This window comes from Streptomyces sp. NPDC054047, assembly GCF_055585065.1.
On sequence record NZ_JBVJKV010000017.1, the window covers coordinates 54,395 to 149,450 of the forward strand.

The following is a 95,056-nucleotide window of genomic DNA, read 5'->3' on the forward strand; positions in this document are numbered from 1 at the left end:
GAGTTCGCCGCTGACGCGGCTGGGATCGGAGCGGGCCGCGTCGAGAAGTGCCTTCGAGATCGCCAGCGGGGTGCGCAGCTCGTGCGAGGCGTTGGCCGCGAACCTCTGCTGTTCGGCGACGTGCGATTCGAGCCGGGCGAGCATCGCGTCGAAGGCGTCCGCGAGTTCGCGGAACTCGTCGTTCCTGTCGGTCAGCCGGATGCGGTGGGAGAGTGATCCGCCGGTGGCCATGCGGGTGGCATGTGTGATGCGGGTCAGCGGGGCGAGCATGCGGCCGGCGAGGAGCCACCCTCCCACGAGGCCGAAGACCAGCAGGATCGCCATGACCGCGGCCGCCCTCGGAGCGAAGACGCGCAGGAGCTGGGACCTGATGGGAAAGATTCCCTCGGGGCCGTCGTCGGGGTTGTAGAGCATGGCCCGGTCGGGGACGTACCGCAGGAGGAACACCCACACCGCCGCCATCAGCAGCGCGCCGGCCAGCATGAGAAACCCGGCATAGCTGAGGGTGAGTTTGACGCGGACGCTGACGCCGGGCTGCTGCCTATCCACGCTCCTCTGCCTCACATCCGGAGTCGATGCGGGAGCCGACGCCCGGCACGGTGGCGATGATCTGGGGCATGCCGTCCAGGCTATGCATCCGCGCATATCGTCGGCGTATCAAGCGGTCGGCTTCGGCCCGTGTCCGGACGTGAGGACAGCCAAGCGGCGGAGCCTTTGGCAGTAGCGGACCTCGTCCGGCTCGACCAGGAGCGGCAGAACCCGTTCAAGGTCCCGGAGGCAGTCACGCAGTATCCGTTGCCGCGTCGCATCCAGGGAGCCACCCGCGTTCCGCCAGGTCGACGCGCATCCGGCGATGCCCGCATCGAGCAGTACAAGGTCGATGCCCGCGAGCTCCGCACCGCGCAGTGCGGCGGGGAACTCCGCGGCCAGATGCTCCCGCCAGAGCTGGGTCACGGCCGCCTGCACGTCACTCGATCTGCCCATGGCGGCATCCTCCTGCATGGGGATGCCGCCATGGGGCTTGCCCCTGCCCTGGCTGCCTCACCGAGGGGGAGCCTGGGAGCGGCGGGCCTTCGCGTCGAAGACCGGCTCGCCCTCGATGAACGTCATCTTGACCTCGGTGGCGTGGACCCGGGTGATCGGCACGTCGAAGGGGTTCTGGTCGACGACGATGAGATCGGCGAGCATGCCCGGTTCGATGCGCCCGACGCGGTGCGCCATGCCCTCCTGGCGCGCGGAGTTGACCGTGAACAGGTCGAAGGCTTCTTCCAGCGTGATCGCTTGGGACTCGCCGAAGCTGTCGGCGCTGCCTCCTGGCTCCTGCCGCGTGACGAGCGTTTCGATGGCGGACCACGGGTTCACCGACGGCACGACGCACCAGTCCGACCCCGCCACCACCAGGGCACGCGCTGCGAGCATCTCGCGCACCGGCCACACGCGTTCGACCGCTTCCGGGCCGACGGCCGCCGCGATGTCGGAGCAGATGGGGGAGGGCTGCCACAGATAGGGGGAGACCTCGAACGTCGCGCCGATCCGCGAAGCGCGCTCGATGTCGGTCTTGGCCACGAACGTGCAGTGTCCGACGTTGTGCATGTGAGGGCTGTGTCCATTGGCCGTGCGGGCGGCCTCGATGGCGCCCAGCGCCGCCCTGACCGCCGCATCGCCGGCTGCGTGGAACTTGACCGTGATGCCCATCCGGTCGAATCGGGTCATCGCCCGCTGGAGGACGGCCGGCGCGATCGCCAGCATGCCGTGCCGACCGGCCTGGTCGTCCCGACCCTCCACCGTGTCCTTGTACGGTTCGATCATTGCCGCCGTGTGGCTGTCGGTCGGCACCCCGTCGAGGAAGATCTTCACGCAGTCCGGCGTGACGCGATCGCTCGCGTAGAGGGTGCGTGCGGCGATCACGTCCTCACACGTGGGGTCTTGGGGGGACCACACCAGACACAGGCGCACTCGCTGCCGGACGGCTCCGCGCCCGGCGAGGCGGGTGTAGGCCCGCAGCTCGGCCCGCGGTCCGGCGGTGAACCCGACCGCGGCCTCGGTGAACGACGTGATGCCGTACGAGAGCATTTCGTCGAGGGCCCACTCCAGAGCCGCCTCGACGTCGTCGTCGGCCGGTTTGGGAGCCGAGGCGGCGAGCAGATCGGCGGCGGTCTCGCGTTGTATGCCGCTCGGACGGCCCGCGGCGTCCCGCTCGAAGATGCCGCCCGCCGGGTCCGCTGTGCCGGGGCCGATTCCGGCGACCCGGAGTGCGGCGCTGTTGGCCCAGGAGCTGTGCCCGCTGGTGTCCTCCAGGAGCACTGGATTCTCGGGGGCGACCGCATCGAGCATGGTCCGGTCCGGGACGGTGCCGAGCGCGGACGTGTCCCACTGCCCGCCGAGCACCCAGGTGCCGGGGGCGGCGCGAGCGACGTGCTCGGCCACGATGCGCAGGGTGGCGGCCAGGCTCGAGCCCTGGGGGACCTTGCAGCGGCGATCGCGGATCCCGGCGTAGATCGGGTGCACGTGCAGGTCGTGCAGGCCCGGCAGAACGGTGTCGCCGGCCAGGTCCACCACTCGCGTTCCGGGCCCGCGCCGGTGCAGCACGTCCTCGCGGCCGCCGACCCTCTCGATGACACCGGCGCGAAGGGCGAGGCCCTGAGCCCAGCCCGAGGACGTCTTGACGTGCCCGCCCACCAAAATCGTATCCGCGTACTGATCGGTCATGGTGCTCCACCTCTCGCTCGGCGGCTCATCGGCTCAGCGGCTCAGCGGCGGTTGATGAACCCGGCGTCGACGGGGAGCGCGACACCGGTGACATAGCGGGCTTCGTCCGAGGCCAGCCACACGATGGCATTGGACACGTCGACCGGTTCGACCGTGTCCACCGGAAGGGCATTGGGCGCCGTCTCGGAAAGCATCGGGTCCTGGGCGACGAACTCGACGATGGCGGGGTCGACCACCATGCGGGTGGCCACACCGGTGGGGTGCACCGAGTTCACCCTGATGCTGTGTGGGGCGAGGTTGTTGGCGTACGTACGCATCAGCCCCACCGCACCGTGCTTGGAGGCGGCGTAGCCAAGGCCGCCGTTGCTGACCCCGCCGATCCCGACCAGTCCGGCGGTGGAGCTGACGATCACGATCGAGCCGCCCTGCTCGGCGGCGGTCATCGAGGGGATGGCCACCTCGATGGTGTGGAAGGTGCCGGTGAGATTGACCGCGATGGCGTCGTGCCACGCCTGCACCCTGTCCTCCACCAGCAGCGGTGCGATTCCCGCGTTGGCCACCACGATGTGGATCTCCCCGAACTCGGCGAGCCCGGCGTCGTACGCCTCTTGGAGGGCGTCTCGATCGCGCACGTCTGTCTGCCGCGCCACGACGCGGCGGCCCAGGGCCCGCACCTCCTCGACCGCGTCGCCCAGTTCCTCTGGCGTCGACTGCGGGTAGGGCACGGTGTCGACCGGCCGGCACATGTCCACCAGGACCAGGTCGGCGCCCTCCTCCGCCATCCGTCGCACGTGGCTGCGGCCGAGGCCTCCGGCCGCGCCGGTGACGAAGGCCACCTTGCCGTCAAGGCGCCCCTTGCCCCTCGGATTTTCCTCATCTGGCATTACGTGACTCCCTGCTGTGCCCCAGGTTCTGTCGCGGAGTGCATGGCTGAGTGTTGGTCCGTTGGCGGGACGCTGTGCAGGTGAGGCGGCAGGCCATGAGGTCGATGCGGGCGAGGCGGATCACGGCTTCGGCGGAGCATGCTTCCGATGTACCGCACGGTGGGCGGCGTGGGGAAGGGAGCCCTCGTCCCGCGCCGGAAGCGTAGTGCTGCAACAGCTGACCTCGACCATCCATGACCGCCGGCAGAGTCCGGCTTCAGGGGAGCTTCGTCGTGCCGTCGATGCGGGCGGCGTCGATCTCGCTCGGGGCGAGGCCAGCGTGAGTCAGGTCTGTGCCGCGCAGGTCCGTGTCCGTCACATCCGCGCCGCGCAACTTGCCGCAATACGTTTTCGTGAATGAGTTGTTGGGCTGGGATTCCATACACCGCAGATCCGCGCCGCGCAGATCTGCCCCGCCCAGGTCCGCGCCGCGGAGGTCTGCTCCGCGCAGGTCCGCTCCGCGCAGATCCGCGTCAAAGAGGACTGCGTCTCGTAAATCCGCGCAAGGCGTGCCGGTACTGCTGACCTGTACGTCCACGCAGCGCAGATCTGCTTTACGCAGGTCGGTGTCTCCTGCCTCGGCACCGCTTAGACTTACCGCCCGCATGTTCGCGCCGCGCAGGTCCGCGTCGACCAGATTCACCTCGCGCAAATCAGCCTTGATCAGTACGGCTTTACGCAGGTCGGCACCGCCAAGATCAGCAACGCGGAGATCTGCATGGCTGAGATGTGTGCGCCGCAGGTCCGCGTCGTACAGGGACACGCGTCTCAGGTCCGCCCATGGCAAAGAGGCTCCGCTCAAGTGCGCCTTCGTCAGGATCGCGCCCCGCAGTCTGATGCCCATCGTGTCCGACGGGTAGATGTCTGCCTCGGGGAGCCAGAACGCCTGGGGGCGAGGTGGGGACAGGTCGACTTCGGGAAGCCAGATGGATGTGAGGTCCCATACGAAGGCCTCGTCCTGAGTGGTGTCACGATCGGACAGGACCCTCAGGGCTGCCACGACGTCGGCAGGGACGTCCTCTCCGGCCGGCGGTGCTTGGGCGGCGTGGCCACGTGCGTATGCAGCCAGGACGTTGCCGATGGTGGGCAGGTCACGGGACGAGTCCTGCATGATCCGCTGCAGTGCGTAGATACCGCCCAAGCGCACATCCATCGACTCCGCGCCGAGGTTGCCCACGGCGGCGGTATAGCGCTCGGTGATCTGCCCTTCCCTGGTCAGCGCTCTCTCTTCGCGTGCCTGAGCGTTGGCCTGTCTCATCTGTTCGTTCGTCTGCTGTGTCTGGACGTTGGAATACCAAAGCCCGCCGGCCGCGACAGCCGAAGCCACTAGGACGGAGATCAGTTCGGTTCGCCGGGCCCAATCCAGACCTTCCCGGTTCTGTTTGCCCCGGGTGGTCCGTCGTCTTCTGCCCGCTCGCACGGTGAAGCGGGCTGTGCGGCGGAACCGTGAGGAGCGGGAAGGGGCGGACAGCATAGGCATATCCGACCGTATGTATCTTTCCGTCCGCAGTTAAATCGGAAAAGACATCTGCGGTGGGGGGTGCGGCTGCAGTGCCCCAAGCTGCCGTCGCACCGTCCGTCGTTGGCCGGCTGTCACCTCTCCCCGTCCCTCAAGACTCCCCGTCCCTCAAGAGCCGCACCCATCTGCTTTGACGCGATTGCCCAAGGTGGCGTGGCGTCACTTCTCGGTGAGGGTGATGTCCTGCTGGTGTGTGGCGTGGAAGCGCGGCAGCGGGAGGCTGCTCTGGGAGGTCAGTTCCATCACGGTGGCCTCGACGTGGGCGGCGCCGGGTTGGAGGACGGAAGGCGTGGGGCGACCTGTGTTGGTCCAGGCGTGCTCCATGCCGTCGCAGACCGCGCGGGTGCCACCGATGCCGTGCCGGACCGTGCGATTGTGCTGGACCAGTGAGGAGGACACGAACACGGGGCCGGTGCTGCCGGTGCACCGGTACGTGCCGGAGAGGGTGACGGTGCCGTCCGGGGCGATCCGCCCGGTGGGGTCGACGGTGACCGATTCGTGCGGATCGGCGATCGCATCGGCAGCCGGTGTGGTGAACAGGAACAGCGAGGCGGCGATGGCCGTGACGGCGGGGCGCGATGACATGGGGCCTTCCTGAAGCAGGAGGAACGGGGGGTTCCATCTATAGCGGGCCTCGTGGGCCGGGCGGGAGTGACACGGCGGAGGGGTCGATCGAACGGCGCCGAGCAACCTTCGTACTGAGCAGGCTTGTTGCAGGGGGTGCTCGCCACTGTTGTCGCTGGCCGGTGGGGCAGGCTTCGGCCCGCTGGTGTGCTCCGCCCGGGCGCGGGCCACAGGCAGGTGCCCCCTGGTCGCCGCTGGTCGCCGCTGGTCGCCGCTGTCGGAGGGGGCCGAGGGCTGTGGGGGGGGGAGTTTACCCTGTGGTCACCGTTCCGCCAGTGCGGTTCGCGCAGAGCTGTCTGCCAGATCGATATCCTCAATGCCGAATGATCCCGGGCGGACAGGTCTGGGTGAAACGAGAGCGAGTTGAGGAGCCGGCAGCAGCCGCATCGATCCCTGGTCGGCCTCAGCTCCGATCGAGGCTGTGCACTGGCATCAGCCCAAGGAAGGAAGATCTTGCCCACCAAGTCGCTGCAGATACCCACCACGGACGGCCAGGCCGACGCTTTCGCCGCCTTCCCCGACCAGGGCGATCGGCACCCGGGGGTGCTGCTGTACCCGGACGCCTTCGGTGTGCGGCCCGAGCTGGAGGAGAAGGCCCGTGAACTGGCCGGGCACGGGTACTACGTACTCGTCCCCAACTTCTACTACCGGCACGCCCCGGCGCCGGTGATCGAACTTCCCGAGCACATCGGCGAAGAGGCCCGGCCCGCGATCTTCGCCCAACTCATGCCGCTGGTCGAGGCGCACACCACCGAACGCGTCCTGCGGGACGCCGACGCCTACCTCCAATTCCTCACCGCCCAGCCCGAGGTCAGCGCGGGGCCGGTCGGCGTGATCGGCTACTGCCTGGGCGCCGCACTGGCGATGCGCACCGCAGCGGCCCACTCCGACCAAGTGGCCGCCGTCGCCGGGTTCCACCCCGGCTTCCTGGTCACCGAGGCACCCGACAGCCCGCACCGCCTGGTCTCCGAGCTCACCGCCCAGGTCCACCTCGGGCTCGCCGAAGGCGATCTGACGCCCGAGGCCATCAGCGAGCTCACCAAAGCCTTCGATGCCGCGGGTGTCGTCCACAGCATCGAGACTTACCCCGGCACCGTCCACGGCTTCACCATGTCCGACACCGACGCCTTCGACGCCTCCGCACTGCAGCACCACTGGGACCGCCTGCTCGCCCTCCTCGGCCGCACCCTGGCCACCAGCTGAGGACCGGCTCGGAAGCCGAACCTCGCGCGCACGCCGAGCGAGGCACGCGGATGTCGGCGAACTGGCTCGCTACCGCAGGCCGGACCATGTAGCGGGAGGGGCCAGCACCCGGGCCCAGGAGAGGGCGGAGTCCGCGAGGGTGTCCCGGGATCCGCGGGCGGCGGCCAGGACGACGCGGTCGGGGCGCAGGAGGGCACTGCCGCCGTGCAGCCAGGCGCGGAGGGTGCCCGTGGTGTCGGTCACCGGGTCTCCCGTCCCGGAGCCGTCGCCGCCGGGGGCCAGGACGCTGATGAGGCGAGCGGGCAGCGCCTGGGCCAGGCGCTGTTCGGCGGCGGTGGCGGGTTGGCTGGTGAGCAGGGCGAACCCGCTGCCGAGGAGATCGTCGAGGCGCGCGGGCCGCCCGTCCGGGCCAAGGACGGGCGGCTGCGGGCACTGGTGGCCGGGGCGCGCACCCCGGCCGGGCAGGCGAGTGCGGCGGGCGAGCGGACCGCCGTGCAGAGGCGGGCTCACCGTGCTCAGGGCGGCCCGGGACAGCAGGCCGGTGTGCCGGCCGACGGCGATGGCCGCGCGGCGGGTGGCGTTGGCCGCGGGGTGGGCGCTGGTCATGGCGTGGCCGATGCGCACGGCGGTGCGTACGAGGTGGGTGGCGTGGGGGCGGCGCTCGCTCTCGTAGGTGTCGAGCAGTTCCTCGGAGCTCTGTCCGTGAAGGACGCGGGCGAGCTTCCACGCCAGATTGTGGGCATCACGCAGTCCCGCACCGAGGCCCTGTCCGATGAAGGGGGGAGTGAGGTGGGCGGCGTCGCCGAGGAGGAAGACACGGTCCTGCCGCCAGTGGTCGGCGACCTGGGCGCGGAAGGTGTAGCGGGCCATCCGGACGACGTCGAGCTGCTGGTCGGGAACGTCGCCGGTCCAGGGTGCGAGCAGGCGCAGGACGCGGGAGCGGCCGTTCACGGCTGCCGCGGCCTCGTCGTCGTCGAGGCGGAACTCCCAGCGGTAGCGGTCGTCGGCGATGCGCATGTAGGTGGCGGGTCGTGCGGGGTCGCACACCTGGTGGACGCCGTCCCAGGCGGGGAGAGGAACGGGGCAGCGCACATCGACCACCAGCCAGTCCTGGGGCCGGCCGAGGACCTGGTGGCGTGAGCCGATCGCCTGGCGGGTGAGACTCGCGGCACCGTCACACCCCAAGACCGCCGATGCGCTGAGCGTGCGTTCGGTGCCGCTGTGGAGGTCTTTGACCCGTAGGCGGGCGGGTGTGTGGGTGCCGGGGTGCGGGAGGGTGAGGCCGAGGACTTCGGTGGAGCCGTGGAGGTGTGCCCGGGGCTCCTGGGCGAGCCGGTTGCGCAGGATGGCCTCCAGTTCGGGCTGGTCGAACATGTTGGCCTGGGGGAAGCCGTGGGTGCCCAGCGCTTCCTCGCGCGGGAACCGGGCCAGGAGTCGGTGGCGGGAGTCGACGAGCTGCATGCCCAGGGTGGGTCGGGAGCGGGCGGCGAATTCGTCCGCCACGTGCACGGCTTGCAGGATCCGCATGACTTCGTCGTCCATGTGGACGGCGCGGGGCAGCGGGTAGGGGGCGGGGTGGCGTTCGAAAACCTCGCAGGGCACGTCGTTCTGCGCCAGGAGCAGGGCGGCGGTCAGCCCTACGGGGCCGGCTCCGATGACGGCCACCGGCCGGCGATCTGGAGCGACGTCCTGGTGCGCGGCGGAGGGGGCGGCCGATTTCCGCTCGGCAGCTGGGCTCATGAGGACATGGCCTTCATGAGGCCGGCCAGGCGGGCCGAGTCGATTTCGTTGTCCTCGCGCAGCGCGGACAGGGTGGCACGCAAGAGCGCGGGGGAGGGGGTGCCGAGGAAGTCGCGGGTGGCGGGTGGCCCCCACTGGGCGAGCCCGGAGGCGGACATCGCGGCCCAGCCGGGGCTGAGAGTGTGGTCGAAGAGGTCGCCGTCGGTGAAGTGCTCGACCAGGAAGCGGTCGGGGTCGCGCCAGTAGTCGAAGATCTGGCTGCCCTGGATGTGGCGGCCGATGCCCCAGGAGCGGCGGTAGCCGCGCTGGGCCAAGTAGGTGCCGCCTGCGGCGAGTGCGTCGAGGTCGGCGACCTGGTAGGCGGAGTGGACATAGCCGGGGTCGGGGCCCAGGTGCATGGCCAAGGTGTGGTGATCGGCCGGTTCGCTGCCGCGGTCGCAGCGGATGAAGGCCATGGTGGGGCCGCGGTCGCGCTGGCCGTCGAGGTAGAGGAAGTCGCTGACGAGCAGGCCCAGGTGGTGGAGGTACCAGTTCAGCGTGCGGGTGAAGAAGCGGGTGGCCAGCACGAGGTGGCCGAGGCGCTCCACCTGTGCCGGTGTGACCGGCGGGCGCTGGGGGGTGTTGATGCGTGCGGCGCGCCCTCCGGTGTTCAGGGCGAGAGGGGCCTGTGGGGGCAGGGTGCGGTGTTCGGTGACGCCATGGACGATGCGGACGGGAACGCCGGAGGGGTCCAGGAGGTCCAGGGTGTGGCCGCCGCCGAATTCGTCGAGCGTGTTCACGTGGTGGCCGGTGGCGGCCGCGAGCCGGTCGAGATCGCCGCGTTCGGCGGCGAGGAAGGCCGGGCCCAGGAAGCGTGAGGACGGTCCTTTGCGGATGACCAGACAGTGCGGGCCCGGCATCGTTCCGCGCAGGAAGAGGGCCTCGGGGGTACGGGCGGCGACGGTGAACCCGAAGTCGCGGGCGAAGGTTTCCGCCCGTTCCAGGTCGGGCTTGACGAACTCCAGCCAGGCCAGGTCCCGTACCTTGATCACGGGCTGGGCGGCGCGTCCGGGGTGCTCGTCGGGCTGGGCACCGTACTCACTGTGCAGGCCTTGGTGGGGGTCCGGTGTGGCGGGGGCTGGGGTGTCGGGCGACGTCATGGGTGGCTCCAAGAGGGGCGTTCAGACCGTTCAGACCTGGGTGAAAGCCCAGTCGAAGGTGTAGCGGCCGAGGGCCGCGGTGAGGCGTGCAGTGTCCTGGGCCTCTGCGGGGCGGGGGACGGTGACCCGCAGGCCGGCTCCGTCGATGTGACAGGCGACCGCGTCGGCGTGCGAGGGCAGACCGACGGCGGCGAGTTCGTCGAGCACCGCCTGCTTGAGGGCGTTCATCCGCAGGGGGACCTTGGTCGGTTTGCCCACTGCCGTGACCGGCAGGCTGTCGACGACGATCACGTCCTTGGGCACGGCCGCCTTCTCGTGGAGGAGGGAGCGGGCGTGTGCGATCAGGGCCGGGGAGCGGGTCTGGGGCTCGGGGGCGCCGGGGGCCAGGGAGACGTAGACGATGGGGACCTCTCCGGCGTGGGGGTCGGGACGGCCCACCGCGCTCGCACCGGTGCCGGCGGCGACGATGACGCGGGCTTGGGCGAGTTGCAGCAGCCGAATGATCTGTGCGGCGGGCAGGTGGGGGTTGACCGGCGCCGCGATTCCGGCGCTCTGCGCGGCCAGCAGCGCGGAGGGCAGCAGTGCGGTGTTGGGCGAGAACAGGCCGACAGCCGTGCTGCGTCCCACGCCGTGGAAGCGGAAGAGGCGGCCGCAACGGCGTACTTCGGACAGCAGGTCCGCGTAGGTGCGGCTCTGCCCCTGTGCGTAGTCCTCGGCCCGGGGCAGGAAGGTCATGGCAGGCCGGTCGGGCCACAACTCAGCGGCTCGCTCCAGCACGGCGAGGGTGGCGGCGGGCAGATTCCGGGCGGCCAGCGGCACCCTCACGATCTCCGTGAGGGCTGCGGGCGAGGAGTAGTCGGGCCACGGGAGGACCGGGCGCACGGTCATGTCCGCTCCTGGACGGGGGCGGCGCGGACCGGGGTGCGCTGGGTGCCGAGATCGAGAGATCCGTCGGGCGTACTGATGGAAGCCGTGACCACGTCGCCGGGTTTGAGGTAGGCGGGGTTCTTCGCCTGCCGGGCGAAGAAGGCCTGCCACTTCTTGGCCGGCGGCAGCAGGGAACCGATCAGCTCCAGCGCCTTGCCGGGCGAGCGCAGCGCGGTCCCGCCCGGTGTGCCGGTGAGCAGCACGTCGCCGGCCGCCATGGTCTGGAAGCGGGCGAGAGCGGTGAGCGCACGGTCCGGCTTGGTGATCATTTCCGCGGTGGTGCTGTTCTGGCGGGTCTCCCCGTTGACCGTGCAGACCAGGCGCAGCCGCTCCAGGGACGCGAGGTCCTGCTCATCCACGAGCAGGAGGCGCGGGCCGAGCGGGGTGAAGGTCGGGTAGGACTTGCTCTCGTAGAACTGCGTCTTGGGCAGTTGCACATCGCGGGCGCTGACGTCGTTGGCCACGACCAGGCCTGCGACGTACTGGCCGAGTGATCCCGGGGTGACGTCGGCGCCCAGCGGCAGGGTGTCGCCGAAGACGAGGCCGAGTTCCACCTCGTAGTCGAGCAGCCCGACGTGCCGGGGGCGGACGATCTCGGCAGCCGGGCCCACCACCGACCCGGATGCCTTGCGGAAGAACGCCGTGGGTACCTGGTCGGGGTCGAAGCCCGAATCCATGGCGTGGGAACGGTAGTTGACCATTTGGGCCACCACCCGGCACGGCGTCGTCACCGGCGACAGCAGCTCACGCGCGCCGAGTTCCTCCCAGCCGTCGGCGGCCTGGTGGGCCTCCTCGACCGCTGTGCGGTCGGCGAGCAACTCGGCGGTGGTGACGGCCTCCGTGACGATCGGCCGGATGCGGTCGTCGGCGCGCTGGACCCACCAGCCCGCGCTGGTGCGGACAACGGCTGTGCTCATGGGGATCTCCTGCTCAGAGGTGACCGGATGCGTACTGCCTGGCGTGCACGGGAGAGGCGCGTGCGCGTGGAAACGGGGCGGAGCCTTCGGTGGCAACGGTCGGTGGCAACGGAAGGCCACGCCACAAACTGATGAAATCATCATCCTTGATGGTCTGATCTGTCAATCGTGTGTTTCTCGCAGGTGGCGGGCGAGCCGCGCCGGTCCCGGGCCCGCTCCGGGGTGGGTGATGCCGTCGCCGCTCCGTCAAGGGGGCGGGTGCGGGGTGAAGGTCAGACGAGTGCCGGCGGTCAAAAGCCGGGAAGCGGAGAGCGGGTGGAGGCGGCCTCCACCCGCTCTCCGGCGGTCACGCTGCGGCTACTGGGTTCGCGGGGCTCAGCCCAGTGAGGGAAGCGGCTTCGTCGCCAGTTCGTGGGCCTCCTCGGCGGGCAGGCCCAGCATGCGCAGCACCATCTCGGCCGCCTGCTCCCCGGCCGCAGCGGTGACGTCACTGGTGGCCCCCAACTGGACCAGCCCAAGTACCGCCCCGCCGATCGCGCTGAGGGCGACATGGGCGTCGGCGATGGCGAACCGACCGGACGCCTTGCCCACCTCCAGGTCGCGCAGGGCCCGCGGGCCCAGGCCCGTCCCGCTGTGTACGTGCTGCAACCCACGGAAACGCAGGATCCCGGTGATCTCCGGATGGCTGGACGCCAGGAGCATGGTGAGGCGGACGCTGGTCGCGAAGGTCTCCGCCGGGTCGTCGATGGCGGCGGTCGCGACGTCCAGCAGCTGCCCGTACTCCTCCAAGGCGTCGGCGACGGCCGCGTCGAACAGGGCGTCCTTGGTGTCGAAGTGGTTGTAGAACGTACCGAAACCGACGTCGGCCCGCTCGGCGATCACCTGGATGCTGACGTCCGTCGAGCCCTGCTCGGACAGGATGCGGCGCGCCGCACCGACGAGTGCCTGCCGGGTCTTGGCCCGGCGGCGCTCGAAACGGTTGGCTGGCTGGGCGGTCGAGGGCTGCATGGGGCGATTCTAGTCGATGACAGAACTGATGAAACCATCAAGAATCATCACCTCAGGGGCCGGGAGGGTCTCCCTCTCTGCGGGAAAGGCGAGGTCGGAGCGGGCGGGAGACGGGGCCCGGCCTGCGGTCGAGCCGGTCGCCTGGCTGGAGCCGTCGCTCGACTCTGACGCGTGGGTTGCGCGTACCGACCCCTCAGCTACCTCAGCGACCGCCACCCAGTCGGGCCGCGAGCCCGTCGAGTACGCAGTCCAGGCCGAACGCGAAATCGACGTCGGGGTCGAGTTCCTCGGCTTCCAGGACGCGGCGGGCGAGCATCGGGTGTTCGCCCGCCGCGAGCACCTCGCTGATGTAGGGGCCGACGCTGCGCTGCCACTCCTCCTCGCTGAGCCCGGTGCGCTGCTCCGCGCGTCGCAGGGCCTGCTGGGCGGCGACCGATCCCAGCACGTAGGCGTGCACGGCGCTGAGTGCCTGCGAGGCCAGGGTGATGTCGGGCGTGAGCGCGACGGCGGCGCGCAGCGCGGACTCGGAGCGCCGCAACGAGTTGGGGCCGAGCGCGGGCCTCCCCGCCAGTTCACCTGCCAGCCAAGGATGCCGCAGCAGCGTCGCGCGCAACGCGTGCGCGACCGCCCCCAGATCGGCACGCCAGTCCTCAGTGGTCTCGGGGAGTGGATCCTCGCCCTGTGCGGCGTCGACCATCAGGTCCACCAACTCGTCGCGGTTGGTGATGTAGCGGTACAGCGAGGCGGTCCCCGAGCCGAGATCGCCCGCGACCCGCCGCATCGACACCGCCGCCAAACCCTCCGCGTCCGCGACGGCCAGGGCAGCGGCCACGTACTGATCCACCCCCGGCGCGCGTCGACGCGGCTCGGGGCGCGGCCGGGTCCACACCGACGAGGGAGCGGGTTCGGTCATCGGGGCGGTTCCTTTCCTCGTTGACCCGCATCCTACCTTCTGGCTACGGTGTATCCATGACGAATACGGCGTACCCAGAAGTGCCCGTTCCTGCGCCTGTGCCGGTGCCTGCGCCGGTCCCCGCGCCTGTTCCTGCTCCTGTGCTCGTGGTCGGAGGCGGCAGCGTCGGCCTGCTCACCGCGGCGCTGCTCACCCACCACGGCGTCCCCGCGGTGCTCGTCGAACGCCGGTCCGGACCGTCGGTGCACCCACGTGCCACCGGCATCGGACCGCGCACCGTCGAGGTCCTGCGCGAACTCGGGCTCGACACCGCCGTCGACGCCGCCGCGGTCGATCTCCGGGGCGCCGCGGGCAAGGCGGTGGCGCGGACCGTCGTCGAGATGGGCGCGGGCGACGTCATGACCGTGCCCATGCCGGCCCCGCCCGCCGACGAACTGGATGTGACGCCGTTCAGACTGCGCGGCGTCTGCGCCCAGGACCGGCTCGACGCCGTCGTGGCGGCGGACCTGGCACGCCGCGGAGCGGACCTGCGCTGGTCGACCCGCCTGACCGGCATCGCGCAGGACGCCGACGGGGTCGACGCCGAACTGGAGGGGCCCGACGGCCGCTACTCGCTGCGGTGTACGCGCGTCGTCGCCGCCGACGGCACGCACAGCACCGTGCGGACCGCACTCGGCGTGGGCACTTCCGGTCCGGGCGACCTGGGCAAGTCGATGATCAACATCCTGTTTCGCGCCGACCTCCGACCGCACCTGCGAGGCATGTCCTTCGCCACCTGCACCATCACCGCGCCCCAGGCAACGGGCCTGTTGGCCACCGTGGACGGCGAGACCAACTGGGTCTTTCACGTCCCCTGTGACGTCGACGCCGGTGAACGACCCGAGGACTTCACGCACGAACGCTGCGCCGCCGTCGTCCGGTTGGCGGTCGGCGACCCCCACCTCGACGTCGAGGTGCGCAGCGTGCTCTCGTGGCGCCCCCGCAGCGCAGCGGCCGAAAGCTTCGCCGTCGGCCGCGTGTTCCTCGTGGGCGACGCCGCGCACACCGTCTCGCCCCTGGGCGCGTTCGGCCTCAACACCGGGGTCGCCGACGCGCACAACCTGGCGTGGAAGCTGGCCGCCGTGCACCGCGGCGAGGCCGGTGCCGGGCTGCTCGACACCTACGCGCAGGAACGGGAACCGGTCGCTGCGGCGACACTGGACCAGGCGATGCGCAGGTTTGCCGACCCGGCGCTGCACTGGGGACGCGGACCCGAGGCCGATGCCGCCAGGGCGGCGGCGGGGGTGTGGGCGGCGCCGGTCGTGCACCTCGGCCAGAGGTACGACTCGGCCGCCGTCGTCGAGCCGCGGCCGGACCTCCCGTCCACCGTAGACCTGGTGCTCGACGGGTCGCCGGGTTCACGAGTGCCCCACGCGTGGATCGACGGGGTTTCCACGCTTGATCTGGTGGCGTCCCGGTGGACCCTGCTGGCGGGCGTCGCCGGCGACCGTTGGCTGACCGCCGCGGCGGACCTCGAACTCCCCGCGCATCGTGTCGCGGTCCCGTGGCTCCCCGACGAAGGGGCGCTGCTCGTCCGTCCGGACGGGATCGTCGCGATGCGCGTCACGGTGTCGGCGACGGATTCGGTGCGGTTCCTCACCGAGGTCCTGGACCAGGTGTTGGCCAGGCCGGTCCAGGTGCCGAGCGCCTGAACGTAGGTGCCTCGACGGGTGAGTCGTACGGGGTGGCAACGGGGTGAGCCGAGGGCGGCGCGGCGGCGCGGTGTCCGCCCCTGGCACACTGACCGCAGCGAAAGCAGGGCGAACGCATGGGTGAGCGGGATGTTGACGCGCGGGTCGAGGAGCTGACCCGGGGCTGCGGCGGATGGCCGCAGGGCTGTTGGAGGCGGCGGCCGAGCATCCGGATGCCGTACGGGCGCGGGAGCTGTCGGCGGCGGCCCGGTTGCTGACGAACGACGTGCTGACGTGCCTGGACGGAGAAGTCGTCACCGTTTCCCCGACGCGCCGGAGCGAGCCCGAGGTGCAGGACGCCGATCCGTCGGTGCGGAGCGCGGTCGCCGAGTCGGGGGCGGCGCTCGAAGAGTTGGTGGAGCTGTATCTGCCGGGCTACGACCGGCGCCCGGACGACGATCCGGTGATGATCGAACCGCGCCTGCGCCATGAGCGCTGGACGCATCTGCACCGGGTCAAGTTCGGACGCGGAGAGCCCTTCGAGGGCGCGCCGCTGTGGAACGACACCGTGCCAAGCCGGGGGAAGGCGGTGGTGCGCGGCTCACCTCCAAGAAGGAGGTGCTGCGCCGCATGCACCACAGTTACGTGACGCGGCGGGACCTGGACGGCCCGGAGGGCGAGCTGGCGCTTCGGATACTCCAGGGGTGCACAGCGATCCGGCGTTGCCGCGCGATCAGCGACGGCGACTTCGTCGATGGGTCGGAGCTGGAGGAAAAGCTGAAGGACCTCCAGTGGCGGGCCCTGGTGATCGCCGCGAGCCGGAGCGAGGACGCCCGTGCCCAAATCCTCGTCCGGCTGGTGCAGTTGGAGGTGTTGGCTGCCGCGGTCCTGAAGCTGGACGTGGTGTACCGGCAGCGCAGTAGCGACCCCTCCCAGGGCGCCCGGATCGCTGGAGCCGCGCACGGAGTGAAGGCGTTGCTCCAGCACTGGCCGCCGAAGGCCGAGGAAGCAGTTACCCGAGCATCTGCGCTGCCTGGATCATCCCGCACCGACCGGCTGTAGCCTCGGCCCTTGTCGAGCGGGCTGCCTCTTCTCACCGAGGCACCGCGGGACTCCCAGCTGCCCGTCGCCGGCCGGGCCACATGTCGTCGTACGCGGCGTCCATGAACTGCGCCTGCGGCCCTCGCAGCGCGGCCACGTCGGTCACCTCGCCCCGGGCCGTCTCCGCAAGGCGGAACGCATAACGATAAGTAGCGCCCCGCAGGGGCTCGTTTCTGGCAGCCAGGTCGATCTCCGCCTGTGCGAGCCAGAGTTCATCGACAAGCTGCGCGAGCTCGTCACCGGCCGGCGCGCCGCCACCGTCCGAGCGCGTGAGCGCCGCCTTCTCCACCCGCGAGGCCACGCTCAGGAACTTCAGAACCGCGTCCTTTAGTTCGGCGCGGTGCGCGGCTGACTCCTGCACCTCGAGCTGCCGGGTGCTCGCCCGAGACACGAGGTACTGGCCGATCAGCGACCCACCCGCGCCGAGCGCCACACCTGCGAGAGACAACAGCGCCGGCCCCAAGGTTCCCCAAGATCCCATGACTGGAGTCTCTCAACAGCAGTTCGCCCCTGTGTCGGCGGCCCGGGAAGCCTGCGGGTCGCTCAACAGCTGCGGGAGAGGCCTCCATGCCCAGCCTCCTCACATGCCGTCGGCTGAAGACCGGTCGCCGCGGCAGAACCGCATCCTCAGCTTCAGTCGGAGGCACCGGGAGACATCGGAGCGAGCTCCGGCGGCGGGCCCACCGCGGTGTACTCCACCGCGACACTCAGAAGCGCGAGGCCCCCAAAGACCAAACCCAGCGTGCCGTGCCCGGAGTCGAACAGGGCCAGCGCGGCCACGGTGAAGACCGTCAGCTTGACGGTGATCTCCGGCCCGACCGGCAGCGGGAACCTCGGCCCGCCCGCGGCGAGGAACAGCCCCCACACCACCCCCGCCAGAGTCGCACTCCCGACGCCGATGACGACGCCGGTGAAGGTACCCGTACCGATGCCCAGGCCCCAGAAGAACAGTGCCGCCAGGACCCCGCCCTCCAGAGCGAGAGCCAACGCGGCGTTGGCGATGGTGACGGGCGTCCACTTGCGGGCCGATACCGGCCCCGGCTTGGCGATTCTCACGCTTCGGCCGCCTTCTTGAGTCCCGTGAGCCACTTCTCCAGGACCGTGTGCAGTTTCGCGTCGGAGAAGAACAGGACGAGGAACGGGCCGCCCATCGACTCTTCCGTGCGGACCAAGGTCGTGCCGTCATCGGCCGCTTCCAGCACATGCCGGTGGACGGCCTTTGCGCCCGCCGCGAGTCCGGTCCACACGATCTCGCGGCCGGGATCGACCACCGCGAAGCGGGACTTGATCCGGTTCCTGCCGCTCACCCATGTGAACCGGGCATCCACCTCGGCCCCGCCCGAACCGCCCTCGACGGTGACACCGTGGATGGCGGGGTCGATGCTTCCCCAGTTGGCGGGCTCGCTCAGCAGGCTCCACACCCGCGCGACAGGGGCCTGGATGCGGACCTCGTACGACCCGGAGATCGGCGCCCCCTCGTCCAGTCGCCCCTTCTTCGCGTACTCCTCGTGCAGGATTTCCAGTGACGGGCCTCGATAGAGCAACCGGTGCAGCATGTCCAGCCCTTCCAGGTTCCAGGGAACACCGCGCATCCGGCACTCCGCCGCGCGAGGCAAAACCATAAGGCCAGTTGGCCCACATCATGCGGTCCGAGACGGACTTGATCCCGCAGCACCGGGCGCCGGGGCCGGAGTCCCCTACTCCGCCGGCTGGGTGATGAACTCCAGGAGGTCGGCGCCGAGTTGGCCCATGTGGGTCAGGTGCAGGCCGTGCGGGCCGTCGTCGTACACCTTGAGCACGCTGCCGGGAATCAGCTTCGCCGTGCCCCGTCCGCACAGCTCGACGGGGTTGAAGGAGTCGGCGCCGCCGTGGATGACCAAGGTGGGGACGGTGACGTGGGCCAGCTCCTCACGGAAGTCCGTCTCGGACATGGTGCGGCTCAGGGCCAGCATGGCCCGCACGGAGACCGCGCGGGTGTCCCACACCGACCAGTCCACCAGCGACTGCGAGAGCGCGACTCCGGGCGTGCCCTCGCCGAAGAACGGTCCCGCGATCGCATCGACCCAGCCGGGCAGATCCCGGCCGATCTGGGTGCGCATGTCGTCGAAGACGCTGCCGGGCACGCCCTCCGGATATTCCTCGCTCTGTCGCAGCAGCGGAGTCAGGGTCGAGACCAGGACGACCTTGGCCACCCTCTCCGAACCGTGCCGGGTCAGATAGCGGGCGATCTCGCCGGTGCCGGTGGAGTGGCCGACCAGGGTGACCTCCGTCAGGTTCAAGTGGTCCATCAGGGCTGCCAGGTCGTCCGAGAGTGTGTCGAAGTCGTAGCCGTCCCAGGGCTGTTCGGAGCGGCCGTGCCCGCGCCGGTCGTACGCGATGCAGCGCAGGCCCTGGTCTGCCAGGTGCGTCATCTGGTAGTTCCACATCTCACTGCTGAGCGACCAGCTGTGAGTGAACACCACGGGCACTCCCGACCCCCAGTCCTTGAAGTACAGGCGAGTGCCGTCCTCGGTGGTGAAGTTCCCCATGGTGGCCGCTCCTTCGAGCTGTGTGCGGGGCGGGCCGTGATCGGCTGCCCCTGTGACGAGCACGTTGCCACCCTCCCGTGCCGCGTGGCCATTACCTGGCAGGTAGGGACGAGGAAGGCGTCAGTTGCCACGTACCAAATGGTGCCCATTGGGACCTCTAGCGTCGGTGTGAACGATCGAAGCAGGAACGAAGAGGGAGCACGGGATGAGAATCGGCGTACTGGGCACGGGGAACATGGCCGACGCGCTCGCCACCCACTGGGCACGGGCCGGGCACGAGGTGACCATCGGGGGGCGGGACGCGCGAAAGGCCGAGCGGCTTGCCGCGCGCATCGGAGGCGGCACGGAGTCTGGCTCTCTGCGCTCGGCGGCCGAGGCCGGGCAGGACGTGGTGCTGGCCGCGCTTCCCTTCGGGGTGGGCGCGGAGGTCGTACGGGACCTGCACGCGGCCCTGGACGGCAAGGTGCTGATCGACTGCTCGAATCCGGTCGGGGCAGGCTTCCGGCTGCTTACGGAAGGCGGCCGCTCGGCCGCGCGGCAACTGGCCGCGGCGGCACCGGGAGCTCACGTGGTCAAGGCCTTCAACCTCTGCCACGAGGACGTATGGCGCATGCGGCCGCCCGTCTTCGACGGAAGGCCCCTGGCCGTGCCGGTCTGCGGGGACGACGAAGGAGCCCTCGTGCGCGTACGCGAGCTGGTCCGCGATGTGGGCTGCGAACCCGTCGCCGGTGGCGGTCTCGAACGCGCAGGGCTCCTGGAAGCGACCGCTGCGCTGTTCATCGCGCTGTGGGTCGGCGAAGGAGCGGACGCGCAAGCGATCGCCCCTCCGCTGGCGTACGCCGCCGGGCCTGGCCCCCAGGAATCGGACGGCGGTAGTCCACGAACGCGCGGGGCGTGATCCGCGACGTACCCGGCTCCGTGGCGGCGACGTGCTCCCGGCCGCTACTGGCGGGAGGCGAGAGCCAGTTGGTGGAGGTCTTCCAGCGCGTCGAGGAGGACGGTGTGCTGATGCCACTTGATCCAGATGCCCAGGGTGCGACCGATGGTGTGCAGGTCCTGCAGCTGCGCCTGGGTGAAGCCGATCAGGGGGCGGGCGTGGTGGGAGGAGATGACCCCGTGCACGGTGTCCTGGTCGTCCATGAGCGGGACGCTGTGGCAGGCCCGGCTGCCGGCCGTGAGGATCACACGGCGCGCCTCCTCGTCGAAGCCGGCCGACGAGGCCACCTCCTTGACGGTGACCTGGTGGCTGGCGGCCGCGGCGCGAGCACAGGAGGTGTTCCCCTCGACGAACGCGAAGTAGTCGGTGAACTGCCGGGGCAGACCGGCGTGCTTCGCCATGCGCAGGACGCCGTCCTCGACCAGCTGTACGTTGCCCATGTCCGTACCGGTGATGGTCAGGACGCGATGCAGCCCGGCGCCGAGTACCTCGCCCTGGTTGGTCGCGTTGAGCGTGCCGCCCTCGAGCGCGCTCAGGTCGGGTATCGGATGCTGGGACCGCCTGCTGAACCACGTCTTGGCACCCGGCGCGGGCCCGGGTGTCCGGGACACAGCGGCGGCCAGCTGGTGCAGCTTGATGTTGGCCCGCTGGGAGGCCTGGCGCAGTAGCGTGAATGCCGCCTCCGCGTTCGCCAGACGGTAGCGTTCGACCAGAACGCCCTCGGCGAGAGCGATCCGGGGGCGCGCTCGCGTTTGGACCTCCAGCTCGGACACCTGCTCGCGCAGCTGCTCGGTGGTGGCTCTCAGCTGCTCCGTCTCCGCCCTGAGGGAGGGGAGCTGCTGAGCGGAGGGCTGATCGTCAGGTGGGGGCGGCGCAGACGGAATGTTCGTCACGTTGTCTCCCATGGCGGCACCCTGCTCCGGCTTCCTCGTCGATCGGTGAGCAGCGGCCGCGACGCCGACGTCGGCCAGGCCCAGCTCTGTCCGCTGGAGTGGCCCGCTGCCCACACATCATGGTGACCTTAACCCGATGTGTTGGCGATGTAACGACCGCCCCGAACCTCAGGTGCCGGCAGAGGCGGGTGGGGCGGTGCGGCGAACGACGATTCCGCGCCACCGGGTCCCGTCCGCTCCGTCAAGGCCTCGGGAGTGCAGGGCTCCGGCGCAGGCCCAACTGACTGCCGACTGGGGCATGTTGTCGCCCAACCGGAACGGAGACTTGAGCCTTGCTCCCGGCTGGTGGTCGGTGTGACGCGGGGTGGCGCCAGCAGCGGGATGGAGACGATGAGGGGGCTGCGAGGGGAGGGGCTGGGGAGGGGGCTCGGGGAGGGCCGGGAACGACTGGAGCAAGATCCCGCTCGCGCAGCTGAGGCCCGGCCCCGGCCCGCGCTGCATGCCACCGCGGCCGCTCTCCACGCGGGGACGATCCAAGCCGCGTGACCGGCGGACGCTACCGATCATCCCGGCTTTCCTTCTACTCTCGGACGGGGTGAAGTTGGGCTTGCGCCCCCACCCCAGGCTCCCAGCCCTTGAGCCGTGACGGACCGCCGAGGCCAGCTGGAGCCGCATCACCGACAATGCGGCTCCAGCCTCCGCCCTCCGAGCGCGCCGACGAGGCAACTCCCGCAGCCTCGCGCCGCTGGGAGGGCACCTCGCGCGAGGAACCGATCGAGGGGGAGCCCGGCCCCTCGCGCCCCGGCTGTCACCACACCCGCGCGGCGGCAGCCGGACGCTTCCAGCCTCCCACTCAGGGCGCGGCGTGTCCGCACGCCGGCACATTCCTCGTCGCCGCCCGTGTCACGTCAGCGCCACGAACACCTCGCGGCTTCATTGCCTCAGCTGCTTCAGCCGCGAGGCCGCCCGCCGTGACGGACATGACTGACACAGGGGCGAGGGGCGTCACGCCCGCGCGGGGGTGAGCCGCGCGAGGGACCATGGAGGTATGGAGCAGACATCCCTCGGTGATGTCAGCACACCGCCACGCGTCGCTGCCGCCGACGAGGCCATCAGCGAGGAAGAGCTGGCGCTCGCGGCACGCAATCACGGCCTGCCGCTGGAGGCCCTGCGCTACGACGTCACGCCGCTCGGCCTCCACTATGTGCTGGTCCACTACGACATCCCCGCGGCCGACGCGGACACCTGGCGGCTCTCCGTCGGCGGACGGGTTCGCACCCCCGTGGAACTGGGGCTCGCCGACCTGCAGGCGCTTCCGGCCGTCACCCACCGGGTCACGATGGAGTGCGCGGGAAACGGGCGTGCCCGGCTGAGCCCGCGCCCCGTCAGTCAGCCCTGGCTGGTGGAGGCGGTGGGCACCGCCGACTGGACGGGCGTACCGCTGCGGACGGTGCTCGCCGAGGCGGGGGTCGAGGACAGCGCGATCGAGGCCGTGTTCACGGGCGCGGACCACGGGGTCGAGCGCGGCGTCGAGCAGGACTACCGGCGCAGCTTGCCGCTCCCCGTGGGTGGGGACGTACTGCTCGCGTACGCGATGAACGGCGGCCCGTTGCCGCCCCAGCACGGCTACCCGCTGCGCCTTGTGGTCCCCGGCTGGTACGGCATGGCGCACGTCAAATGGCTCCGTGACGTCGAACTGGTCGACGCTCCGTTCACCGGCTTCCAGCAGACCGTGGCGTACCGCATCCGGCAGTCCCCCGACGAGCCCGGCGAGCCCGTCACCCGGATCGCCCCGCGCGCCCTGCTGATCCCGCCCGGCTTCCCGGACTTCATGTCACGGGTGCGGATCGTGTGCCCCGGACCCGTGGAGCTGGAGGGGCGCGCCTGGTCGGGGTACGGGCCGGTCGCCCGGGTCGAGGTCAGCGCCGACGACGGCCGCAGCTGGACCGACGCGGAAGTCGCTCCCCGCGGCCCGCACCGCTGGGGATGGCAGGCCTGGCACACCACCTGGACCGCGGCTGCGGGCCGCCACATCCTCACCGTCCGAGCCTCCGATGCCGACGGCCACACCCAGCCCCTCGAACAGTCCTGGAACCGAGGAGGCTTCGGAAACAACCTCGTGCAGCGCGTCCCGGTCCTGTGCTGTTGAGCGGCGAAACGGACCGTCTCCAGTTTCGATGGGGCAGCGCTCCTGATCCGGGTGCTTCGACCCGACGGCAGGCCCAACCGCAGGTGCAGCCGCAAGCAGTACACGCAGCCCGCCGTCAAAAGGCGACCGGCCGGCCGGCCATCGGCCGCGAACGAACGAGCCTGGGGGAGGGCAAGTAGGCGCTGTATAGGATCTCTTGGATGACGCTCTCTCATGACGTGGCCGGCGATGGCCCTGCCCTGGTGCTCCTGCATTCCGGGGTGTGCGACCGGCGGATGTGGGACGCTCAGTGGCCGGCCTTGATCGACGCCGGTTACCGGCTGGTGCGCTGTGATTTTCGGGGCTTCGGCGGGACTCCCGCGCCGGACCGGCCGCACAGTGATGCCGAGGATGTGCTGGCCCTGCTGAACGGGCTTGGCATCGCGCAGGCGGCACTGGTGGGGTCCTCGTACGGTGGACAGGTCGCGCTGGAGATCGCCGCGCGGTGGCCGGACAGGGTGAACGCGCTTGCGTTGATCTGCTCCGCCCTTCCCGGACATGAGCCTTCTGACGAGCTGAACGCACTCGGCGAGCGCGAGGACGCACTGCTCGAAGCGGACGATGTCGCCGGCGCGACGGAACTGATGGTCGAAACGTGGCTGGGCCCGGACGCCGACGAGACCGCCCGCGATGCGGTACGCCAGATGCAGCGGCGCGCCTTCGAGCTCCAGATGGCTGCCGCTGAGGAGTTCGAGCCCATCGAGGCCGCAATGGATCTGGCGGCAATTCAGGCGCCCTGCCTTGCCGTGTCGGGCGCCCATGACCTGGCCGACTTCCGGCAGATCGCTGCCCGGCTGCCGGATCTGCTCGCGAACGCCGATCACGTCGAACTGCCCTGGGCAGGTCATCTGCCCAGTCTGGAGCGTCCCTCGGCCGTCACCGACCTGCTGACCGGCTTCCTGAAGGACACTGTTCCTCCTGCTCGGCCGGTCTGCTGACCCTGGCCGACTCTGCCATCGTGCCTGCCGCGGTCATGCGCGCGCCTGGTCCGACTCCGCGCTGGGTTCCGCAGCCGCGGTTTCCTGCCGAGGCCTGGTTCGCGTGCCCCAGCGTTCAAGTGCGGGGCCGGCGGCGCCCACAGCGGCGAAGAACACGCCGAGGAGCAGCCAGCCGGCCGTGCCGAGGCCGAGTACGACGGTGGTGAGGATGGCGGGGGCGAGCGCCTGGCCCGCGCTGAAGCCGAGCCCTAGGAGCCCTTGGTACTGGCCTTGGGCATGGTCGGGGGCCAGGCCGAAGCCGAGGGCGAAGCCGGCCGAGGACTCCCAGATCTCCCCGAGGCTGTGGACGAAGATCGCTGCGACCACGAGGCCCGCGGCCGCCCACACGGGAGTGTGCGCGCTCAGGGCCATCATCGGGCAGCTGAGGAGGAAGAGAAGTCCTGCCGTGCGGAACGCCTTGCCGCCGTCGACAGGGGTTTCGATGCGGGATCCGATCCTGCTCTGCAGCAGGACGCAGACTCCGGCATTGATCGTGGATACCGCCGCCACGGTCCAGCGCGGTGCGTCCGTGTGCTCTGAGATCCAGATCGGCAGCAGCAGGGACACCGCCGGGTATTGCAGCCCCATCGCACCGAAGAGGGCGGTGAAGGTCACGAACGGGCGGTCGGTGAGAGCGATCCAGCGGCGCTCCTGCCGCGAAGGCGGCTCCACGGCCCGGTAGTTGGGGAGCAGGAACAGCAGGAGGGCGCACAGGGCGAAGCTGGCCGCGTTGCCGAGGATCAGCACGAAGTAGGCGGTACGGGTATTGGCTGTCACCGCGAATCCGGCGCCCACGGTCCCCAGGACGACGCCCAGATTGACGTAGGTGCGGAGCTTGGCCCTGAACGCCGCGGGGCGGTCGGTGCCGACCCGGACCACGAGGGCTCCCCAGGCCGCGCCGCCTGCGGCCGCGGCAAGCTGGTCCACGGTGGCGATGACGGTGAGGGCGGCCCAGCTGTCGACCAGCACGAGAGCGGACATCGCCACGGCTTGAACCGCCAGCGCGAGCATCATGATCGTGCGCGGCCCGCGTCGATCGGCCAAGTGCCCGCCGGGTATCCCTGCGAGGAGGCCGATCAAGCCGGCGATCGTGAGGGCGGCGCCCACCTGTACTGCCGGGAGATCCACGACCAACGTGAAGTAGAGCGCCGCCGCCGTGTTGAAGAGCCCGTTGCCGACGCGGTTCACGAAGCTGGCCAGGATCAGTACACGCTCTGACCTGTTGGTGCCCGCTATGCGCGCTATTCGGCTTCGGTCAGACGATCTCCCCTTGATCATGGGCGCAGGCTAACAGCGGTCGCACACACCGTCAGTGGGGCGTGGCTGCCGACCGGCCACGACGGGCGCGCCTGACGCAGGGCCATCGGAAAAGCTCCGAGCAGAACCGGGCTTCCCGGCTGGGAAATCGCATGTCAGAGCAGGTGTGATGCTCGCGTGCGATTCCCGGGGGCGGAGGGCTGTTACCGGACGCCGGCCCGGGGGACGGGCGCGGGTGAGGGGGAGGGGCCGGGGGCGGCAACCGCTTGTTGTCAGATGGGCACAGGGCTGTTGGCATATGCAGCAACTTCTGAAAATGCTCCTATTCCAGTACGTGCCGGATACAGGCGAGGGTTGCGGAAATGTCCGCATCCCGTAACGCCCTTCTGTCCGCCCCCGCACGGCGCCGCGGCGGTCCACAGTGTGGTCTCTCGGCAACACGCCGGGAAACCCGCATCGTTCAGTGTCCTGCGTTCTGGGGTTCTGGGCATGTTCCTGAGGGGGCACTCATGTCCGCTGCACGTGACATCCGCCGCATCGCCGCCGCGCTCCTGGCGTCCGGCGTCGTCCTGGGGGCCGGCGCCCTGCCGGCCGCCGCTGCCGACGGAGACGGGGGACGGCACCGGTCGTCCGTCGTCATCGGCAAGGTGCAGTACAACAGTCCCGGCCACGACGACGGCTCCAACCGCAGCCGCAACGCCGAGTGGGTGGAAGTGAAGAACCTCTCCCGCCACGCCGTGAACCTGCGGGGCTACACCCTGACCGACAAGCAGGGCAACCGCTACCGCTTCGATCGCCTGCGCCTTGACGGCCGCTCCAGCGTCAAGGTCCACACGGGTTACGGGCGCGACATGCGCCACCACGTGTACCAGGACCGCCGCGACTACATGTGGGACAACAACCGCGACACCGCCACGCTCCGCGACGCGCGCGGCCACGTCCTGGACCGCGAGTCCTGGGGCCGCGGACACCACCACCGCTGACCTCACCGCCGCAGCCCCGCGCCCGTACCGGCGCGGGGCTGCGGCCCGTTGGACATGCCACGGCGTGCCGCAGCCCACCGGCTGCGGCACGCCGTTCCTGTCTGCTCGACCGACGTGACGTACGCGCCGGGCGGGCCCTCCCTGGTGAAGGGCGACGAGTCGATCGTGCGCAACACCATCGCACAGCTGACGGCCGCGAAGCTGCCGCAAGAGGACCCGGCAAGGCCATCGCGCGTCGGCCGGCCCGGGTGTGACCGGTGCCGCTCGCACACCGCCCCTGCCGCCGTCCAGAGGCGTCCCACTGGCCTTACTTAACCACTGGGTTATATAACTTGCTCGTGATACCCATTGAGGCGCTTGCCGACCCGGTGCGCCGCCGTGTCCTGGAGCTGCTCGCCGCCGGAGAACAGCCCGCAGGGCGCATATCCGCACGCGTGACGCAGGAGTTCGGCATCAGCCAGCCGGCGGCCTCCCGCCACCTGCGTGTGCTGCGGGCCGCCGGCCTCGTGCACTGTCGCGCCGAGGGCGCGCGACGGCTGTACGCGGTCGATCCGACAGGGCTCCGCGAGATCGACGCATGGCTGCGGCAGTTCCGCGGACTCTGGTCACAGGCGCTGTCCGCGCTCGAAACGGAAGTGGCACGCGGCAAGCACGTCGCGGACAACCCGAAGGAACAACATGAACTTCGCTGACCAGATCAACAACGTGATCCGCGCCGTGCACTCGAGCGGCAGCGACCACGGCGTCCAGCTGGAGAGGGTCTTCGCGACCAGCGCGGCGGACCTGTGGGAAGCCATCACCAGCCCCGAACGGCTGGCGCGCTGGTTCGAACCGGTCAAGGGCCGGCTGGAGCAGGGCGGCCGCTACGAGCTGACGGACAGCGGCACCGCCGGCACGATCCAGCGCTGCGATGAACCGCACGCCTTGCGTGTCACCTGGGAGATGGGCGATGACAAGAGCACTCTCGAGGTCACTCTGACGCCCGAGGAAACCGGCACTCGCCTGACGCTCCGCCACGTCGTCCCCGACAACGACCACTGGGGCACCTACGGCCCCAGCGCTGTCGGCATCGGCTGGGACAGCGCGTTCCTGGCGCTGTCCCAGCACCTCGACCAGGACTCAGCGGCTGTCCACGACGAGATCGCCGCGTTCAACGCATCGGACGACGGCCGGGTGTTCATCGACCAGGCGGCGGAGTCCTGGCGTATGGCGCATGTCGCATCAGGGGCCGACACCGATCGAGCGCACCAGCAGGCCGTGAACACCGCGGCCTTCTACAAGGGCGACGACGCATCATGAAGTGACGCCGAAGGCGCCCCGCGTGCGCCCGATTCCGGCTGCGGCTCAGGATCGCTCGATCCCTTCCATCCCATCCATCTCTTCCATCCCCTCGATTCCTTCCAGGAACGGGACGATCGCATCGATGAAGTGGTCGTTGCGATCGCCGGCCACCATGTGCCCGGCGTCGGCCACGTCGACGCGCCGCGCCTTGGGAACCCGGTCACAGAACTGCTCGGCGATGTCTTCGCGCACCACATCGCTGATGCCGCCGCGGACGAGCAGGATCGGCACATCGGCGTGACGCGCGGCGTCCAGGAGGCGCTCCGCCATGCCGGGCGGGTCCATCCGGCCCTCGAAGCTGTCCAGCATCCGCGGGTCCCAGTGCCAGACCCAGTGGTCGCCGCTGCGGCGCAGGTTGTTCCGTATCCCTGCAAGGGCGTCCGGGCGGGGGCGATGCGGCAGGTAGGCGGCCACCGCCGCGGCAGCTTCCCCGACGCTGGTGAAACCGTCCGGCCGGCCGCGCATGAACGTGACGATCCGGCGAACACCGCGCGGATCCGGTCGATGGGCGACATCGACAAGTACCAGAGCACGAATCGCCGCCCGGGGTGCTTCCCCGGCCGCGAGCAGTGAACTCAGGCCGCCGAGCGAGGCGCCGACGAGCACCGGTTCGTTGCCTAGTTCGGCGACGAGCGCCCGGACGTCCTGGGCGAACAGATCGAGGTCGTAGTCACCGTCGGCGGACCATCCGCTGGTGCCGTGCCCGCGCAGGTCCGGTGCGATGACCCGCCACCCCAGCCTGGCCAGTCGAGGGCCGGTCCGGCCCCAGGCATGTCGCGTCTGGCCGCCGCCGTGCAACAGGACGAGCGGGGGAGCGGACGCCTCACCCCACACATCCGCCGTGAGCGGGATCCCGTCATGACCGACGAAGTCTCGGCGCTGCGGCAGCGCGCCTGCGCGGGCCGTCATGCCGCGCCTCGGGTTCGCAGCGGCGCCAGCAGCTGATCGCGGCAAGGATCCGCGGCCGCCGCGGCGAGTGCGACGTCCAGCGCGAACAGGGCGCGCGCGAGGAAGCGGGCGTCATCGATCAGAGCGGCGACCCACTGGTGCAGCGCGCCCACGCACGAGGTGCCGACCATGCCGGCCAGCCCGTCGGTGTCGATGTCGGCGCGCAGCAGGCCCTGCGTTCGCGCGTCGGCCATCGCCCGGCGGAGTTGGGTGAGCGGACTGCGGTCCAGCACGAGGCCGCTCTGCTCCCACTCCCGCACCATGCGACGTGACACGACCGGATCGTCCACGAACAACTGGACGGTCACCCTGACAACTTCCCGCGGGCCACTGGCTTCCAGCGCCGCCAGGCGGCGCTCGAGTTCGTCCATGAACCCGCCGGCGAGGGCCTCCCAGATCTTGTCGCGCGGTCCGATCAGGTTGTACACGGTGGCCGGGGCGACCTCCGCCCGCTCGGCGATCCGCTCGGTGCTGATCACCGATTCCGGGTCTTCGCGCAGGAGTGCGCGCGTCGCGTCGAGGATCCGGCCCCGCCGCTCGGCCTTGTGCTGCTCACGCAGCCCTCCGTTGCCCGTCTGCATACGCGCACACCCCATCGCCAGAACTTAGAGAGCTCTCTAAATTTAGAGCTGTCTCTGGAGGTGTCAAGCGTTGGGGCGCCGCCACGTCGTCTCGGCCACCTGCTGAGGCCTCAGTTGTTGATGTCCTTGTCGAAGTCCCGCGCGCACGCGTCGCGTTCACTCTGCGTCTTGGCCTGCTTGACGCAGTCGTCGAAGTTGTCGAACTCGTCGGAGTTGAGGATCGACGCGCCGATCGCGATGATCACGCCGGATGCGATGAGCCCCAGCGCACCGAGTATCGCGCCGATGATCGACATCATGCCGTGCGGCGCCCGGCCCCCGCGTGCCTTGCGCGCGCCGATGATGCCGAGAATCACTGCCAGCAGCCCCAACAGGGCTCCGCCGATGACGGTCCAGAAGAGAAGGATCGCTGCGATGCCGAGAACGAGCGCGGCGATCGCCAGCCCGTTGCTGCGCTGTCCCCCCGTGCCCGGGTGGGTCTGCGCGTAGCCGTTCGACGTCTGGGCCTGGTTGGAGAAGGACATGTCATCACTCTCATCTCTGCTTCCATGCCTGCGAGTTGACGTACGGGGCCGAGTGCCCCGATGCCGGCGACGAATGCCTTCTTGGTGACAACCGCAGCGCCCGGCCACCGAGCGCCGGGCTCTGTGCGCCGCTGTCGTCGCGCACTCCTTCGAGCCCACCTCGCCCGGTGAAACCCCGTCCGTCTTGTCAGCCGAAGCGCAGGATGCGCGGAGCGAAGGTGCCCTGAGGGCCGTCGGCCCGGCCGACCGACCACACCGTTGCCGTGCCCGGCACCGGGGCAAGGCGCAGCACCCAGGATTCGCCCTCCCCGGCCACCGTCGGTTCGCTGTACTCGGTGAACGACTGGCCGTTCCAGGCGAGGAAATCCGGCCCGGGGACAAGCGGCGGGTAGCTGCCCGGCGGGCCCCACTTCTGCGAGCGGGCCACCGCGACCCAGCCCAGCGCACCGGACGTAGTGGGCGTCAGCGAGCTGATCGAGCCGAAGTTGGTGGGCACGCTCACTCGATTCCACTGGTGTCCGTCGAAGCGGACCAGCAGGGGCGGAATCGGCCGGCCGGGCGGGCCGCCGACGAACCCCTCCGTGCCACCCGCCCACACCTCCGTCGGCGAGACGGCCAGCACGCTGCTCACGGCCGACCGCGGGAACCCCTGCACGATCGTCTGCTGCCACGCCTGCCCGTCCCAGTGCGACACGGCCGCACCCGAGGTGGTGTCGCCCGCGGCCCAGACATCGTCCGCCGCCAGAATGTGCAGCCCGTACACCCATCCCGGCGGCACCGGCACGTCCCGCCAGCCGCGTCCGTCCCAGCGCAGCAGCACCTGCGCACCGTCCCGCGAACCGATCAGCCAGGTCTCACCGCTGCCGGCGACGGCTTTGGTGAGCACGACACCGCGCGGCGGCCGGCTCTCGCGCCAGGCGTCGCCGTCGCGGCGCAGCAGGCGGGCGCCGCCCGCCGAGTCGCGGCCCACCGCCCAGATCGCGGTCGGGGAGGTCGCGGCGATGGACAGCAGCTCTCCCTGCCACTCGGCCCCGGGCAGACTCTGGCGCTGCCACGCGGTTCCGTTCCACCGCAGCATCAGCGGAAAGCCCGGCGCCTCGCGACCGACGGCATCGGTGCCCACCGCCCACGCCCGGTCGGGCCCGAACGCCACGGCTTCGTTGAGCCCGGCCTGGGGGCGTACCTGAGCCGGAACCGGAACGTGCTGCCAGGACGGGGATTCCGCCGCGGCCGAGGCCATGACGGCCAGGAAAGCCATCGCGAAAGCCAGGGCCGCGACGAGAAGTCTGCGTGCCATGGTCAGCCTCCCAGCCGTTCGCTCATCAGATTGGGTCTCGAGCCGTAGATCTCGACGGTCCCGAAGGACAGCAGTGAGGACCCGGCCCGCGCCAGTGCACGCGGTTTGACGTCGATCGCGTTCGTGCGCTCCGGTCCGTAGGAGAAGGTGGTGCGGGGGCCGTCCACCCGCGCGTACTTCGACTGGAACGCTCGGTCGCTGCGCACCGGCAGCCACAGCGCGCCGTCCGGGCCGCGCACCATGGCCTCGGTGTGGGTGTCGCCCAGTGGCGGGTAAGTGATGCGCCAGGTACGCCCGTTGAAGGTCATCAGGTAGGTGCGGGCCACGCCGTCGGTGTACTGGCTGCCGCCGATCGTGACCCGGCCGGACGGTTCGAGCAGGAGCGTGTGCACGTTGCTGTTCGCCGGCAGCGCCACCTTCGCGTCCCGCCACCCCGTGCCGTCCCAGCGCAGGATGGTGGTGCCGGTGTCGGTGTCCCCCCAGGCCCAGGCGTCGGTGGCCGTGCGCGCGGTGATCCCCATCAGATACCGCATCTCGTCGGGGGCGGACTGCGTGGTCCAGCCGGAACCGTCGTAGTGCAACACCTTCAGCCCGGTGTCGTCCTCACCGACCACCCAGGCGGCACCCGGTACCGCCGTGAAGTCCTGGTAGGTCCACAGGGCCTGCGGCAGCGGGAGGGCGCTCCACCCTCCCGCCGACCGGCGCAGGATCTCGCCCGCCCCCGCGCGATTGTGGAAGATCCACACCTCCTCGCCGACGAACTGCACCTTGCCGAGCCAGCCCAGCTCACCGGCGCCGGGGAAGGTGGTGTCCCGGCTCCAGGCGGTTCCGTCCCACCGGTACAGCATCGGCCGCAGCCCATCGGCGGCGTGCTCGTACCCCGTCGCCCATGCCGCGCCCGGCCCGCGGGCGGCGAGATCGGACACCGTGACCGGCGGGGCCGTCGCTGGCGGCACCGGCAGTGACGACCAACTCGGCTTCACCGCCGCGGCCGATGAAGCGGCCGACGAAGCGGCCGAAGCCGTGGCCGAAGCCGCAGCTGAGGCCGCAGCTGAGGTCGGCGTAACGGCCCCGGCCGGTGACGCCACCGCGGCACACGCGAGCACAAGGCAGACAAGGACCGCACGGAGACCGTTCACAAGACCTCCCAGAGCGCGAAGGTCGCACAGGCTATGGGCGTCGACCCACCCGTGAACAGACGGCATTCGGCCGAACACGTTTCACGTGAACTCCTCACCGTTTCATGGGACTTCTGGAGCCACGAACGCATGCCTCGTCGGACAACCGCAGTGACCGGCGGCGGTGACCGGCCGCGGTGACCGGCGGCGGAGGTCTGGCTCTGCTTACGGCTTACGGCGGAATGCGCGGCCCCGATACTCTGCACGCCGTGATCAATGCAGAGGCGATTCCTGACGATGCCGAGGTTGCGATGGCCGCGGTGCGGGCCGGTGCGGAGGCCGTGCGCGCCAGGTACGGAAAGCGGCTGACCCGCATCGACAAGGGCGCCGGGGACTTCGCCACCGATGCCGATGTGGCGGCTGAGAAGGCGATCCTCGGCGTCCTGCGATCCGCCCGCCCCGGCGACGCGGTGCACGGCGAGGAGGGCGGGCAGCAGGGTGGGGCCGACGCGGTTCGCCAGTGGTTGGTGGACCCCCTGTGCGGCACGCTCAACTATGCCGTCGGGAACATGCTGGTCGCCGTCAACGTAGCCCTGCGCAACGGACCGGCCGCGGTGGCCGATCCGTTCAGCGGCGAGGTCTTCTTCACCGACGGCGGGACCGCTTGGGTGCGACGCGACGGGAGCGACACGCCACTGGCACCGACGGCAGCCACCCAGCTGGTGGACGTGAACCTCGATCCGCCCTTCCCGAGCGCACCGGGCTTCCGGGCGGTGGACCTGCTCGCCCACCCCGGATTCATCGAACGCTTCCGACCGCGGGTCGTGTCCACGACACTGGCGTTGGCCTGGGTCGCGGCCGGCAAGCGCGCCGCATACGTCACCGACGGCGGTGACCTGACCGAGAGCGTGCACTTCGCCGCCGGCATCGCTCTGTGCCAGGCCGCCGGCTGCGTCGTCACCGGAGTCGACGGCGCTCCGATCGGGCAGGCAGGCCGGGGACTCGTCGCGGCCGCGGACGCCGAGACGCACGGGCTGTTGCTGTCGATGATCCGCGGTCGAGGCTAGAGACCGCCACATCCTTGCTGGGTCTTCGCACCCTGCGTCTCAGCGGGCCCTGTGGCCCCGTACGTTGCGAAGCCGACCGCTTTCACTTGACCGGAACCGTGCCTCTCGATAGTCATGCGACGCATTGACCCCACAGCGCCGTCGCGGTTGCATGCTTGTGGCCCTCCGGTGGGGAACCGGGGAGAAGGGCCATGTCCTGTATCTGGGGGGAAAATGAGGGGAAGCACGAACCGGAGCGCCATCAGACGTGTGCGGGCCGCCTTAAGCGCCACGGTTGTGGTCTGCGCGGTCACGACGGCGCTGCCTGGGGTCGCTTCGGCCGCGCCGATGCCTGCGGCGGGGGCCGTGAGCGACAGCGGAGCCGGGGTCGAGCGGATCAGTGTCGCGCCCGACGGCACCCAGGGCGACGGCGACTCCGTCGGCGCCACGATCACGACCGACGGCCGGCGTATCGCCTTCTCGTCGTGGGCGAAGAACCTCACAGACGGCTACCCGATGACGTATGAAAAAGTGTTCGTCCGCGATCAGCGGACGAGCCAGACCATGCGGATGAGCACCAGCGCCCCTCCGATCCAGCGCCCGGTGATCAGCGGTGACGGGCAATACATCGCCCATTGGGGGCTGATACAACGAGACACGAAGACATTCCTGTCCCAGGTGAAGTCGGAAGGCACGATCGGCATCTACTGCCCGGGCCTCAGCTGCAGCCAGCCGTCGCTGAGCGCGGACGCCCGCTACATCGCCCAGGTCGCCACCTCCAATCGACCGCCGTCCCGGCAGCGCATCGAGGTACGGGACTGGCGCGCCAACACCACGGAGACCATCGCCGAGTACGAACACACCGCCTCGGCCCGTCCGTCCATCAGCGGCGACGGCCGCTTCGTCGCCTACCAGGACGGCCAGGCGGAGGACATCTTCGTGTGGGACCGGACCGACGGCACCTCCTCCGGCCCGATCGAGGGCCCGTCCAAGGCGGCCACACTCGTCCAGTTCAGCAAGGACGGCAGCAAGGTCGTGTACCTCTCGGGCTCCGACACCTACGTCCACGACGAGGCCGCGGGCACCGACCAGTTGGTGCCGAACGTGCGGGGCGTGGCCATCGATCCCACCGGACGCTATCTGCTGTACGCCCCGCACGACACGAGCGGACCGTCGCTCACGCTGCGCGACCTGGAGACGGGCACCGACGAGATCGTCTCGAACCAGCCCGCCTCGGCCGGGACCGACGCGGTCAGCGCCGGGGGGCGCGACGTGGTCTTCCATTCCACGGCCGACGACATCGTGCCCGGCGACACCAACGGCAAGTCGGACGTCTTCGTCCGCCGCTTCTACTGATCGCCCCGACCCTCACGCTCTCCTGCCGCCCCACCGCTCGCCCGGCCCGCCTGGCCTACAGGGCAGGGACCCTTCAGCGCAGCGGATTCAGTGCAGCGGACGGCACCGCTGACGCGGATCAGGCGGGGTGAAGCTGAGCCCGTTCTCATCCATCGCATTGAAGACGGTCACTCGCCCCGTCGCGAAGACGAAGCTGATGTCGGCGTTCACCCAAGCCTGACCTCGGCCTCCCCAATCGAGCAGATCGACCCTGGTGAGGGGGAGACCCCGCAGAGCGTGCAGTTGTGGAAGAGGCTCGGCACGCCACTGCAGGTCGAAGTCGGGCCACCGGGGCGGGACACCGGGGTCGATCGTGTTCCACGTGAGGGAGAGATCGTCGAACTTGTGATGGTTGATCTCGACCTGCTCGCCCTCGAAGTCGAGCAGGACCGGGCAGTCACAGAACCATGCGTCGTCCTGACGGTCCCAGACCGCCCAGACCCTCGTCAGAGTCCGGCCGACAAGGCCCCGCACCCGATCCGCGTGCTCCCGCACGACGTCATCGCTGCGGCTCAGCCACTGCGGCTGGTAGCCCGCGATACCGAAATCGAACATTGCGTCATCGTGTCAGAGCTGCCTGGCATCACCTCTACGCAGCCCGGACAGCGGCCCTGACACGACAATCCAGCCGCGTTCCTTGGCGGCTGGGAGAGAGGCCGACTGGACAGCAGCTGTAGGAGCAAGCGCCTGTGCCACTCCGCCTCTTGAGGGGTGGACAGCGCTCCGAACCGGCGGGCGCCTCTCCTTCAGCGGCAGCGATGAGTTCCTGCGCTCCAGGCGGTCTACACGGACAACATCACTTCCACACCCAGGGGACCACGATGACCGAGAACCACACACCGCCGCCCACACCCTCCGAGCCGAGTGCGAAGGTGCGGGCGCTGGACTGCCTGGTCGGCACCTGGCGGGTCAGCGGCGGTGTCGAAGGCACGGTGACCTATGAGTGGGCGGCCGGGAAGTTCTTCCTTCTCCAGCACGTCGACCTGCACCAAGACGGCCTGGACATCCGCGGCTTGGAAGTCATCGGGCACCTCTTCAACCCGTTCGCGGGGGATGCGGGGCCCAGTGAGGACGTGTGGTCCCGGTTCTACGACAACCAGGGGAACACGCTCGACTACGTCTACGAGATCGACGGCACCACCCTGACCATCTGGGGCGGCGCGAAGGGATCCCCCGCCTATATGCGCGGCACTTTCAACGCCGCCGGCGACACCATGGACAGCGAGTGGGTCTACCCGGGCGGAGGAGGCTACAAGTCGACCATGACCCGCATCGATTGAGCCGTGGGACGAAGTCGTCGAGAGGCTGCGCGGCCAGTGCGCGTCCCTGGAGCTGCTCGTCAAGGAGGTCATGCCGGCCTTCCAGCGATCCGGCACGCACGCGCCGGGCCCACCGAGTTCGCGGAGGCCTCCCGGGGCGCGACACGCTGCCCCAAGGCGCGCACGCTGCGCCAAGCACGAGCGGGAGGAAGCACAGAACCGTGGCTGCTCAGGCTGACGCAGCTGACGCAGGGGCCACCAGTGCTCCGGGCGAGGAGCCGGGCCACGCGACGTCGTCGACTTCGAGCCACGGCGCCGCGGCCACGGCCGCAGGCGTGAGACCGGTGAACTCCTTGACCTCGTGGTGCAGGTGGGACTGGTCGACGTAGCCGCTCTCGGTGGCGACGCTCGCCGCGGGGCGCCCCGCGGCGAGAAGGTGCGCGGCGTGGTCGAACCGCACCAGGCGGGCGGCGCGTTTGGGCGTGATGCCCAGCTGGGAGCGGAAGCGGGCCGACAGGCGCTTGCGACTCCAGCCGACCTCATCCGCCAAGTCCTCGACCCGCATGCGCCCCCGGCTGGTGAGCGTCCGCCGCCAGCTGTGGGCGACCTCCGGAGCAACCGGTGGGCGAGCGCTCAGCCGTCGGCCGAGGAGGTCCACCGCGATCGCGAACCGTTCGTCCCACGTCCCGGCGGCACGCAGCCTGCCCTCGGCGCGCCCGGCCTCGCGGCCCCAGACGTCTTCCAGGGACACCACCGTCCCGCTGAGCTCGGCCGACGCGCCGAGCACCGCGGCCGCCACGACCGGCTCAAGGCGGATCTGGAGACACTCGCCCGTGCGGACGCCCGCCCGAACCTGACCGGGCAGGAGCCCGACGACGACACTGCCGCGCCCCGGCCGGCCCTGCGCGTCGTAGACGAGTCCTGTTCCCTCGCTCAGATCGAAGAACAGAGTGACGGAGGGGTGCGCGACCATGGAGATGTCCGTGGGCGTGGGGACCCGATAGCGGAACCCGGCCATGCTGACCCCGGGCAGTCGATCCGACGGGCGCGGGACGGCGATGTCGAACAGCGCCCAGTCGAGTGGTGTCGTGTCGGTCGACGGCATTCGGCCAGCCTAGGCCTCGGGCGACGGGGTGTCAGCGCCCGTGGCCGTGAAGCTCAGCAACAGCTTGCTGGTCGTATCGGGCGCTTCGAGCAGTGGCATGTGCCCCACACCCGGCAGCACCTCGACCCGCGCGTCGGGCACCGCGTCGTACTGATGCACCGACGACGGCTCCCAGCGAGGGTCCGCAGCACCGAAGACCGCGAGCACCGGCACATCGAGGGCCGCGAGACGCTCGGGCACGCTCCGCTCGGCGACGTATGCGGTGTACTGCCGGAGCACCGCCTGGAACGCGGCGTACGTGATGCTCCGAACCCCGGCGACCAAGTCGTCCGGCACGTCCACCGGCCGAGCGGTGACTGCCCTGATCCCACTGCGGATCCACGCATCCGAGCGCATCGACCAGATGAGCCGGCCCAGCGGCGGGCCCAACAGGAGCCGAAGGAGCAACGGCTGCGGAAGCAACGCGTCGAGGCTCGGTCCTGTGCTGATCAGCGAGAGTGACCCGACCAGGTCGGGACGCTGTTCGGCGAGCGCGGTGCCCAGGTAGCCGCCGCTGGAGTGTCCGACCACGGCGACCCGGCGAAGGCCGAGATCGTCGAGCAGCGCCGCCACCCGACCGGCCTGCTCGGGCACGTCGTACGACGCCGGGGCAGGGGACTGGCCGCATCCGGGTAGGTCGATCCGGATGACGCGATGACGGTCGGCGAGCGCAGGGATCATCGGGATCCAGGAGGCGCCCGAGGCCCCCGATCCGTGAATGAGCAGCAGGGGCGGCGCCTGCTGCGAGCCGTCGTGAACCACATGCATGCCATGCGAGAGCTGAACTCCGTCCTCACTCATGCAGGGATGATGCGGGGCTCGCGGGCCATCGGTCTTGTACAAATGTCGCCTCTGCGGGGGCTCGGCTCCTGAGCACTGTTCCGCAGCCGTATGCGAGCCGTATGCGCCGGGTGGGAGCGTCCATCGGTGACCGCCTCGTCCACCTCTGCACGCTGTGCCGGCGCACGCTCGGGCAGGCCGTCGCTGCTAGTCGTGGGTGAGCAGGCCCAGGCGGAGGGAGGCGAGGGTCGCGGACAGGAGGCGTGAGACGTGCATCTGTGAGATGCCCAGTGCGGCGCCGATCTCGGCCTGGGTCATTTCCTGGCCGAAGCGCATCTCGATGATGCGGCGTTCGCGTTCGTCGAGGTCGGCCAGGAGCGGGGCCAGGGCGTGCAGGTCCTCGAACACATCAATGGCGGGTCCGCCTCGCCCATGACGTCGGCGAGGGAGCGGCCGTCGGCGGATGCCTCGCTGTCATCGCCCCCGGCGCGTGGGCTGTCCAGTGATCCGGCGGCGTAGCCGTTGGCGGCCATGATCGCCTCCAGGGCCTGCTCCTCGGTCACGCTGAGATCGGCTGCGAGCTCATTGACCGTCGGTTCACGGCCGAGCGTGGACGACAACCGCTCCTGGGACTTGACCAGTTCGATACGGAGTTCCTGAAGTCTGCGCGGTACGTGGACGGCCCAGCTGGTGTCACGGAAGTACCGCTTGATCTCCCCGAGGATGTAGGGGACGGCGAAGGAGATGAACTCGAAGCCGCGGTCGACGTCGAACCGGTCGATTGCCTTGATCAGCCCCACGGTGCCGACCTGGACGATGTCCTCCAGCTGGCCGTTGCCGCGGTTGCGGTAGCGGCCGGCGACGTAGTGCACCAAGGAGAGGTTCATCTCGATCAGGGTGTTGCGCGTGTAGAGGTGGGCGGGGGAACCCTCCTCAAGTGTCTGGAGCTGGTCGAAGAAGAGCTTCGACAACTCCCGGGCGTCCTTTGGCGCGGCCTCGTCGGCTTCTTCTGTCAGCGGCAGTCCGACGCCCTCGCCCCGCACCTGCCCGGTCGGCTCGGCGGCGTCGCCCACATCCACTGCCTGCCCAAACATCGTCTGACTCCCCACACTCTCGTCCTGCATGACTCTGTTCGCGACGACTTCTGTTCGCGACAACTCAGCTCGCGATGACCGTGAAGGGGTTGCCTTCACGGTCTTCCAGCACGGCCTCGCGCCGGCAAGGGGGCCCCTCCGGTGGTGAGATGACACGTCCGCCCCAGCCGGCGGCCGCCACGGCAGCCATGGCGACGTCGGCCACGCGGAAGCACGGGTGCCAACCCGGGGGCGTGGCGTCCTTGATCGCGGCGACGGTGCGCAGCCCGTCGCGCACCTCGATCCGCCCGTGGGCGTACTCCACCTCGCAGCTTGCGCCGGAGCCGCCCGCCCAGCCCAGTACGCCCCCGTAGAAGAGGGCCGCGGCGAAGGTGTCCGGGGTGTGCAACTCGAGCCGGGCGATGGGGCCTTCGCCCACCGTCCAGCGCTGGTCGGGGGTTTGTTGGAGCAGGCCGAACACCGCTTCCTGAGGGCCCGCCGCCACGGCGAGCCGCCCGGCGGGGCCGGCCAGCGGCCCGACGGCCACGGTGGCGCCGCGCTCACGCAGCCGGCCCACCGTGGCGTCCACGTCATCGACGGCGAAGTACGGAATCCATCCCGTGCCGACGCCCAGGTCGCACGTGGCCTGGCTGAGGGTGCCCACCGGCGCTCCGGCCCGCAGCGCCAGGAACCGTGGCCGGACCGGCGAGTCGAGCATCCTGACATGGCACCAGCCAAGAACCCGGGCGTAGAACTCCGTGGCGGCCAGGGCGTCCCGTGAGGCCAGGCTCAGCCAGCACGGTGCGCCGCGCGGCCTGCCGGAAGAGCCCGGCGGCAGGCCGTTTGCCCGTAGAGCTGGTGGGGCCAGCGGCGCCGGTGGGGCTGGCCTTCGCCCGGCGGGCGGGACCAGCCGCAGCCCTCCGGCCCGGCGGAAGGGCCTGACGCCGGTCCCCGCGCGCCCCGCCTCCCGAGCCTGACCCCTTGTCCGCGGAGCCGGCCCTTCTCGCTGCTGCTGCGCACGCTCGTTGCTCACGCCGATGTCCCTTGGCACTGCGCCCTCTCCCCATCTGGTTCTGGCATCCGGTCTGGCACCCGGTTCTGGCGGTCCCGGCAGTGGTTCCGCACACAGGAGGTGGCATACCGGGACCTTCCTCACCCATCCCGGGGACCAAGGCCCTGTCTCTGCCGGTGCCAAAGGCCCGTTCCTCGCCGCCGCGTGGGCTGTGGGCCAGGAACCGTCCGAAAAGGCCCTCGGCCCCGGCATAAGAACGCCACCGCGGGGCACGCGAGAGGAGCTCGCCCAGGGATGGCAGACGGATCGAAGGAGAATCACCTGATGCGGACCATCAGGCGCATGCGCCGCGTGCTGTACGGGGCCGTGTGCCTCCCCAAGAACATCGACAGCCGTTCGTCGGTGGACAGGTCACAGCTGAACCGGGCCTAGCCGAGCCTCGTACCGCGATATAGCGTCAGTCCTCTCGTCGTGCCGCCGGCCGCATCACGCGAAGACCTTCGACGGAACCAGGACGGAAGCATGTCGCCAGAGATCTCGCCCTCCGGGAAGCGTTCCGGTCCCGGCTCGTCGCCTGAGCTGCGGGCCTCGCATGCGGATCGGGACCGGGTGGTGGACGTGCTGCGTGTCGCGGCCGGGGACGGGCGGCTGACCTCGGACGAGTTGGACGAGCGCCTGGAGGCCGCCCTGTCGGCGCGGACCGTCAACGAACTCACGACGCTCACGGCGGACCTGCCGTCCGTGTCGGCCATGGCGGGGGCGGGCCTGTCCGTGACCGAGGTCAAGGACGTACTCCGGATCGAGCAGCGGTTCAGCGCCGTCGAACGGGTGGGCCAGTGGGTGGTGCCGCGGAGGCTGGAGCTCGCAGTGACGTGGTGCGACGTGACGCTCGACTTCACGCAGGCACTGATCACGCAGGACACGCTGCGGATCGACGTGGACATGCAAGGCAAGACCCTGACGGTCATCACCAAGCCGGGCGTGGTGGTCGATGCCGATGCCTTGGCCGTGGAGCACTGCAAGGTCAAGAACCGTCAGGTGCCGGACCCTGGTGTTCCGATCAGGCTGCGCGTGGAGCTGGTCGGCAAGAAGAGCCATGGCCGCGTCGTGGTGCGGCCCCCACGGCGGACGGTCGGACAGTGGCTGCTGCGCAAACCCAGGGGCGCTGCCGGCGACCGATGATGGACTCCATGGAGGCGATCCATGGAGGCGAGCTGCCGGCGGCGCGGTTCGCTAGCGCGCGTCGATGAGGTGGCGCCGGAACCATCGGACGAGGCCGTCGTCCACCGTGCGGGCCAGCGGTAGTTGTGGCGCGGGCTCTATGCCGGGCTCGTCGGCGAGCGGATGCGCCAATCCGGGGATCGACAGCAGTTCGCAGCGCTCCCCGAGGGCGGCGACGAGGTCCGATGCGTCGGCACGCAGCCCCGGGTGATCGAGCGCGCCGCTGACGACCAGGAGCGGCGCGCGACGGGCGATGGCACCCGCCTTGGCCACGAAGTCCAGACGGTCGACGGTCCTCTCTGACGTGGCGTCATACGGATAGTCCCCCGGGAACAGGCCGACGACGGACCGCATGCGGATCGCGGCATTGACGACGGCCCCGGCGAAGACCGGAATCTCGGTCTCGGCGAGGATGCGCAGTGCGACGGCCCCGCCCAGCGATCCGCCCAGCACGCCGATCGGGCCGTCATCGACCGGCAGTTGACCACGGATCGATGCCAGCGCGTCCGGGAACTCCGCGACCGCCTGCCGGACGAGCGGCTCCAGAAAGGACATCAGTACGTCCTTCCGTATCAGCTCCAGGCCGGCGTCCATGCTGCCGTCGACCATGCGTGCCCCGCACATCGGCATGCCGAGGTGCACCCGCCAGGCAGGCACGTCGTCCATCGGCAACGCGGCAGCGAATGCGGCGTCGGACCGTGGCGCGTCCAGCATGTGCCAGGTGACGATCAGCCGGGTGGCGTCGTCGTGGGCCGGCGGCAGCGCGGTGAACGGCACGCCGGCGGCCGTACCCGTGATCGGTGAGTGCATGCGGCCACGTTAGGCCCGCGGCGACCGGCCGGGAGCGGGGTATTGCCGTCAGCGAAATCGCTTCACGCCGAAGTGAACGGCGGTAGCGCGCCCGCGATCACGCGGGCCGTCGCTCGCCCGAGGTCGCGTACGGAAGGCGCGGTCGCCGGCAGACACCGCCCCGCTGCGGGTTCGTACACGCAGCCCAGCACCCCGGCGTGGTCGGTGACCGGCTCGGTCAGTTCGGAGTTCCAGCCGTGTGCGCGGAGGGCTTCGTGCAGTTCGCGAGAGGCTTCGCCGGGCACGACGGTGTCGGTGGTCCCGTGCACGAGCCGTATGGGCACCGATGTCTTTGCCGGGCCAACTGCTTGGAGGGGCACGGTGCCGGTGGTGGGGGCCGGGAGCCGGTAGCCGCCCGCGATGCCGATCACCGCGGCGGGACGCCAGCCGTCGAAGAGTTCGGGCTGCAGGGCGACGCCGAGCGCGGCGCGCGCCCCTGCCGACCACCCCGCGACGACGAGCTGCCGAGGGCCGTGCATGTCCTCCGGTGCCTCGCGCGCCTCACGTACGTAGTCGCGGCCGAACCGCAGGGCGTCGCTCAGATGCGCCCGGCCGCCGTCGGGCTGGTCCGAACGCCAGTCGGGGACAAGGACGGTGGGCCCCAACTCGGCGATCTCCCGGGCCAGCGGGGCCATCACGTCACGCTCGTCGGGCCCCATGCCGTGCCACAGCAGCACGCACCGAGTGTCCTGCTGCCCGGAGGCATAGATGTCGAGGAGCTTGGTGTGGCCGCCGGTGGCGTAGCCCACGGTCCGGGTCACGATCCTCAAGTCCGTTCCTCCAGGTCGGGCGGGGCTACAGGACGGCCGGGCCAACTCTCGCCGTGCCAACGCCCCTGCACGGTGCTTCATGCAACAGCCCACAGTCTCTCCGAAACTCGGCACGGCGTGTCCGATGGGGAGACGGCGCACAGGGAGCCGCCCTTGCTGCTGGGAGTCGGGCGCTTGACCCTCACGTGGCGTCAGGCCGCACACTCGGTGCCGTGGAAGATCACTGGACCGTGGGGCGCGTGGCGGAACTGGGCGGCGTCAGCGTTCGCACGCTGCATCACTACGACGAGATCGGGCTCGTGCGTCCGTCTGCGCGGACCGCGGCCGGTTACCGGGCCTACGCGGCGGGAGACGTGGAGCGGCTGCGGGAGGTGCTGGCCTACCGGCGGCTGGGCTTCGGGCTGCGGGAGATTGCCGAACTGGTCGGCGACCCGTCCACCGACGCGGTCGCGCACCTGCGCCAGCTGCGTGGCCTGCTGCTGGAGCGGCGTGATCGCGCCGACGCCATGATGTCGGCCATCGACCGGGAACTCGAGGCACGGGCGAAGGGACTGAAGGTGACGCCGGAGGAACAACTGGAGATGTTCGGTGCGCGGCTGTACGACGAGATCGGCGGTGCCTACACCGCGACACGGTGCACCGATCCGCGGATCGCCGCGCGGATCTGGAACGCGCTCGGAGACGCGCAGACGGTACTGAACGTCGGGGCCGGAACCGGCTCCTACGAGCCCTCCGACCGGGACGTGACCGCGGTGGAGCCGTCGGCGGTCATGCGGGCGCAGCGGCCTGCCGGCTCGGCGCCGTGCGTGGCCGCCGCCGCGGAGAGCCTGCCGTTCGAGGACCAGTCCTTCGATGCCGCGATGGCCGTCTCCACCGTTCACCACTGGGAGGAACCGATGGCGGGGCTGCGCGAGATGCGGCGCGTGGCCCGCCGCGTGGTGGTGCTCACCTTCGACACCGACGAACCCGGATGGCAGGACCGGTTCTGGCTGACCCGCGACTACCTGCCCGAGTTCGCCGCCGTCCTGGCGGCATTTCCCTCGCTTGCGGGGATGGCCGACACGATCGGCGCCCGCGCGGAGCCGGTCCCCATCCCGTGGGACTGCACCGACGGCCTCTTCGAAGCGTATTGGCGCCGACCGCAGGCGTACTTGGAGGAGCACGTGCGCCGCGCGATGTCCGTGTGGACGAGGGTCGGAGCGGAGGCCGAGCGGCGGGCGGTGCGGAGCCTCGGCGACGACCTCGACTCCGGACGGTGGGCCGAGCGCAACCGCGACCTCGCCGCCCTCGACGCGGCCGACCTCGGCCTGCGCCTGCTCATAGCCTGAACTGCTTCGCACCGCGGTCCATGTTCCACGGCGGTCAACCCGACAACGCCGGCAACAACTTCGAGCAGGGAGCGGTTGACACGTTCGCGCTCCACTTGGCCGAACTCGGTGATGTGCAGCGCGTCCGGGTCCGGCACGACAACAAGGTCCCCTTCCCGGGCTGGTACCTCGACCGGATCTTCATCCGCAACCAGGACTCCAGCCAGGAATGGACCTTCCCCTGCAGGAAGGGCGCGTCCCGCAGCGTGTTCCACCCCCGGCCGTTCTACGGCCGGGACAGAGGAAGCGTTCATTCACCGCCCCACCGGGCAAGGAGATCGACTTCCTCTGGGCGCCCTACCTGGAGGAAGTCCGCGATCAACGGCCTTCGACCACGAGGTTGCCGTCTTCGGTGAGGCGGGCGACCTCGCCGGTCTTGTGGAAACCGTCGGAGGTGAAGGCGCGGGCGTTCTGGTCGGGCGCCTTGTAGTAGCCGCGCAGGGTGCAGGGGCCGCGCGTCCAGAGCTGTCCCGGGGTTCCCGCCGGTACGTCGGTGCCGTCCGCGGCGGTGATGCGGATCTCGTCGTCGGGCGAGAGGGGGCGACCGTGCGTGTGCTGGATGACGTCGTCGGTGTCGGTCGGGCGGGTGAGGGAGAGCAGCCCCTCGGCCCTCCCGAAGACCTGCTGGAGGCGGCAGCCGAAGGCGGGTTGGATGCGGGCCGCGAGTTCGGGGTGCGGACGTGCGCCGGCGATCTGGATGAGGCGCAGGCTGGAGAGGTCGTACGGGCCATCGTCCAGGGCGTCAAGCCACTGTTGTGCGGTACCGGGGTCCAGAGAGGTGACGGTGACCTTCTCGGCCGCGATCGCGCGGAAGGCGTCGGCGGGGGCGGGGTCGTCGAGCAGCACGACCGTGCCGCCGGTGGCGAGGGTGCCGACGATGCCGGGGCGGCCGGAGGCGACGTCAGATCCGGCCGGCAGGGCGGCGAGGTAGACGTCTTCGGGGCCCAGGTCGATCAGTTCGGCTGCCGCCCGGGTCTGGTACGCGTAGTCGTTGTGGGTGCGCGGGACCAGAGGAGGCGCGGCCGTGGCCCACTCCGACGGCGACGTGATCGCGTCCGACGCCGACGTGATTCCGTCCGACGGCACGAGGAACGCGACGTCGTTGGGGTCGTACGTGCGCTCCGGGTCCATCGGGGCGTCCAGGGAGCTGAAGGGAAAGAACAGACATCCGCTGAGGGCGGTGGCGAAGCCTCCTGAGGTGCCGTCGGGCCCGTCGAGGGTGAAGACGCGGCGCAGCCGCGGATGGTCGTCACTGATCGCCTCGACCATCTTGGCGTGGTCGAAGCCGCGGTGGACGCCGGGGCCCATGTAGGCGGCGGCCTCCGTCACATGGGCGAGGTGCCCGACCTCGTCGGCACGGTACGAGGTGGGGGCGATCACCGGAAGGGCGCCGGCCCGCATGAGGGCGTAGACCGTGATGACGAACTCGGGCACATTCGGCAGCTGGACGATGACCCGGTCGCCGGCGCGGACGCCCCGGAGCGTGAGCCCGGCGGCCACGCGGTCGACGCGACGGTTGAGCGCCCGGTAGGTGAGGCGATGTTCACCGTGGACGAGGGCGGTGCGGGTGGTGAACGTGCGGGCGTGCTCGGCCAGGAGCTGGGGAAGGGCGGCGCCCTGGTAGTAACCGCGGTCGTAGTAGCGGCCGATGGTCTCGGGCAGGCGCGGGGTGCAGCCGTCCAGCATGGTTCAGACTCCTTCCGGGTGCCGTGTGAGGATGTCGATCACGGCGGCTCAGAGTTCCACGCGGGGTGCGGAGGCGACAAGCACCTTGGTGGTCCCCCAGGGAGGGGCGTCCGCGCGCCGGAGTCAACTTCCCCTGCCGCACCTACACTTGTCGGCGACCCCATCAGACCCGTGGCGTGACGGAAGGTCCCGACGTGGCCAGCAAGTTCACCGAGCTCGCGATCGACTGTGCCGACCCCAGCGTTCTTGCCCGATTCTGGTGCTCGGTCCTGGACTACGAGGTGCAGGACGAAGAGGAGGGCGTGGTCACCATCGGCTCCCCTCTGGTGCCCGAAGGCAACAAACGCCTGGGCCCTGTGCCGCCGACGTTGACCTTCGCGCAGGTGCCCGAGGGCAAGACCATCAAGAACCGGCTCCACATCGACGTGAACCCCACCGACAGGGAGCAGGACGAAGAAGTCCGCCGTCTGCTCGACCTGGGTGCTCGCCCCGCCGATGTCGGCCAGACCGGCGACGAGAGCTGGGTGACGCTCGCCGACCCGGAGGGGAACGAGTTCTGCGTCCTTGCGGGCCGCCGTCCCTGACGGCGCCCCACACGCCGTCCGTGGCGGAGCCCCACACGCCGCACCAGGTTCGCCTCCGGTCGTCTGCCTGGCTCCGGTGACGTGCCGGGCGGATCGGCGGACTAGTCCGCAGGAGTGCAGCAGGCGGTGACACCGCAGCACGATTCGGCGGCGAGGCTCTCGGGGGCGGAGGCTTCGCCGGGGATGGGCTTGGCGGCGCGGACGACGGCGGAGTGCATGCCGTCGGCGACCGCGTGGGTCGGGGTGATCTCGATGCCGGTGAATCCGGCGGCTTCGAGGCCCTGGCGGTACTCGGCGAAGGAGAGCGCGCCGGCGATGCAGCCGACGTAGTCGCCGCGTTCGGCCCGCTGTTCGGGGGCGAGGGTGTCGTCGGCGACGACGTCGGAGATGCCGATGCGGCCGCCGGGGGCGAGGACTCGCATCATCTCGGCGAAGACGGCGGGCTTGTCGGTGGACAGGTTGATCACGCAGTTGGAGATCACGACGTCGATGGTGTTCGCGGGCAGGGGGATGGCCTCGATGGTGCCCTTGAGGAACTCGACGTTGGTGGCGCCGGCCTTCTTCTGGTTGGCCAGGGCCAGGGCCAGCATCTCCTCGGTCATGTCCAGGCCGTAGGCCTTGCCGGTGAGGCCTACGCGGCGGGCGGAGAGCAGGACGTCGATGCCGCCTCCGGAGCCGAGGTCGAGGACGCGCTCGCCTTCGTGGAGGTCGGCGACGGCGGTGGGGTTGCCGCAGCCGAGCGAGGCGGCGACCGCCTCGGCGGGCAGGGCACCGCGCTCGTCGGCGCCGTAGAGAGTGGAACCGAAGTTGTCGTCGACCTCGATCGCTTGCGGGCCGCAACACGCGGTGCCGCCCGCGGTGACCTGGACGGCGGCCGCGGCGTAGCGCTCGCGGACGGTCTCGCGCAGGTCGGTGTTCTGCTCACTCATGGCAGGGCTCCTCCGGCTGCATTGGCGTTTCTCGATACAAGCTTGGAACTTGAATCGAAGCCTGTCAACATAGAAGCCTGTCGAAACAAGAATTTGTGGTGCTCGGCCACAGGGCGGCGCCGATGGGACACCCGGATGCCCAGGTCCTCCAGTCCCGTCAGATCGGCGGGTCAGCGGCCGGTGGATCCGTCGATCTGCTCGCGCAGGATGTCGGCGTGACCGGCGTGCCGACCGGTCTCTTCGATCATGTGCACCAGAACCCACCGCATCGAAGGCGCCGGCCCTCGGCGCGGGGCTCGCGGGGCGGGCAGCGTCAGATCCGGGCAGGCGTCGATGACCTGGTTCGCCCGCTCGACGGCCTCCCGGTAGTCGGCGAGGACGCCGTCGACGGTGTCCTGTGCGGACGGCCGCAGGGTCGCGACCCAGTCGCCGGCGTCCTCACCCAGGAAGTAGAACCGTTCGACGCACGCCAGATGCTTGGCCAGCCCGAGAAGGCTGGTGCCCGAGGGCACTCCGCCCGTACGGACCTGCGGCTCCGGCGTACCCGCCACCTTGTCCGCGACCGAGGTCCGCAGATAGTCGAGAAAGCCCCGCAGGGTGGCCTTCTCGTCGGCGCCGGCCGACGGGGGGCCGGTGTCCCTCGCCTTGGCCGTCGACTTCGGCTTCGCCTTCGCCCGAGTTGGGGATTGCCGCGCACGGTTGTCTGGCATCGAGTCACTCCGTTCCGACGCGAAGTCGTGTGGTTCGGCGTGGGGTTCGGACGGTCGTGGGGCGGTCATCCGGCGGCGCACTGGACGAGCAGGACGTTGTCGATGACGGTGGCGCTCTCACCGGCGGGTCCGGTGGCCGGGCGGCGGGGCATGTCGGCGCGCAGGACGGACCAGCGCGCGGGGTCGAGATCAAGCTCGGCGGCGACCTCGGCGGGCGTGGGGTAGTGGATGTCGGGGTCCTGGTTCCACGACCAGGGCGCGGTGGAGCCGTGGTCGACGACCAGCAGGAGACCGCCTGGCCGCAGCGCCCGTGCGGCGGTGCGCAGCACCCGGCTGCGGGACAGCGCGAACGGTGTGTGGAAGTACTGGGCGGATACGAGATCGAACTGTCCGGCCGGGAAGCTGTCGGCCAGATCGTGCTGTTCGGCGGTGACCCGGTCCGCGATGCCGAGACCGCGGGCGTGTTCCCGTACTCGTTCGACGGCGGTGGTGGAGATGTCCACGGCGGTGACGTGCCAGCCACGCCGGGCCAGCCAGAGAGCGTCACCGCCGGCGCCGCAGCCCAGATCCAGGGCGGTGCCGGGGTGCAGCGGCGCGGCGGTCTCGGCGAGCAGTGGGTTGACGCGTGCGCCCCCGGTGGGCCGGGTGCGGTAGTGCCGCTCCCAGAACCGTGCGGCGTCATCGCCCGCCGCGCGCTGGTCGCCCGCTGTGCTCTGGTCGCCCGCGGCATCGGCGGCAGCATCGGTGGTGGTGGGTCGCTGGCGCCGGGTGGAATCCATGGGAGATGCCCCTTCGTCGGCCGGCGTGCCGAGCGCGATCCGATACGCACCCGCGACGCCGGTGATGTACCGACAGCATCGACACCACCGTTCCGCCCTTGCAAGAAATGTTGCGGATCCGCATTATCGGGGCCATGAACAACGGCATACACAACGGCATGAACAACGGCACGGACAGTGGCATGGCCAGCGGCAGGGACAACCCCGCGGAAGACGTGCTGGCCGGAGTCGGGCCACGCCTGCGAGCCCTGCGTCAGGCGCGCGGCGCCACACTGGCGGCGCTGGCAAGCGAAACCGGCCTGACCGCGAGCACCCTGTCCCGCCTCGAGAACGGCAAGCTGCGTCCCACGCTCGAGCAGTTGCTGCCTCTGGCCCGGGCGCACGGCGTACCGCTCGATGATCTCGTCGCGGCGCCACCCACCGGCGACCCGCGCGTCCACCTGCGGCCGGTGCGGCGATCCGGTCTGGTGCTGGTGCCCCTGACCCCGCGGGCCGGCGGCATCCAGGCCTACAAGGTGATCTATCCGCCCGCGGGCCGATCGCCCACCTTGAACCTGCAGACCCACGAAGGATACGAGTGGTTCTACGTCCTCGATGGACGCGTCAGGTTCGTCCTCGGCGAGCGGGAGTTCCAGATGGGCGTCGGCGAGGCCGCGGAGTTCGACACCCGCATCCCGCACTGGATCGGCAGCGCCGACAGCCAACCGGCGGAGCTGCTCGCCCTGTTCGGAGCGCAGGGAGAGCGCGCACATCTGGCACCGTCCAGCCACTGACGCCGTCCCCTGGCAAGAGCCGCGGTGATCGCCGCCCGTACTCTGGCGCGAGGAGAGGGGAGGGGCGATGGACACTGCTGTACGCACGCGCCGCGCGGCCACCGGCGGAAACCGGGAGACCGGCCGCCGCGGACGCAGGTGGGGGCCCATCAGCTGTGGCGTGCTCCTCGCCATGCTGTCGGTCCTGCTGATGGTGCGGCTGACCGGCCTCGATGCGGGAACCCCGCTCGCCGTGCCGGTGGTCCTGTTCCCCTACGCCGCTGTCATCAGCGTGCTCGCTCTGGTCACCGTCATCGCCGTCCCCGCTCTGCGCTCTCGCTGGCCGGTCATCGGCGCGGCACTGCTCGCGGCCGCGTACGTGGTGCTGCTGGTCCCGCGGTTCGTGGCGCACGACCAGCCGCACATCCCGGCGCAGGCACCCCAGTTGCGTGTGGCCACCCTCAACAGCCACGTCGGCGGCGAGGACGCGCGTGCGCTGGTGCGGCTGGTCGAGTCCGAACGCATAGACGTCCTGGCCGTGCAGGAGCTGACCTCGGCCGGGATCGCCGCGCTCGCGGAAGCCGGTCTGGACAAGGTTCTGCCCCACCAGGAACTCCAGCCCCAGCACGACTCCTCGCTCTACTCACGCCTTCCGCTGACACGCGGAGGGCCGCTGGAGGCGGACACCGCCTGGCCCCAGACCACCGCGGAGGTGACGGTCGGCGGGCGCACCGTACGGCTGGTGGCCGTGCACACGTACTACCCGCTCGGCGACGCTCAGCGCTGGACCCGGGACATGACCGCCCTGACCGCCGTCGCCCGCGACAGTGGTCCCGACACCGTGTTCCTGGGCGATTTCAACGCCACGGTCGATCACGCACCGATGCGGGACCTGCTCACCTCCGGTGGGCTCACGGACACGCACGCCGAACTCGGCGAGGGCTGGGCCCGCACCTGGCCCGCGAACAAGAGCCTGTTGCCGCCTCTGGTCCATCTCGACCACGTCGTGCACGGATCGGGTCTGGCGGGCCTCTCGGTCGGCGAACGGACCGTACCGGGCACCGACCACCGGGCAGTCGTCGCCACGCTGGCCCTGCTGCCCACCGGCGAACGTGCGCGCTAGGCGCGCGACAGGGCCGCCGCCCGTACTGCCGCCCGTACTCCGCTGCGTCAGCGGGCGGCGATTCCGGCGAGGATGAGGTCGACGCCGGCGAGGAACTCCGCGCGGTCGTCGTGATCGCGTAGCTGGTCGGCGACGTCACGGGTGAACGCGTACTCGTCGGGATCGAGATCCGCCCACGCGGTCGCGGCGGTGTCGAGGAACTCGGCCCGGTTCGTGCCCGGTTGGACTCCGCGGGCGTTGGCCGCGTTCTGTCCGCCCACGCCGAGGATGTAGTTCAGGAGCGCGGACGCGGCGGTGAACTGGGCGGGGTGGGGGACTCCGAGCGCTCGGACCTGACGCCCGAGGTGTTCGAAGACCCGCAGCATCGGTGACTGCCCCGGCGCGCGGGCGAGTTGGGTGCCGATCCACGGGTGGTCGTCGATCGCGTCGAAGACGCCGAGCGCGAGGGCGCGGATCGCGTCCTGCGGCGTCGTCGTCGCGGTGTGGGCGCTCATGGTGCCGGTGACGACGGCGTCGGCGGCGGCATGCAGGAGTTCGTCCTTGCCGGTGACGTGCCAGTAGATGGCGCCGGGCCCGGTGGCGAGGCGCTCGGCCAGCGCGCGGAAAGTGAGCCCGCGCTCGCCCGCCGTGTCGAGCAGCTCGATCGCGGCCTCGACGATGCGCTCCCGGGAGAGCGGTTCGTCCCGTCGCTCTGGACGACGTGTCCTGGTTGCCATGCGCCCATCCTGGCACACGCCTGGAACGCCGTTCCAGCTTGACATTCATGGAACGCCGTTCCAGTCTGGAATGGAACAACGTTCCAGAGGGAACCACGCCTGGCCTGCCCCGACCTGCCGGGCGCCCACCCGCCAGGCGTACGACATTCAAGGAGTCACCATGACCACGCACGTCACGATCATCGGCGCAGGGCTCGGAGGGCTGACCCTCGCCCGCGTCCTGCACGTCCACGGCATACCGGCGACGGTCTACGAGGCGGAGGCCTCGCCGACGGCGCGTTCGCAGGGCGGGATGCTCGACATCCACGAGGACAACGGCCAGCCGGCGCTCCAGGCGGCGGACCTGATGGACGCATTCCGCGGCCTCGTCCTGGAGGGCCGCGAGGCAACACGGATCCTTGCCGCGGACGGGACCGTTCTGTACGACGACGACAGCACGCGCGGACGCCCCGAGGTACTGCGCGGCGAACTGCGCCGGATGCTGCTCGACTCACTCCCGGCCGGCACCGTCCGGTGGGGCCACAAGGTCAGCGGTGTCCGCGCCCTCGGCGAGGGCCGCCACGAGGTGACCTTCGCCGACGGCAGCACCGCGACCACGAGCCTGCTGGTGGGCGCGGACGGCGCGTGGTCACGGGTCAGGCCGCTGCTCTCCACCGCCACACCCGAGTACATCGGCAGATCGTTCGTCGAGACCTACCTCTTCGACGCCGACACCCGGCACCCGGCCACCGCGAAGGCGGTCGGCGGCGGATCACTGTTCACGCTCGCACCGGGGAAGGGCATCCAGGCTCACCGGGAGAACGGCGGAACCCTGCACACCTACGTGGCGCTCACCAAGCCGCAGGACTGGTTCGCCGCCATCGACTTCACCGACCCCGCTGCGGCCGCCGCGCGGATCGCCCAGGAGTTCGCGGGCTGGGCCCCGGAACTCACCGCGCTGATCACCGACGGCGAGACCCCTCCGGTCCTGCGCACCCTCAACGCCCTTCCCGTCGACCACCGGTGGGACCGGGTGCCGGGAGTGACCCTGCTCGGCGACGCCGCCCACCTCGCGGCCCCCAACGGCGAGGGCGCCAACCTGGCCATGTACGACGGCGCGGAACTCGGCAAGGCCCTGGCCGAGCACCCCGACGCCATCGAGACCGCGCTCACCGCATACGAACAGGACCTGTTTCCCCGCAGCGCCGCGGCCGCCACCGACGGAGCCGACCTCCACGAACTGCTCTTCGGCGACGAGGCACCCCGCAGCCTGGTCAACATGTTCACCGGACACGCGTAGCGCCGAGCCAGGCATTCGCCGCCGTGCGGGCCTCGGGTTCAACGCGGGGGTTGCCCCCACCCCGCCCCGGGGGATCGTCGGAGTGCCCCAGGCCGGCGCTTCATGATCCGCTGTACGCATGGAAATTGAGCGGACCAAGCGCGAGAAGTTGATGGCACGCATCGGGTGCGTGGCGTGGATCGTGGGTGTTGTGCAGTTCTTTGTCATCCATGGGATCGCGCAGTCGGCGTGGGCGAAACCGTACAGCTGGGCACGCTTCAACATCAGTGACCTGGGCAACGCCCACTGCGCCCGGCAGGCGGAGCCCGAACCGCGTTACGTCTGCTCGCCCGAACACGACCTGATGAACGCGGCGTTCATCGTCCTGGGCGCTCTGCTCGTCGTGGGCGTCATCCTGACCGGCGCTTCTCTGTGGCGCAGAGGATTCGTCGCGGTCATGGCCCGGGTACTGCTGGCCGGTGCCGGAGTGGGGTTCGTCATGGCGGGCCTCGCCCCCGCCGACGTGAACGAGAACCAGCACGTCCTGGGCGCCCTGCTCATCATGGCGCTGGGCAACATCGGCCTCTTCCTGGCGGGACTTGGCTCCTCGGCCGCCGTTCCTCGTGTGCTGCGCCGCGCGACCAGTGTGCTGGGCCTTGTCGCACTCGTGGCCCTGGGGCTCTTCCTCTCCCACCAGTACCTCGGACTCGGCATGGGCGGCATGGAGAGGGTGGCCGCATTTCCCATCCTGGCGTGGGCACTGGCGGTCGGCACCCTCGGCCTGATCCGCCCGACATCGAGCACGCCGAGCACACCGACCCGGCACGCCCTCGCTGCGAGGTCTCCCGCACTCTCCTCAGCCGAGTGAGCGAGTGAGAATGACGGCCCTGCCGACGTTGACGCTGAAGCGGAATGAGGGTTCTCTCGCTGGAGACGAGGTGCGGGAACGTCCCGTACCGGAAGGGGAGACATCCCAGTCATGCCATCTCAGCGAGGACTCGGTGTGGCCGTCGTCGGCACCGGGAAGATGGGCGCCGACCATGTGCGCCGGCTCCACGACGTCATCAGCGGAGCGCGGGTTGCGGCCGTCGTCGACATCGAGGCGGACCGGGCGAAGGCCCTCGCCGACGCGATCGACGGGTGCACGGCCTACACCGAACCGGCGGCCGCCCTGGCGGCCGACGACGTGGATGCCGTACTCATCGCCTCTCCCGGACCTGCCCACGAGGCGGTCCTGATCGAGGCCCTCGGCCGTGATCTGCCGGTGCTGTGCGAGAAGCCGATGACCCCGGATGCGGAGTCGGCCCTGCGGGTCGTGGAAGCGGAGCAGAGTCACGGGCGCCGCCGCATCCAGGTGGGCTTCATGCGGCGCTTCGACACCGAGTACGCCAAGCTCAAAAGGCTTCTGGACAGCGGCGAGTTGGGCGCGGCGCTGATGCTGCACCAACGGCACCGCAACCTGGACATGCCACCGGGGTTCACCGACGCGATGCTCATCACCAGCTCCGTCGCGCACGAGGTGGACGCCACCCGCTGGCTGCTCGGCCAGGAGATCACGGCGGTCACCGTGCACAAGCCCGCCGCGTCGTCGCTGGCCCCTGCCGGAATGAACGACCCTCAGCTCGTTCTCTTCGAGACCTCGGCGGGCGCGCTCGTCGACGTCGAGATCTTCGGCCACTGCGGTTACGGCTACCAAGTGCAGGCCGAGGCGGTCTGCGAGCGGGGCACCGTGCGCATCGGGGACGAACCAGGGCCCCGGGTGAGCGCCGACGGCCGCTGGGGAGGCCGCGTCCCTCCGGACTACATCGAGCGTTTCGAGGACGCCTACGACCGCGAGGTGCAGGCCTGGGTGGACGCCACCCGCCGGGGCGAGACCACCGGAGCGGATGCCTGGGACGGCTATGCCGCCGCGGTCGTCTGCGGGGCGGGCCTGGTGTCCCAGCGGGAGGGCGGACGGGTCGAGGTCGCGCTGGTCGAGCGGCCCGCCCTCTACCGGTAGTCCAGGAGCAGGTAGCCCTGGGCCGCCTTCAGGCGGTGCAGGCCCGCGATGAGCCGCTCCTGGGAGGTGGCTGCGGGTTCGTGGAGCAGGGGCCGACCTCCCCGCTGCCGTAGGGGTGCCGGGGGCCGTGGGTATCGCCGAGCCGGAGGTCGACCGGGCTTCGAACGACGGACGGAGCGCCGACGGCGAGGCCAGACGAGCACGCCCCCGGCCGATGGGTCGGCCGGGGGCACCGTCGCGGAGCCTACGGGCGGACCGTGAGCACCAGCTTCCCCGTGACGCGGCCCGTCTCGCCCTGCGCGTGCGCCTTGGCCGCATCAGCGAGCGGGTACGTGTCCGAGACGTGGACCCGCAGCTGTCCGGACTCGGCGAGCGCCGCGACCGCCGCCATACCCGCCTGGTCGTGCTCCACCAGCATGTCCGTGGCCCGCACGCCCAACTCGGCGGCGCGCGCGCTCACTTCACCGAAGTTGCCCGGCAGGATCGACACCAGGATGCCGCCCGGCCGCAGTACCTCCAGGGAGCGCAACCGGTCCTCGCCGCCCAGCGGGTCGAGGACCACGTCGATGTCGCGGGCCTCCTTCACGAAGTCGGCGCTGCGGTAGTCGATGACCTCGTCCGCGCCCAGGCCGCGCACGAAGTCGTGCTTGGCGGCGGAGGCCGTGCCGATGACGTACGCGCCGCGCGCCTTGGCGATCTGCACCGCGACATGGCCCACGCCACCGGCCGCCGCATGCACCAACACCCGCTGCCCCGCCTCCACATGGGCGTTGTCGACGAGGGCCTGCCAGGCGGTCAGCGCCACCAGCGGCAGCGCGCCCGCCTCGATGTGGCTCAGGCCGGCGGGCCTGGGCACGAACGCGCGGGTGGGCCCGGTGACGTACTCGGCGTGCGAACCGGCCCCGTACGGGTAGGGCAGCATGCCGAACACCTCGTCGCCCGGCTTGAACAGCGAGACGCCGATGCCGACCGCCTCGACGACGCCCGACACGTCCCAGCCGAGCGTGAACGGCGGCTCGCCCAGGAAGGCGCCGAACCGGCGGTGCTTCCAGTCGGTCGGGTTCACCCCCGCCGCGTGCACGGCTACGAGGATCTGGCCGACGCCGGGCCTGGGGCGCGCGACGTCGACCTCCTGCAGGACGTCGGGGTCGCCCAGGGCGACCTGGCGGATGGCCTTCATGGTCGGCTCGGTCGAGGGGGTCGGCTCTGCGGACTGAGAAGCGGTGTTCTTGGTCATGGCTCAAGACTGCGGCACGGGCCTGACCTGGGCAATGGCAAGATAGCCATTCAGCGATAGAATCGTGCCATGGCCTCGACGCAATCCTCGACGGAATTCTCGACGCGATCCTCGATGCAATTCCTCGCCGCCCGCCCGCACCGCGTGGTCGTCCTCGCACTCGACGGCGTCTACCCCTTCGAGCTGGGCATCCCGAACCGCGTCTTCACGCTGGTCCCCGGGGCCTACGAGGTGGTGACCTGCGCGGCGACGGACGATCGCACGGTGCGGACCGACGCCGACTTCACCATCACCGTCGGGCACGGCCCCGAAGCGCTGGAGAGCGCGGACACGGTGGTCCTGCCGCCCTACGACCTGCGGCTCATCACCGCCGAGCTGTCGCAGCCGGTGCGCGACGCGCTCGCCCGGATCAGGCCCGGCACCCGCTTCGTGTCCATCTGCACGGGAGCCTTCACGCTCGCCGCGGCCGGCCTGCTCGACGGGCGGCCCGCCACCACGCACTGGGCACTCGCGGACCACTTCCGCAAGATGTTCCCCCATGTCGCCCTGGACCCGGACGTGTTGTTCGTCGACGACGGCGACGTACTCACCTCGGCGGGGGCCGCGTCCGGAGTCGACGTATGCCTGCACGTGGTGCGCGCCGACCACGGCAGCGCGATCGCCAACCGCGTCGCCCGGCACTGCGTCGTGCCACCGTGGCGGGAGGGCGGCCAGGCCCAGTACATCGAACAGCCGATACCCGACGAGGGCGCCACCGGCACCGCCGCCACCCGCGCCTGGGCCCTGGAACACCTCGACCGACCGCTCGCCCTGCGCGAACTGGCCGCCCACGCCCGCATGAGCCCCCGCACCTTCGCGCGCCGCTTCCAGGAGGAGACGGGCACGAGCCCCGGCCGGTGGCTGATCCAGCAACGGGTGCACCGGGCCCGGCACCTGCTGGAGTCCAGCGACCTGCCGGTCGACCGGATCGCGGCGGAGGTCGGCTTCGCCACCGGTACGTCCCTGCGCCAGCACTTGCATGCCGCCATCGGAGTGTCGCCGCAGGCGTACCGCAAGACGTTCCAGGCGGGGGCGGTGGCCGTCGGGGAATGAATCTCCACCGAAGTGACCGGTGCTCGCCCAGGGACCTGTTTGACCTTGACACGGTGACAAGGCCTTCACTCCTTGCCAAGGAGGTGGTCTCGATGACGACCACAAGACAGGACCCGAATGCGCTACGCGCACTCCGCGGGCTGGAGGACGACCGTTCCTCCGTACGGCTGCGGGCCGCTCTCGCGGTCGGCACGACGCCCGACCCGGGCTTCGTCGACAAGCTCATCGAGCGGTGCGCACTCGAGCCCGAGTTCTACGTACGCGACATGCTGACCTGGGCCCTCACCCGCCACCCGGCGCCCGTGACGCTTCCCGTACTGCTCCGCGAAGTCCGCTCGCGGCACTCGCAAGCGCGCAGCCAGGCGCTGCACACGCTGTCCAAGATCGGCGACCGGCAGGCGTGGCCGGCCATCACCCGGGCGCTGTTGTCCGACGCCGACGACGAGGTGGCACGCAGCGCCTGGCGGGCCGCGGTAGTGCTCGTGCCACAAGGCGAGGAGTCCGCGCTGGCAGCGGTGTTGGCGACACAGCTCGGTCGCGGCGGGCGGCAGACACAGCTGAGCCTCAGCCGGGCGCTGGTCGCCCTGGGCGAAGAGAGTGTGGCGGCACTGCATGCTGCGACGATGGCGTCTGACCCACGCATGCGGACGCACGCACTCGCCACCGAACGGCTGCTGCGCGAGCCGGACACCGGGTTCGAGTTCGCCGTCGAGGAGGCGAAGCGCGTCGTGGCCCTGGGCGGGTCCGGACAGGAGGGACGATAGGGCGTGTTGATCGGTGAGGTGGCGCGACGGTCCGGGGTCAGCGCCCGCATGCTCCGGCACTACGAGTCGCTCGGTCTGGTGCGTCCATCGGGCCGTACCGGCTCCGGCTACCGGGAGTACTCCGGGGAGGACATCCGCCGGATCTTCCACATCGAGAGCCTGCGGACGCTGGGCCTGTCGCTGCGAGAGATCGGGCGCGCGCTCGACGACCCCGGCTTCGCGCCCTCGGCACTCGTCGGCGACCTCATCCAGCAGTCACGCGCACGCATCGCGGCGGAGACCGAGCTGCTCACGCGGCTGCGCCGGATCGACGCCGCGGAACCGAGCGGCTGGGAGGACGTCCTCCAGGTCGTCGCGCTCCTCCAGGCGCTGGGGTCGAAGAGCGCCGACGCGCGTCAGCGCGCGGCCCTCTCCTCGGTCGACGACGTTCCGGTACCGGTGGAGGCCCTGGTCGAGGCGGCACTGAGCGAGACGGAGCCGAACGTCGCCGGCGCCCTTCGATGGGCGCTGGCGCGATCGGGCGACGGCGGCACGGCACTGCTCGCGGAGGGGCTCGGCTCACCGGTGAGCGCGGTACGGAAGCGTGCGGTCCAGTCCCTCGCCGAGCTGCCCGGAGCTGAGGCCGCCGCGCACCTGCGGGACGCGCTGGGGAACCCCGATGCCGTGGTCCGTGGGTACGCGGCCCTGGCGCTCGGGGTGCGTGGAGTGGCCGAAGCGGTCCCGACGCTCATCGACATGATCGTGGAGGGCAGGAACGACACCGACGCCGCCGATGCGCTGAGCGTGCTGGCGAGCGACACGGCGACGTCGGAGGAGATCGCGACCGAGCTCGTCGACCGCCTCGCCCACGGCGCCACTGAGGAGCCCGCACGCGGACGGCTGACCCAGGCCCTGGCGGGCGTGCCGGGGACGACGGCCTCACGTGCCCTCGTGGAGCTGTCGCAGGACGCCGACCGTGCCGTGGCGCTGACTGCGGCGTACCTGCTGCGGCTGCGCGACGCACAGTGACGGACGGTCCTCGACTGGGATTCCACCGGGGGCGACGGGGCCCACGATTGTCCATGTCCATGTCCATGTCCATGTCCGGGTCCATGTGCCTGTTCAGGTGCTGCTCGCTCGTGCCGAGCGGAGTTGAGCGCGCAGGGCAGCCAGGCGGGCGCGGTCTTCAGGCGTGGCAAGGCCGGCGCCCAGGGTGAGGAGCGACAGGAGCCGCACCGGGCGCACGGCTGCGGCCGCGGCCTCGAGCTGTGGTGACCGTCGAGGAGGAAGTGCGTCAGGCCCCAGTGCCGACCACGAGCACCCTGCGCCCCGGCCCGCCTCCGGTCTCCCGCTGCTCCGCCTCAAAGCGCACCCTCGCCTCGGCGGCCGGGACACCGAGCCTGCGCGGCTCGCCCAATGTGATCAGCATGGGCCCAACGTATGCGACGCCAAGGGGAGTTGCGGAGTTGTCGCCGCCGCGGACGCGGTTCGCGCGACCACGACCGTAGGGCCGGAGGCTGGGTAGGGCCGGAGGCCTGATCGGGCCGGTCGGGCGCCGCCGAATAAGGCCCCGGAGGTACTTGTATGGGCCAGCTTTCGAAGGTGGGGTTGCACTGGATCTGTTACTGCACGCAATGGTGCGTGCACCGAAAGTAAGGAACGAACATGGGTAACCGCCAGTCCCCCCAGGACAAGAACCGCGCCCGTCGCAACCAGGAGCGCAACGCTCAGAAGCCCCGGCGGCAGGACGAGCAGACCGACGTCGAGAGGACCGAGAGGAACCAGCGCCCTGAGCCCGGTGCCAAGCCGGGCGGCGACATGGACTTCTAGGGCTGGCGGGCCCTGACCGCAGCGCCTCACCTGACCTCTGACGAGGCGGTGGGGCGCTGCGGCTGTCCGGGGGGGTGATCCACGGGTGGTCCATGGGTGATCCCATGGGCGCATGCTGCTTCCGCCCTCGCCGCATCCGGCGGGCGGCGCGCGTTCGTCCGTGTGGCATGGCACTGACAGGGGCGAGGTTGCCGCCATGACGGGACTCGGCCCCGTCGCCTGGCCGCCTGCCCCGATGAGGACCGAGAGGCTGGTCGGGTTCGATCGGCGCGACGCAGAGCGTCCTGGGCACGTGCGACCCGATGCCGCGGAGGCCGAACTCGGCTACCTGTTCCTGCCGGAGGCGTGGGGATGCGGGTACGCCGCCGAGCCATGCGCGGCGGTACGCGACTGGTTCGCCGACACATTCCCCGGCGAGCCGGCGGTGCTCTGCACCCGGAGCGCCGACGACCGCGCGATGCGCCTCGCGGCGAAGCCGGGATTCACCGAGGGGAGCGGTTCGAGGAGCTTCGAGGAGTACGGCGCCGAGCAGCGGTTCGGCGTGTGGTCCTCGCTTCCGTACGGCCCTGCGGGCCGGGGCCGCAGCGCAGCGACGATGGTTGCCCATTCCGCGTGAGTACGGCACAAAAGTCCGCCGAAGCGTCCTGACCCGCTGATGCAACCGACGCATCCGCACCGCGGAGGGCACGCGACACATTGACCCCCGGCGTTTCCCGGTGTTCGCTCGCCTGCGGTGCACCTGGTCATGACCGATCGCCGTAGTGGCTGATGGCCGGGGTGTCCGGCGCGAGCATGCGTTCTTGCGCGGCCGAGCCGGCCGACTTGCTCGCACCGGCCGGGGGCAGAGCCCCCGGGGGACGCCGCAGGGGGACAGCACACGGGGATCGACACGCTCTGCCATGCCCTTCTCCTTCCGCGCGGGCCCGGACGGCACATGGAGACCGACCGCTGTCGACACAGGAGGAACGATGACCGTTCATCAGCGCGTGACGGCCGCCGGCGCCGCGCTCGCCGCCCTCTGCGCCGTGACCGTGCTTTCACCCGCGGGCGCGTCCGCCGCCCCTGCCGCCGCGCCGCGCACCGAGCGGGTGAGCGTCGGCCCGGCAGGCGCCCAGGGCAACGCCGCTTCCACGAACCCCGCCATCAGCGCGGACGGCCGATACGTGGCGTTCGTCTCCGCATCCCGGAACCTGGTCGCCAACGACACCAACGGCACGCCCGACGCCTTCGTCCGCGATCTGCGCACCGGGACGACGGAACGCGTCAGCGTCAAGAGCAACGGCAAGGCGAGCCACGGTGTCGTACGGGAGGTCGCGCTCAGTCCCGACGGGCGGTACGTGGTCTTCACCTCCACCGCCGACGATCTCGTGAACGGCGACCCCAACGACCTCGACGACGTCTTCCTGCACGACCGCGACACCGGCAAGACCCAACGGATCAGCCCCACCGGCGCCTCCTACGAAGGGCTGCGCACCAACCTGACGTACGACCCCGCGGTCAGCAGCGACGGCCGCTACGTCGCCTACGCGTCGGGCGCCGAGGATCTCGTCGCGGGGGACGCCAACAAGCGGGACGACGTCTTCCTCTACGACCGCAAGAAGAAGACCACGGAGCTGGCACAGCTCTCCAGCGCGGGACAGCAGGGCGAAGGCGACGCGTTCGCCCCGGCGTTCGCGGGCGACTCCGGCGGCCGGTACCTCGCCTTCACCTCCAACGCCTCCAACCTGACCGAGGAGGAAGACCACGCCTCCGCCACGGACATCTTCCTGCGCGACCGCGACAAGGGCACCACGGAACTCATCAGCATCCCGCACAGCTACAACCGCAAGACCCCGTCCTGGGACGCCGCCCTGAGCGGTGACGCCCGCCATGTGGCGTTCACCTCGGCCTCCAGATCGCTCAGCCCCGAGGGGCCGGCCCCCACCAGCTCGCACAACGTCTTCCTCTACGACCGCGAGACGAAGCGCATGCGGCTGGTCAGTGCCGCCCCGGACGGCACACCGGCCAATGGGGACAGCGGCGGCGTCTCGCTGAGCCGGGACGGGCGCTACGCGGCGTTCACCTCCGCTGCCTCCAACCTCGCCCCTGAGGAGGACGGGGACAGCAGCGCGGACGTCTTCCTGCGGGACATGCAGACGGGGGAGGTGCGCCTGATCAGCGGTGAGAGCGAGCCGGTGTCCGAGGACACCGAGCCCGGGTCGCGGACCGGCGTCAGCGACGAGGGCGGCGCGGTGGTGTTCGACTCCCCGGCGGGCAACCTCGTACCCGACGACACCAACGGCGTGGCCGATGTCTTCCTGCGCCGGCTGGATCAGCTGAGCTGACGCAAGGCGCCTACAGGTGGGGGATGATCGCGGGGAGCAGGTCCTGGAAGGTGCGGCCGGACGCCGGTTCGCCGATGGCGGCCATCTGCCAACCGCTGCCGGAGCGGTGGACCTTGGCCATGATCTGGGCGGTGTTTTTGCTGCCGCCGGTGAGCGTGTAGCGGGCGAGCTCCTGGCCGGTCTGCTCGTCGATGAGACGGCAGTAGGCGTTCTGGACCTCTTCGAAGGTCTGCCCGGTGAAGGAGTTGACGGTGAAGACGATCTGGTCGATGTGCACCGGGACGCGCTGCAGGTCGACGACGATGGATTCGTCGTCGCCCTGCCCGGTGCCCCCGACGAGGTTGTCACCGCTGTGCTGGACCGAGCCGTCCTTGCTGGTGAGCTGCTGGAAGAAGACGACGTCGGCGACCTCCTTGCCGGCGACGAGCACGGCGGAGGCGTCGAGGTCGATCTCACGGTTCCCGGTCAGTTTGGCGAGGAAGCCCTTGCGCGGGGCGGCCTGCCAGCCGAGCCCCATGCGTACGACGCTCAAGGCGCCGCCGTCGGACTTGCTGAGGCTGATCTGCTGGCCCTTGGACAGGTTCACCGATGACATGTGCGGCCGCCTTGGCTCGGAGAGGGAGGGGGAGGGGGAGGGGGAGGAGGGAGAGGGAGAAGGAGCAACGCGGAGACCTGCGACGGACTCAGACGTCGACGCCGAAGTCGGAGGCGATGCCGGACAGGCCGGAGGCGTAACCCTGGCCCACGGCACGGAACTTCCACTCCTCGCCGTTTCGGTAGAGCTCGCCGAAGACCATCGCGGTCTCGGTGGCGGCGTCCTCGGACAGGTCGTAGCGGGCGAGTTCGGCGCCACCGTCCTGGTTGACGACCCGGATGAACGCATTGCGCACCTGGCCGAAGCTGTGCCCGCGGCTCTCGGCGTCATGGATGGACACCGGGAAGACGATTTTCGAGACCTCGGCGGGCACGGTCGCGAGGTTCACCTTGACGATCTCGTCGTCGCCTTCCCCCTCGCCGGTGAGGTTGTCACCGGTGTGTTCGACCGAACCGTCCGGGCTCTTGAGGTTGTTGTAGAAGATGAAGTGCTGGCTGGAGGGGACCTTGCCGGACTCGTCCACCAGCAGGGCGGACGCGTCGAGGTCGTAGTCGGTGCCGGTGGTGGTCCGCACATCCCAGCCCAGACCGACCAGCACGGCCGTCAGCCCCGGGGCCTCCTTGCTGAGCGAGACATTGCCACCCTTGGCCAGAGAAACGCCCACTGCTCTCCTCCTCCGTCTCCGTGTCACCGGTTCGGGCCCGCAGCACGGGACCCGCCAAGAATCTACAGCACTGTAGAGGTGGAGGGGGTGCGGCGCGGCGGACAACGAGGGTGAATCAGCCAGGCCTGGCGGCGAGTTGAGGATGCCGCCGGTCGGTTCGCGTCGGGGGCGAGTGAACGCCGGCCGAGCAGGAGAGGAGAGCGGTCGCGCGGCTGGAGATTCGCGCGCGGGCGGTGCTGTCCGATCCCATGCGACCTGGCGTCCAACTCGTCCGTCACCGAGGTGACTTCGTGGTCGATCAGGCTTGCTGCTGAGTGATGTTGACCATCCAGGTGATCCCGAACCGGTCCACGAGCGTGCCGGCCTCGTCACCCCACGCCTGCTTCTCCAGAGGCATGATCACAGTCCCGTCGGCGGCCAACTTCTCGAAATGGGACCGGAGTTCGCCGCCGTCGCCGCCGAGGTAGACCGAAATGTTGTTGCCCGGCTGGTAGGGCACCCTTTCCGGCACGTCCCAAGCCATCAGCGTGTATCCGTCCGGGGTGTCGAGCCGGGCATGCATGATCTTGTCGGCGTCGGGAGAGTCCGGTGCGCCGAAATCCGCGACCGAGCCGATCTCCAGCTTGCCGCCGAAGACCTCCTGGTAGAACTCCATCGCCTGCCGCGCGTTCCCGTCGTAACTGATGTACGGATTGAGTTGAGACCCCACCGGATGCTCCTTCGTGTGAGTGAATTGCCGGGTTCGGCCCAGCGGTAGCTGCGTGCGTGGCCCGGACCGTGGAAGTGGCCGCTCAGGCTCTCCGAGGGGCACTCCGTGGAGCCTCCCAGCAAATCGCGACACCCTGTGTCACGTATTCCTCTACCGTTCTCGCATGCGCGCCGATCGGTTGGTCTCTCTGGTTCTGCTGCTGCGCCAGCGCGGTCGGCTGTCGGCGACCGCGCTCGCCCGCGAGCTGGAGGTGTCCACCCGCACCGTGCTGCGTGACATCGAGGCGCTGTCCGCCGCCGGCGTGCCGGTCTACGCCGAACGCGGCCGGCACGGCGGGTTCGCGTTGCAGCCCGGTTTCCGGACCGAGCTCATCGGCCTGAACCACGAGGAGGCACTCGCCCTGCTGGTCGCCGGATCACGGCGCGGCGCCCAGGCGTTCGGTCTCGGCTCGGCGCTCGCTTCGGCCATGCTCAAGGTGGTGGACGCGCTGCCCGAAAGCCATCGGGACACCGTGGCAGGCGTGGCCGAGCGATTGCTCATCGACCCTGAGGCCGACCTCCTCTCGCGTCGGCTGGTCGCCGAGGAGGTGCCCGACCCCATCGCGGCCGAGGTCCGGCGCGCGGTGTTCGCCGGACACAAGCTGCGCATCCACTACGCGGCGGTGGACCGGACGGCGACCTGGCGCACGGTGGACCCGATCGGCCTGGTGACCGTGCGCGACCAGGGCTACTTGCTGGCCACGAGATCCGGCGAGGACCGCACCTACCGGCTGTCGCGGATCGTGGCCGCCCAGGAACTCGCCGAACCCGCACAGCGACCGGACCGGGTCGACCTGGACCGGGCCTGGCAGGAACGCAGCACGCGGTTTCGCACCGGTGGCGACCAAGTCACCGCGCTGGTACGGGTGGCCCCTTCGCTGCGGGAGGACCTGGTGGGCACCGCACTGGCCGTTCTCGCGGAAGAAGCCGAAGACGCCGGAGCCGAAGAAGCCGAAGGAGCGGACACAGACGGCTGGTTGCGGCTGGAGGTGACCTTCCAGGATGCGCGGCACGCCGAATGGGCGCTGTGGCAACTCGCCACCCAAGCGGAAGTCCTGGCCCCGCAGTGGCTGCGCACCGCCCTGCGCGACCGAGCCGCCGAGGTCGCCACCCGCTATGCGGCGTCCTGAGCGCCGAAGACGTTCTTGAAGCGACGTTCTCTCAGCGGTAGGTGTCCTGCCGTGGCGGTCAGTCGGCCCGGCACGCTGGTCAACGTGGTCGGGGGCGCCCTCCCGCTCGCTCAGTCCAGGATTCCGACGTCGTAGAAGAAGCGGTAGCGGTCCGGGTCGTCCGGCAGGAACCAGTGGAAGCCCTCCAGGAGGAAGACCGCGACCAGGTTCACCGCGATCACCAGGGCGAGGAAGCCGAGCACGATCCGGCCCGCCGTCCCGTACACCCCCGACGTAGGCACCGAGGCGGCGGCCGTCGAGTGGGCGAAGGACATCACGATGCCGATCGCCACCACCGAGGCCATGAACAGGATCCAGGCCCACACGTACATGTGCAGACCGAGCACCGGTGCCCCGTAGCCCTTGTCGCCCGGCAGGATGTGCAGCATCGTCTGGCGCCAGGACGCGAAGCCGCCGCACATCACCGCGACCAGAGCAAGACCCCAGCCCGTCATGTAGTCGCGGCCCGTGATCGTGCCGGTCATGCCCCGGCGCACGATGTACGCCGCCCCCAGCGCGGCGAGCAGCATGAGCATGCGCTGCACCATGCACAGCGGGCAGGGATAGTCCCAGTCGAGGAACTGCACGCCGAGCCCGCCGCAGACCACTCCGGTCCAGCCGACGGCGAAGAAGCAGGCGAACCAGTACTGGACCTTGCCGAGGGCGGGGGAGCGGTCGGTGTCCGGCCGCGGGGCGGTCAGGGTGCTCATCAGTAGCTCAGCCCCAGCTTGAGGCTGCTGGTGATGTGGTGCGCGAGGAGGAGGATCGTGAGCACGAGCACGATCCACCAGGCGCCGAGCAGTACGGCCCGGGAGCGCTGGCGGTGGAGCGCGTACAGCGTGGCCAGGAGGCCGCCGAGGATGAGGGTGTCCATGGCCGCGGAAGCTATCGGGGGCGAGGACCGCACGGCGGCAGGGCGGCCGGGACGCGCCACCGGTCCACGGGAAGGGACCAACGCCCGCGCCCCACCTGCGCCCCGAGATGCTCAGGCAGGATGCGCCTCGCGCCAGGCCGCCATCGACAGGTTCCACTCGTCGCCGTCGAGTGCGGTGAGCGAGGCCGGGAACAGGCCGTCCTCCTCCTTGGCGATGTGCCGGTGCAGTTCGTCGACGGCTTCGATCAGCGTGCGCACGTCGCCGGGGTCCGCCAGGTCGAGCGCGGGCAACAGGGCGGCCAGCTCGCGGTGTTCGCGCTCCAGGTGCGCGATGTAGTCCGCGTACTCGGAATCCTTGCGCATCACCGCGAACAGGCCGTTCTCCTCGCCCCGCCAGTGGGAGTCCAGCTCGCGGGCCATGACGTCCACGAGGGCGCGTGCGCGGACCGGGTCACCCCGCTCCAGGGCGCGGACCGCATCTCCCGCGGCGTTTGTGACCCGCTCGTGCTCGGCGATGAACTCCTTGATCAGAGGGATCTCTCGGCAACCGCAGTAGTGGCACATGCAGGTGTTTCTAGGCCAGGGCCAGGGTCTTGGCCGGGACGCCACGCGCGCGGGGCGGCCGGTGTCACCCTGCACCTGCGGGGCACGCACAGGCCGCGCACCCGCGGCGGATCAGTACACGTCGCGGACGTAGCGCTTGTCGGCGGCGAGCTGCTTGACGTACGCGGCGGCCCCCTCCTCGTCGAGGCCGCCGTGGGCCGTGGCGATGTCGCGCAGGGCCCGGTCGACGTCCTTGGCCATGCGCGAGGCGTCGCCGCACACATAGAAGTGCGCCCCGTCCTGGAGCCAGGACCACAGTTGGGGGCCGTGCTCCAGCATCCGGTCCTGGACGTAGACCTTGGCGCGCTGGTCGCGGGAGAAGGCGGTGTCCAGGCGGTTGAGGGTGCCGTCGGCGAGCAAGGCGGTCAGCTCGTCCTCGTAGTAGAAGTCGGTGGCCCGGTGCTGCTCGCCGAACAGCAGCCAGTTGGGCGCGCGGTGACCCAGTGCCCGACGCTCGTGGAGGAAGCCGATGAAGGGGGCGATGCCGGTGCCGGGACCCACCATGACCATGGGGGTGGCGGGGTCGGCCGGCGGCCGGAACTTCGGGGAGGGCCGGACGAAGACCGGCACCGGCATGTCGGGGTCCGCGTCGGCGAGGAAGGGCGAGCAGACCCCCTGGCGCGGCCGTCCCGCCGGGTTCTCGTAGCGGACGACGGAGACCGTCAGCGAGACGAGGTGGGGATCGGTGAGCGGGCTGGACGATATGGAGTACAGGCGGGGCTGCAAGGGCCTGAGCACCTGGGCCCACTCCTGGGCTGCCGCGCGGACGGGATGCTCGGCGATCACGTCGACGGCCTGACGGCCCCAGGACCACTTGGCCAGTTCGTCCTTGTTGTCAGGGCGCAGCAGCTTCTTCAGGACGCGGTCGTGAGTGCGGTCGGCGACGAAACGCAGCAGGTCACCGGTGACGCGGGTGATGTCCAGATGCCGGTGCAGGGCCTCGTGGAAGGGCACAGCGCCGGGGGCGCCCAGCTCCACGGCGGCCGCCGGGTCCAGGCCGGTGGTGGCCAGCCATTCGCCGACCAGGGCAGGGGCGTTGACGGGGCGTACGCCCAGGGCGTCGCCGGCCGCGTAGACCAGCGGGGTCTCGCTGTCGCGGGCGTCGAAGGTGAAGCGGCGGACCTCCTTGCCGGCGCCGGGCAGGCTCAGCAGCTCGTTGCCGGTGAGGCGGGCGGTGACGGGGGCCGGCCGTCGCGGCCGGTATGCGGGAGCAGGAGCAGGAGCGGGAGCGGGAGCAGCAGCAGGAGGAGAGGCGGCGGGTGCGAGCGCCGGGGCCGTCCGCGCATCGTCGGCCAGCGAGGTCAGCACCTGGTCGAGCCAGGCCGTGGCCGAGGGCTCGTAGTCGGGTTCGCAGTCCGTCCGGGGGGCGAGCCGCACCGCGCCCAGGGTGTCCAGGCGCTGGTCGAGACGGCGGCCGTGACCGCAGAAGTCGGCGTAGGAGGAGTCGCCGAAGGCGAGGACCGCATACCGTACGCCGTCCAGGCGGGGCGTGTCAGGTGCGGCCAGGGCGTCCCAGAAGCCGGAGCCGTTGTCGGGGGCGTCGCCGTCGCCGAAGGTACTGGTGATCAACAGGACGTCGGCGCCGGTGGGCAGTTGTCCGGGGTGCACGTCGTCCATGCCGACGAGGGTGGCCTTGTGACCGGTGCTGGTGAGCCGGTCGGCGGTGGCCACCGCGAACTCCTCGGCGTTGCCGGTCTGCGAGGCCCACAGGACCACGACCTCCCGCACGGGCCCGGCCGCGGCGGCGGAGGCGGTGGGCGCGGAGGCCGTCACCGTAGGGGCCGTGGGCGTGCCCGGGGCGGAGCGCGAGTACATGCCGGCCAGCACACCGTTGACCCACAGCGCGTGCTCGGGGCTGAACGGGGCGTCCAGCGGCAGCACCGGCACACCAGGAGTACCCGACTCGATCCCGGCCAGGAACCCGACCAGATACTGGCGCTCGTGCTCGGCCAGGACGGGCGGCGGTGCCGGATCAAGCCCGAAGACCCCCGCGGGCCCGTCACCGAGGACAGCCGGTGCAGCCGTCCCTGCGGCGATCGCGTCCACCACGGTCCCGGGGCGGGTCTCCGCCGCGCCCGGCGGAGCGCTCGCCACGGACACGGGAGTCGCCACCTTCGTCAGCGACACCGCGCAGACCTTGAACTCCGGCTGGAAGGAGAGCGGATCGACGGCGTCACTGGTGACGGCATTGACACTCAGGTACTCGCCGAACAGGTCGTTCCAGTGGAAGGGAGCGAAACAGCAGCCCGGCCGCACCCGGTCGGTCAGCACGGCGGGCAGCACCGCCCGGCCGCGCCTCGATGCGACCTCCACCGAGTCGCCATCGGCGATGCCCAGCGCGGTGGCATCGTGCGGGTGCAGCTCCACGAACGGCCCGGGGTTGAGCTTGTTGAGCTTGGCGACCTTGCCCGTCTTGGTGAGGGTGTGCCACTGATGCTGCAGCCGCCCGGTGTTCAGCACATACGGGTAGTCGTCGTCGGGCATCTCGGCGGCCGGGATGTGCGGGCGGGCGTAGAACACCGCCCGGCCGCTCGCCGTGGGGAAGAACGGACCGCCGCCGTCCTCGTCCACGTAGCGGATCGGGTTGCGGTCGGGGCCGTCCTCGCTCCCGGCCGGCCACTGCACCGGGGTGGACCGCAGCCGCTCGTAGGTCACGCCCCGCAGGTCCCAGCCGGTCTTCGGGTTCCTTGCCCGCTTGATCTCCTCGAAGACCTCTTCCGCGCTGCCGTACGAGAACCCCTGCTCGTAGCCCATCGCCCGCGCGACGGCGGCGATGATCCGCCAGTCCGCCATCGCCTCCCCGGGCGGGTCCGCCGCGGGCCGCGCGAGCGTGAGGTTGCGCTCGCTGTTGACCAGGACGCCCTCGCTCTCGGTCCACAGCGCGCCGGGCAGCACGACATCCGCGTACGCATTCGTCTCGGTCTCGGTGAACACGTCCTGGGCGACGACGAACTCGGCCCGCTCCAGGCCCTCGATGACGGTCTTGCGGTTGGCCACCGAGGCCACGGGGTTGGTGCAGATGATCCAGCACGCCTTGATGTCCCCGTCGGCCATCTTCCGGAACATCTCGACCGTGCCCTGGCCCACCCCGTCCTTGCGGAGCGTGCCCGCAGGCAGCTCCCACAGCTCCTCGACGAAGGCGCGCTCCTCGTCGACGAGGACCGACCGCTGGCCGGGCAGGCCGGGACCCATGTAGCCCATCTCCCGGCCGCCCATGGCGTTGGGCTGGCCGGTCAGCGAGAACGGGCCCGAGCCGGGGCGGCAGATCGCGCCCGTCGCCAGATGCAGATTGATCAGCGCGTTGGTGTTCCACGTGCCGTGCGTGGACTGGTTGAGGCCCATGGTCCAGCAGCTCATCCACTGCCCGGCCTCGCCGATGAGGCGGGCCGCCGCTCGGATGTCGTCCTCCGGGATTCCGGTGATCTCGGCGACCGTGGCGGGCGGGTAGTCGGCCAGGAACTCCGGCATTGCCTCCCAGCCCTCGGTGTGCGCGGCGATGAACGCGGGGTCGGTGTGACCGTTCGCGTACAGCAGGTGCAGCAGGCCGTTGAGCAGCGCCAGGTCCGTCCCGGGCCGGACCGGCAGGAACAGGTCCGCCTTGTCGGCGGTCGCGCTGCGGCGCGGGTCGACGACGATCAGCTTGGCGCCGCCCGTCTTGACCCGGTCCATCATCCGCAGGAAGAGGACGGGGTGGCAGTCGGCCATGTTGGAACCGATGACGAAGAAGACGTCCGCCCGCTCGAAGTCCTGGTACGAGCCGGGCGGCCCGTCCGCGCCGAGCGAGAGTTTGTAACCGGTGCCGGCGCTGGCCATGCACAGCCGCGAGTTCGACTCGATCTGGTTCGTACGGATGAAGCCCTTGGCGAGTTTGTTCGCCAGGTACTGGGCCTCCAGGCTCATCTGCCCGGACACGTAGAAGGCGAAGGCGTCGGGTCCGTGCTCGTCGATCACCGATCGCAGCCGGCGCGCCGTCTCGGCGATCGCGGTGTCCATCGGGGCGGGGGCGGCCTGCGCCCCGCGTTCGGGGCGCACGAGAGCGGTGGCCAGCCGCCCCGGGGCAGCCAGCATGTCGGCCGTGGTGGCGCCCTTGGTGCACAGGCGGCCGAAGTTGGCGGGGTGCGCCTTGTCGCCGGACGCCTTGAGGACCATGCGCCGCCCGTCGGGGCCCCTGCCGATGTCGAGCAGCATCCCGCAGCCCACACCGCAGTACGAGCAGACCGTCCGCACCTGCGTGGGGGGTGTCGTCACGGGCCGCGGCCCTTTCTGTCGGCGTGATCGGATCTTCCTCCACCGACGTTACGAAGTGATCATTGCGCGGTTGTCACACACCCCGCTCACCTTGGGTTACGCCCTCCACACACCCGTGCTCCCCGGCATGTGAGGCACAGATCGAGGCCAGGAGCACCTTCGGGCAACACCCCCCGTGGGCTTACGCGTTAGGTCAAAATGACAACCATGGACGCAGGCCTGGCGGCGGTACTGGGCGCGGCGGTGGGAGCCCTCGGGACAGGGGGAGCGGCAGTGCTCGCCGCGTGGTGGAGTGCCACCGCGCAGGAGAGGCAGGCCCACCGACAGATCCGCTTCGAGCACTTACGCGACCGGCGCGAGCCTCGCAGCCGGGCCTACGCCGAAGTCGTCGCGCAGATCCAGAGAATGGGCAGGCGACTGGACCAGGTCAACGGGCGGGACAGAGCCCGTGATCTGGACCTCGACGGCTTTCCACAAGAGATCGACAAACTGGCTGATCTCTGCGCACGCGTGGCGGTGGAGGGCCCGGCGCCGATCGCCGACCAGGCCCAGCGGATCCTGGTACTGACGCGAATGGCCTTCAGCGCCGCATCTGACCTGCTCACCGTGCCGGTGGACGAGATCGACGAGCACGAAGAGGACCTGTGGCGAAGCCGCGACGCGGCGGGAGACCTCAACGCGGAGCTTGGCCGGTTCCTGGAACTCGCCCGGCTGGCGCTGGACGACGCCGGAAGCTGCTGACCACCGCCGGTCACCCGCACCCCCACGATACGCAAGCTCACGCGCCCGAAGCGGGGGCGGAGCGCAGAAGGACGAGAGATCCGTCGTAGGTCGGCCGACCGCGCAGGTGGCCGAAGGCCTCGTCCCAGGCGCCGGAGCCCAGGGCCCGGCGCAGGGAGATGTCGAAGTCCTGGCGTGCGCGGTCGTCGATGAAGCTCCAGGCCGATCCGGCTTGGCGGGCGGCGGGGTTCAGGAGAAGCTCGGGCCGGCCGTAGTACGCCTCGTTGAAGCCGTCGGTGCAGTCCAGCGGTACGGGGACGGGCTGGACGGTGGTGGTGCCGAGCGCGGTCGTGAGCCGGTCCAGGGAGGGGTAGCGGCGGGCCTCGGTCTCCAGGACGTCAGGTGCGTACTCGTAGAGCCAGAAGTCGCGCACACGGGCGGGGTCACAGGTCAGGACGGCGACGGGGCCGCGTGTCACGCGCCGCATCTCGCGCAGCCCGGCTTCGAGGTCCGACCACTGGTGGACGCTGAAGAGGGCCGTCGCCGCGTCGAACTGCCCGTCGGCGAAGGGGAGATCTTCGGCAACGGCGTCGATGGCGGTGGCGAGCTGGGCCGGACGCCGGGCGCGCATGGCCAGGGAGGCTTCGACCGCGGTGATCGTGCGCGCTGTGGTCTCGTACGAGCCGGTGCCAGCGCCGACGTTGAGGACGGTGCACGCATCACCGAGGGCTCGGGCGACGAAGTGGGCGATGCGCTCGTCGGGACGGCGAAGGGAGGCGTACGAAGGGCCGACGGTGCGGTCATCGATGTCGCCGGCGCTGTCGTGGTGGGTGCGCATGACCATGGGGGGACCTCGCGTTTCGGACCTGGCCGGAGCTGCGGTATCCGCACCCGCACCCCGAACAACGCCTGCCATCTTGCATCTGCCGCATGAAATCGCATAGCGGCATGGCAAATGCTTGGCTGATCAGCCAAAGGGTGTGGCGCGTGCGTCCTTGCTTTTGGAGGTTGTGTCGGCGCAGCACGGCCGACGTGGCATCAGGCGAGGCGGCTGCGCCGTCGCTAGACCGCGCCCGGGCCGTCCACTCGCTCCGAAACGGCGGCACGTGTCACGCCGCTCGAAGCGACGACGCGCCCCGTCCGCCCGCCCGAGAGCGCCGCGACCGCGACCGCCGCGAGGGCGAGCGCGACGCCTGCGACAGTGGCCGCCGTGACCTGTGTATCACCGTGCGGCAGCAGGAGGTCGAGGGCGAGCGACCCGACCAACTGACCGGTGATCGTGCACAGTCCGAGCAGCAGGACGCCGAGCTTCTGGACCGCGGCGACCGCGATGGTGATGAAGGAGATGCCGACCAGGCCACCGAGATAGACGTACGGCTCGGTCGGCAGGCGGGAGGGAAGCCCCACGGCCACGGCATGCACCAGGAAGATCACACTCAACGCGCCGGTACCGGCGACGAAGTTGAAGAACGTCCCCGCGTACGCGGACCCGGCGGCGTTCTTCACATGCCCGTTGACCGCCTGCTGCCAACTCACGCACACGCCCGCCACCAGCGGCAGCAACAGCATCAAGAACGGGAACCCGCCGCCCAGCTTGTCCGCCATCGACAGGCCCACGGCCGCGAGCACGAGCACCGCCCCGACGACCCTGCGCCGCGTGGGCCGCTGCGGTCCGGCAGGCCCGAGGCCCATCCGGTCGAAGAGCAGCCCGCCGGTGACCTGGCCCGCGACGATCGCGACCGTGAACAGCGCGACCCCCAGTGCCCCGACGGTCAGCCCCTGCGCGAGCAGGAAGGCCGCTCCGCCGAAGCCGCCCAGCACCTGCCACCACCTGAGCCGCCTCGCGCGTACGTCCGCGAGCACCAGGCCGACCCCGCGGCGCGGCTTGCGCAGCACCAGCAGGCCGACCGTCAACACCACGAACCCCGAGCCGAAGGAGATCACCGCGGCGGCGAATCCGTCGCCGCCGAGCCCGGCGGCGAGCTCGCCGGTGATACGCGCTTGCAGGGATATCAGGGTGCCGGAGAAGACGGCGAGAAGCAGCCAGGGAGCTGCGGCGGCGGGCATGCGCGTACGACCTCGAGGCGGGTATTGACGGTGGGGATGAAGAGGCCCCGGGGGCATCCGGGGAAAGACGGCCGGGCCCACCTTTCTAACCGATCGGCCCGCTGCCGGGCAGGTCGGGCCGGATGACGAGACGGCCGAGGCCCGCTTGCGGCGGGCACGGGCCATGGTCGACGGACGGACAGGGGGACGTCCCGTCCGCCGTGTCAGGCCCGGTCGATATGTACGTTCGTCGACTTCACCCGGGCGGTGGCCTCCATGCCGACCTCGAGGCCCAGCTCCTCCACGGCCTCCCGGGTGAGCAGCGAGACCAGGCGATGCGGCCCGGCCTGGATCTCCACCTGAGCCGCGACGTCGCCCAGCTTCACAGCGGTCACGATGCCCGGGAAGGCGTTCCGGACCGAGGTGTAGGAGGCGTCCTCCTCACCACCGTGCTGGGCGAGCTCGACGGAGAAGGCCGCCAGGTCCTTCCCGTCGACGAGGCGCCGGCCGCCCTCGTCGCGCTGGGTGGCCACGCGCCCGGCATCGGCCCACCGACGTGCGGTGTCCGGGCTGACGCCCAGCAGACGAGCCGCCTGCCCAATCGTGTAACGCTGCATGGCGCAAGGATAGGTGCAGCACACGAACCTGCCCCCGGCGCCTCGCTCCCACCTGACCGGGAAGCCCGTGCCCGACCAGGAGGCCCCTGCCCGACGGGCTCAGCGGCGGACCCGGTAGCGGATATGGGTGGCCTCCGGTGTGTCGATCACCTGGAGGACGTCCAACTCGATGTGCGAGGGCAGGACATCGAACAGGCGCCTGCCGCCGCCGAACAGCACCGGCACCTGATGGATCTGCACCTCGTCCAGGACCCCGGCCTCCAGCGCCCGCTGCGCCGTGTAGGCGCCATGCACCAGCACGTCCCGGCCGCCCGCCGCGGCCTTCGCCTGGGCCATCGCGCTCTCGATCCCGTCGTTCACGTACGTCACCAAGGGATAGGCGGCGACCAAGGGGCCGGGCGGCCGGTGACTGACCACGAAGATCGGCACACCCCGATCATGATGATCGCCTCCCCAGTGGTCGACCTGCTCCGCCGTCCGCCGTCCGACAAGGACCGCACCGGTCGAGCTCACCTCGGCCAGCAGTTTCCCGGCCACCCCGGCGGTCCGGAAGCCCTCACCGCCCGGGGCAAGGGCCCATGCGTGCAGCCGACCGAAGCCGTCGCCGCCGGGGTTGCCCGGTTCGTCGTTCGGCCCCGAGATGTACCCGTCGAGGGACATCGACATGTAGAGCACTGCGGCAGCCATGTGGACCTCCTGTGGTCTCCGTCCTGGCTGCTACCACTCTGCTGCAGACCGCCCGCGACGGCACCACTTTGCCCCGGGCGTCCAGGGCCATGCCTTCACCTTCGGATAGGCCGATCCGGTGGAGCGATGCCGGAACTCGATTCGGGGCATTAACGTGTGAACCGCCACAGACACGCACCCTGACAAACCATCAGCACATCTCCCGTGAGGCATTCCTTCATGAGCCTGAGCATCCGCAACCAGATCGCCGGAACCGTCACCTCCGTCACCCCGGGCGAGGTCATGGCGACCGTCAAGGTCCGTCTCGACGGCGGTCAGGACGTCACCGCCGCGATCACCCTGGAGGCCGTCAAGGAGCTCGGTCTCGCCGAGGGCTCCGCGGTCAGGGCCCTCGTGAAGTCCACCGAGGTCTCCCTGGCGACGGGCCCGGTCGCGGGCCTGTCCATTCGCAACCAGATCCCCGGCACCGTCACCGACGTCGCCACCGGCGCCGCCATGGCGTCCGTGAAGGTATCCGTACAGGGCGGTGTCCTGACCGCCGCCATCACCAAGGACGCCGTCACCGACCTGAAGCTGGCCTCCGGCTCCTCCGTCGTAGCCCTGATCAAGTCGACCGAGATCTCCCTCGCCGTCTGATCCCCACGCACCACGCGTGATCCCTATGCACCATGCGTCAGAGGGCGGCTTCGCGTGCGAGCCGCGAGCCGCGAGCCGCCCCCACCCAGGGCTGCTACAGATCGGCGAGAAGGCCGTCGAGGGCCTTGCCCAGGGCTTGAGAGTTGGCCGGGTCGAACCACGTGGTGCGGATACGTTCGTTGTTGCCGCGCGGGGTCTCGTGGTCGGCGGCGAGTTGGTGCAAGGAGCGGGTCTCGTCGCTCAGGGCGCGGCCCACGCCCTGGAACAGACCGCGGACGTAGCGGTCGGCGTCGTCGGAGTCGATGCCTTGGCCGACCGCCCACGAGGTGAGCGCGGCGAGATACGCGTAGTGGGTGGTCAGCGTTCCTGTCAGCGCGGAAAAGACATTGAAGGCCGCCTCGTCCGCCACCGGCTGCACACCACCCAGCGGTTCGAAGAGCGCGTCCGTCACCGGGTGGGAGGGAAACGTCACCGTGACGGACCGGCGCTCGCGTACGGAGGGCAGCGGGATGGCCCGCACCAACGCGGCGTCGGTGACCAGTATGCGGCGCAGGTCGTCGTTGGCGACGCCGGACATCACGTTGACCACGGTCTTGCCGTCGTCCACCCGCAGGCCGGCCAGTGCTTCATGCCGGTCCTGTCCGCGGACGGCGATGACCACCACTTCGGAGCGGTCGATCACTTCCTGGTTGTCGGTGCAGACCTGTACGCCCTCGTAGCGCGAGGACAACTCCGCGGCCGTACGGGCTCCCCGGGGGGAGAGGAATACCTCCGGCGATGGGTCGACCCCGTCGCACAGCCCCATCACCATGGCCCGGCCGATCTCGCCCACTCCGATGATGCCGATGCGTTTCACTGAGTCGTCCTCCAGAGTGCGTCGGGGCCGCGACCCGGTTTGGTCCGGGACCCGTGGTGTCGATGTCGAGTCTGTCTCAGCCGAGTCCATGCGGAGGGCACTTCGGTGTCTGGGGTACGGCCGCCACGGTCGGGCCGGTGGGCCGGAACGTCTGACGCCGGCTCGTACGGTCGATCAGTCCGGCCGCAGGTGACTACGCCGCTACAGTCCCGTCATGGGGTGGGCAAGGCGGGGCAGGAGAGTCAACAGGCCGCGGCCGTGCGGCTGGTGCGGGGAGCCGGTCGAGCAGGCGAGGCGGTGGCGCAGGCGCCGCTACTGCTCCCGGAGCCATCGCCGTAAGGGCAGTGCGTTGTCCTGGGCGTGGAACCTTTTCGACTCGCTGACAGGCTGACGCCCAGCGGGGGAGCGTAGGTGAACGGCGGCGCGGTCAAGCCGCTTCGTAGTGGTGTGCCCGCCCGCCCCGCCACTTCACCCACGCCGGGTCGTCGAGCAGCGTCTCCGCGTCCGGCAGTCCGGCCCGGCGCAGGAACTCGACCACGTCCGCGTCCGAGTGCGCGAGTCCGAGGATCTGCCCGCGCGCCGTCACCCTGCGCCCGCCCGTGGGCGAGAGCGGGTGCACGATTATGGGCGCGGTCTGCATGTATCCAGGGTGCTCCCTGCCGCGTACTCCAGCACTTCGGGCGCGGTGGCCAGCCCTTCTGGCGCCGAGATGCGCCGCGGTGAGAGACCAGACCCCCGTGGGCGGCCGCGGTGCGGTGGTGCCCCTCACCATCGGGGCACGCGCTGCAAGCGACCGGATAGGCTGCCCGCTCGCCGAGGTGCCACGAGGGGGAGCGATCATTCGCAGGGCTGCGGAAATCAGGCACGGGGCAGTGACGGCCGCCGTCGCCGTACTGGTCACGGTGTTCACGGCTGCGGGGTGCGGCACGGACTCCGAGCCGACCGGCTCCCGGGCCACGGGCTCCACCGGCAAGGAAGGCGCGGACGGCAAGGAGGGCCCGGCCAAGGGCTCTGCGGGCTCTCTCACTTGGGAGTTCGAGCACATCGCGGACTTCAGCGGAGAGCTCACCGATGTCGCCGTCCTGGCCCAGGACGACATCTGGGCGGTGGGGACCGAGAACAACGGCGCGTCCAACGCCCACCTGCTGCACTACGACGGTACGCGGTGGAAGCGCGAGCCTCTTCCCGAAGCTCTCGGAGCAGGCCTCTACCCGCCCTTGCTCGAAGAGGTCGGTGACAAAGCCCTGTGGCTGCGGCCGCAGACCTCCGAAGACGCCAACGCCAGGAACCGCTGGGCGCAGTGGGACGGCACCCGCTGGTCCGCGCTGCCGAGTCCCCCGCCTGGCAGCGTGGGGGAGCTGAACGCCTCGGGCCCCGACGACGTCTGGGCCCTGGACGGCGAGCAGAGCGCCCAGCACTGGGACGGCACCCGTTGGACCACCACCCGGCTGCCCCATACGGCCTCCGACCTCGCCGTGGTGGGACCGGACGACGTCTGGGCGGTCGGCAGCCGCTCGACCGGCCCCGGCACCGAACTGGGGGACAGCGGCGAGGGATACAGCCAGCCCGCCTCGATGCACTGGGACGGCACGTCCTGGAAGGCGGTGGACACTCTGCAGGCCCGCTTCGCGGAGCCCGTCCCGCCGGAGCCCAGCGCAGGCCTCGGCCAGGTCTTCGCGCTGGACAGCGGTGAAGTGCGCGCGTACGGCAGCAACTCCTTCAACCACGGCGAGGTCGAGAACGAACCCGCGGACGAGTTCATCCGGCTCCGCTGGGACGGCTCGAAGTGGGTGGAGCAGGAGGACGTGCCCGGCGGATGCGCCCTGCGGACCCCGATGGGCCAGGACGAGAGGGGCCTGTTCCTCGACGGGAACTGGTACGTGACCGACGACGGCCGGTGCGTGAAGATCAAGCGGCACCGACTGCCCCTGTCGACCGGTGCCCGCAAGGGCTCCGACCAGTCGCTGTGGCTGAAGGAGATCCACCGGGTGCCGGGCACCGACCAGTGGCTGGGCGCCGGACACGTCCAGGTCAACCAGTCCGGCGACCCCTTCGGCGCCCCCGTCGTCGTACGCCTCAAGCGCGGCGGCTGATTCCCCGGCCGGTCTTCGGCCGGGGGCAGCAGCCGTGCCTACGCGTCGGCCCCGTACGTCCCGTACTCCGGACGCCCCGTCGACTCGTAGACGTGAATCGCCAGCCCGCCCGGTGTCGTCTCGTTGCTCAGGAGCCGCAGCCCGGCGGGCGCACCGCCGTCGGGGAACAGGCGGCGGCCGCTGCCCACGATCACGGGGGCGATCGCGAGGCGCAGTTCGTCGACCAGCCCGGCGGCCAGCAGGGACTGGCCGAGCCGGCCGCTGCCGTGGATCTGCAGCTCGCGGCCGGTCCGGCGCTTCAGCTCGGCGACCTGGTCGGGGATGTCACCGGACAGGATCGTGGTCGGGTCCCACTCGGCCGTGGTCAGACTGTGGGAGGCCACGTACTTCGGCAGGCCGTTCAAGACGGCGGCGGCCGGGTGCTCGGTCATCTTCGGCCAGTCGCGCGCGAAGTTCAGGTACGTACGGCGGCCGAACAGGAACGCGTCCGCCCGGCCGAGCCAGGTGGCGGCCAGGCGTTCGAACTCCTCGTCCAGGTGCGGCACGAACCAGCCGCCCCGGGTGAATCCGTCGCTGGTGTCCTCGTCCGGCGCCCCCGGGCCTTGGTAGACGCCGTCCAGCGACAGGAACTCCTGTAGTACCAACCTCATCGCGCACCACTCTCCTGGCCAGGGGACGTGTTCGTCCCACCCTCTCTTCAGACAGCGTGTCGCACGAGGACTCATCGGTCCGCGCGCTGCCGATTTCGTGTTTCCCGCGTCCCAGGCGTGCCCGGCCGGCGCCATGGCAGGGCCGACGATGCGCTCCCAGCCCCCGCACCGCCCACACCGTTGCCCATCCCCACCGAGCTCGTTGGGCCCTGTGATCGCTAGGTGCTGCCCGGCACCGTCGACCAGGGTGGGCCGCTCCCACCGGCCGGACCAGGCAGCGATGCGGCCGTCCCTGTTTGACCGGTGATGGCTGGATCGGAGCGGCTTGATGCCTCTAGGTAGGGTCCGTCCGGCGTGGTGAAGCCGAAGGCGGGGTACCGCTTCCCTCGCCAGGTCCACGGGCCATACTGGTCGGGCCCCGACCACTCACAGAACGAATTCATGGCGAAGAAAAGCAGCTCCTCGACCACCGTCCCCGACACCGCGTGGCTGGGGCGCGGGCGCCACCTCGGGCCCGAGCCCGAGCAGGACGTCCGGCGCAACCTGATCGCCCTCAAGGCGGCCGGGGTGCTCGACGACTTCCTGGACCTCGACCCCGTCGAGGCGGCCCGCTCCACCGTCCTGCACCCGCGGGACGAGTCCGCCGACCCCGGCCCGTCGGCCCGCCGCCTCTTCGAGGCCCGCTGGCGCGTGGCCGACGACGTCACGGTGCGCGCACAGCTGACCCTGTACGACACCGAGGCCCGCCGGAAGGAAGGCGAGGGCGTCACCTGGGTGCTCGCCGCCGAGGCGGAGCAGGCGTGGGACGCCCGCTGGCCCTCACCCGCCCTCATGTTCTGGCCCGACAGCGACCGCGTCGCCTGGGACCACGACACGGTGCCGGGCGTGCGTCTGCGGACGACGAACTACCTGCCCAAGGACGACGACGAACTGCGCCACCTGCTGCGGGACTGCACCCGTCAGAGCTGGTACATCCACATCGTGGTGCACGAGGCGATGACGCCGGAGGCGATCGGGCAGCGGCCGCTCTCCGCGTTCCTGCCGCCCAGTCTGCGCCACCGGGTGATCGAACACCGGGGTACGCCGGAGCAGGCACAGATCGCCGACTTCGCGATGAAGCGGGAGCTGAGCGTGCGGATGCCGCGTGGCGGCGCCGTCGTCCTGCCCATGGTGCCGCAGAGCGCCGATTACGACGCGGACCGTTTCACGGTGCGCAGCGTCTTCCTGGACGGCTCGGAGCCGACCGAACTCCTCGACAGGATCAAGGAGTTCGCCACGCTGCCGCAACCGATGCCGGCCGAGGCCGAGCGGGCCCTGACCCAGCTGCGCCAGGGCTGGCATCTGCTCACGCCGGACGAGGAGCTGGCCCACGCCCAGGGCATGGTCACCAAGTACGCCGAGGCGCTCGAGGCCATGACCAACTCCCGGGACCTGTACCAGCAGGCGGCCGAGGCGGCGCAGGTCGCCCTGGCTGAAGTGACCGGCGGCGACGGTGTGCCGCGATCGGCCTCGCCGGGGCACGTCAAGGCGGACGGATCGCCGCTGAGCGCCCTCACGAAGGCGTTCGGCCGCTTCCGGGATCCCAACAAGTAAAGCGGCGCGGACGACGGACCCCGCCGCCCCTGCCCAGCGTCCCCCGCGGTGCTGGGCAGGGGCGCTCCACAACCATGGCGTGCTCTCGCGTGTCTTGTTGTCGAGCGCCGGCGGAGCCGGCCACGGGGGAACGGGGCGCGGTCCATGGACAAGTACAGGGTCAACCCGCGCGTCAGGCGGTTCTTCTGGCTCCCGCGTGATGCCGGACGCACCCAACCCACGCCCTACGGACGGCTGGTGGGGATCTGGCTGGCGGTGCTCGCCGTCGGCGCCGGGGTCACCGCGACCGGGTGGGACGATGAGTCCGGCGGCTCCCATCTCATGGCCCTGGTGGTCGTCGTGAACGCCGTCGACGACATCGCCGAAGAGGTGCGACACCGCTGGCCCGCCGCCCTGGCCTCCGTGGTCGTCCTGTTCGGCGCGAGCCGGCTCACCGGCGCCGTCCTGCCCGGCTCCCTCGACGCGGCGTGGGCGCAGACCCTGGCCGCCGCCGTCGGCGTCACCCTCGGGCTCGCGGTCGCCGCCGCGATCTCGCGGCTGCCGTACCCCAAGCGCCTGACGGAAGCCCGCTGAGGGCCGGTGGCGGCCGCTAAGTGGTCGGCTCTGGAAGTCCTTCGGGGGTTGACCTCGGGACGGGCGTGTCTGTCGAGTATCGCCGAGCTCCTGGCTGGCACAGCCGTTGACGAGGGCTGCTACCGCCATCCGTATGGCCACCGCCATCACCGACCGTCTGGCTGGCCGCGGGCTCGACGTCATCACTCCCGCGGCGGCGGACCGCGCGTTCGTCCACCAGGTCATCTTCGACGGACACACCCGGAGGTGTGCGTCAAACCCGACGGTTTGGGCGTTGGCCTCAGTCCGGGCGAGGGAACATGCGCTCGACGGCGGTCACCAGTGCGGCGCGGCGGGCGGTGATGGAGGGGTCCACGGCCTGCTCTGCGGCAGCGGCGGCGATCTCGGGCTGCCCTGCCCAGGTCATGGCGATCTGGTTGATCAGGGCAAGGATGTCGACCGGGTCCCAGACCGGGTCGAGCAGCCCGGTGCGCTGAGCGTCGCGAAGTTTGTCCAGCTTGCCGGCGATCGTGGCCTGGAGGCGGCTGGTGGTGTTGCCTGCGGACTCGGCTAGTTCCAGGCGGCCCCACGTGATCAGGCGGTAGTGGTCAGGGCGCGCCGCGAAGTGGTCGAAAAGGATGCCGGCGTAACCGGGCAGGTCGGCCGGATCCAGCTGCGTCGCCTCGACGAGTGCGGTCGTCTCGCGTTCGGCGACGTGCGCGTAAAGGGCTTCCTTGCTGCGGAAGTAGGCGTAGACACGTTCCTTGCTCGTCCTGGCCTGCTTGGCGATGCGGTCCACGCGGGCGCCGGCGATCCCGTGCCGGGCGAACTCCTCCTTGGCTGCGGCGACGATCCGCTGGCGCGTGGAGTCGGCGGACTCGCCCGCGGTGGTGGCGTCCGAGGTCTGGCCGGGGCTGGTGGAGCGTGACATGAGTCCAGGATAGGCGGCCGAACCGTTCGGTTTTGCGCAGCGCTCCGGACAGGCGTAGGTTCACACCGAACAGTTCGGTTTGGTCGGCCGACTGCCGACACGACACGAGGAGCGATCTCATGCAGCACCGCACCCTGGGACAGCGGGGACTGCGCGTCTCCGCGCTCGGACTGGGCGTGATGGGGATGTCCATGGCCTACGGCCCCTCGAACGACGAGGACGGCACCTCCACCATTCACCGCGCCCACGAACTCGGAGTCGACTTCTTCGACACTGCCGAGTTGTACGGCCAAGGCACCGGCAGCAACGAGACCCTGCTCGGCAACGCAGTCAAGAACTTTCGCGACGAGGTCGTCCTGGCCACCAAGTTCGGCTTCGACATGGCCAGCGAGACGCCGGGGAGCGGCGTCAACAGCCGCCCCGAGAACATCCGCAAGGTCGCCGAGAACAGCCTCCGCTACCTCCAGACCGACCGCATCGACCTCTTCTACCAGCACATCTCCGACCCCGACGTACCGGCCGAGGAGGTCGCCGGCACTGTCGGTGACCTGATCACCGAAGGCAAGGTGCAGTACTTCGGCCTGAGTAACGTAGGCCCCCAGTACATCCGCCGCGCCCACGCCGTCACCCAGGTCACAGCCCTTCAGTACGAGTACTCGATCTTCGAACGCGAGGTAGAGGACGAGATCCTGCCGATCCTGCGGGAGTTGGGGATCGGCCTGGTGCCGTACTCGCCGCTCGGCCGCGGCTTCCTCTCCGGTGTGGTCAAGACCGCCGCCGAGTATCCCGAGGACGACATGCGCCGCTGGGACGAGCGCTGGCAGGGCGAGAACTACGCCTACAACCTGAACGCCGCCGAGCAGCTCCGAAAGCTCGCCGCCACCAAGGGCACCACCCCCGCCCAGCTCGCCCTGGCCTGGCTGCTCGCCCAGGGCGAGGATGTCGTCCCGATCCCGGGCACCCGCAGCACCACACGTCTGGAGGAGAACGTCGGCGCCACCGACGTAGAACTCACCGAGGCCGACCTGGCCCGTATCCGGGAGGTCCTCCCCCAGGGCTCCGCAGGCAGCCGCTACCCGGCCTCGGTGATGTCCGGCTTCCGCACCGACTGACAGCCCGTACTCCAAGTTCGGCGGTCCCGGGCAAGAGGCGGCGAGCAGCGGCAGCGTGTCCTCCCGGGTGGAGGTATGACACAGATTGGCCTGCCTGTCTTGTCTGTTGCCCGGGCCCGTGCGATAGCCCCGACCCCCGTCGAGCGAGAGCGGCTGAAGAGGATGGCCTACGGTCAAAAGACCGAGCACCGGCTGCGTATGCGGGCTCAAGTGGTCCTGCACGCGGCGCGTGGGCGCTCCGACGCGCGCATCGTCCGTGAGACCGGATTACACCTGGACACCGTGCGGACCTGGCGAAACCGATTCGCTGCGCTGGGACTCACTGGGCTAGCCGACCGCAAGCGCTCCGGCCGTCCGCCCCGCTTCACCGCCTTGCAGGTCGCCCAGGCCAAGGCCCTGGCCCGTCGGCTTCCCTTCGAGGCCGACGCGCCACTGTCACATTGGTCGTGCCCGGAGCTGGCCCGCGAGGCCATGGCGCTAGACATCACCAGGTTCGTGTCGACCTCCACCGTGCGTCGCTGGCTCGCCCAGGACACCCTCAAGCCCTGGCGGCACCGCTCCTGGCGGCGTCGGCGTAGCGGCGGGCCAAGTGCGCGAAGGCGTCCTTGAGTTCACGGGGGCCGACGACCTCGATGTCGGCGTCGAACCTGCCGATGGCGGCGGCCAGACCGGGCCAGGACCACGAGCCCAGGACGAGGCGGCAGCGGTGGGGGCCGAGTGCCTCGACGAGCCCCTCGCGGGAGTAGCGGGACACGTCGGCCGCGGGCAGATCGAGGATCACCTCGCCGCGGCAGGGCCAGTCGCCCGTGCCGTCGAAGCCCTGGAACCGGCCGGCGACGAAGGCGGCCACCTCGCCCCCGGGCACCTCGCGCGGGGTGAAGCGCGGCCCCGTGGGGACACGCGGGGTGATCCGGTCCGCGCGGAAGGTGCGCCAGTCCTCGCGGTCGAGGTCCCACGCGACGAGATACCAGCGCCCGCCCCAGGTGACGAGGTGGTGGGGCTGTACCCGGCGCGGAGGGGGGTCGGCGTGGTCGTTGTCGCCGGTCTCCGGCGGGGACACCCGGGCGTAGTCGAAGCGCAGCACTTCGCGGGCGTGCACGGCGGCGCTGAGCGCCACGAGCACGTGACCGTCGACCTGCGGGTGGGGCCGGGCCGAAGGCCGCTCGACGGCGGTCACCTGAAGGGTGTCGATGCGGTGGCGCAGCCGGGCGGGCATCACCTGCCGCACGGTGGTCAGCGCACGCGCCGCGGCCTCCTCGATGCCCGCGCCGCTGCCGGTGGCGATCTGGAGCGCGACCGCCAGCGCGACGGCCTGCTCGTCGTCGAAGAGCAACGGGGGCAGTTCCGGGCCCGCATCCAGCCGGTAGCCCCCGTCGGGCCCCTTGATCGCGACGACGGGATATCCGAGCTCGCGCAGGCGGTCGACGTCACGGCGCACGGTGCGCGGGCTGATGTCAAGCCGCTCCGCCAGCAGCGCCCCCGGCCAGTCACGGCGCGCCTGGAGCAGGGAGAGCAGCGCGAGCAGGCGCCCTGAGGTCTTCGGCATGACTTCATGGTGCCGCAAGAAGCGGCCACAACCTGACCGCTTCTCTTGCGAGAGTCGGTGGTGCCCGACAACGAGAACGACCGAAAGGCTCCATCACCGTGACCACCACGCCCACGTCCAAGAACACCGCGACCACGCACGCCTCGCCTCTCGACGCCGAGCGCGCCGACCTGCTCACCGGGCTCGCGGCCGTGCGAACGGCCCTGACCAGCACCGTGCGCGGACTGAGCGACGAGCAGGCGGGCGGGCAGCCGACCGCCAGCGCCCTGTGCCTGGGCGGCCTCATCAAGCACGTGGCGTCCATCGAGGAAGGCTGGCTGCGCTTCGCCGTCGACGGCCCCTCGGCGCTGCGATACGACCTGCCCGACGGCGTCACCTGGGACGACCTCGCGGCCAGTACCGCCCGCGAATTCCCCCAGTGGGCGATCGACCACCAGAACGGCTTCCGGATGCTGCCCGGCGAAACGCTGGCCGGGATCGTCGCACGCTACGAGGAGGTCGCCGCCCGCAGTGAGGAGATCATCGCCTCCGTACCCGACCTCTCGGCGACGTACCCGCTGCCCGAGGCCCCCTGGCACGAGCCGGGAGCGGTACGCAGTGTGCGTGGGGTGCTGATGCACGTCATCGCCGAGACCGCCCAGCACGCAGGGCACGCGGACATCCTGCGCGAGACGCTCGACGGCCGGAAGGCGAGCTGAAGACGCATCGGGCGGCTGCTCGCATCGCCTGAGAACCACCACGACCCGCGACCGCCACCCGTCCGGCTCGGCACGAAACCGCAGGGAACGGCATCATCGTGAAATCGAAAGGAACGGCATCACCGTGAAGACATGCGAGCCAGGGCGGACAGGGGAGCAGGTCAGCGGCCCCGACCGCCTTGGCGCCATGAGGTTCGGACAGGCCGACGACACCGATCACGAGGTTCGCGGCCAGGTCTCGCACCGAGCACCGGACGTGCCGTACACACTGTCGGCCGTGCACCCTGCTGGAGGGCCCCGATGACCGTTCTCGACACCCGGGCGCTCAACCGCGCGACGCTCGCGCGGCAGCTGCTGCTCGCGCGTGCCGACGTACCGGTCCTCGATGCCGTCGCACACCTCGGGGGCCTGCAGGCGCAGGAACCGCAGGAGCCGTTCGTCGGCCTCTGGACGCGGCTGCGTGACTTCGACCCGGCGCAGCTCTCGGACCCCCTCGTCCAGCGGCGCGTGGTGCGCACCCACCTGATGCGCCGCACTGTCCACCTCGTCACCGCCGAGGACGCCCTGGCCTGGCGTGCCCGGCACGATGCCATGCTGCGCCAACGGGTCCTGGGGGTCTACCGCGGCGAGCTCGCCGGGGTCGACCTCGACGAACTCGCCGCAGCGGGGCGGGAGTTGATGGCCGACGGCCAACCGCGGTCGATGACCGAACTCGCGCGGGCGCTCGCCGAGCGCTGGCCGACGCCGGGGCCGCGGGCGCTGGGGGAGATGCTGATGGCCCTCGTCCCGGTGGTGCAGCTGCCGCCGCGCGGGCTGTGGCGGACGAAGGCGGGGGTGCGCAACGCCCCGCTGGCGTCCTGGCTGGGGCGCGAGGCGGCCCCCGCGTCCCCGGACGGCACCGATCCGGTGGGGCAGGCGCTGCTGCGGCGCTACCTGGCCGCGTTCGGCCCGGCGGCCTCGGCCGACCTGCGTGCCTGGTGCGGACTTGCCGGACTGCCGGCCGCCGTCGCCGCGCTGCGCGGGGAGCTGGTCACCTTCCGGGACGAGCGCGGCCGAGAGCTGCTCGACCTGTCCGACGCGCCGCGCCCGGACCCCGACACCCCCGCCCCCGTGCGGTTCTTGCCCGCGTTCGACAACGTGGTCCTCGGCTTCCAGGACCGCACCCGGATCATCGACGACGACCATCGCGGCCTGTCGGTCACCGGCGCGCGCTTCGTCCTGGTCGACGGCCGGGTCGCCGCGACCTGGACCGTGGAGGCAGGCACCGTGACGGTCACCCCGTTGGTCCGCCTCTCCCGCGCCGACCGCAGCGCGGTCACCGAGGAGGGGGCGGCGTTGGCGGCGTTCCTCTCCGACAAGGACAGCCACCGCGTACAGATCTCCTAGGCATCGCACTGATGGGCGCCGGCCTTCTATCTCCAACCTGTGTTGTTCCTAGAATGGCCAGGTGGAAGACATCGATGCGATCGCCGTGTTGCAGGATCCGGTGCGGCGCCGCCTGTACGAGTACGTGGCGGCGCAAGGCCGCGAGGTCGGCCGCAACGAGGCCGCAGAGGCGGCCGGGGTGGCGCGCACGCTGGCCGCGCACCACCTGGACAGGCTGGCGGAGGCCGGACTGCTGGAGAGCGGCAGCCGCCGCCTGACGGGCCGTTCGGGGCCGGGGGCAGGCCGTCCCGCCAAGGTGTACACACGCTCGCGGGCCGAGCGGTCGGTGTCGCTGCCGGCCCGCGACTACCGCACGGCCGCCGAGCTGCTCGCCGAGGCGGCCGAGCAGGCCGGTCTCGACACGGGGCTCTGTGCGGCCGCGCGCCGCCGAGGTGAGGAACTGCGAGGCTCCGCGGCCCCTTGCAGCGGCCTCGAAGACGCCATGGAGCTGCTGGCCGCCCGCGGCTACGAACCGCACCTGGAAGCCGCCGAAGCCATCGAAGCCGTCGAAGGTGCTGAAGTCGCCGCTGGGGGCCAGGACTTCGAGGGAACCCAGGAGGCGACCGAGACGGCCCCGCCCGTCGTCCGTATGCGCAACTGCCCCTTCCACGCCGTCGCAGAGCGCTTCCCGCCCCTTGTCTGCGGCATGAATCTCGCGCTGCTGGAAGGGCTGTTGGGCGCGGATGGTCCGGTCCGCGCTCGCATGGACGCCCGGCCGGGGGAGTGCTGCGTGGTGCTCGAGAATTCTAAAAACAATAATGATTGACATAGAAAAGCGGGCCGTGCTGGGATGAGGCCATGACCGCATCCGCGCCTGCCGCCCACCTCGCCGAACTCAACATCGCCACGCTCCGCCACCCACTCGACGACCCGCGCATAGCGCCGTTCGTCGAGCTGCTCGACCCGGTCAACGCCGCCGCCGACGGCGCGCCCGGCTTCGTCTGGCGGCTCGTGGAGGAGGGGGCGGCCGACGCCACCGCCCTGCGCCCGGCGGGCGAGGACGTCATCGTCAACCTGTCGGTGTGGGAGAGCCAGGAGGCCCTGTGGGACTTCGCCTACCGCAGCGGGCACCTGGAAGTGATGCGGCGGCGCCGCGAATGGTTCGAGCGGCACGTCCAGGCGCACATGGTGCTCTGGTGGGTCCCCGCCGGCCACCACCCGACGGTCGGCGAGGCCCTGGAGCGGCTGGCGGACCTGAACGCCCATGGACCGTCCCCGCGCGCGTTCACCTTCGCCTCGTCCTACACGGCAGCCGAGGCCGCCCCGCACCTTCAAGGCGTGTAGGACGGGAAGGCTCCGTCCCGTGACCATCTACCACCGTCAGCCGCGTGCGGTCCCATGACGCCAGGGTAACGTTGACGCTCTCCCGCCAGGACTCCCGCGTCCGGCTACGAGGCAGCCACCATGGGGCGCGAGGAATGGGGCATCCACGAGGGCTTCGAGGACTACGTCGTCGTGTTCATCGCCGCCGGGCGACAGGCGAAGCCTCGGCCCGCGCCATAAGCCGTGTCCCGTACGGCAGTTCACCGGGGAACCGCTCGCCCGGGCCCCCACCTGCCCGACGGTGGGAGGATCACATCGCGACTGCAGGTTGAACGAGGGACCGTCGAGGTGTGAGGGGGAGAGCCGTGGCTCTCGGTACGGTGGCCATCACTGGCGCGGCAGGCACCATCGGATCCGTGGCGCGTGAAGCGCTGCGGCGCGAAGCCAGCCGATTGGTGCTGCTCGACCGCGTTCCGATCCATCCGGTGGCCGACAACGAACAAGCTCACACCGTCGACCTGCGGGACGCGGCGGCCGTGGAGTCGGCGCTCGCGGGAGCCGATCGTGTGCTCCACCTGGGCGGCGTGCCGGACGAGGCTCCCCTTCCCGACCTGCTGGAAGCCAATGTGCTCGGCACCCACCACGTCCTGGAGGCCGCGCGGCGCACCGGTATCGAGCGGGTGGTGCTGGCCAGCAGCAACCGCCTGACCGGCTGCTACCCCACCGGACACGTCACCGGCCCGCAGGATCCCCCGCGCCCCGATGGCCTGTACGGGGTGAGCAAGGTGGCGCTCGAGGCTCTGGGGCAGCTGTACGCGGACAAGTTCGGCCTGTCGGTGATCTGCCTGCGCATCGGCAGCTTCGAGCAGGCGCCCACCGAGCCGCGTCACCTGGCGACGTGGCTGAGCCCCCGCGACGCCGTCGGCTACATCCGGGCCGCGCTGACCGCCCCGCCCGCCACGCGCTTCGCCGCCGTCTATGCCGTCTCCGCCAACACCCGGCGTTTCTGGGAGCTCCCGGCCAAGACGGAGCTCGACTACACACCCCTCGACGACGCCGAATCACATGCGGCACACATCCCGGGCGCCGACCTTCCGGTGGACGCCTCGGCACCACAAGGAGGCGTCTACGCTACGCCGGAGTTCACGCTGAAGCACCTGCGACCCTGACGGGTGCCGCCTACGGGATGGCGCCCGTCACCGTGGTGAATCGCGGATCGACGTGACCCAGCCAGGCGTCCTGAGCGTCGGCCAGCGGTTGCCGCAGCGGCAGCGGCAGGAACCGGCACGCGAACGTAAGACCGGCGTCGTCTCCGTCGCCGTGCACGCGGTGGTGCCAGGCATCGGCGGTGTCTGCCGGCGCCCGCAGCAGGAAGAACGTGGTGCGGCGCGGAGCTCCCGACTCGGGGTGCGGCTTGTCCTCCACCGCGATCTGCCGGACCACGGTGCCGGTGAGCAGACCTGTCTCCTCGGCGACCTCGCGCAGGACGGCTTCTTCCAGTCCTTCGCCCGTTCTGACCCCGCCCGCGGGAATCTGGGTGCCGGCATCGGGCATCCCGACGTGGTCGAACACCAGAACCTCGGGGACGGCGCGGTACCGGAGCACATAGGCAGCCACACGGATACGGGGTTGGGCTCGGGTCATCCCGACATCGTCAGTCATCGGCCCATGCGGCGTCACCGCAAAGCGTCTGCTTCCGTGGGCGCGAACCTCTGAACTCCTAGGTCACCATTCGGTTACCCAGTCACCGAAAAGTGCGTTCTTCCACGTCAACGGCCGCTCTCCTAGGGTTTCCCAGTAACCGCCGGAGACCACGAGTGCCTTGCTCCGGTGGAGGCGAGCCTCCTGGGCTCTCAGGACAAGGAGACGGACAGCATGGCCATCACCCTGGTGAATCCCGACGGATTGCCGAAGATCGATGCCTACCGGCAGGTGTCCGTCGCGACCGGGTCGAAGCTGGTGTTCATCGCCGGGCAGGTCGCCTGGGACGCCGAGGGAGCGACCGTCGGCGCAGGCGACCTCGCCGCTCAGGTCGAGCAGTGCTACCTCAACGTCGCCACCGCCCTTGCGGGGGCCGGAGGTTCCTTCGACGACGTGGCGAAGCTGACGGTGTACGTCGTGGACTGGACCCCGGACAAGATGCCTCTGTTCGCAGAGGGCGTCGCGCGGGCAGCCGCGAAGGTGGGAGTCACTCCGGTACCGCCGGGCACGCTGGTGGGCGTGGCGGCGCTGGACGTGCCCGAGCATCTGGTGGAGGTCGAAGCCACCGCGGTCATCGACTGAGCAAGGACGCGCCAGGGCTTGGCCAACGGTCTACTCTTCGTAACCCCTGCCTCGTACCGCGTTGCCGAGGCCGTCGAATCCGCCGAGCCGTCGCCCTGACGCGGCCAAGGAGAAGAGCTGTTGATGACATTCCGACACCACCTGGGCCAGATGGCGCTGCGCACCCTGGCGGAGTTTCCTGAGGAGTCGGTCCCCGAGATCTACGTCGTCACCTTCCATGTCGACAGCGTCGACCAGGACCCGAGATACCCGTACCTGGCGATCGGCTACAACACCGAGACCGAGGTGGCCCGGCTGCTCGCGGAGACGGGGGAGGCCGAGCCGTGGGAGGCCCGCTGGAACTACGCCTACTTCCCGCCGTCCGGCCTCGAAGGCATCCGCATCGTCGGCCACCACCCCGACCACGATCCGGTCGGCGCCGATCTGCACCGGCGAGAGGCGATCGCCCAAGGCCTTTGGTACGAGGACGAGGACGACCTCTCCGAGGAGGAGCAGGACGAGCGCGACGAACAGCTCGCCGAACAGTTCGACGAGCTCTGCGTGGGGCTGGCGCGCCAACTCCACGCGGACGGTCAGCTCGTCGGCGTTCTCGGGCGGCCCCTGCCGGTGATCCTCTACAACATGTTCGACCCCGACAAGATGTTCGCGCTGACCCGGGCCGCCAACCCGCCCGAACTGGTCACCGAGTTCCTGGGCGAGGACCCGGAGGCGCAGCAGCAGGCCTGACGAGCGTGGGGCGCCGTGCGCGGTCGCGTCACGGTGACGGGGAGCCGATCGGCCTCAGCCAGAGGGCTGCCAAGGGGGGAAGGGTCACGGTGAGGGATGAGGCGAAGCCGTGGCCGGGTTGGGGCTCCTGCCGCAGGGGGCCATCGTTCTCGACTCCGCTGCCGCCGTAGCGCAGCGCGTCGGTGTTGAGGACTTCTTCCCATGCTTCGCCCGCCTCAGGGGGTACACCGAGCCGGTAGCCGTGGCGGACCACCGGACCGAAGTTGAAGACGGCCAGCAGAGGGGTGCCGTCGGAGGCGTGGCGGAGGAAGGCGAAGACATTGTCCTCGGCGGCGTCGGCGGCGATCCAGGTGAAGCCGGACGGGGAGGTGTCCTGCTCCCACAGGGCGGGCGTCGCGACGTAGTGCTGGTTCAGATCGGCCACGAGATGCTGGATGGCCCGGTGCTCCAGGTGGGCCGGGTGGTTCTCTTCGAGCACCCACCACTGCGGCCCCTCCTGCTCCGACCACTCGGCGCCCTGCGCGAACTCCTGCCCCATGAACAGGAGTTGCTTGCCCGGGTGTGCCCACATGTAGGCCAGATAGGCGCGGTGATCGGCCCGCTGCTGCCACCAGTCACCCGGCATCTTGTCGACCAACGCCCGTTTCCCGTGCACCACTTCGTCGTGGGACAGCGGCAGGACGTAGTTCTCGCTGTAGGCGTACACCATCGAGAACGTCATCTCGTCGTGGTGGTACTTGCGGTGCACGGGCTCGTGGGCGATGTAGGCCAGGGAGTCGTGGGACCAGCCCATGTTCCACTTGAACCCGAAACCGAGGCCGCCGAGCCCGGCCGCCGCGGGTTCGTCCGTGGGGCGGGTGACACCGTCCCACGCGGTGGACTCCTCCGCGATGGTGATCACGCCCGGACAGCGGCGGTAGACCGTCGCGTTCATCTCCTGGAGGAAGGCCACCGCGTCCAGGTTCTCCCGCCCCCCGTCGGCGTTGGGCGACCAGGCCCCCTCCTCGCGGGAGTAGTCGAGGTAGAGCATGGAGGCGACGGCGTCGACACGGAGCCCGTCGATGTGGAACTCCTGGCACCAGTACGTGGCGTTGGCGACGAGGAAGTTGCGGACCTCCTTGCGGCCGTAGTCGAAGACGAGGGTGCCCCAGTCGGGGTGTTCTGCCTGCCGCGGATCCTGCGGTTCGTACAGGGGCCGGCCGTCGAACGCGGCCAGCGCCCAGTCGTCGCGAGGGAAATGGCCGGGTACCCAGTCCAGGAGGACGCCGATGCCGGCCTGGTGCAGGGTGTCGATCAGGAACTTGAGGTCGTCGGGCGTGCCGAAGCGGGCCGTGGGTGCGTAGAAGCCGGTGACCTGGTAGCCCCAGGAACCGCCGAAGGGGTGCTCGGCGACAGGCATCAGCTCGACGTGCGTGAACCCCAACTCCCGTACGTAGGCGGTCAGATCGTTTGCCAGGTCGCGGTAGGTGGATCCCGGTTTCCATGAGCCGAGGTGAACCTCGTACACGGACAGGGGAGCCGCGTGGGCCGGGCGGTCGGCCCGGTGCTCCATCCATGAGGCATCGCCCCACACGTAGTGGCTGCGCGTGACGACGGAGGCCGTCGCGGGCGGGGTCTGCGTGTGGCGTGCCATCGGGTCAGCGCGTTGCGTACGGGACCCGTCGCCTCGCGTGATCTCGAACTTGTACATCGCCCCTTCGCCCAGGCCCGGCACGAAGAGCTCCCACACGCCCGATGACCCCAGCGACCGCATGGGCAGGGCGGTGCCGTCCCAGTGGCAGAAGTCCCCGCAGACGCGCACGCCGACCGCGTTCGGCGCCCACACGGCGAATCGGGTGCCCTGAACCCCTTGGTGCGCTCCTACATGGGCGCCGAGCGCCGTCCAGAGTTCCTCGTGGCGGCCTTCGGAGATGAGGTGCAGATCCAGTTCGCCCAGGGTGGGCAGGAACCGGTAGGGGTCGTCGACCTCCACGACGGCCTCGGGGTAGTGCACCCGCAGGGTGTAGGGCATGGGGGCCGGGGCCGGAATGCCGCCCGCGAACAGGCCGTCGCCTTCGTCGTGCAGCTCCCAGGCGAGGCCGTCCAGGACGACGGACACCGCCTGCGCGCCGGGGCGCAGGCAGCGCAGGCGTACTCCGTGGGGCATGGGATGCGCACCGAGGACGGCGTGCGGGTCGTGCAGCGCGCCGCGCAGCAGCCGGTCCCGATCGGCGGCGTGCAGTGGGGGCACCGCGCACGCACCGCGGACGGCTGCGGCCGCCGTGGTGGCTGCGGCGGATGGGGACACGTCGGTGACGGCCATGTGCGCTGCTCCTCGAACCGGACGGGCGGGGCGGACGGGTGGATGGGCGGTCAGTGGTGACGGGAGAGGCGTGCGACGGCCCGCAGCGGGACGGTGATCCAGTCGGGGCGGTGCGTCGCCTCGTAGAGGACTTCGTAGATCGCCCGGTCCGCCTCGTGCGCGTGCAGCAGCAGCGGAATGTCCTGCGGATCGAAGGGGCCTGTCGTGCTGTATCCGGCGCAGAAGGCGGTGCGGCAACGCTCGGCCCACTCCGGCCGCGCCGCCTTCTCGACATGGGCGGCGTAGTCGAAGGAGCGCAGCATGCCGGCGATGTCATGGACCGGGGAGCGATCGGCGCGCCGTTCCGCCAGGGGTTTGGCGGGCTCTCCCTCGAAGTCGACGACATGCCACTGGCCGTCGGCTTGCAGCACCTGCCCCAGATGGAGATCGCCGTGGATGCGCTGGAGGCGCAGGGCGCCGTCCGCCGTGGCGAGCCTGATGAAGACCTCCCGCAGGCCTGCCACGTGCGAGCGCAGGGCCGGCACGGTGGCCGCCGCGTCCAGCAACCGGTGTGTCATCGCGTCGGCCAGGTGTGTGTGGTGGTCCGCGGGCGGATCGCCCACCGGAAACGATTCGGCGAGCGCCACATGCAACTCGCCCGTCGCCCGGCCCAGTTCCCGCGCCTGATCGGAGAAGTCGCCTTGTACGAGCGCCGAATCCAGGGCCAGGGTCCAGCCGTCCGTCGCTCCGGAGAGGAAGCGCTGCACGACGCCCAACGTGCCCCAGAACGGCTGGGAGGTGTGGAACCAGGCCACGGGTGTCGGCACGCGGCTGTACCCGTGCCGGGCCAGCACCCCCGGAATCTCCAGGTCGGGGTTGATGCCGGGCTGCACGCGCCGGAACAGCTTCAGGATGATCTCGTCGCCGTACACGATGGACGTGTTCGACTGCTCGGCCTCCAGGACGCGCGGCATGAGCCCGGCGGGAACCGCCGAGCGGGGGAAGGACTCGAAGCGCAGCGTCCCCATGACGCCGCCCCGGCGTATCCGGTCGAGGAGCAGGATCGTCGCCCGCGAGTCGTGCACCGCGTCGTAGACAAAGAGGTCCCGGCCGTCCGAGCCTTCCATCCGGCCCAGGAGACAGCCCTGCAGGCGCGGCGGCAGATCGGTGACGGCACCCAGCAGCAGTTGATAGCAGGCGGTGTCCTGGGGGAGCCCGGCCTGTTCGACCCGTACCAGCAGGTGGAAGCAGTCGGGGGCCAGCTCGGTGGCGGCCGCCACCGAGACGCCGGTGACGGCCCGCTCCTGGTGGGCGAACCAGCGCTGCCGCGGCAGCCAGCGGCTGAGCAGGGCCGCCAGCGTCGGGCTTGCGATGGGGTGGGGCTTGATGTCGTACGACAGCAACAGAGGCGAAGACATGACGTCACGTCCGATCACGTTGAAGAACGCACGGTCCGAGGCGCTCTTGCGCAGAGCCGGAACCAGTAGGAGCCGTGTCCGGCGAGAGTGAGGAGATAGGGCAGCTCGCCGATGGCCGGGAAGCGCACCCCGCCGACGAGTTCGACGGGGTGCCTGCCGTTGAAGGCCTGGAGGTCGAGTTCGGTGGGCTGCGCGAAGCGCGAGAAGTTGTGCACGCACAGGACCAGGTCGTCCTTGTACTCCCGCAGAAAGGCGAGAACGGCGGGATTGGAGGAGACGAGCTCGGTGTACGAGCCGAGTCCGAAGGCGGGGTTCTGTTTGCGGATCTCGATCATGCGGCGGGTCCAGTGCAGCAGCGAGGACGGCGAGGACATGGAGGC

Annotated in this window: 99 protein-coding genes and 1 pseudogene (1 of these 100 only partly in view); 43 read left to right on the top strand and 57 right to left on the bottom strand. The window is 70.6% G+C overall.

The genetic code is table 11. The features are described from left to right. The 6 genes from ACZ6ZP_RS40300 to ACZ6ZP_RS40325 all read right to left on the bottom strand — a co-directional run. Nucleotides 1-549, bottom strand: partial view of a sensor histidine kinase gene (locus tag ACZ6ZP_RS40300; RefSeq protein ID WP_469410373.1) — the beginning only. The gene continues 564 nt to the left of window position 1, outside the view; the window shows 549 of its 1,113 coding nt (coding positions 1-549); the start codon lies at nucleotides 547-549; its stop codon lies beyond the left edge, outside the window. A 108-nt stretch (nucleotides 550-657) separates the two neighbouring features. Continuing rightward, nucleotides 658-984 (bottom strand): hypothetical protein, encoded by a 327-nt coding sequence (locus ACZ6ZP_RS40305; RefSeq protein ID WP_469410374.1) that lies wholly within the window; start codon nucleotides 982-984, stop codon nucleotides 658-660. Nucleotides 985-1,041: 57 nt separating this feature from the next. After that, a complete protein-coding gene (locus tag ACZ6ZP_RS40310; RefSeq protein ID WP_469410375.1) occupies nucleotides 1,042-2,709 on the bottom strand; it encodes an amidohydrolase in 1,668 nt (555 codons plus the stop codon). Nucleotides 2,710-2,750: 41 nt separating this feature from the next. Continuing rightward, the gene (locus ACZ6ZP_RS40315) at nucleotides 2,751-3,593 is read right to left on the bottom strand and encodes a mycofactocin-coupled SDR family oxidoreductase (RefSeq protein ID WP_383822129.1); all 843 of its coding nucleotides are present in this window, start codon (nucleotides 3,591-3,593) and stop codon (nucleotides 2,751-2,753) included. A gap of 256 nt (nucleotides 3,594-3,849) precedes the next feature. After that, the gene (locus ACZ6ZP_RS40320) at nucleotides 3,850-5,106 is read right to left on the bottom strand and encodes a pentapeptide repeat-containing protein (protein ID WP_469410376.1); all 1,257 of its coding nucleotides are present in this window, start codon (nucleotides 5,104-5,106) and stop codon (nucleotides 3,850-3,852) included. 204 nt (nucleotides 5,107-5,310) lie between these two features. Then, complete coding sequence (locus ACZ6ZP_RS40325) at nucleotides 5,311-5,736, bottom strand: DUF6299 family protein (RefSeq protein ID WP_361471320.1); 426 nt, start codon at nucleotides 5,734-5,736, stop codon at nucleotides 5,311-5,313. Nucleotides 5,737-6,228: 492 nt separating this feature from the next. Between ACZ6ZP_RS40325 and ACZ6ZP_RS40330 the strand changes: the two genes are divergently transcribed. Continuing rightward, complete coding sequence (locus ACZ6ZP_RS40330) at nucleotides 6,229-6,978, top strand: dienelactone hydrolase family protein (RefSeq protein ID WP_361471322.1); 750 nt, start codon at nucleotides 6,229-6,231, stop codon at nucleotides 6,976-6,978. A gap of 69 nt (nucleotides 6,979-7,047) precedes the next feature. Here the strand turns inward: ACZ6ZP_RS40330 and mhpA are convergent, their stop codons facing one another. The 6 genes from mhpA to ACZ6ZP_RS40360 form a co-directional block, all read right to left on the bottom strand. Beyond that, nucleotides 7,048-8,718: a bifunctional 3-(3-hydroxy-phenyl)propionate/3-hydroxycinnamic acid hydroxylase MhpA gene (mhpA, locus tag ACZ6ZP_RS40335; protein ID WP_469410377.1), complete on the bottom strand. Its 1,671-nt coding sequence runs from the start codon at nucleotides 8,716-8,718 to the stop codon at nucleotides 7,048-7,050. Beyond that, nucleotides 8,715-9,857 carry a VOC family protein gene (locus ACZ6ZP_RS40340; protein WP_361471326.1) on the bottom strand — a complete coding sequence of 381 codons (1,143 nt, stop codon included), beginning with the start codon at nucleotides 9,855-9,857 and terminating at the stop codon, nucleotides 8,715-8,717. Before ACZ6ZP_RS40340 ends, mhpA begins: the two co-directional genes overlap by 4 nt. A gap of 30 nt (nucleotides 9,858-9,887) precedes the next feature. Continuing rightward, on the bottom strand, nucleotides 9,888-10,745 hold the full coding sequence (locus ACZ6ZP_RS40345; RefSeq protein WP_469410378.1) for an AMP-binding protein: 858 nt from the start codon (nucleotides 10,743-10,745) through the stop codon (nucleotides 9,888-9,890). Continuing rightward, entirely contained in the window at nucleotides 10,742-11,701 is a 960-nt protein-coding gene (locus ACZ6ZP_RS40350; RefSeq protein ID WP_351168095.1) for a fumarylacetoacetate hydrolase family protein, read from the bottom strand. The genes ACZ6ZP_RS40345 and ACZ6ZP_RS40350 overlap by 4 nt, the downstream gene beginning before the upstream one ends. 375 nt (nucleotides 11,702-12,076) lie before the next feature. Next, nucleotides 12,077-12,709, bottom strand: coding sequence for a TetR/AcrR family transcriptional regulator (locus ACZ6ZP_RS40355; RefSeq protein ID WP_366465086.1), 633 nt, complete (start codon nucleotides 12,707-12,709; stop codon nucleotides 12,077-12,079). 202 nt (nucleotides 12,710-12,911) lie between these two features. After that, nucleotides 12,912-13,622, bottom strand: coding sequence for a TetR/AcrR family transcriptional regulator C-terminal domain-containing protein (locus tag ACZ6ZP_RS40360; protein WP_361474387.1), 711 nt, complete (start codon nucleotides 13,620-13,622; stop codon nucleotides 12,912-12,914). A gap of 140 nt (nucleotides 13,623-13,762) precedes the next feature. On the opposite strand from ACZ6ZP_RS40360, the gene ACZ6ZP_RS40365 reads away from it, so the two are divergent. From ACZ6ZP_RS40365 to ACZ6ZP_RS40375, 3 genes are all read left to right on the top strand, one after another. Beyond that, nucleotides 13,763-15,313, top strand: a complete 1,551-nt coding sequence (locus ACZ6ZP_RS40365; protein WP_366465087.1) for an FAD-dependent monooxygenase — start codon at nucleotides 13,763-13,765, stop codon at nucleotides 15,311-15,313. Nucleotides 15,314-15,485: 172 nt separating this feature from the next. After that, nucleotides 15,486-15,941: a hypothetical protein gene (locus ACZ6ZP_RS40370; protein ID WP_469410379.1), complete on the top strand. Its 456-nt coding sequence runs from the start codon at nucleotides 15,486-15,488 to the stop codon at nucleotides 15,939-15,941. After that, entirely contained in the window at nucleotides 15,923-16,354 is a 432-nt protein-coding gene (locus ACZ6ZP_RS40375) for a hypothetical protein (protein WP_469410380.1), read from the top strand. Before ACZ6ZP_RS40370 ends, ACZ6ZP_RS40375 begins: the two co-directional genes overlap by 19 nt. 31 nt (nucleotides 16,355-16,385) lie before the next feature. Here ACZ6ZP_RS40375 and ACZ6ZP_RS40380 read toward each other — a convergent pair whose 3' ends face one another. The 4 genes from ACZ6ZP_RS40380 to ACZ6ZP_RS40395 all read right to left on the bottom strand — a co-directional run bounded on the left by ACZ6ZP_RS40380 (nucleotide 16,386) and on the right by ACZ6ZP_RS40395 (nucleotide 18,921). Next, on the bottom strand, nucleotides 16,386-16,874 hold the full coding sequence (locus ACZ6ZP_RS40380; RefSeq protein ID WP_366465089.1) for a hypothetical protein: 489 nt from the start codon (nucleotides 16,872-16,874) through the stop codon (nucleotides 16,386-16,388). Nucleotides 16,875-17,026: 152 nt separating this feature from the next. Beyond that, nucleotides 17,027-17,449 carry a YrdB family protein gene (locus ACZ6ZP_RS40385; protein ID WP_469410381.1) on the bottom strand — a complete coding sequence of 141 codons (423 nt, stop codon included), beginning with the start codon at nucleotides 17,447-17,449 and terminating at the stop codon, nucleotides 17,027-17,029. Continuing rightward, nucleotides 17,446-17,985, bottom strand: a complete 540-nt coding sequence (locus ACZ6ZP_RS40390; protein WP_469410382.1) for an SRPBCC family protein — start codon at nucleotides 17,983-17,985, stop codon at nucleotides 17,446-17,448. The genes ACZ6ZP_RS40385 and ACZ6ZP_RS40390 overlap by 4 nt, the downstream gene beginning before the upstream one ends. 105 nt (nucleotides 17,986-18,090) lie before the next feature. Further along, nucleotides 18,091-18,921 (bottom strand): alpha/beta fold hydrolase, encoded by an 831-nt coding sequence (locus ACZ6ZP_RS40395; RefSeq protein WP_366465092.1) that lies wholly within the window; start codon nucleotides 18,919-18,921, stop codon nucleotides 18,091-18,093. Between the two features lie 205 nt (nucleotides 18,922-19,126). Between ACZ6ZP_RS40395 and ACZ6ZP_RS40400 the strand changes: the two genes are divergently transcribed. Beyond that, nucleotides 19,127-19,819 (top strand): NADPH-dependent F420 reductase, encoded by a 693-nt coding sequence (locus ACZ6ZP_RS40400; RefSeq protein WP_366465093.1) that lies wholly within the window; start codon nucleotides 19,127-19,129, stop codon nucleotides 19,817-19,819. 44 nt (nucleotides 19,820-19,863) lie between these two features. Here ACZ6ZP_RS40400 and ACZ6ZP_RS40405 read toward each other — a convergent pair whose 3' ends face one another. Further along, entirely contained in the window at nucleotides 19,864-20,763 is a 900-nt protein-coding gene (locus ACZ6ZP_RS40405; protein WP_351168073.1) for an ANTAR domain-containing protein, read from the bottom strand. A gap of 1,036 nt (nucleotides 20,764-21,799) precedes the next feature. On the opposite strand from ACZ6ZP_RS40405, the gene ACZ6ZP_RS40410 reads away from it, so the two are divergent. Both ACZ6ZP_RS40410 and ACZ6ZP_RS40415 read left to right on the top strand, forming a co-directional pair. Next, nucleotides 21,800-22,900: a sulfite oxidase gene (locus tag ACZ6ZP_RS40410; RefSeq protein ID WP_366465094.1), complete on the top strand. Its 1,101-nt coding sequence runs from the start codon at nucleotides 21,800-21,802 to the stop codon at nucleotides 22,898-22,900. A gap of 200 nt (nucleotides 22,901-23,100) precedes the next feature. Beyond that, on the top strand, nucleotides 23,101-23,877 hold the full coding sequence (locus ACZ6ZP_RS40415; protein WP_366465095.1) for an alpha/beta fold hydrolase: 777 nt from the start codon (nucleotides 23,101-23,103) through the stop codon (nucleotides 23,875-23,877). Nucleotides 23,878-23,910: 33 nt separating this feature from the next. Here ACZ6ZP_RS40415 and ACZ6ZP_RS40420 read toward each other — a convergent pair whose 3' ends face one another. Beyond that, nucleotides 23,911-25,194, bottom strand: a complete 1,284-nt coding sequence (locus ACZ6ZP_RS40420; RefSeq protein ID WP_383822143.1) for an MFS transporter — start codon at nucleotides 25,192-25,194, stop codon at nucleotides 23,911-23,913. A gap of 488 nt (nucleotides 25,195-25,682) precedes the next feature. Here ACZ6ZP_RS40420 and ACZ6ZP_RS40425 point away from each other — a divergent pair, with 488 nt between their 5' ends. The 3 genes from ACZ6ZP_RS40425 to ACZ6ZP_RS40435 all read left to right on the top strand — a co-directional run bounded on the left by ACZ6ZP_RS40425 (nucleotide 25,683) and on the right by ACZ6ZP_RS40435 (nucleotide 27,455). Then, a complete protein-coding gene (locus tag ACZ6ZP_RS40425) occupies nucleotides 25,683-26,156 on the top strand; it encodes a lamin tail domain-containing protein (protein WP_351168065.1) in 474 nt (157 codons plus the stop codon). A gap of 338 nt (nucleotides 26,157-26,494) precedes the next feature. Then, nucleotides 26,495-26,848: an ArsR/SmtB family transcription factor gene (locus tag ACZ6ZP_RS40430; RefSeq protein WP_366463236.1), complete on the top strand. Its 354-nt coding sequence runs from the start codon at nucleotides 26,495-26,497 to the stop codon at nucleotides 26,846-26,848. Further along, nucleotides 26,835-27,455: an SRPBCC family protein gene (locus ACZ6ZP_RS40435; protein WP_469410383.1), complete on the top strand. Its 621-nt coding sequence runs from the start codon at nucleotides 26,835-26,837 to the stop codon at nucleotides 27,453-27,455. The genes ACZ6ZP_RS40430 and ACZ6ZP_RS40435 overlap by 14 nt, the downstream gene beginning before the upstream one ends. 45 nt (nucleotides 27,456-27,500) lie before the next feature. Here ACZ6ZP_RS40435 and ACZ6ZP_RS40440 read toward each other — a convergent pair whose 3' ends face one another. The 5 genes from ACZ6ZP_RS40440 to ACZ6ZP_RS40460 all read right to left on the bottom strand — a co-directional run bounded on the left by ACZ6ZP_RS40440 (nucleotide 27,501) and on the right by ACZ6ZP_RS40460 (nucleotide 31,803). Beyond that, nucleotides 27,501-28,406: an alpha/beta fold hydrolase gene (locus ACZ6ZP_RS40440; protein WP_469410384.1), complete on the bottom strand. Its 906-nt coding sequence runs from the start codon at nucleotides 28,404-28,406 to the stop codon at nucleotides 27,501-27,503. Then, a complete protein-coding gene (locus tag ACZ6ZP_RS40445; RefSeq protein WP_469410385.1) occupies nucleotides 28,403-29,026 on the bottom strand; it encodes a TetR/AcrR family transcriptional regulator in 624 nt (207 codons plus the stop codon). Before ACZ6ZP_RS40445 ends, ACZ6ZP_RS40440 begins: the two co-directional genes overlap by 4 nt. Before the next feature lie 110 nt (nucleotides 29,027-29,136). Next, nucleotides 29,137-29,550 (bottom strand): DUF4190 domain-containing protein, encoded by a 414-nt coding sequence (locus tag ACZ6ZP_RS40450; protein ID WP_361471136.1) that lies wholly within the window; start codon nucleotides 29,548-29,550, stop codon nucleotides 29,137-29,139. A 187-nt stretch (nucleotides 29,551-29,737) separates the two neighbouring features. Beyond that, a complete protein-coding gene (locus tag ACZ6ZP_RS40455; protein WP_469410386.1) occupies nucleotides 29,738-30,847 on the bottom strand; it encodes a beta propeller repeat protein in 1,110 nt (369 codons plus the stop codon). Nucleotides 30,848-30,849: 2 nt separating this feature from the next. Then, on the bottom strand, nucleotides 30,850-31,803 hold the full coding sequence (locus ACZ6ZP_RS40460; protein ID WP_361471132.1) for a hypothetical protein: 954 nt from the start codon (nucleotides 31,801-31,803) through the stop codon (nucleotides 30,850-30,852). A 404-nt stretch (nucleotides 31,804-32,207) separates the two neighbouring features. Here ACZ6ZP_RS40460 and ACZ6ZP_RS40465 point away from each other — a divergent pair, with 404 nt between their 5' ends. Further along, nucleotides 32,208-33,032 carry an inositol monophosphatase family protein gene (locus ACZ6ZP_RS40465; protein ID WP_383822174.1) on the top strand — a complete coding sequence of 275 codons (825 nt, stop codon included), beginning with the start codon at nucleotides 32,208-32,210 and terminating at the stop codon, nucleotides 33,030-33,032. Between the two features lie 345 nt (nucleotides 33,033-33,377). Further along, entirely contained in the window at nucleotides 33,378-34,367 is a 990-nt protein-coding gene (locus ACZ6ZP_RS40470) for a TolB-like translocation protein (protein ID WP_361471128.1), read from the top strand. 87 nt (nucleotides 34,368-34,454) lie between these two features. Here ACZ6ZP_RS40470 and ACZ6ZP_RS40475 read toward each other — a convergent pair whose 3' ends face one another. Then, nucleotides 34,455-34,961, bottom strand: coding sequence for a hypothetical protein (locus ACZ6ZP_RS40475; RefSeq protein ID WP_361471126.1), 507 nt, complete (start codon nucleotides 34,959-34,961; stop codon nucleotides 34,455-34,457). Nucleotides 34,962-35,227: 266 nt separating this feature from the next. Here ACZ6ZP_RS40475 and ACZ6ZP_RS40480 point away from each other — a divergent pair, with 266 nt between their 5' ends. Beyond that, nucleotides 35,228-35,686: a hypothetical protein gene (locus ACZ6ZP_RS40480; RefSeq protein ID WP_351168041.1), complete on the top strand. Its 459-nt coding sequence runs from the start codon at nucleotides 35,228-35,230 to the stop codon at nucleotides 35,684-35,686. A gap of 208 nt (nucleotides 35,687-35,894) precedes the next feature. Here the strand turns inward: ACZ6ZP_RS40480 and ACZ6ZP_RS40485 are convergent, their stop codons facing one another. From ACZ6ZP_RS40485 to ACZ6ZP_RS40500, 4 genes and pseudogenes are all read right to left on the bottom strand, one after another. Beyond that, on the bottom strand, nucleotides 35,895-36,770 hold the full coding sequence (locus ACZ6ZP_RS40485; RefSeq protein ID WP_366463242.1) for a helix-turn-helix domain-containing protein: 876 nt from the start codon (nucleotides 36,768-36,770) through the stop codon (nucleotides 35,895-35,897). 9 nt (nucleotides 36,771-36,779) lie between these two features. Beyond that, nucleotides 36,780-37,610, bottom strand: coding sequence for an alpha/beta fold hydrolase (locus tag ACZ6ZP_RS40490; protein WP_351168037.1), 831 nt, complete (start codon nucleotides 37,608-37,610; stop codon nucleotides 36,780-36,782). A gap of 186 nt (nucleotides 37,611-37,796) precedes the next feature. After that, nucleotides 37,797-38,683, bottom strand: a pseudogene (locus tag ACZ6ZP_RS40495) (SigB/SigF/SigG family RNA polymerase sigma factor). A gap of 64 nt (nucleotides 38,684-38,747) precedes the next feature. Next, nucleotides 38,748-39,530, bottom strand: a complete 783-nt coding sequence (locus ACZ6ZP_RS40500; protein WP_469410408.1) for a VOC family protein — start codon at nucleotides 39,528-39,530, stop codon at nucleotides 38,748-38,750. A gap of 666 nt (nucleotides 39,531-40,196) precedes the next feature. On the opposite strand from ACZ6ZP_RS40500, the gene ACZ6ZP_RS40505 reads away from it, so the two are divergent. Continuing rightward, the gene (locus ACZ6ZP_RS40505; protein WP_351168031.1) at nucleotides 40,197-40,856 is read left to right on the top strand and encodes a DUF1707 SHOCT-like domain-containing protein; all 660 of its coding nucleotides are present in this window, start codon (nucleotides 40,197-40,199) and stop codon (nucleotides 40,854-40,856) included. Between the two features lie 51 nt (nucleotides 40,857-40,907). Here the strand turns inward: ACZ6ZP_RS40505 and ACZ6ZP_RS40510 are convergent, their stop codons facing one another. Together ACZ6ZP_RS40510 and ACZ6ZP_RS40515 are read right to left on the bottom strand one after the other, a co-directional pair. Further along, entirely contained in the window at nucleotides 40,908-41,705 is a 798-nt protein-coding gene (locus ACZ6ZP_RS40510) for an alpha/beta hydrolase family protein (protein ID WP_351168029.1), read from the bottom strand. 62 nt (nucleotides 41,706-41,767) lie between these two features. Continuing rightward, nucleotides 41,768-42,505, bottom strand: a complete 738-nt coding sequence (locus ACZ6ZP_RS40515) for an alpha/beta hydrolase (protein ID WP_469410409.1) — start codon at nucleotides 42,503-42,505, stop codon at nucleotides 41,768-41,770. A gap of 239 nt (nucleotides 42,506-42,744) precedes the next feature. Between ACZ6ZP_RS40515 and ACZ6ZP_RS40520 the strand changes: the two genes are divergently transcribed. After that, nucleotides 42,745-43,842, top strand: coding sequence for a MerR family transcriptional regulator (locus ACZ6ZP_RS40520; RefSeq protein ID WP_469410410.1), 1,098 nt, complete (start codon nucleotides 42,745-42,747; stop codon nucleotides 43,840-43,842). Between the two features lie 20 nt (nucleotides 43,843-43,862). Beyond that, nucleotides 43,863-44,237 carry a PLAT/LH2 domain-containing protein gene (locus tag ACZ6ZP_RS40525; protein WP_469410387.1) on the top strand — a complete coding sequence of 125 codons (375 nt, stop codon included), beginning with the start codon at nucleotides 43,863-43,865 and terminating at the stop codon, nucleotides 44,235-44,237. Here ACZ6ZP_RS40525 and ACZ6ZP_RS40530 read toward each other — a convergent pair. Next, the gene (locus tag ACZ6ZP_RS40530; RefSeq protein WP_469410388.1) at nucleotides 44,200-45,567 is read right to left on the bottom strand and encodes an AMP-binding protein; all 1,368 of its coding nucleotides are present in this window, start codon (nucleotides 45,565-45,567) and stop codon (nucleotides 44,200-44,202) included. The two genes, ACZ6ZP_RS40525 and ACZ6ZP_RS40530, sit on opposite strands and share 38 nt — an antisense overlap. A 194-nt stretch (nucleotides 45,568-45,761) precedes the next feature. Here ACZ6ZP_RS40530 and ACZ6ZP_RS40535 point away from each other — a divergent pair, with 194 nt between their 5' ends. After that, on the top strand, nucleotides 45,762-46,151 hold the full coding sequence (locus ACZ6ZP_RS40535) for a VOC family protein (RefSeq protein ID WP_351168278.1): 390 nt from the start codon (nucleotides 45,762-45,764) through the stop codon (nucleotides 46,149-46,151). A gap of 101 nt (nucleotides 46,152-46,252) precedes the next feature. On the opposite strand, the gene arsM is transcribed toward ACZ6ZP_RS40535, so the two are convergent. The 3 genes from arsM to ACZ6ZP_RS40550 form a co-directional block, all read right to left on the bottom strand. Next, entirely contained in the window at nucleotides 46,253-47,080 is an 828-nt protein-coding gene (gene arsM, locus ACZ6ZP_RS40540) for an arsenite methyltransferase (RefSeq protein WP_361471109.1), read from the bottom strand. A gap of 170 nt (nucleotides 47,081-47,250) precedes the next feature. Then, the gene (locus ACZ6ZP_RS40545; RefSeq protein ID WP_469410389.1) at nucleotides 47,251-47,790 is read right to left on the bottom strand and encodes a DinB family protein; all 540 of its coding nucleotides are present in this window, start codon (nucleotides 47,788-47,790) and stop codon (nucleotides 47,251-47,253) included. Nucleotides 47,791-47,855: 65 nt separating this feature from the next. Further along, nucleotides 47,856-48,569 carry an SAM-dependent methyltransferase gene (locus tag ACZ6ZP_RS40550; protein ID WP_469410390.1) on the bottom strand — a complete coding sequence of 238 codons (714 nt, stop codon included), beginning with the start codon at nucleotides 48,567-48,569 and terminating at the stop codon, nucleotides 47,856-47,858. A gap of 158 nt (nucleotides 48,570-48,727) precedes the next feature. On the opposite strand from ACZ6ZP_RS40550, the gene ACZ6ZP_RS40555 reads away from it, so the two are divergent. Both ACZ6ZP_RS40555 and ACZ6ZP_RS40560 read left to right on the top strand, forming a co-directional pair. Continuing rightward, complete coding sequence (locus ACZ6ZP_RS40555; RefSeq protein ID WP_468618375.1) at nucleotides 48,728-49,342, top strand: helix-turn-helix domain-containing protein; 615 nt, start codon at nucleotides 48,728-48,730, stop codon at nucleotides 49,340-49,342. Nucleotides 49,343-49,409: 67 nt separating this feature from the next. Beyond that, the gene (locus tag ACZ6ZP_RS40560; protein WP_469410391.1) at nucleotides 49,410-50,444 is read left to right on the top strand and encodes an endonuclease/exonuclease/phosphatase family protein; all 1,035 of its coding nucleotides are present in this window, start codon (nucleotides 49,410-49,412) and stop codon (nucleotides 50,442-50,444) included. Between the two features lie 47 nt (nucleotides 50,445-50,491). Here the strand turns inward: ACZ6ZP_RS40560 and ACZ6ZP_RS40565 are convergent, their stop codons facing one another. After that, a complete protein-coding gene (locus ACZ6ZP_RS40565; protein WP_468618344.1) occupies nucleotides 50,492-51,160 on the bottom strand; it encodes a TetR/AcrR family transcriptional regulator in 669 nt (222 codons plus the stop codon). Between the two features lie 160 nt (nucleotides 51,161-51,320). Between ACZ6ZP_RS40565 and ACZ6ZP_RS40570 the strand changes: the two genes are divergently transcribed. The 3 genes from ACZ6ZP_RS40570 to ACZ6ZP_RS40580 all read left to right on the top strand — a co-directional run bounded on the left by ACZ6ZP_RS40570 (nucleotide 51,321) and on the right by ACZ6ZP_RS40580 (nucleotide 54,417). Next, nucleotides 51,321-52,439, top strand: a complete 1,119-nt coding sequence (locus ACZ6ZP_RS40570) for an FAD-dependent oxidoreductase (RefSeq protein ID WP_469410392.1) — start codon at nucleotides 51,321-51,323, stop codon at nucleotides 52,437-52,439. A 118-nt stretch (nucleotides 52,440-52,557) separates the two neighbouring features. Next, the gene (locus ACZ6ZP_RS40575) at nucleotides 52,558-53,286 is read left to right on the top strand and encodes a DUF998 domain-containing protein (protein ID WP_366463254.1); all 729 of its coding nucleotides are present in this window, start codon (nucleotides 52,558-52,560) and stop codon (nucleotides 53,284-53,286) included. Between the two features lie 111 nt (nucleotides 53,287-53,397). Continuing rightward, nucleotides 53,398-54,417, top strand: a complete 1,020-nt coding sequence (locus ACZ6ZP_RS40580; RefSeq protein WP_366463255.1) for a Gfo/Idh/MocA family protein — start codon at nucleotides 53,398-53,400, stop codon at nucleotides 54,415-54,417. A gap of 244 nt (nucleotides 54,418-54,661) precedes the next feature. Here ACZ6ZP_RS40580 and ACZ6ZP_RS40585 read toward each other — a convergent pair whose 3' ends face one another. Then, nucleotides 54,662-55,654 (bottom strand): NADP-dependent oxidoreductase, encoded by a 993-nt coding sequence (locus ACZ6ZP_RS40585; RefSeq protein ID WP_351168007.1) that lies wholly within the window; start codon nucleotides 55,652-55,654, stop codon nucleotides 54,662-54,664. 114 nt (nucleotides 55,655-55,768) lie between these two features. On the opposite strand from ACZ6ZP_RS40585, the gene ACZ6ZP_RS40590 reads away from it, so the two are divergent. The 3 genes from ACZ6ZP_RS40590 (at nucleotide 55,769) to ACZ6ZP_RS40600 (ending at nucleotide 58,518) form a co-directional block, all read left to right on the top strand. Beyond that, nucleotides 55,769-56,746, top strand: coding sequence for a GlxA family transcriptional regulator (locus ACZ6ZP_RS40590; protein WP_351168274.1), 978 nt, complete (start codon nucleotides 55,769-55,771; stop codon nucleotides 56,744-56,746). 92 nt (nucleotides 56,747-56,838) lie between these two features. Next, nucleotides 56,839-57,510: a HEAT repeat domain-containing protein gene (locus tag ACZ6ZP_RS40595; RefSeq protein WP_469410393.1), complete on the top strand. Its 672-nt coding sequence runs from the start codon at nucleotides 56,839-56,841 to the stop codon at nucleotides 57,508-57,510. 3 nt (nucleotides 57,511-57,513) lie between these two features. Then, nucleotides 57,514-58,518 carry a MerR family transcriptional regulator gene (locus ACZ6ZP_RS40600; RefSeq protein WP_469410394.1) on the top strand — a complete coding sequence of 335 codons (1,005 nt, stop codon included), beginning with the start codon at nucleotides 57,514-57,516 and terminating at the stop codon, nucleotides 58,516-58,518. Nucleotides 58,519-58,783: 265 nt separating this feature from the next. Here the strand turns inward: ACZ6ZP_RS40600 and ACZ6ZP_RS40605 are convergent, their stop codons facing one another. Beyond that, entirely contained in the window at nucleotides 58,784-58,918 is a 135-nt protein-coding gene (locus ACZ6ZP_RS40605; RefSeq protein WP_351168002.1) for a hypothetical protein, read from the bottom strand. A 236-nt stretch (nucleotides 58,919-59,154) separates the two neighbouring features. On the opposite strand from ACZ6ZP_RS40605, the gene ACZ6ZP_RS40610 reads away from it, so the two are divergent. The 3 genes from ACZ6ZP_RS40610 to ACZ6ZP_RS40620 all read left to right on the top strand — a co-directional run bounded on the left by ACZ6ZP_RS40610 (nucleotide 59,155) and on the right by ACZ6ZP_RS40620 (nucleotide 61,643). Continuing rightward, nucleotides 59,155-59,319 (top strand): hypothetical protein, encoded by a 165-nt coding sequence (locus tag ACZ6ZP_RS40610; RefSeq protein ID WP_351168000.1) that lies wholly within the window; start codon nucleotides 59,155-59,157, stop codon nucleotides 59,317-59,319. A 196-nt stretch (nucleotides 59,320-59,515) separates the two neighbouring features. Further along, nucleotides 59,516-59,935, top strand: a complete 420-nt coding sequence (locus ACZ6ZP_RS40615) for a GNAT family N-acetyltransferase (protein WP_469410395.1) — start codon at nucleotides 59,516-59,518, stop codon at nucleotides 59,933-59,935. A gap of 352 nt (nucleotides 59,936-60,287) precedes the next feature. Further along, nucleotides 60,288-61,643 (top strand): TolB family protein, encoded by a 1,356-nt coding sequence (locus tag ACZ6ZP_RS40620; protein ID WP_366463260.1) that lies wholly within the window; start codon nucleotides 60,288-60,290, stop codon nucleotides 61,641-61,643. A 10-nt stretch (nucleotides 61,644-61,653) separates the two neighbouring features. Here the strand turns inward: ACZ6ZP_RS40620 and ACZ6ZP_RS40625 are convergent, their stop codons facing one another. From ACZ6ZP_RS40625 to ACZ6ZP_RS40635, 3 genes are all read right to left on the bottom strand, one after another. After that, nucleotides 61,654-62,238: a TerD family protein gene (locus tag ACZ6ZP_RS40625; RefSeq protein WP_351167994.1), complete on the bottom strand. Its 585-nt coding sequence runs from the start codon at nucleotides 62,236-62,238 to the stop codon at nucleotides 61,654-61,656. Nucleotides 62,239-62,326: 88 nt separating this feature from the next. After that, nucleotides 62,327-62,902, bottom strand: a complete 576-nt coding sequence (locus tag ACZ6ZP_RS40630; protein WP_469410396.1) for a TerD family protein — start codon at nucleotides 62,900-62,902, stop codon at nucleotides 62,327-62,329. 298 nt (nucleotides 62,903-63,200) lie between these two features. Beyond that, nucleotides 63,201-63,611, bottom strand: a complete 411-nt coding sequence (locus ACZ6ZP_RS40635) for a VOC family protein (RefSeq protein WP_351167990.1) — start codon at nucleotides 63,609-63,611, stop codon at nucleotides 63,201-63,203. A 163-nt stretch (nucleotides 63,612-63,774) separates the two neighbouring features. On the opposite strand from ACZ6ZP_RS40635, the gene ACZ6ZP_RS40640 reads away from it, so the two are divergent. Further along, nucleotides 63,775-64,779 carry a helix-turn-helix transcriptional regulator gene (locus tag ACZ6ZP_RS40640; protein ID WP_361471078.1) on the top strand — a complete coding sequence of 335 codons (1,005 nt, stop codon included), beginning with the start codon at nucleotides 63,775-63,777 and terminating at the stop codon, nucleotides 64,777-64,779. Between the two features lie 110 nt (nucleotides 64,780-64,889). On the opposite strand, the gene ACZ6ZP_RS40645 is transcribed toward ACZ6ZP_RS40640, so the two are convergent. The 4 genes from ACZ6ZP_RS40645 to ACZ6ZP_RS40660 all read right to left on the bottom strand — a co-directional run bounded on the left by ACZ6ZP_RS40645 (nucleotide 64,890) and on the right by ACZ6ZP_RS40660 (nucleotide 70,483). Further along, nucleotides 64,890-65,528 carry a disulfide bond formation protein B gene (locus ACZ6ZP_RS40645; protein WP_366463261.1) on the bottom strand — a complete coding sequence of 213 codons (639 nt, stop codon included), beginning with the start codon at nucleotides 65,526-65,528 and terminating at the stop codon, nucleotides 64,890-64,892. Next, nucleotides 65,528-65,692, bottom strand: a complete 165-nt coding sequence (locus ACZ6ZP_RS40650; protein ID WP_366463262.1) for a DUF5993 family protein — start codon at nucleotides 65,690-65,692, stop codon at nucleotides 65,528-65,530. Before ACZ6ZP_RS40650 ends, ACZ6ZP_RS40645 begins: the two co-directional genes overlap by 1 nt. 111 nt (nucleotides 65,693-65,803) lie before the next feature. Next, a complete protein-coding gene (locus ACZ6ZP_RS40655) occupies nucleotides 65,804-66,256 on the bottom strand; it encodes a hemerythrin domain-containing protein (protein ID WP_351167982.1) in 453 nt (150 codons plus the stop codon). Between the two features lie 111 nt (nucleotides 66,257-66,367). After that, nucleotides 66,368-70,483: a molybdopterin-dependent oxidoreductase gene (locus tag ACZ6ZP_RS40660; RefSeq protein WP_469410411.1), complete on the bottom strand. Its 4,116-nt coding sequence runs from the start codon at nucleotides 70,481-70,483 to the stop codon at nucleotides 66,368-66,370. Between the two features lie 267 nt (nucleotides 70,484-70,750). Here ACZ6ZP_RS40660 and ACZ6ZP_RS40665 point away from each other — a divergent pair, with 267 nt between their 5' ends. Further along, nucleotides 70,751-71,284, top strand: a complete 534-nt coding sequence (locus ACZ6ZP_RS40665) for a hypothetical protein (protein WP_469410397.1) — start codon at nucleotides 70,751-70,753, stop codon at nucleotides 71,282-71,284. Between the two features lie 37 nt (nucleotides 71,285-71,321). Here the strand turns inward: ACZ6ZP_RS40665 and ACZ6ZP_RS40670 are convergent, their stop codons facing one another. The 4 genes from ACZ6ZP_RS40670 to ACZ6ZP_RS40685 all read right to left on the bottom strand — a co-directional run bounded on the left by ACZ6ZP_RS40670 (nucleotide 71,322) and on the right by ACZ6ZP_RS40685 (nucleotide 74,613). Continuing rightward, nucleotides 71,322-72,107, bottom strand: coding sequence for a class I SAM-dependent methyltransferase (locus tag ACZ6ZP_RS40670; RefSeq protein ID WP_399978274.1), 786 nt, complete (start codon nucleotides 72,105-72,107; stop codon nucleotides 71,322-71,324). 218 nt (nucleotides 72,108-72,325) lie between these two features. Then, entirely contained in the window at nucleotides 72,326-73,330 is a 1,005-nt protein-coding gene (locus ACZ6ZP_RS40675; RefSeq protein WP_469410398.1) for a DMT family transporter, read from the bottom strand. A gap of 203 nt (nucleotides 73,331-73,533) precedes the next feature. Then, nucleotides 73,534-73,926, bottom strand: coding sequence for a TOBE domain-containing protein (locus ACZ6ZP_RS40680; RefSeq protein WP_351167973.1), 393 nt, complete (start codon nucleotides 73,924-73,926; stop codon nucleotides 73,534-73,536). Between the two features lie 99 nt (nucleotides 73,927-74,025). After that, nucleotides 74,026-74,613 (bottom strand): dihydrofolate reductase family protein, encoded by a 588-nt coding sequence (locus tag ACZ6ZP_RS40685; RefSeq protein ID WP_361471060.1) that lies wholly within the window; start codon nucleotides 74,611-74,613, stop codon nucleotides 74,026-74,028. A gap of 219 nt (nucleotides 74,614-74,832) precedes the next feature. Here ACZ6ZP_RS40685 and ACZ6ZP_RS40690 point away from each other — a divergent pair, with 219 nt between their 5' ends. Next, complete coding sequence (locus ACZ6ZP_RS40690; RefSeq protein ID WP_399978266.1) at nucleotides 74,833-75,249, top strand: TOBE domain-containing protein; 417 nt, start codon at nucleotides 74,833-74,835, stop codon at nucleotides 75,247-75,249. Nucleotides 75,250-75,343: 94 nt separating this feature from the next. On the opposite strand, the gene ACZ6ZP_RS40695 is transcribed toward ACZ6ZP_RS40690, so the two are convergent. After that, nucleotides 75,344-76,105 (bottom strand): NAD(P)-binding domain-containing protein, encoded by a 762-nt coding sequence (locus ACZ6ZP_RS40695; protein ID WP_469410399.1) that lies wholly within the window; start codon nucleotides 76,103-76,105, stop codon nucleotides 75,344-75,346. Nucleotides 76,106-76,532: 427 nt separating this feature from the next. Then, nucleotides 76,533-76,745, bottom strand: a complete 213-nt coding sequence (locus ACZ6ZP_RS40700; protein ID WP_351167965.1) for a hypothetical protein — start codon at nucleotides 76,743-76,745, stop codon at nucleotides 76,533-76,535. 232 nt (nucleotides 76,746-76,977) lie between these two features. Between ACZ6ZP_RS40700 and ACZ6ZP_RS40705 the strand changes: the two genes are divergently transcribed. Then, nucleotides 76,978-78,198: a hypothetical protein gene (locus tag ACZ6ZP_RS40705; protein ID WP_469410400.1), complete on the top strand. Its 1,221-nt coding sequence runs from the start codon at nucleotides 76,978-76,980 to the stop codon at nucleotides 78,196-78,198. A 38-nt stretch (nucleotides 78,199-78,236) separates the two neighbouring features. Here the strand turns inward: ACZ6ZP_RS40705 and ACZ6ZP_RS40710 are convergent, their stop codons facing one another. Then, the gene (locus ACZ6ZP_RS40710) at nucleotides 78,237-78,848 is read right to left on the bottom strand and encodes a dihydrofolate reductase family protein (RefSeq protein WP_366463267.1); all 612 of its coding nucleotides are present in this window, start codon (nucleotides 78,846-78,848) and stop codon (nucleotides 78,237-78,239) included. Between the two features lie 441 nt (nucleotides 78,849-79,289). On the opposite strand from ACZ6ZP_RS40710, the gene ACZ6ZP_RS40715 reads away from it, so the two are divergent. Both ACZ6ZP_RS40715 and ACZ6ZP_RS40720 read left to right on the top strand, forming a co-directional pair. Further along, a complete protein-coding gene (locus ACZ6ZP_RS40715; protein ID WP_351167959.1) occupies nucleotides 79,290-80,441 on the top strand; it encodes a hypothetical protein in 1,152 nt (383 codons plus the stop codon). Between the two features lie 144 nt (nucleotides 80,442-80,585). After that, a complete protein-coding gene (locus tag ACZ6ZP_RS40720; RefSeq protein ID WP_469410401.1) occupies nucleotides 80,586-81,014 on the top strand; it encodes a hypothetical protein in 429 nt (142 codons plus the stop codon). A 280-nt stretch (nucleotides 81,015-81,294) separates the two neighbouring features. Here ACZ6ZP_RS40720 and ACZ6ZP_RS40725 read toward each other — a convergent pair whose 3' ends face one another. Beyond that, complete coding sequence (locus ACZ6ZP_RS40725) at nucleotides 81,295-81,924, bottom strand: TetR/AcrR family transcriptional regulator (protein ID WP_351167955.1); 630 nt, start codon at nucleotides 81,922-81,924, stop codon at nucleotides 81,295-81,297. A gap of 119 nt (nucleotides 81,925-82,043) precedes the next feature. On the opposite strand from ACZ6ZP_RS40725, the gene ACZ6ZP_RS40730 reads away from it, so the two are divergent. Then, nucleotides 82,044-83,036, top strand: a complete 993-nt coding sequence (locus ACZ6ZP_RS40730) for an aldo/keto reductase (protein ID WP_383826852.1) — start codon at nucleotides 82,044-82,046, stop codon at nucleotides 83,034-83,036. A 198-nt stretch (nucleotides 83,037-83,234) separates the two neighbouring features. Then, nucleotides 83,235-83,645 carry a helix-turn-helix domain-containing protein gene (locus ACZ6ZP_RS40735; protein WP_366463277.1) on the top strand — a complete coding sequence of 137 codons (411 nt, stop codon included), beginning with the start codon at nucleotides 83,235-83,237 and terminating at the stop codon, nucleotides 83,643-83,645. Here ACZ6ZP_RS40735 and ACZ6ZP_RS40740 read toward each other — a convergent pair. Then, on the bottom strand, nucleotides 83,575-84,582 hold the full coding sequence (locus ACZ6ZP_RS40740; RefSeq protein ID WP_351167949.1) for a helix-turn-helix transcriptional regulator: 1,008 nt from the start codon (nucleotides 84,580-84,582) through the stop codon (nucleotides 83,575-83,577). The two genes, ACZ6ZP_RS40735 and ACZ6ZP_RS40740, sit on opposite strands and share 71 nt — an antisense overlap. A gap of 98 nt (nucleotides 84,583-84,680) precedes the next feature. Between ACZ6ZP_RS40740 and ACZ6ZP_RS40745 the strand changes: the two genes are divergently transcribed. From ACZ6ZP_RS40745 to ACZ6ZP_RS40765, 5 genes are all read left to right on the top strand, one after another. Next, nucleotides 84,681-85,280 carry a DinB family protein gene (locus tag ACZ6ZP_RS40745; RefSeq protein WP_469410402.1) on the top strand — a complete coding sequence of 200 codons (600 nt, stop codon included), beginning with the start codon at nucleotides 84,681-84,683 and terminating at the stop codon, nucleotides 85,278-85,280. Nucleotides 85,281-85,580: 300 nt separating this feature from the next. After that, nucleotides 85,581-86,666: a winged helix DNA-binding domain-containing protein gene (locus ACZ6ZP_RS40750; RefSeq protein ID WP_366463271.1), complete on the top strand. Its 1,086-nt coding sequence runs from the start codon at nucleotides 85,581-85,583 to the stop codon at nucleotides 86,664-86,666. A 61-nt stretch (nucleotides 86,667-86,727) separates the two neighbouring features. After that, nucleotides 86,728-87,471: a helix-turn-helix transcriptional regulator gene (locus tag ACZ6ZP_RS40755; RefSeq protein ID WP_366463272.1), complete on the top strand. Its 744-nt coding sequence runs from the start codon at nucleotides 86,728-86,730 to the stop codon at nucleotides 87,469-87,471. Between the two features lie 32 nt (nucleotides 87,472-87,503). Continuing rightward, the gene (locus ACZ6ZP_RS40760; protein WP_366463273.1) at nucleotides 87,504-87,989 is read left to right on the top strand and encodes a DUF3291 domain-containing protein; all 486 of its coding nucleotides are present in this window, start codon (nucleotides 87,504-87,506) and stop codon (nucleotides 87,987-87,989) included. 359 nt (nucleotides 87,990-88,348) lie between these two features. After that, complete coding sequence (locus ACZ6ZP_RS40765) at nucleotides 88,349-89,137, top strand: NAD-dependent epimerase/dehydratase family protein (protein WP_366463279.1); 789 nt, start codon at nucleotides 88,349-88,351, stop codon at nucleotides 89,135-89,137. A 10-nt stretch (nucleotides 89,138-89,147) separates the two neighbouring features. Here ACZ6ZP_RS40765 and ACZ6ZP_RS40770 read toward each other — a convergent pair whose 3' ends face one another. Then, a complete protein-coding gene (locus ACZ6ZP_RS40770; protein WP_469410403.1) occupies nucleotides 89,148-89,612 on the bottom strand; it encodes an NUDIX hydrolase in 465 nt (154 codons plus the stop codon). 231 nt (nucleotides 89,613-89,843) lie between these two features. On the opposite strand from ACZ6ZP_RS40770, the gene ACZ6ZP_RS40775 reads away from it, so the two are divergent. Both ACZ6ZP_RS40775 and ACZ6ZP_RS40780 read left to right on the top strand, forming a co-directional pair. After that, nucleotides 89,844-90,251, top strand: coding sequence for a RidA family protein (locus ACZ6ZP_RS40775; RefSeq protein WP_366463274.1), 408 nt, complete (start codon nucleotides 89,844-89,846; stop codon nucleotides 90,249-90,251). 123 nt (nucleotides 90,252-90,374) lie between these two features. Next, nucleotides 90,375-90,977 carry a hypothetical protein gene (locus ACZ6ZP_RS40780; RefSeq protein WP_469410404.1) on the top strand — a complete coding sequence of 201 codons (603 nt, stop codon included), beginning with the start codon at nucleotides 90,375-90,377 and terminating at the stop codon, nucleotides 90,975-90,977. 28 nt (nucleotides 90,978-91,005) lie between these two features. Here the strand turns inward: ACZ6ZP_RS40780 and glgB are convergent, their stop codons facing one another. From glgB to ACZ6ZP_RS40795, 3 genes are all read right to left on the bottom strand, one after another. Then, entirely contained in the window at nucleotides 91,006-93,381 is a 2,376-nt protein-coding gene (gene glgB, locus ACZ6ZP_RS40785; RefSeq protein WP_469410412.1) for a 1,4-alpha-glucan branching enzyme, read from the bottom strand. Next, nucleotides 93,330-94,676, bottom strand: coding sequence for a maltokinase N-terminal cap-like domain-containing protein (locus ACZ6ZP_RS40790; protein WP_361471031.1), 1,347 nt, complete (start codon nucleotides 94,674-94,676; stop codon nucleotides 93,330-93,332). The genes glgB and ACZ6ZP_RS40790 overlap by 52 nt, the downstream gene beginning before the upstream one ends. Nucleotides 94,677-94,690: 14 nt before the next feature. Further along, nucleotides 94,691-95,056, bottom strand: a 366-nt coding sequence (locus tag ACZ6ZP_RS40795) for an alpha-glucosidase C-terminal domain-containing protein (RefSeq protein WP_383826821.1), incomplete at its 5' end; no start/stop codon positions are given.

Bases quoted from the DNA above. Each gene is read 5' to 3' on its own strand.
- ACZ6ZP_RS40305 (WP_469410374.1), bottom strand. From the start codon at position 984: ATGGGCAGATCGAGTGACGTGCAGGCGGCCGTGACCCAGCTCTGGCGG.
- ACZ6ZP_RS40310 (WP_469410375.1), bottom strand. From the start codon at position 2,709: ATGACCGATCAGTACGCGGATACGATTTTGGTGGGCGGGCACGTCAAG.
- ACZ6ZP_RS40315 (WP_383822129.1), bottom strand. From the start codon at position 3,593: ATGCCAGATGAGGAAAATCCGAGGGGCAAGGGGCGCCTTGACGGCAAG.
- ACZ6ZP_RS40320 (WP_469410376.1), bottom strand. From the start codon at position 5,106: ATGCTGTCCGCCCCTTCCCGCTCCTCACGGTTCCGCCGCACAGCCCGC.
- ACZ6ZP_RS40325 (WP_361471320.1), bottom strand. From the start codon at position 5,736: ATGTCATCGCGCCCCGCCGTCACGGCCATCGCCGCCTCGCTGTTCCTG.
- mhpA (WP_469410377.1), bottom strand. From the start codon at position 8,718: ATGAGCCCAGCTGCCGAGCGGAAATCGGCCGCCCCCTCCGCCGCGCAC.
- ACZ6ZP_RS40340 (WP_361471326.1), bottom strand. From the start codon at position 9,857: ATGACGTCGCCCGACACCCCAGCCCCCGCCACACCGGACCCCCACCAA.
- ACZ6ZP_RS40345 (WP_469410378.1), bottom strand. From the start codon at position 10,745: ATGACCGTGCGCCCGGTCCTCCCGTGGCCCGACTACTCCTCGCCCGCA.
- ACZ6ZP_RS40350 (WP_351168095.1), bottom strand. From the start codon at position 11,701: ATGAGCACAGCCGTTGTCCGCACCAGCGCGGGCTGGTGGGTCCAGCGC.
- ACZ6ZP_RS40355 (WP_366465086.1), bottom strand. From the start codon at position 12,709: ATGCAGCCCTCGACCGCCCAGCCAGCCAACCGTTTCGAGCGCCGCCGG.
- ACZ6ZP_RS40360 (WP_361474387.1), bottom strand. From the start codon at position 13,622: ATGACCGAACCCGCTCCCTCGTCGGTGTGGACCCGGCCGCGCCCCGAG.
- ACZ6ZP_RS40370 (WP_469410379.1), top strand. From the start codon at position 15,486: ATGGCCGCAGGGCTGTTGGAGGCGGCGGCCGAGCATCCGGATGCCGTA.
- ACZ6ZP_RS40375 (WP_469410380.1), top strand. From the start codon at position 15,923: ATGCACCACAGTTACGTGACGCGGCGGGACCTGGACGGCCCGGAGGGC.
- ACZ6ZP_RS40380 (WP_366465089.1), bottom strand. From the start codon at position 16,874: ATGGGATCTTGGGGAACCTTGGGGCCGGCGCTGTTGTCTCTCGCAGGT.
- ACZ6ZP_RS40390 (WP_469410382.1), bottom strand. From the start codon at position 17,985: ATGCGCGGTGTTCCCTGGAACCTGGAAGGGCTGGACATGCTGCACCGG.
- ACZ6ZP_RS40395 (WP_366465092.1), bottom strand. From the start codon at position 18,921: ATGGGGAACTTCACCACCGAGGACGGCACTCGCCTGTACTTCAAGGAC.
- ACZ6ZP_RS40400 (WP_366465093.1), top strand. From the start codon at position 19,127: ATGAGAATCGGCGTACTGGGCACGGGGAACATGGCCGACGCGCTCGCC.
- ACZ6ZP_RS40405 (WP_351168073.1), bottom strand. From the start codon at position 20,763: ATGGGAGACAACGTGACGAACATTCCGTCTGCGCCGCCCCCACCTGAC.
- ACZ6ZP_RS40410 (WP_366465094.1), top strand. From the start codon at position 21,800: ATGGAGCAGACATCCCTCGGTGATGTCAGCACACCGCCACGCGTCGCT.
- ACZ6ZP_RS40415 (WP_366465095.1), top strand. From the start codon at position 23,101: ATGACGCTCTCTCATGACGTGGCCGGCGATGGCCCTGCCCTGGTGCTC.
- ACZ6ZP_RS40420 (WP_383822143.1), bottom strand. From the start codon at position 25,194: ATGATCAAGGGGAGATCGTCTGACCGAAGCCGAATAGCGCGCATAGCG.
- ACZ6ZP_RS40425 (WP_351168065.1), top strand. From the start codon at position 25,683: ATGTCCGCTGCACGTGACATCCGCCGCATCGCCGCCGCGCTCCTGGCG.
- ACZ6ZP_RS40435 (WP_469410383.1), top strand. From the start codon at position 26,835: ATGAACTTCGCTGACCAGATCAACAACGTGATCCGCGCCGTGCACTCG.
- ACZ6ZP_RS40440 (WP_469410384.1), bottom strand. From the start codon at position 28,406: ATGACGGCCCGCGCAGGCGCGCTGCCGCAGCGCCGAGACTTCGTCGGT.
- ACZ6ZP_RS40445 (WP_469410385.1), bottom strand. From the start codon at position 29,026: ATGCAGACGGGCAACGGAGGGCTGCGTGAGCAGCACAAGGCCGAGCGG.
- ACZ6ZP_RS40450 (WP_361471136.1), bottom strand. From the start codon at position 29,550: ATGTCCTTCTCCAACCAGGCCCAGACGTCGAACGGCTACGCGCAGACC.
- ACZ6ZP_RS40455 (WP_469410386.1), bottom strand. From the start codon at position 30,847: ATGGCACGCAGACTTCTCGTCGCGGCCCTGGCTTTCGCGATGGCTTTC.
- ACZ6ZP_RS40465 (WP_383822174.1), top strand. From the start codon at position 32,208: ATGCGCGGCCCCGATACTCTGCACGCCGTGATCAATGCAGAGGCGATT.
- ACZ6ZP_RS40475 (WP_361471126.1), bottom strand. From the start codon at position 34,961: ATGTTCGATTTCGGTATCGCGGGCTACCAGCCGCAGTGGCTGAGCCGC.
- ACZ6ZP_RS40480 (WP_351168041.1), top strand. From the start codon at position 35,228: ATGACCGAGAACCACACACCGCCGCCCACACCCTCCGAGCCGAGTGCG.
- ACZ6ZP_RS40485 (WP_366463242.1), bottom strand. From the start codon at position 36,770: ATGCCGTCGACCGACACGACACCACTCGACTGGGCGCTGTTCGACATC.
- ACZ6ZP_RS40490 (WP_351168037.1), bottom strand. From the start codon at position 37,610: ATGAGTGAGGACGGAGTTCAGCTCTCGCATGGCATGCATGTGGTTCAC.
- ACZ6ZP_RS40505 (WP_351168031.1), top strand. From the start codon at position 40,197: ATGTCGCCAGAGATCTCGCCCTCCGGGAAGCGTTCCGGTCCCGGCTCG.
- ACZ6ZP_RS40510 (WP_351168029.1), bottom strand. From the start codon at position 41,705: ATGCACTCACCGATCACGGGTACGGCCGCCGGCGTGCCGTTCACCGCG.
- ACZ6ZP_RS40525 (WP_469410387.1), top strand. From the start codon at position 43,863: ATGTTCCACGGCGGTCAACCCGACAACGCCGGCAACAACTTCGAGCAG.
- ACZ6ZP_RS40530 (WP_469410388.1), bottom strand. From the start codon at position 45,567: ATGCTGGACGGCTGCACCCCGCGCCTGCCCGAGACCATCGGCCGCTAC.
- arsM (WP_361471109.1), bottom strand. From the start codon at position 47,080: ATGAGTGAGCAGAACACCGACCTGCGCGAGACCGTCCGCGAGCGCTAC.
- ACZ6ZP_RS40545 (WP_469410389.1), bottom strand. From the start codon at position 47,790: ATGCCAGACAACCGTGCGCGGCAATCCCCAACTCGGGCGAAGGCGAAG.
- ACZ6ZP_RS40550 (WP_469410390.1), bottom strand. From the start codon at position 48,569: ATGGATTCCACCCGGCGCCAGCGACCCACCACCACCGATGCTGCCGCC.
- ACZ6ZP_RS40555 (WP_468618375.1), top strand. From the start codon at position 48,728: ATGAACAACGGCACGGACAGTGGCATGGCCAGCGGCAGGGACAACCCC.
- ACZ6ZP_RS40560 (WP_469410391.1), top strand. From the start codon at position 49,410: ATGGACACTGCTGTACGCACGCGCCGCGCGGCCACCGGCGGAAACCGG.
- ACZ6ZP_RS40565 (WP_468618344.1), bottom strand. From the start codon at position 51,160: ATGGCAACCAGGACACGTCGTCCAGAGCGACGGGACGAACCGCTCTCC.
- ACZ6ZP_RS40570 (WP_469410392.1), top strand. From the start codon at position 51,321: ATGACCACGCACGTCACGATCATCGGCGCAGGGCTCGGAGGGCTGACC.
- ACZ6ZP_RS40575 (WP_366463254.1), top strand. From the start codon at position 52,558: ATGGAAATTGAGCGGACCAAGCGCGAGAAGTTGATGGCACGCATCGGG.
- ACZ6ZP_RS40580 (WP_366463255.1), top strand. From the start codon at position 53,398: ATGCCATCTCAGCGAGGACTCGGTGTGGCCGTCGTCGGCACCGGGAAG.
- ACZ6ZP_RS40585 (WP_351168007.1), bottom strand. From the start codon at position 55,654: ATGACCAAGAACACCGCTTCTCAGTCCGCAGAGCCGACCCCCTCGACC.
- ACZ6ZP_RS40590 (WP_351168274.1), top strand. From the start codon at position 55,769: ATGCAATTCCTCGCCGCCCGCCCGCACCGCGTGGTCGTCCTCGCACTC.
- ACZ6ZP_RS40595 (WP_469410393.1), top strand. From the start codon at position 56,839: ATGACGACCACAAGACAGGACCCGAATGCGCTACGCGCACTCCGCGGG.
- ACZ6ZP_RS40605 (WP_351168002.1), bottom strand. From the start codon at position 58,918: ATGCTGATCACATTGGGCGAGCCGCGCAGGCTCGGTGTCCCGGCCGCC.
- ACZ6ZP_RS40610 (WP_351168000.1), top strand. From the start codon at position 59,155: ATGGGTAACCGCCAGTCCCCCCAGGACAAGAACCGCGCCCGTCGCAAC.
- ACZ6ZP_RS40615 (WP_469410395.1), top strand. From the start codon at position 59,516: ATGACGGGACTCGGCCCCGTCGCCTGGCCGCCTGCCCCGATGAGGACC.
- ACZ6ZP_RS40620 (WP_366463260.1), top strand. From the start codon at position 60,288: ATGACCGTTCATCAGCGCGTGACGGCCGCCGGCGCCGCGCTCGCCGCC.
- ACZ6ZP_RS40625 (WP_351167994.1), bottom strand. From the start codon at position 62,238: ATGTCATCGGTGAACCTGTCCAAGGGCCAGCAGATCAGCCTCAGCAAG.
- ACZ6ZP_RS40640 (WP_361471078.1), top strand. From the start codon at position 63,775: ATGCGCGCCGATCGGTTGGTCTCTCTGGTTCTGCTGCTGCGCCAGCGC.
- ACZ6ZP_RS40645 (WP_366463261.1), bottom strand. From the start codon at position 65,528: ATGAGCACCCTGACCGCCCCGCGGCCGGACACCGACCGCTCCCCCGCC.
- ACZ6ZP_RS40650 (WP_366463262.1), bottom strand. From the start codon at position 65,692: ATGGACACCCTCATCCTCGGCGGCCTCCTGGCCACGCTGTACGCGCTC.
- ACZ6ZP_RS40655 (WP_351167982.1), bottom strand. From the start codon at position 66,256: ATGTGCCACTACTGCGGTTGCCGAGAGATCCCTCTGATCAAGGAGTTC.
- ACZ6ZP_RS40660 (WP_469410411.1), bottom strand. From the start codon at position 70,483: ATGCTGCTCGACATCGGCAGGGGCCCCGACGGGCGGCGCATGGTCCTC.
- ACZ6ZP_RS40665 (WP_469410397.1), top strand. From the start codon at position 70,751: ATGGACGCAGGCCTGGCGGCGGTACTGGGCGCGGCGGTGGGAGCCCTC.
- ACZ6ZP_RS40670 (WP_399978274.1), bottom strand. From the start codon at position 72,107: ATGGTCATGCGCACCCACCACGACAGCGCCGGCGACATCGATGACCGC.
- ACZ6ZP_RS40675 (WP_469410398.1), bottom strand. From the start codon at position 73,330: ATGCCCGCCGCCGCAGCTCCCTGGCTGCTTCTCGCCGTCTTCTCCGGC.
- ACZ6ZP_RS40680 (WP_351167973.1), bottom strand. From the start codon at position 73,926: ATGCAGCGTTACACGATTGGGCAGGCGGCTCGTCTGCTGGGCGTCAGC.
- ACZ6ZP_RS40685 (WP_361471060.1), bottom strand. From the start codon at position 74,613: ATGGCTGCCGCAGTGCTCTACATGTCGATGTCCCTCGACGGGTACATC.
- ACZ6ZP_RS40690 (WP_399978266.1), top strand. From the start codon at position 74,833: ATGAGCCTGAGCATCCGCAACCAGATCGCCGGAACCGTCACCTCCGTC.
- ACZ6ZP_RS40700 (WP_351167965.1), bottom strand. From the start codon at position 76,745: ATGCAGACCGCGCCCATAATCGTGCACCCGCTCTCGCCCACGGGCGGG.
- ACZ6ZP_RS40710 (WP_366463267.1), bottom strand. From the start codon at position 78,848: ATGAGGTTGGTACTACAGGAGTTCCTGTCGCTGGACGGCGTCTACCAA.
- ACZ6ZP_RS40715 (WP_351167959.1), top strand. From the start codon at position 79,290: ATGGCGAAGAAAAGCAGCTCCTCGACCACCGTCCCCGACACCGCGTGG.
- ACZ6ZP_RS40720 (WP_469410401.1), top strand. From the start codon at position 80,586: ATGGACAAGTACAGGGTCAACCCGCGCGTCAGGCGGTTCTTCTGGCTC.
- ACZ6ZP_RS40725 (WP_351167955.1), bottom strand. From the start codon at position 81,924: ATGTCACGCTCCACCAGCCCCGGCCAGACCTCGGACGCCACCACCGCG.
- ACZ6ZP_RS40730 (WP_383826852.1), top strand. From the start codon at position 82,044: ATGCAGCACCGCACCCTGGGACAGCGGGGACTGCGCGTCTCCGCGCTC.
- ACZ6ZP_RS40735 (WP_366463277.1), top strand. From the start codon at position 83,235: ATGCGGGCTCAAGTGGTCCTGCACGCGGCGCGTGGGCGCTCCGACGCG.
- ACZ6ZP_RS40740 (WP_351167949.1), bottom strand. From the start codon at position 84,582: ATGCCGAAGACCTCAGGGCGCCTGCTCGCGCTGCTCTCCCTGCTCCAG.
- ACZ6ZP_RS40750 (WP_366463271.1), top strand. From the start codon at position 85,581: ATGACCGTTCTCGACACCCGGGCGCTCAACCGCGCGACGCTCGCGCGG.
- ACZ6ZP_RS40760 (WP_366463273.1), top strand. From the start codon at position 87,504: ATGACCGCATCCGCGCCTGCCGCCCACCTCGCCGAACTCAACATCGCC.
- ACZ6ZP_RS40770 (WP_469410403.1), bottom strand. From the start codon at position 89,612: ATGACCCGAGCCCAACCCCGTATCCGTGTGGCTGCCTATGTGCTCCGG.
- ACZ6ZP_RS40775 (WP_366463274.1), top strand. From the start codon at position 89,844: ATGGCCATCACCCTGGTGAATCCCGACGGATTGCCGAAGATCGATGCC.
- ACZ6ZP_RS40780 (WP_469410404.1), top strand. From the start codon at position 90,375: ATGACATTCCGACACCACCTGGGCCAGATGGCGCTGCGCACCCTGGCG.
- ACZ6ZP_RS40790 (WP_361471031.1), bottom strand. From the start codon at position 94,676: ATGTCTTCGCCTCTGTTGCTGTCGTACGACATCAAGCCCCACCCCATC.